The organism is Lunatimonas lonarensis, assembly GCF_000390185.1.
Lineage (GTDB): Bacteria > Bacteroidota > Bacteroidia > Cytophagales > Cyclobacteriaceae > Lunatimonas > Lunatimonas lonarensis.
The window spans coordinates 57,672-151,843 of record NZ_AQHR01000104.1; the positions used below are offsets into that span (position 1 = coordinate 57,672).

At 44.3% G+C, this 94,172-nt stretch carries 76 protein-coding genes (1 of these 76 only partly in view); 51 read left to right on the forward strand and 25 right to left on the reverse strand.

What is annotated here, in order from left to right:
• Both ADIS_RS17865 and ADIS_RS17875 read left to right on the forward strand, forming a co-directional pair.
• Window positions 1-1,744, forward strand: partial view of a M1 family metallopeptidase gene (locus tag ADIS_RS17865; RefSeq protein WP_035806803.1) — the 3' portion only. The gene continues 584 nt to the left of window position 1, outside the view; the window shows 1,744 of its 2,328 coding nt (coding positions 585-2,328); its start codon lies beyond the left edge, outside the window; it ends in the stop codon at window positions 1,742-1,744.
• A 396-nt stretch (window positions 1,745-2,140) separates the two neighbouring features.
• Window positions 2,141-2,395 (forward strand): hypothetical protein, encoded by a 255-nt coding sequence (locus ADIS_RS17875; RefSeq protein ID WP_010856077.1) that lies wholly within the window; start codon window positions 2,141-2,143, stop codon window positions 2,393-2,395.
• Window positions 2,396-2,455: 60 nt separating this feature from the next.
• Here ADIS_RS17875 and ADIS_RS17880 read toward each other — a convergent pair whose 3' ends face one another.
• Window positions 2,456-3,688 (reverse strand): ammonium transporter, encoded by a 1,233-nt coding sequence (locus ADIS_RS17880; protein WP_010856078.1) that lies wholly within the window; start codon window positions 3,686-3,688, stop codon window positions 2,456-2,458.
• Between the two features lie 64 nt (window positions 3,689-3,752).
• Window positions 3,753-4,091: a P-II family nitrogen regulator gene (locus ADIS_RS17885; protein ID WP_010856079.1), complete on the reverse strand. Its 339-nt coding sequence runs from the start codon at window positions 4,089-4,091 to the stop codon at window positions 3,753-3,755.
• Between the two features lie 480 nt (window positions 4,092-4,571).
• Here ADIS_RS17885 and ADIS_RS17890 point away from each other — a divergent pair, with 480 nt between their 5' ends.
• Window positions 4,572-5,480 (forward strand): nucleotidyltransferase family protein, encoded by a 909-nt coding sequence (locus ADIS_RS17890; protein WP_010856080.1) that lies wholly within the window; start codon window positions 4,572-4,574, stop codon window positions 5,478-5,480.
• A 173-nt stretch (window positions 5,481-5,653) separates the two neighbouring features.
• On the forward strand, window positions 5,654-6,070 hold the full coding sequence (locus tag ADIS_RS17895) for a DoxX family protein (protein WP_010856081.1): 417 nt from the start codon (window positions 5,654-5,656) through the stop codon (window positions 6,068-6,070).
• 6 nt (window positions 6,071-6,076) lie between these two features.
• On the opposite strand, the gene recF is transcribed toward ADIS_RS17895, so the two are convergent.
• Window positions 6,077-7,192 (reverse strand): DNA replication/repair protein RecF, encoded by a 1,116-nt coding sequence (gene recF, locus ADIS_RS17900; RefSeq protein ID WP_010856082.1) that lies wholly within the window; start codon window positions 7,190-7,192, stop codon window positions 6,077-6,079.
• Window positions 7,193-7,294: 102 nt separating this feature from the next.
• Between recF and pdhA the strand changes: the two genes are divergently transcribed.
• The 4 genes from pdhA (at window position 7,295) to ADIS_RS17920 (ending at window position 11,338) form a co-directional block, all read left to right on the forward strand.
• Entirely contained in the window at window positions 7,295-8,317 is a 1,023-nt protein-coding gene (gene pdhA / locus ADIS_RS17905; protein ID WP_010856083.1) for a pyruvate dehydrogenase (acetyl-transferring) E1 component subunit alpha, read from the forward strand.
• Between the two features lie 268 nt (window positions 8,318-8,585).
• Entirely contained in the window at window positions 8,586-9,305 is a 720-nt protein-coding gene (locus ADIS_RS17910; RefSeq protein ID WP_010856084.1) for a tetratricopeptide repeat protein, read from the forward strand.
• Window positions 9,306-9,385: 80 nt separating this feature from the next.
• Window positions 9,386-9,862: a 6,7-dimethyl-8-ribityllumazine synthase gene (gene ribH / locus ADIS_RS17915; protein ID WP_010856085.1), complete on the forward strand. Its 477-nt coding sequence runs from the start codon at window positions 9,386-9,388 to the stop codon at window positions 9,860-9,862.
• Between the two features lie 153 nt (window positions 9,863-10,015).
• Entirely contained in the window at window positions 10,016-11,338 is a 1,323-nt protein-coding gene (locus tag ADIS_RS17920) for an aspartate kinase (RefSeq protein WP_035806811.1), read from the forward strand.
• 196 nt (window positions 11,339-11,534) lie between these two features.
• On the opposite strand, the gene ADIS_RS17925 is transcribed toward ADIS_RS17920, so the two are convergent.
• Entirely contained in the window at window positions 11,535-13,343 is a 1,809-nt protein-coding gene (locus tag ADIS_RS17925; protein WP_010856087.1) for an asparagine synthetase B family protein, read from the reverse strand.
• A gap of 334 nt (window positions 13,344-13,677) precedes the next feature.
• Here ADIS_RS17925 and ADIS_RS17930 point away from each other — a divergent pair, with 334 nt between their 5' ends.
• The 6 genes from ADIS_RS17930 (at window position 13,678) to ADIS_RS17955 (ending at window position 22,648) form a co-directional block, all read left to right on the forward strand.
• Entirely contained in the window at window positions 13,678-15,144 is a 1,467-nt protein-coding gene (locus tag ADIS_RS17930; RefSeq protein ID WP_155907596.1) for a Gfo/Idh/MocA family protein, read from the forward strand.
• A gap of 260 nt (window positions 15,145-15,404) precedes the next feature.
• On the forward strand, window positions 15,405-16,577 hold the full coding sequence (locus tag ADIS_RS17935) for a hypothetical protein (protein WP_010856090.1): 1,173 nt from the start codon (window positions 15,405-15,407) through the stop codon (window positions 16,575-16,577).
• Window positions 16,578-16,641: 64 nt separating this feature from the next.
• The gene (locus tag ADIS_RS17940; RefSeq protein WP_010856091.1) at window positions 16,642-19,782 is read left to right on the forward strand and encodes an efflux RND transporter permease subunit; all 3,141 of its coding nucleotides are present in this window, start codon (window positions 16,642-16,644) and stop codon (window positions 19,780-19,782) included.
• On the forward strand, window positions 19,779-20,975 hold the full coding sequence (locus tag ADIS_RS17945) for a hypothetical protein (protein ID WP_010856092.1): 1,197 nt from the start codon (window positions 19,779-19,781) through the stop codon (window positions 20,973-20,975). The genes ADIS_RS17940 and ADIS_RS17945 overlap by 4 nt, the downstream gene beginning before the upstream one ends.
• 409 nt (window positions 20,976-21,384) lie before the next feature.
• Window positions 21,385-21,969, forward strand: a complete 585-nt coding sequence (locus tag ADIS_RS17950; RefSeq protein WP_010856094.1) for a hypothetical protein — start codon at window positions 21,385-21,387, stop codon at window positions 21,967-21,969.
• Between the two features lie 139 nt (window positions 21,970-22,108).
• Complete coding sequence (locus ADIS_RS17955; RefSeq protein ID WP_238325454.1) at window positions 22,109-22,648, forward strand: helix-turn-helix domain-containing protein; 540 nt, start codon at window positions 22,109-22,111, stop codon at window positions 22,646-22,648.
• Window positions 22,649-22,663: 15 nt separating this feature from the next.
• Here the strand turns inward: ADIS_RS17955 and ADIS_RS17960 are convergent, their stop codons facing one another.
• On the reverse strand, window positions 22,664-23,287 hold the full coding sequence (locus tag ADIS_RS17960; protein WP_010856096.1) for a porin family protein: 624 nt from the start codon (window positions 23,285-23,287) through the stop codon (window positions 22,664-22,666).
• A gap of 635 nt (window positions 23,288-23,922) precedes the next feature.
• On the opposite strand from ADIS_RS17960, the gene ADIS_RS17965 reads away from it, so the two are divergent.
• Both ADIS_RS17965 and ADIS_RS17970 read left to right on the forward strand, forming a co-directional pair.
• Window positions 23,923-24,951 (forward strand): ParM/StbA family protein, encoded by a 1,029-nt coding sequence (locus ADIS_RS17965; protein WP_010856099.1) that lies wholly within the window; start codon window positions 23,923-23,925, stop codon window positions 24,949-24,951.
• A gap of 242 nt (window positions 24,952-25,193) precedes the next feature.
• Complete coding sequence (locus ADIS_RS17970) at window positions 25,194-25,751, forward strand: bactofilin family protein (RefSeq protein ID WP_035806857.1); 558 nt, start codon at window positions 25,194-25,196, stop codon at window positions 25,749-25,751.
• A gap of 68 nt (window positions 25,752-25,819) precedes the next feature.
• On the opposite strand, the gene ADIS_RS17975 is transcribed toward ADIS_RS17970, so the two are convergent.
• The 9 genes from ADIS_RS17975 to ADIS_RS18015 form a co-directional block, all read right to left on the reverse strand.
• Window positions 25,820-27,211: a sodium-dependent transporter gene (locus ADIS_RS17975; protein WP_035806816.1), complete on the reverse strand. Its 1,392-nt coding sequence runs from the start codon at window positions 27,209-27,211 to the stop codon at window positions 25,820-25,822.
• 38 nt (window positions 27,212-27,249) lie between these two features.
• Complete coding sequence (locus tag ADIS_RS17980) at window positions 27,250-28,188, reverse strand: SDR family oxidoreductase (protein ID WP_010856102.1); 939 nt, start codon at window positions 28,186-28,188, stop codon at window positions 27,250-27,252.
• On the reverse strand, window positions 28,169-29,020 hold the full coding sequence (locus ADIS_RS17985; RefSeq protein ID WP_035806818.1) for a peptidylprolyl isomerase: 852 nt from the start codon (window positions 29,018-29,020) through the stop codon (window positions 28,169-28,171). Before ADIS_RS17985 ends, ADIS_RS17980 begins: the two co-directional genes overlap by 20 nt.
• Window positions 29,017-29,952 carry a hydroxymethylbilane synthase gene (gene hemC, locus ADIS_RS17990; protein WP_010856104.1) on the reverse strand — a complete coding sequence of 312 codons (936 nt, stop codon included), beginning with the start codon at window positions 29,950-29,952 and terminating at the stop codon, window positions 29,017-29,019. Before hemC ends, ADIS_RS17985 begins: the two co-directional genes overlap by 4 nt.
• Window positions 29,953-30,861, reverse strand: coding sequence for a 30S ribosomal protein S6--L-glutamate ligase (rimK, locus tag ADIS_RS17995; RefSeq protein ID WP_035806821.1), 909 nt, complete (start codon window positions 30,859-30,861; stop codon window positions 29,953-29,955). It abuts the gene before it with no gap.
• Between the two features lie 69 nt (window positions 30,862-30,930).
• Window positions 30,931-31,413: an ATP-dependent zinc protease family protein gene (locus ADIS_RS18000; protein ID WP_010856106.1), complete on the reverse strand. Its 483-nt coding sequence runs from the start codon at window positions 31,411-31,413 to the stop codon at window positions 30,931-30,933.
• Between the two features lie 136 nt (window positions 31,414-31,549).
• Window positions 31,550-32,677, reverse strand: a complete 1,128-nt coding sequence (locus ADIS_RS18005; RefSeq protein ID WP_010856107.1) for a DNA polymerase III subunit — start codon at window positions 32,675-32,677, stop codon at window positions 31,550-31,552.
• A gap of 20 nt (window positions 32,678-32,697) precedes the next feature.
• Entirely contained in the window at window positions 32,698-33,897 is a 1,200-nt protein-coding gene (locus ADIS_RS18010) for a putative sugar nucleotidyl transferase (RefSeq protein ID WP_010856108.1), read from the reverse strand.
• A 74-nt stretch (window positions 33,898-33,971) separates the two neighbouring features.
• On the reverse strand, window positions 33,972-34,217 hold the full coding sequence (locus ADIS_RS18015; RefSeq protein WP_010856109.1) for a type B 50S ribosomal protein L31: 246 nt from the start codon (window positions 34,215-34,217) through the stop codon (window positions 33,972-33,974).
• Between the two features lie 310 nt (window positions 34,218-34,527).
• Here ADIS_RS18015 and ADIS_RS18020 point away from each other — a divergent pair, with 310 nt between their 5' ends.
• The 4 genes from ADIS_RS18020 (at window position 34,528) to ADIS_RS18035 (ending at window position 38,981) form a co-directional block, all read left to right on the forward strand.
• Window positions 34,528-36,201: a hypothetical protein gene (locus ADIS_RS18020; RefSeq protein ID WP_010856110.1), complete on the forward strand. Its 1,674-nt coding sequence runs from the start codon at window positions 34,528-34,530 to the stop codon at window positions 36,199-36,201.
• Between the two features lie 144 nt (window positions 36,202-36,345).
• A complete protein-coding gene (locus ADIS_RS18025; protein WP_010856111.1) occupies window positions 36,346-36,714 on the forward strand; it encodes a hypothetical protein in 369 nt (122 codons plus the stop codon).
• Window positions 36,715-36,778: 64 nt separating this feature from the next.
• Window positions 36,779-38,317, forward strand: a complete 1,539-nt coding sequence (locus ADIS_RS18030) for a YifB family Mg chelatase-like AAA ATPase (protein ID WP_010856112.1) — start codon at window positions 36,779-36,781, stop codon at window positions 38,315-38,317.
• Between the two features lie 220 nt (window positions 38,318-38,537).
• A complete protein-coding gene (locus tag ADIS_RS18035; protein ID WP_010856113.1) occupies window positions 38,538-38,981 on the forward strand; it encodes a bactofilin family protein in 444 nt (147 codons plus the stop codon).
• 22 nt (window positions 38,982-39,003) lie between these two features.
• On the opposite strand, the gene ADIS_RS18040 is transcribed toward ADIS_RS18035, so the two are convergent.
• Window positions 39,004-40,113 carry a trans-sulfuration enzyme family protein gene (locus ADIS_RS18040; protein WP_010856114.1) on the reverse strand — a complete coding sequence of 370 codons (1,110 nt, stop codon included), beginning with the start codon at window positions 40,111-40,113 and terminating at the stop codon, window positions 39,004-39,006.
• Window positions 40,114-40,123: 10 nt separating this feature from the next.
• Entirely contained in the window at window positions 40,124-40,603 is a 480-nt protein-coding gene (locus ADIS_RS18045) for a DUF4293 domain-containing protein (RefSeq protein ID WP_010856115.1), read from the reverse strand.
• 111 nt (window positions 40,604-40,714) lie between these two features.
• Here ADIS_RS18045 and truA point away from each other — a divergent pair, with 111 nt between their 5' ends.
• The 23 genes from truA (at window position 40,715) to ADIS_RS18160 (ending at window position 68,122) form a co-directional block, all read left to right on the forward strand.
• Window positions 40,715-41,461 carry a tRNA pseudouridine(38-40) synthase TruA gene (gene truA, locus ADIS_RS18050; protein ID WP_010856117.1) on the forward strand — a complete coding sequence of 249 codons (747 nt, stop codon included), beginning with the start codon at window positions 40,715-40,717 and terminating at the stop codon, window positions 41,459-41,461.
• A gap of 10 nt (window positions 41,462-41,471) precedes the next feature.
• Entirely contained in the window at window positions 41,472-43,247 is a 1,776-nt protein-coding gene (locus ADIS_RS18055) for an ABC transporter ATP-binding protein (RefSeq protein WP_010856118.1), read from the forward strand.
• 88 nt (window positions 43,248-43,335) lie between these two features.
• Window positions 43,336-43,923, forward strand: a complete 588-nt coding sequence (locus tag ADIS_RS18060) for a hypothetical protein (protein WP_010856119.1) — start codon at window positions 43,336-43,338, stop codon at window positions 43,921-43,923.
• A gap of 3 nt (window positions 43,924-43,926) precedes the next feature.
• Window positions 43,927-44,442 carry a hypothetical protein gene (locus ADIS_RS18065; protein ID WP_010856120.1) on the forward strand — a complete coding sequence of 172 codons (516 nt, stop codon included), beginning with the start codon at window positions 43,927-43,929 and terminating at the stop codon, window positions 44,440-44,442.
• Window positions 44,443-44,509: 67 nt separating this feature from the next.
• Window positions 44,510-45,046, forward strand: a complete 537-nt coding sequence (locus ADIS_RS18070; RefSeq protein WP_155907600.1) for a hypothetical protein — start codon at window positions 44,510-44,512, stop codon at window positions 45,044-45,046.
• A 148-nt stretch (window positions 45,047-45,194) separates the two neighbouring features.
• The gene (locus ADIS_RS18075; RefSeq protein ID WP_010856123.1) at window positions 45,195-45,767 is read left to right on the forward strand and encodes a hypothetical protein; all 573 of its coding nucleotides are present in this window, start codon (window positions 45,195-45,197) and stop codon (window positions 45,765-45,767) included.
• Between the two features lie 95 nt (window positions 45,768-45,862).
• Window positions 45,863-46,891 (forward strand): uroporphyrinogen decarboxylase, encoded by a 1,029-nt coding sequence (gene hemE, locus ADIS_RS18080; RefSeq protein WP_010856124.1) that lies wholly within the window; start codon window positions 45,863-45,865, stop codon window positions 46,889-46,891.
• A gap of 275 nt (window positions 46,892-47,166) precedes the next feature.
• The gene (locus ADIS_RS18085) at window positions 47,167-47,859 is read left to right on the forward strand and encodes a sugar transferase (RefSeq protein WP_010856125.1); all 693 of its coding nucleotides are present in this window, start codon (window positions 47,167-47,169) and stop codon (window positions 47,857-47,859) included.
• A gap of 367 nt (window positions 47,860-48,226) precedes the next feature.
• A complete protein-coding gene (locus tag ADIS_RS18090; RefSeq protein ID WP_010856127.1) occupies window positions 48,227-48,922 on the forward strand; it encodes a sugar transferase in 696 nt (231 codons plus the stop codon).
• Window positions 48,923-49,218: 296 nt separating this feature from the next.
• Window positions 49,219-51,378, forward strand: coding sequence for a bi-domain-containing oxidoreductase (locus ADIS_RS18095; RefSeq protein ID WP_010856128.1), 2,160 nt, complete (start codon window positions 49,219-49,221; stop codon window positions 51,376-51,378).
• A gap of 238 nt (window positions 51,379-51,616) precedes the next feature.
• Window positions 51,617-52,741: a glycosyltransferase gene (locus tag ADIS_RS18100; protein ID WP_238325455.1), complete on the forward strand. Its 1,125-nt coding sequence runs from the start codon at window positions 51,617-51,619 to the stop codon at window positions 52,739-52,741.
• A gap of 350 nt (window positions 52,742-53,091) precedes the next feature.
• Window positions 53,092-53,880 (forward strand): polysaccharide biosynthesis/export family protein, encoded by a 789-nt coding sequence (locus ADIS_RS18105; protein ID WP_035806827.1) that lies wholly within the window; start codon window positions 53,092-53,094, stop codon window positions 53,878-53,880.
• Window positions 53,881-53,985: 105 nt separating this feature from the next.
• Entirely contained in the window at window positions 53,986-56,361 is a 2,376-nt protein-coding gene (locus ADIS_RS18110) for a GumC family protein (protein ID WP_010856131.1), read from the forward strand.
• A 38-nt stretch (window positions 56,362-56,399) separates the two neighbouring features.
• On the forward strand, window positions 56,400-57,773 hold the full coding sequence (locus ADIS_RS18115; RefSeq protein ID WP_010856132.1) for an MATE family efflux transporter: 1,374 nt from the start codon (window positions 56,400-56,402) through the stop codon (window positions 57,771-57,773).
• Window positions 57,761-59,035: a glycosyltransferase gene (locus ADIS_RS18120; protein ID WP_010856133.1), complete on the forward strand. Its 1,275-nt coding sequence runs from the start codon at window positions 57,761-57,763 to the stop codon at window positions 59,033-59,035. Before ADIS_RS18115 ends, ADIS_RS18120 begins: the two co-directional genes overlap by 13 nt.
• Window positions 59,016-60,278 (forward strand): hypothetical protein, encoded by a 1,263-nt coding sequence (locus ADIS_RS18125; protein WP_010856134.1) that lies wholly within the window; start codon window positions 59,016-59,018, stop codon window positions 60,276-60,278. The genes ADIS_RS18120 and ADIS_RS18125 overlap by 20 nt, the downstream gene beginning before the upstream one ends.
• An 18-nt stretch (window positions 60,279-60,296) precedes the next feature.
• On the forward strand, window positions 60,297-61,358 hold the full coding sequence (locus ADIS_RS18130) for a hypothetical protein (protein WP_010856135.1): 1,062 nt from the start codon (window positions 60,297-60,299) through the stop codon (window positions 61,356-61,358).
• Window positions 61,355-62,674 carry a glycosyltransferase family protein gene (locus tag ADIS_RS18135; RefSeq protein ID WP_010856136.1) on the forward strand — a complete coding sequence of 440 codons (1,320 nt, stop codon included), beginning with the start codon at window positions 61,355-61,357 and terminating at the stop codon, window positions 62,672-62,674. Before ADIS_RS18130 ends, ADIS_RS18135 begins: the two co-directional genes overlap by 4 nt.
• Window positions 62,675-62,789: 115 nt before the next feature.
• Window positions 62,790-63,806: a glycosyltransferase gene (locus tag ADIS_RS18140; protein WP_010856137.1), complete on the forward strand. Its 1,017-nt coding sequence runs from the start codon at window positions 62,790-62,792 to the stop codon at window positions 63,804-63,806.
• A 78-nt stretch (window positions 63,807-63,884) separates the two neighbouring features.
• Complete coding sequence (locus ADIS_RS18145) at window positions 63,885-65,093, forward strand: hypothetical protein (protein ID WP_010856138.1); 1,209 nt, start codon at window positions 63,885-63,887, stop codon at window positions 65,091-65,093.
• A 134-nt stretch (window positions 65,094-65,227) separates the two neighbouring features.
• Entirely contained in the window at window positions 65,228-65,956 is a 729-nt protein-coding gene (locus tag ADIS_RS18150) for a WecB/TagA/CpsF family glycosyltransferase (RefSeq protein WP_010856139.1), read from the forward strand.
• Window positions 65,957-66,048: 92 nt separating this feature from the next.
• Window positions 66,049-67,104, forward strand: coding sequence for a glycosyltransferase family protein (locus tag ADIS_RS18155; protein ID WP_010856140.1), 1,056 nt, complete (start codon window positions 66,049-66,051; stop codon window positions 67,102-67,104).
• Between the two features lie 70 nt (window positions 67,105-67,174).
• Window positions 67,175-68,122: a glycosyltransferase family 47 protein gene (locus tag ADIS_RS18160; protein ID WP_010856141.1), complete on the forward strand. Its 948-nt coding sequence runs from the start codon at window positions 67,175-67,177 to the stop codon at window positions 68,120-68,122.
• A gap of 253 nt (window positions 68,123-68,375) precedes the next feature.
• Here the strand turns inward: ADIS_RS18160 and ftsY are convergent, their stop codons facing one another.
• The 4 genes from ftsY to rpmB form a co-directional block, all read right to left on the reverse strand.
• On the reverse strand, window positions 68,376-69,329 hold the full coding sequence (gene ftsY, locus ADIS_RS18165; RefSeq protein WP_010856142.1) for a signal recognition particle-docking protein FtsY: 954 nt from the start codon (window positions 69,327-69,329) through the stop codon (window positions 68,376-68,378).
• Between the two features lie 93 nt (window positions 69,330-69,422).
• Complete coding sequence (locus tag ADIS_RS22795) at window positions 69,423-69,575, reverse strand: DUF4295 domain-containing protein (RefSeq protein WP_010856143.1); 153 nt, start codon at window positions 69,573-69,575, stop codon at window positions 69,423-69,425.
• 53 nt (window positions 69,576-69,628) lie between these two features.
• Window positions 69,629-69,811, reverse strand: coding sequence for a 50S ribosomal protein L33 (gene rpmG, locus ADIS_RS18170; RefSeq protein WP_035806830.1), 183 nt, complete (start codon window positions 69,809-69,811; stop codon window positions 69,629-69,631).
• A 31-nt stretch (window positions 69,812-69,842) separates the two neighbouring features.
• Window positions 69,843-70,085, reverse strand: a complete 243-nt coding sequence (gene rpmB / locus ADIS_RS18175; protein ID WP_035806832.1) for a 50S ribosomal protein L28 — start codon at window positions 70,083-70,085, stop codon at window positions 69,843-69,845.
• 219 nt (window positions 70,086-70,304) lie between these two features.
• Here rpmB and rocD point away from each other — a divergent pair, with 219 nt between their 5' ends.
• The 4 genes from rocD (at window position 70,305) to hemB (ending at window position 75,005) form a co-directional block, all read left to right on the forward strand.
• Window positions 70,305-71,582, forward strand: a complete 1,278-nt coding sequence (gene rocD, locus ADIS_RS18180; protein ID WP_010856147.1) for an ornithine--oxo-acid transaminase — start codon at window positions 70,305-70,307, stop codon at window positions 71,580-71,582.
• 183 nt (window positions 71,583-71,765) lie between these two features.
• Complete coding sequence (locus tag ADIS_RS18185) at window positions 71,766-72,416, forward strand: HAD family hydrolase (RefSeq protein WP_010856148.1); 651 nt, start codon at window positions 71,766-71,768, stop codon at window positions 72,414-72,416.
• A gap of 403 nt (window positions 72,417-72,819) precedes the next feature.
• Window positions 72,820-73,953 (forward strand): porin, encoded by a 1,134-nt coding sequence (locus tag ADIS_RS18190; RefSeq protein WP_010856149.1) that lies wholly within the window; start codon window positions 72,820-72,822, stop codon window positions 73,951-73,953.
• A 74-nt stretch (window positions 73,954-74,027) separates the two neighbouring features.
• Window positions 74,028-75,005 carry a porphobilinogen synthase gene (gene hemB, locus ADIS_RS18195; RefSeq protein WP_035806872.1) on the forward strand — a complete coding sequence of 326 codons (978 nt, stop codon included), beginning with the start codon at window positions 74,028-74,030 and terminating at the stop codon, window positions 75,003-75,005.
• 74 nt (window positions 75,006-75,079) lie between these two features.
• Here hemB and ADIS_RS18200 read toward each other — a convergent pair whose 3' ends face one another.
• The 3 genes from ADIS_RS18200 to dnaK form a co-directional block, all read right to left on the reverse strand.
• Window positions 75,080-75,817 carry a DUF6733 family protein gene (locus ADIS_RS18200; RefSeq protein ID WP_010856152.1) on the reverse strand — a complete coding sequence of 246 codons (738 nt, stop codon included), beginning with the start codon at window positions 75,815-75,817 and terminating at the stop codon, window positions 75,080-75,082.
• A 418-nt stretch (window positions 75,818-76,235) separates the two neighbouring features.
• Window positions 76,236-76,610 (reverse strand): co-chaperone GroES, encoded by a 375-nt coding sequence (locus tag ADIS_RS18205; RefSeq protein WP_010856153.1) that lies wholly within the window; start codon window positions 76,608-76,610, stop codon window positions 76,236-76,238.
• A 130-nt stretch (window positions 76,611-76,740) separates the two neighbouring features.
• Window positions 76,741-78,660 carry a molecular chaperone DnaK gene (dnaK, locus tag ADIS_RS18210; protein WP_010856154.1) on the reverse strand — a complete coding sequence of 640 codons (1,920 nt, stop codon included), beginning with the start codon at window positions 78,658-78,660 and terminating at the stop codon, window positions 76,741-76,743.
• 795 nt (window positions 78,661-79,455) lie between these two features.
• Between dnaK and ADIS_RS18215 the strand changes: the two genes are divergently transcribed.
• From ADIS_RS18215 to ADIS_RS23585, 4 genes are all read left to right on the forward strand, one after another.
• Window positions 79,456-84,021 (forward strand): malectin domain-containing carbohydrate-binding protein, encoded by a 4,566-nt coding sequence (locus tag ADIS_RS18215; RefSeq protein ID WP_010856156.1) that lies wholly within the window; start codon window positions 79,456-79,458, stop codon window positions 84,019-84,021.
• Between the two features lie 79 nt (window positions 84,022-84,100).
• A complete protein-coding gene (locus ADIS_RS18220) occupies window positions 84,101-86,470 on the forward strand; it encodes a right-handed parallel beta-helix repeat-containing protein (protein WP_155907604.1) in 2,370 nt (789 codons plus the stop codon).
• 454 nt (window positions 86,471-86,924) lie between these two features.
• On the forward strand, window positions 86,925-91,319 hold the full coding sequence (locus tag ADIS_RS18230) for a malectin domain-containing carbohydrate-binding protein (RefSeq protein WP_081634983.1): 4,395 nt from the start codon (window positions 86,925-86,927) through the stop codon (window positions 91,317-91,319).
• 215 nt (window positions 91,320-91,534) lie between these two features.
• Complete coding sequence (locus ADIS_RS23585) at window positions 91,535-91,657, forward strand: hypothetical protein (RefSeq protein WP_010856160.1); 123 nt, start codon at window positions 91,535-91,537, stop codon at window positions 91,655-91,657.
• Between the two features lie 46 nt (window positions 91,658-91,703).
• Here the strand turns inward: ADIS_RS23585 and ADIS_RS18235 are convergent, their stop codons facing one another.
• Window positions 91,704-91,883: a hypothetical protein gene (locus ADIS_RS18235; RefSeq protein ID WP_155907606.1), complete on the reverse strand. Its 180-nt coding sequence runs from the start codon at window positions 91,881-91,883 to the stop codon at window positions 91,704-91,706.
• Window positions 91,884-92,258: 375 nt separating this feature from the next.
• Complete coding sequence (locus tag ADIS_RS18240; RefSeq protein ID WP_010856162.1) at window positions 92,259-93,731, reverse strand: TIR domain-containing protein; 1,473 nt, start codon at window positions 93,729-93,731, stop codon at window positions 92,259-92,261.
• Window positions 93,732-94,172: the final 441 nt, after the last annotated feature.

Sequence of the window (94,172 nt, forward strand, 5' to 3'; positions counted from 1 at the left end):
CGGGTATGAGTATTTTGAGAAGGACGGCAACTACCTGTACACCGTAGCGGAGTGGTTTCCGCGTATGGCTGTGTACTCGGATTTTGAGGGTTGGCAAAACCACCAGTTTGTGGGTACCGGAGAATTTGCCTTGGTATTTGGGGATTATAAAGTGAATATCACCGTACCCTCTGACCATATGGTGGGGGCAACCGGCGTGTTACAAAATCCGGAGGCTGTGCTGAGCAGTACCGAGATGCAGCGCTGGAATCAGGCGAAATCAACCTACGACAAGCCCGTGATCATCCGAACCCAAGCCGAAGCGGAACGATTGGAGAAAGGGCGGGCCAAGGATACCAAGACGTGGGTTTTCCATGCCGAAAATGTACGGGATTTTGCTTGGACATCTTCCCGGAAATTTATCTGGGATGCCATGGCGGTCAAGCTGGGCGGTAAGGACGTGATGGCCATGTCCTACTACGCCAAAGAAGCAAACCCGCTTTGGGAGCAATATTCCACCCGTGCGGTAGCCCATACACTGCTGTCCTATTCCAACTATACCTTTGACTACCCCTATCCGGTGGCGATTTCGGTAGAAGCTACCAATGGCATGGAGTACCCCATGATCTGCTTTAACTATGGACGGCCTGATGAAGATGGAACCTATTCCGATGCGATCAAGTATGGGATGATTTCAGTGATTATTCATGAGGTGGGACACAATTTTTTCCCGATGATCGTCAATTCCGACGAGCGACAGTGGACCTGGATGGACGAGGGATTGAATACCTTTTTGCAGTTTCTGGCCGAGCAGGAGTGGGACAGGGACTATCCTTCCCGCCGAGGGCCTGCGCACAAGATCGTGCCCTATATGAAGATGGATAAAAACCTCCTGGAACCAATCATGACCAATTCGGAAAATATCTATTCGCTGGGAGGGAATGCGTATGCCAAAGCGGCTACTGCACTGAATATCCTTCGGGAGACGGTGATGGGGCGCGAACTGTTTGACTACGCATTTAAGCAGTATTCCCAACGCTGGATGTTCAAGCATCCTACACCAGAGGATTTTTTCCGAACCATGGAGGATGCTTCCGCCGTGGACCTGGATTGGTTTTGGAGAGGTTGGTTCTTTGGCACCGAGACCGTGGATATTTCCATAGAGGATGTGAAGTGGTACACCATCGACTCCCGTAGACCTTCTGAGGTCAAAAGCCTGGAGCGTGAGGCGTATGAGCGCGAGGAGTCCCATATCACCAAAGACCGTAACCGCGCCGATGTGCCCCAAACTGTGGTGGAGCGTGATCCCGGTGCCAGGGATTTTTACAATAGCTACGACCGGTTTCGGGTAGGCCCTTCCGACGAACGGCAATATCAGGAATTTTTGAGTTCACTCTCTGCAAAGGAGCGGGATCTTTTGAATTCAGGGATGAATTTTTACGAGGTGCATCTAAAGAACAAAGGAGGATTGGTGATGCCGGTTATTCTTCAGTTTAATTATGCGGATGGAACTTCGGAGGTGGAGTACCTTCCTGCGCAGATATGGCGACTGGATGAGTACGAGATCACCAAGGTGTTTGGCAAGCAGAAAGAGGTGGTGGAGATCATTTTGGATCCCTTCAGGGAGACGGCGGATGTGGATGAGGAAAACAACTACTGGCCCAGGAAGTTTATGCCTTCACGGTTTGAGTTGTTCAAAAGTGCTACCTCACCCCGCGGCACTTCCCGCGGCCCTAACCCTATGCGGGATGCGCAGAAGAAATAAACATGGATGTCTAAAAAGGGAACCGGCAGCGATGCCGGTTTTTTTTATGACTTGTTGATACGTAAGGCTTATTGCAGAAGGCTTTGGCTCAATAGGTAGTTGTAATCTAAATGCAAAGCTTGGAGTCCCCTGTGGTAGTTTTCGAGGCTACTTTTCCGGTCACAGGTGGATCAGTCCATTTGAGATCAGAAAATAGGGTCTTCAAATGTCCCAAAGCGTAATCCGCCAAATTTAACCGCAAACGCACCTTGACAAGGGTATAGGTGGTTTTATCTTCTATTTGAGTACATGATGGCTGGTCGAGGGGCATTTTTTGGTTTTTAGACGGGTTTATGGTGTCCCAAACTGAATTCAGCGAAGGCAGGATATTCGCTGAATTCAAAATGAACAAACACCATGGAAAATTTGATGACGATTTCCAGCCTAGGTTGCTTGCTGCTGCCATTGTTGGATTTCTTTCCGAAGTACTTGTTTTATTACCTTTCTGTACGCAGCCAGGAAAAAACGAAACAGTTTCAAATAGAAAGGAATCATGACCTTGAAACCCTGAAGGAGATAAATCGCCATAAGGAATTTCTGGCCTTGAAAAACGAGGTCAACAACGGGGATCCAGCCAAGAATGAGCGCGCCTACCGATTGCCTTTGGCATAAAAAGAAAAGGCGCCCAACAGGCGCCTCTCTAGAAACATCAAACTAATATTCACACTATTATTATTCTTTTGTAGCAAAGTCTGGGTAGGCATGCATGCCGTGCTCGTTGATATCGAGCCCTTCCAATTCCTCTGCCTCAGGCACCCGAATGCCGATGGTTTTCTTCAGGGCAAAGAAAACGATAAAGCTAAAGGCCACGCAGAATACACCAATGGACAGGATGCCGATCAACTGGGAGATAAACTGGCCTGTTCCCGCCAAGTCGCCGAAGATGCCGACTGCCAACGTACCCCAGATCCCACACACCAAGTGTACAGAAATGGCACCTACCGGATCATCAATCTTGATTTTGTCAAACATCACGACACCGAAGACCACCAAGATACCTCCCACGAACCCGATTACGGCTGATTCCCAAACCGCCATCTGATCGGCGCCTGCGGTAATACTTACCAGCCCGGCCAACACACCGTTCAATACCATGGTGATATCGTAGGCTTTGAACTTGGCATAGGAGGCAAACAATGCACCAAACGCCCCCGCAGATGCAGCGATCGCCGTCGTTACGAATACAAGGGAAACCTCTCCCGGAGATGCACTTAATACAGACCCTCCGTTAAATCCGAACCAACCAAACCAAAGAAGAAACACACCAAAAGTAGCCAAGGGCAGGTTGTGTCCAGGGATGGCGTTCATTTTTCCATCTTTGTACTTGCCCAGTCGGGGACCTAAAAGGTAGGCACCAATGACGGCACCCCAGCCACCCACAGAGTGTACGATCGTCGAACCTGCAAAGTCATAGAATGGTGTGGAAAGCGTGTCAAGGAATCCACCGCCCCATTTCCACATACCTACGATGGGATAGCAAACTCCCACATACAGGAGGGAAAAGAATAAGAACGGCCCCAGCTTGATCCGTTCGGCCACGGCACCTGATACGATGGTCGCTGCTGTGGCGGCAAACATCGCCTGGAAGATAAAGTCTGTGAAAAATGTGTACCCCTCGTCGTATTCTGAGGTATCCCAGCCGTCAGGTAGGTCTAATCCCAGTCCCGCCAAGCCAAAAAAGCCGCCTTCAAAGGCATCGCCCGGATACATCAAATTGAACCCTATAAAAGCATAGGTCAATATTCCCAGGGCAGGGATAACGGTGTTCTTGAACAAAATGTTGACGGTGTTTTTGGCCCTGGTAAGCCCAGCTTCCAGTGCGGCAAATCCCAAGTGCATGATAAATACCAAAATGGTAGCAACCATCATCCACAGGTTGTTTATGGTAAACAGTTCTTGGCTCATAGTTATTTAGTCGATAGTTGTAAGTAGAATTGATTCTAAGTGGGTGATTAAGTTAGCGTGGCTATTATAGGGCATCCTCTCCGGTGTCCTCGTTTCGGATCCTGAATGCTTTCTCTACATCGTAGATGAATATTTTTCCGTCTCCTACGTCTCCGGTTCTGCCTTCTTTGAGAATGCACTGGGTCACCGCCTCAGCCAGGTCGTCCGGAACCACAATCTCCAGTTTTGTCCTTGGGATAAAGGTAGGCTCATAGGCCACTCCTCGGTATTGTTGGGTTTTGGCATGTTGCAATCCCATACCTTTTACTTCAAAAAATGTCAGGAATTTTACCCCAAGGCCTGAAAGACAACTATGGATTTCATCAAACTTCGAGGTTCGGATAAGTGCTTCTATTTTTTTCATTTTGCTAACGGGATTAAGGTTTCGTTACTGATTCGGGCTGTAATCGATAGTATTTTTGACAAAAGTAAAAAATAAGGTTTAATAAACAATTAAAAAGGCTCGAAAAAATAAGATTTAGTTGAAATATGGTTTAAAAAGATACCTATGTGCGGATTTTTGATTCCGAAAATATGATTGTGAAATAAAAAATAAACCTATAGCGGTAGGTTCCTAATCACGCTACAAACAAAAATTAGATTGAGTAATATTCGTTTTTGGGGTTTTTAATTAGCTCATAACTGAGTAAATTATTAATTTTTTCAAAAGCTCGATTCCATTTGGAAATAGGCAGCTAGGTGGGTGTACAACGTGTTATTCTCCGAGGATGGCCGAAAAATGTCCGGAAACAAGGGTTGTTTCTATGCTAATTTGATGTCCCGTGGTGGTTATCGGTTGTTTCAAAACCCTGTGGCATGTAGTTTTGCTTTTTGAAAAGCACTTATGTACAATATGAAACCAACACTTTTGATTTTGGCGGCCGGTATGGGCAGCCGGTATGGAGGAGACAAGCAGGTAGACGGTTTTGGACCCCACAACGAAACGATATTGGAGTACAGTATTTTTGATGCCATTCAGGCCGGTTTCGGCAAGGTGGTTTTTATCGTGCGGGAAGAAATCCTAGACCTTGCCAAGTCACTGTTTGTAGAAAAGCTGAGTGGCAGGGTGGAGGTTGATTTCGTGGTACAGTCGCTGAACAGCTACCTCCCCGTGGAGTTTTGCAATCCAGATCGAAAAAAGCCTTACGGTACAGCCCATGCATTATTATGTGCCAAGGATGCGGTTAATGAACCTTTTGCCGTAATCAATGCCGACGATTTTTACGGAAGGGAGGCCTTTTTGGCACTCGGCAGGTTCCTTTCCCAATCGGCCAGTCCCGATTTGCATTGCATGGTCGGGTATGCGATACAAAATGTTTTGTCCAGCTACGGATCCGTGAGCCGGGGCGTGTGTGATTATGGGTCGGATGGCAACCTGAGGGGCATGATCGAGCGTACGGCTATCAGCCGTCTGGATAGTGGTGCCATAGTTCATGAAGCAGACGGCGAATATGTGGAGATACCGGAGGGCACAGCCGTATCTATGAATTGCTGGGGGTTTCATCCTTCGGTGTTTGCAGAGACCCAACGGCTATGGCATGAGTTTTTGGCTTCAAAAGGCATGGAGCTTAAGTCCGAGTTTTACATCCCTACCGTGGTCAATACGCTCATTGAGGAACAAAAAGCTGCCGTCAAAATATTGGAGGGTGGTAAAACATGGTTTGGGGTGACCTATGCGGAGGATAGACCTATCGTTACCTCCGCGCTGAGGGAACTACATGAGTCAGGAATTTATCCAGAAAAACTTTTCTGATTTCAATAGAACCTGATGCGGGGTCCCGAAGGTTTAAAAATATTCGTCGGATTTGTTTCTGCTTTCCAAAATTATTGAATAATTTTAAGACAATTGGAACGGAAACTGCCTATTCACTAGACCTTCCCAGTTCCTTATTTAGAAATCGAACCTAAACCGCAACGATATCGCCCATGAAGCATCTCATATTCTCCCACAAATCTTTTGGTACGGACATTGCCCTGTTGATTTTAAGAGTTGGTGCTTCCATGATGCTGCTTACCCACGGGTGGGCAAAGATAACCAATTTCAGTGAGCGCCTGAATACATTCGCGGATCCCATAGGGCTGGGTCCCGCACTCTCGCTTCAGTTGGTCATTTTTGCAGAGTTTTTCTGTGCGATATTTTTGATTCTAGGTTTTATGTCCCGGGTAGTGTTGGTGCCATTGATTATCAATATGGCCGTAATTACCTTTGTCGTGCATGCTGACGACCCATTTAGCAGGCAGGAGTTGCCTTTATTGTTTTTGGTGACATTCGTCGTTTTGATGTTTACCGGACCGGGCAAGCTTTCGATGGACGCACAGATTCTTCAAAAGCGGCGCTATTAAATTGCTTTATGGCAGTGGCGGCGTAGTGTGCATTCGGCCCTGTTCTATGCTTATAATTGAGGAGGAAAGACCCAAGTCGGCCAGAATGGTTCGGGACCTCTCCGGTCGGGCATCTGTGATGAATAGTTGGCCAAATCCTTGGTCGGCCACCATACGCATAAGTTGGGCAATGCGCTTGTCGTCCAACTTGTCAAAAATATCGTCCAGCAACAAGATTGGTGTCTGTTTTTTATGTTTCTTGACCAATTGGAACTGCGATAGTTTTAGGCCAAGGATCATGGATTTTTGCTGGCCTTGTGACCCAAATTTTTTAAGGGCATAGCCATCTATTTCAAATACAAAATCGTCTTTATGGATGCCGTATTGTGTGCGTTTGAGTTGAATATCTCGGTCCAGGTAGGAGGCAAAGCAGTTTTCGAAGGCTGGATCTTCCAGATCACTTCGGTAGTGGATGGAAACGGACTCGGACTTTCCGACCAATTCCCTGTACTGCCTCAATAGCTCAGGGGTAAACTCGCTCAAAAACTCACGCCGGCGCTCATGGATCGATCTGGATAATCGGGTAATCTCCCGGTCGTAAGGCTCCATTAGGAGTGCATCTTTCCGGTGATTTTCATGGAAGTACTTTAAGAGAGCATTGCGTTGTTTCAGGGCATGCTGGTAGCGGATAAGGTCTTGGAGGTAGGTTTTGTCGAGCTGCGAAAGGATGCTGTCAAAAAACCTTCTTCGCTCTTCACTTCCCCCGCGGATGAGTGCAGTGTCATCCGGGGCAATAAGCACCACCGGAAAAAGGCCGATGTGGTCGCTCATTTTTTCGTGTACTTTTCCGTCCACTACTACCTGTTTTTTTTTCCCCCTCTCAAACACACACTTTACCTCTTGGGTTCTATCCTTAGCAATAAAGGAGCCCTGAAGAAAAAAGAAATCGGCGTCGTGGTTTACTTGGTTCAGATCCACCGCGCTGAAGGCACTTCTTGTGAGGCAGAGGTAATGAATGGCATCCAGGAGGTTGGTTTTACCTGCACCGTTCAGTCCCGTCACGCAGTTGATATCCGGAGAAAACACCATTTTCTCCTCCTGGTAGTTCTTGAATTGATGGAGCCTAATATTTTTGAGGTACATGGTTTTTGAGACGCCTATTTTGACTATTTTCGCATTCTAGCCCAAAGTTTAGCGGTTTTGATTATCTTTGGGGTCAAAGTTAGCATATTTATAGTAAACGATATGGCGAAAAAGAGTTCTGGTACTACGAAGGCAAAAGCTAAATATTCAAAAGAAACCTATGCCTACTGGTACGAAAGCATGCTGCTGATGCGGCGCTTCGAGGAGAAAGCGGGTCAATTGTATGGGCAGCAGAAAATACGTGGCTTTTGCCACTTATACATCGGTCAGGAGGCCTGTGCCGCCGGGTCGATTTCTGCTCTGAGGAAGGACGATAAGTGGATCACAGCGTACCGATGCCACGCACATCCCCTCGGGTTGGGTACCGATCCGGGTGCAGTGATGGCCGAACTCTTTGGTAAAGAAACAGGAACCACCAAAGGAAAGGGTGGCTCCATGCATATTTTTGACAATACCCGAAACTTTGCGGGTGGTCACGGTATCGTGGGTGCGCAGATCCCGATGGGACTTGGGCTAGGCTTTGCCGAGAAATACAAGGGTACCGACAATTTGGCAATTTGCTACATGGGGGACGGGGCAGTGAGGCAGGGTGCTTTTCACGAATCCCTGAACTTGGCCATGCTTTATAAGGTACCGGTGATTTTCGTGATCGAAAACAACGGGTACGCCATGGGTACTTCCGTACAGCGATCCTCGAATGTGAATGAACTATACACGCTGGGAGAAGCGTACGATATGCCTTCTTTTCCAGTGGATGCGATGAATGTGGAAGCCGTTCATGAAGCAGTGGTAGAAGCGGCTGAAAGAGCTAGGAAGGGCGATGGTCCGACGTTGCTGGAATTCAGAACCTACCGGTACAAAGGGCACTCCATGTCAGATCCCCAGAAGTACCGGACAAAAGAGGAAGTCGAGGAATACAAAAAGCAGGATCCGATCGAGCAGGTGAAGGATACTATCCTTAAGGAAAAGATTCTCACCGAAGATGAAATAAAGGAGATTGATGCGAGGGTTAAAAAGCAAGTTGCAGATGCGGTAAAATTTGCGGAGGAGTCTCCTTGGCCTGATGGAGAGGATGCCTTCAAGGATGTATACGTTGAAGACGATTATCCATTTATAAGAGAATAGGCGGGAAATACCCGTAACGGTATAGCCATCCACAGCTACAAAATGTGGGTGGCTTTTTTCTTTATTATTTGTGATTCAAGGAAAAGCCATATATTTGCGCCTGAAATTGCGAAAGGCGCACCATAAATAGTCTTTTCCACTAACGCCCCCGAACGTTCGGGACAGATAATTCCCGTATGACTAAAATAGTCAGGGCTGGCAGCCCGACACACCGGGACAGGGTGTGGCGAACATGCAATAAATTATAGACACATGAACTAATATCATCATGTCAAAAAGTAAAGTTAAACGAACAAATAAAAGCCAAGAAGTTTCAAACGAATTGTTGGAGAACCCTGAAGCGATAGCTACCAGGTTGAACCGCGGGGAAACCTTTTTGAAGGAAAACACCCGGTTGGTAGGTGGAATCATTGCAGCGGGTATCTTGGTTATAGCAGGGATTCTGTTTTTTCAGATCCATAAAGCCAACCAGAACAAAAAGGCCCAAGCAGAGATGTTCCAGGCGGTATATTATTTCGAGCAGGACAGTGTCGATTTGGCACTCAATGGAGACGGGGTAAATGCTGGGCTGTTGTCGATCATCAATAATTACGGAGGAACTGACGCGGCAAACCTGGCCCATTTCTATGTAGGATCGATTTACCTTTCCCAAAGCAATCCTAGCAAAGCGGCTGAGCACCTAAAAAAGTTTTCAGCAAACGACTTCTTTGTGCAGGCCCAGGCCTTTTCACTGCTTGGTGATGCATATATGGAGCTTGGAGATTACAAGGAGGCTATTCGCCAATATAATCGCGCGGTCAATCACAAAACCAATAAGTTTTTCACACCAAAGTACCTTAATAAACTGGCGATTGCCTATGAAGAGTCTGGGGATTTGAAAAAGGCAATAGAAACTTATGCGCGGATAGAGAGCGATTACTTTGATTCGTATGAGTTTACTACTGCTCGAAAACACAAAGCCCGATTAGAGGGTCTTTCTTCCAACTAACCTTTGCAACCTGCAAAAGACCAAAGAAGAGTAAGGCCTCCGGTTTTACTCTTTTTTTTGGTTAAACAATACCTAAAACTATGGCTACTTCGCTAAAAAACCTAAGTCAGCACTCCGATGCAAACATCAAGGATATCAGTGATCGGAGATTTGGTATCGTGGTGTCTGAGTGGAACGAAGAGGTGACGGAATCGCTGTATTCCGGTGCCTTGGAGACGCTTATCGCCAATGGGGCCAAAAGGGGAAATATCATCCGGAAAAATGTGCCCGGTTCCTTCGAACTTTCCCTGGGGGGGCAATGGCTGGCCCAGCGGGAAGATATCGATGCGGTTATATGCCTAGGCTGCGTCATTCAGGGAGAAACGCGCCATTTCGACTTTATCTGCGATGCGGTGGCCCATGGCATCACGGAGGTTGCCTTAAAGTACAATAAGCCTGTCATATTTGGAGTGCTTACGCCCGAAACACAGCAACAGGCCTTTGATAGGGCAGGTGGAAAACATGGCAACAAGGGAGATGAGGCTGCCATTACCGCAATCAAAATGCTGGGGTTCTAGGGCTTTCTGTTCCCAAATGGACGATAGTATAGAGCCCGCCAAAGGCATACAGCCAATACGCAGTTGTTGTTAAAACTGGTATTACTATCAAGCATGCGACCTGTTCCGATCTTCGGAACGAGTTATGACCGATTAAAGAAAAATTATAGACACATGAAAATCATGAAGTTTGGGGGGACTTCCGTAGGGAAGCCCGAAAGAATGTACCAGGTCAAGGATTTGATCACGGCAGACAACGAACCTACCATCGTAGTCTTGTCAGCCCTATCGGGAACTACCAATGCCTTGGTTGGCATTGGGGAGGCCCTTTCGGTGGGAAACAAGGAGTTGGCTAAGGAAAGAATCGACGGCCTGCATGCACACTACAGGACGTTTTGTTCGGATCTGTACCGTACGGAAGCATCCAAAGAGGCCGGTGACAAGATTATACAGGAGCATTTTGAGTTTTTGAACATACTGTTGAAGATATCCTTTAATGATGCGATAAGCAAGGATATCCTGGCACAAGGTGAATTGCTTTCCACCAAGTTGTTTTATACCCTGCTGCAGGAGTTGTCCATTGATTCGGTGTTTTTGCCCGCGTTGGAGTATATGAGCATCGATGAACACGGGGAACCTGAACTTCAGAAGATCAAGGAAAGACTAAGTAGTCTATTGGCCACTTATCCGGATCGCCGTCTTTTCGTGACGCAAGGGTACATCTGCAAGAATCACCGTAACGAGGTGGACAACCTCAAGCGGGGAGGAAGTGACTATACGGCATCGCTGATTGGTGCGGCGATTTCCGCCTCTGTGGTGGAGATTTGGACCGATATAGACGGCATGCATAACAATGACCCGCGCATCGTGGACAAAACCCGACCTATTGCCAATCTGTCCTTCGATGAAGCGGCGGAATTGGCCTATTTCGGTGCCAAGATCCTGCATCCGGCCTCCATTTGGCCGGCCCAGCAGTTCAATATTCCGGTAAAGCTGTTGAACACCATGCAGCCGGAGGCAGTCGGTACGACGATTACGGCAAGTGCAGAGTCCGGAGGGGGCGTGAAGGCACTGGCAGCCAAGGATGGCATCACTGCGATCAAAATCAAGTCCAGCAGGATGCTGTTGGCCTATGGTTTTTTGCGGAAGGTGTTCGAGGTCTTCGAAAAATACCGAACATCGATCGATATGATCACTACCTCAGAGGTTGCCATTTCACTGACCATCGATGATATTTCCCATCTGGAAGAGATTAAGTTGGAGTTGGATAAATTCGGTACGGTGGAAATTGACCATAATTTAGCGATTATCTGCATTGTGGGTAACCTGATCATGGAGCAGCAGGGCGTGTTGCAGGATATCATGGAAAGCCTTTCCGAGATACCGCTACGCATGGTGTCCTATGGAGGCAGCAAGCATAACGTGTCCGTACTGGTGGACGCGGCTTATAAGAATCAGGCGCTTCAAAGTCTTAATCAAGGATTGTTTGATTTCTAACGAAGGGACAACTGATCGATTTTAGGGGGTGTGGTTTGTAACTGCACCCTTTTTTATTTCGAGGAAACGACCGACTATCTGATTTTTTTGGAAACCTAACCCTTTTTATTGGAAAGATAGCTTTACTGATGGCTTTTAGGCAGTTCGTTGATTTAGCCTCAAGTTGGGTTCACTGTAGTGCATTATCCTAGGGTATCTAGGAGTGGCTCATCGGCGGACAGTTTTTTTCCAGAAAGTAATCCACCTCTTTGATAAGGTTGCCCCGCTTTTCGGTCAATATAGTTGGGTCTCTGTCTTCCTCGCTGGCATCTAGTTTTTCAATGAACAGCCCGAACCGATCCGTCGGCACATAGTCCTTTAGCTGTTGGGTTTTGATTTTGATCCAATAGTCCGCGAAGGCAAGGGTCTTGGCTCCGTTGAATTTTGGCTGAAGCCGAACATTCTCGGGCAAAATGTCCTTTGTCAGGTTTCTGAAGAGAGCCCTGCCGTATGGTTTTGGGGCAAAAAGATGCACCGGCAGGCTGTATACCAATTGCAACAAACGAACGTCGGCGAGTGGATAGACAGTTTCTATCCCGTGTCGATTCGCGTAGGAACCCTCTGACTCCGTCCGGAGGGTTGTGTGTGAACGGCACATACGGTGTTTCAGAAAGGAGGAAAAGGATTTCTCAAACGGGAAGGACTGATCCTTCAGCACGCCGTGTAGGGGGCTGCTCGGGTGAAGTAGGTTTCTCGAATCCTGTATTTTTCGGAATTCTGGCTTGGAAGAGCCTTTAAACATACTCCAATAATAATGGACTATTCCTTTCACTGCCCTAAGCCGAAACCTGGCAAGGTGGGAAAGCAGGCCCGGAACATCCAACGTGTGCAGGTATTCGTGAAAATAGTTACCGCCTGTTGTGGATATTCCCTCATCGCCCGGAAATCCGCTAAACATCACCTCTACCCCATTAGCTTCTGCGGCCTGCTTGAACAGGGTGTCCTGCCATACCGTGTCGCTATTGGCGAGTCCACCCATCACCTCATTTCTCGTATCGAGCTCTTCAAAGACATCCTTGTAGTGAAAGCCTGTGATAGGGTGGTGGTTTGTGGGATCCAAACCGGCAAAGTTTATGATTTCGGCTTGGGTAGCCTGTTCATCGATACCGTTGGGGGAATAGGGGATGGTTTCATCGCTGAGCACAAAAGAGTACGTGTGGAGCTGTTGCACAGGCATTAGCCTGGAGAGCAGCACGGCAATGGCAGAGGAATCCATGCCGCCGCTAAGCTGACAGCCTACGGTTGTCTTTCCGGCGATGCGGCATCGCACCGCTTCCTTTAGGCAGGCCAGCACACGGGCATGGTAGTCTGCCTCGGACCTGCAATCGGAAAGAGGTAGTTTGGTCAACTCCCAGTAACGGCGTTCCGCCAAGGGGGAAACCTTTTCGACGGACAGGTAATGTGCAGGCTTGAGTCGATGGATGCTTTTGAAAAAGGTATTTTCTACTGGTTGGACATATCCCTTTAGTTCCCTTGCCACATAAGGAAGGTTTATTTCTAAAGGATGGGGAAGTACTTTCTTCAGGTCGGTTATTCTGGTCGAAAAGAAGAGCAGGCCATTATGTTGGGCATAAAAAAGAGGGCGAATACCGAGGGGGTCTTTAGCCAAGAGAAAGGTCGAGCTGTTTTCGTCGACCAGTACAAAACTGAAATCACCGATCAGGTGCTTCAGGCAATCTATTCCCCATTTTCGATAGGATTCCAGAATCAGCCCAAGATCGGATGGAAGGTTTGCCATGTGCAAATCGGAAGCCAATTGGTTCCGATTGTCGATTCTGGCCCAGCCGACGATTCGGAGGGCTTGGTTTTTCGGATCTGTGAGCAGGTTTTCTTCCCGAAAGCCCATCATTAGGTAGTCTTCGGCCAAGACCATGTTTTCGCCCTGTGTGGGGCTGGATGTTAGGAATTGGGTTAAATCATCGGTATTGGATGGATCCAGTCGAAGGATCCCAAAAAAGCCTCTCATAAGGTATACGACTTGTTTTTTTGGACAGGAAATTCGATAGGCGTAATATCGGTGTTAAAACTACAAAATCATTTTGGGTTAACAGGGTATATTTTTCGTAAAAGCCAGTATTTACAAAGAACAGTGAGCCATACGTTGGAAGGATAACATATTATCGTTACTTTGGAATCGATGCCGCCTACCCGTCTCACAGTGGGATGGTTAGGGGCCACGGGGTTTGTTGGCGATTTGGGCGAGCGATCCCGGTCTTTGGTACAGGATTAGTACGGATAGGGCAAGTATAGGTGAAACGCAGGTAGAAACAGATATAATTTCAAATATAAACCCAGATAACGTGAACGAAAGAAGGTCTTTTTTGAGAAAATCAGTACTCGGTACCGCCGGCATATCCATGGGTGCGCTTGGTTTCAGTGCCAAATCCTATGGGGCCATTATGGGAGCTAACGACCGGCTGAGGATAGCGGTCTGCGGACTCAATGGAAGGGGTAAATCCCATATCGGTGGATTTACCGCCTTGGATGATGTAGAGATAGCGTACCTAGTGGATCCCGATAGCCAGGTACTTGCAGAGCGTCTCCAAAGCCTTAAGGACGGTGGTGGAGTACATTCCCGTGCGCAGGGCGAGGCAGATGTGCGGCGGGTTCTTGAAGATAGAAACATCGATGCCATTACAGTGGCAACTCCGAATCACTGGCATTCGCTGATGGTGATATGGGCGGCACAGGCCGGCAAGCACTGCTATGTGGAAAAGCCGGCCAGCCACGATGTGTACGAGGGCCGGGTGGCCTTGGCTGCGGCACAGAAGTATGGGATTGTCGTTCAGCACGGAGCCCAGCGACGGTCCGAGTCCGGCTGGGCACGTCAGATCAGTGACATACGATCGGGCAAGTATGGAAAGATGCTGGTTTCCCATGGCTTTGCCTGCAAACCAAGAGCAGGTATAGGGCACAAACCCTACACTGTAGCACCTGCCAACTTAGACTGGAACCTCTGGAAAGGGCCGGCTGTCATTGACCGGTTTCACGAAAACCTCGTGCACTATAACTGGCATTGGAACTGGCAGGTGGGTAACGGCGAGTTAAACAATCAGGGAACACACCAGCTGGACGTAGCCTACTGGGCCTTGGATCCCGAGGTGGCCAATACCCATCCCAAGCGGGTGATGGCGATGGGCGGACGTTTTTCCTGGGACGATCAGGGCCAAACCCCCAATACCATGTTTGCCATTGCCGAGTTTGCCAACGGGCAGCAGGTGTTTTTTAACGTACGAAACGTCAACCATGAAGGCTATGTGCATGAGGTGACCAATCGGTTTTACTTTGAGGACGGTGGAAAACTCATAGACGGAGAGTACCACTCCCACAATGGTAGCCAACCCCGAAATGTGCCGATTACGGAAGTGAAAATTACCCCGGGAGGCTCCTACGGAAGCTTCGTAGCTGCCTGTAAGGCTGGCGACCCGATGATGGCAAACGGCAACATGTACGATGCCCACTATAGTTGTACGTTGGGGCACTTAATGAATATCTCCTACCGACTCGGAGAAAAGGTCCCTTTCAATGCGAAGGCGGGGCGCTTTGGTGATAATCCACTCGCCTACGAGGAATTTATGAAGATCCATGCCATCGCACGGGATGGCATGGGTGTTCCAGAGGACAAGGCCGACTATATCGTGGGGCCTTGGTTGGAATTTGACGGGGATGCCGAGCATTTTGTGGGAGACCACTCGGTGGAAGCTAACAGATTGCTGTACGATCCACGAAATGCCGAATTTGACATCCCTTCGCCAAAATCGGTTTGATGGATCCGGCCTGGGAAATGCTGTTGCTGACGACGTATGCTTCGATGGTTTTTATCGGAAGTATACGCCGTTTGTCGGTTTTGTAGCTGGACAGGTCAGGGACTGTTTGGGTAAATAGTATCCTTTAAAATTTAAATAAATGTTAAAATACAGGGAAAAAGGTAATTTATTAGGGTAATTGTTTTTGCTTTTACTATTATTTTTTTAGTTTTAAAGGATCGAGTTTCTTAAAATGTTTCCAAAACCCTGTTGAACCGGCCATGAATTACCTGCGAATTTTATTTTTTGGTATTGGATGCATCTCCACAGGAGTGTTGTTAACTGCGTGCGGTTCTAGGGTGGAGCGAGACGTCCCCGCCATTTCAGTTCACTTTGAGGTGGTGGATAGTTTGGTGGTAGCTTATTTGGGAGAACTTTCCCTTCTGAACGAGAAACCAAATGGATCGGAATTTCTAATGTTCGATTTTCGGGCTTCGACCTATGTACGGGTAGCTAGGGACGGCACTATTCAATATGCGAAGAAATTCGGAAAGGATGACAAGGACAGTCATGGAGACGTCATGGTGTCGGCAGGTTATTTGGATGACAGCACCATTGCGGTGTTTGGCATGCAGGGTTATTACCTGTACGACCTTAGATTTAATTTAAAAGAAAAAAAGCCTTTTCCCTTTCAAGTATTCACCAACTCAGTGGGAGGTGCCCATGGAATACTGCAGATGGGCGAATTCCTGTTTACCAACCGATATCCAGATGATGTATCTGGCGGTTTTTTTGAAAAGCCGGATTATCTGGCGAGCTTTCCTTTTTTGACACTCTATGACTGGCGGAACGATGAGATTCGTGCCCAACAGTATATTCCTTCGGAGTCTAAATTGATACAGCGACCTGGCAAGTACCGGGAACCGGCCCCACACGCAGTTGTGCATGAAGGAGAGTTATTATTGCTTTTCTTTTATAGCCCCGAGATATACCGGTATTCCCTGCCATCCTTAGAGCCATTGGGGAGCATTGCGTTGCAACCTGATGCCACCTATTCTCAGGTGAAGCCTGTTAGCGATATGGGGAGCGGTTTTGAGCAGTTTTTTACCGACCTAGCGGGGTCATCCTATTTTCATTTTTCCCAAGTAGGCTCCTTCTTACTCACCGGGTATAAAGCGGGTGTTCCACAGATAGAGGTGGATGCCCTGCCCAGGGATCGGGTAGGAGGACCAAAATTTATGGAGCTTGTTGAAAAGTACAAGAAGAATCATTATCAGTTGGTGCTGGAAGGAGAAAAAGTATGGGAGGGCCCTTTGGATGTGGAGTTTCGGCATTCGGGCCGAAGACTGTATGCCCACCGACATCTGGCACGTATGCAACCAAAGGAAGAGTTGGACTATGTGGTTTTGTATTTTTATGACGTATCGTTAGACCGCGAAAACACTCCGTTATAACCGTTTATCCAATGATTTAAATAAGGATGCATACACTAGTGGAAAACGTAAAAACAGAAAAGATATGACACCATTTCGGTTAGTAGTTGCTTTTTTTGTGGTGTCCATCATTGGGTTCGCGCTGATACCCAAGTTATCGGTGGATCTGAATCCTAGGGAGCGTGAGCCTGTGCTGAACGTTTCCTATGGAGTAAGGGATGCATCTCCCGAATTGGTGGAAAAATTGGCCACTTCCCCCTTGGAAGGCGTTTTTAGCCAGCTGACCGAGCTGAAAAAGATTAATTCGGTTTCGGAATATAACAAGGGATCGATCACGCTTCGGTTTGATAAGCACACGGACATGGAATACAAGCAGTTTGAGGTGGCATCGTTGATCCGACAGGTGTACTCCGCATTGGATTCCAAGGTTTCTTATCCCAATGTAACCCAGTCAGCGCAACGCAATGTCAATGAGCGTTCGCCCATTTTAAGGTTTAGCGTCAACGGACCCTTCGCTTCTTTCGAGATCAAGAAAATCACCGAAGATGTCCTGCGGTCTGCGCTGAACCGCATCGAGGAAATAGAGGAGATTTCCGTACGGGGAGCTTCCGACCTGAGCCTGTTTATAGTGTACGATATAAAAAAACTACAGGCACTGAAGATGACCCGTAGCACGTTGGCCTCCAAGATCAGAAACGCCTTTGGCCTGCAGTATCCCGGACTGGTGATCAATGCGTCTGGCGAGTCGCTGTTCCTGACCGTGGATCGTTCGCTCACGGCATTGGAACAGCTACAGAACCTTCACCTTGGTACTTTTGAGGGGAAGGACCTTTTTTTGGGTGATGTAGCCGTACTGTCCCTTCAGGAAGAAGAAGCTACCAATTATTACCGAATCAATGGGAACAATTCCGTTACCATGACGATTTATAGCCGGGATGGTGTCAACAAGGTGCTCTTGGCACAGCGTATCCGGGAGTTGATAGATCAGCAATCGGTTCATTTGCCGGCAGGCTTTGACGTGCGACTGGAGACAGACAGTACCGAATACCTGGCCAAGGAACTTAAAAAGATATACAAGCGATCAGGACTCTCTATTCTGATACTGGTAGTGTTCATTTTTTTGGTGAACCGAAACCTACGGTATCTGACTACGCTGTTTTTGGGTATAGTAGTCAATTTGAGCCTCACGGTGATCATCCTCTATTTGCTTCGGATTGATATCCATCTATATTCTCTAGCGGGTCTGACGATATCCTTTGGATTGATTGTAGACAATACGATCATTATGATCGATCACCTGCATAAACATCGCAACAGGAAGGTTTTTCTCGCCTTGCTGGCGGCTTCCCTGACCACTATCGCCGCATTACTAATGGTGTTTCTTTTACCCGAGGAAGACCGTAAAAATCTGGGAGAGTTTTCCGTGGTGGTTGCTGTCATGCTAGGCGTTTCACTGCTGGTCGCTTTGGGTTTTACCCCTGCCCTGTACCAGCTGCTTTTTGGGGAAAAGCGGACTGCTGGCAGACGTTTATCCTTTGCCGCTCTCAGAAGAAGGGTAAGGGGTTTTTTACGGATGGAGCGAGCGATTGCCTTTACTGCATCCTACCGCAAGACGTTTGTTTTTCTGTTGATTCTATTGTTTGGGCTCCCCGTCTTCTACCTGCCTTCTAGGTGGGATGGACAGGATTGGTACAATAAAAGTATAGGTAGTACCTACTATCAAGAAGAGATACGTCCTTGGGTAGATAAGGCACTTGGTGGGTCGATGCGCATGTTTGTGAGAGGCGTTTTTGAGAAATCCCAATACCGTGAACCGGAGCGAACCAGGCTCATTGTAAACGCTTCGCTTCCGTTTGGAAATACCTTGGAGCAAATGGATTATATCATACGGGAATTTGAGGAGTTCCTAAAAGGCGTAGAGGGGATCGATAAATTCGTAACCAGTGTGTCCTCCGGGCAAAGTGCACGGATAGAAATCACCTTTAAAGATGCTTATGAACGATCCGCACTGCCTTACCAATTGAAGGGAAAGCTGGCCATGAAGTCTACTGACTGGAGTGGGGTTAGGTGGAATATATATGGTGTTGGGCAGGGCTTTTTTACCGGACCGGGAGGAGAGGGGATACCCTCCTTCCGTGTGGAGATGCGGGGCTATAACTTTGATGAACTGGAGCGGCAGGCTGAAAAATTGGCGGAGAAACTTCTAACCCATCGACGGATTCAGGAAGTGAATACAAACGAACGCCTGAGCTACTACGAACGAAAGACAGAGGAATATGTCCTGCGTTTTGATCAGGACCGCATGAGCTTAGGTGGTACCGATATGTACCGAATGGTAAGTGCCTTGGATGATGTGGCCAAGCCCCAGTCGGCCTCCCTTTTCGTCAATGTGGACGATCGTCGATACGGTGTCTTTATCAAAGAGCGGGATTCAGATCGTTTTTCCCGCTTTGACTTGGAAAATACCAGTTTGATATCGGGGGAAAAAGAGATTTTTAGGGTTGGTAGTTTTGGAACGCTGAAAAAGGAAACGACTACCAGTTCTCTGCACAAGGAGGATCGGCAGTATATTCGGTTGGTTTCCTTCGAATATATGGGTTCGGCCAAGTTCGGAGGGGAATACCTGGATCAGGTATTGGGAGAACTTAAGACCACCCTTCCATTGGGCTATACGGCGACCAAGCAAACCTATAGCTGGGACTATAGCAAAGCCAAGCGTCAGTACGGGCTTTTGGCGGTGTTGGTAGTGGGGATATTCTTCATATGTTCCGTATTGTTTGAGAATTTTAAGCAGCCTTTGGTCATTATTTTCATTATTCCCATCTCTTTTATTGGTCTCTTTCTGATTTTTTCCCTGTTTGATTTTTACTTTGACCAAGGAGGTTATGCGGCATTTGTCATGTTGGGAGGGCTTGCCGTCAATGCCGCCATTTTCATCGTCAACGATCTCAACAACCGCAAGACCGGAGTCTACAACCGCAATCTGTTAAAAGCCGTGGCCGGAAAAGCAACGCCGATTTTGCTGACAGTGTTGTCCACTTGTTTTGGTCTGATTCCATTTATCATGGAAGGACAAAACGAGATATTTTGGTTTTCCCTAGCCATTGGTACGATCGGCGGCCTGATATTTAGTATGATTGGCGTTTTTTGGGCACTGCCCGTTTTTTTGTGGCAAAAAAGCAAGCACAAAGCGGTAACTTCGACACCTAAACAAACACCTTCATGAGTTCATGTATGAAAAAGCTTGGCTTTGTATATTTTTTGGTGGCCTACTGCACCGTTGCCTGTACTTCATCTGAAGAGAACCGGGAGGTAGGCCCTGCTACTAAGCTTACGCTGGAGCTGGTAGATAGCTTGGTGGTCGATGAACTGAATACACTGGTCATAGATGACTATTCGCCAGAGACAGGGTATTTTCTGTTGCGCGCCTTGCGCTCCAGAAAACCCTATTTGGTAGACGAAAAGGGGACGATTTTGCAGGTCTTTGATGTGCTGGATGATGGACCTAACGGGCTGGGCGCCAATGGGGCCTTTGGATACCGTCTCTTAGGTAGAGACCGGTGGGTTGCCGAGGTGGTGTTCAACGGATACCATGTGTATGATTTGGCCGGGAAAAAGCTAACCCATCTGCCTTCTTTGCAAAAGGGGATGTTTGGCATGTCGGTTTATCACTATCAGACCAATTTTCATCCTTATGTTAAAGGGGGTAAAGCCTATTTGGTGGGGAAAGAATCTAATTTGGTGAATCCAGTGGAGCTAAATCCAAAAGAGATAGGTGCTGCCTACTACGATTCGGCAAATATACTGTTCAGGTATAGCTTGGCCGATTCTACGCATCAACTGCTGGAAACCTATCCAAAGGGATGGACTCCGAGAATCGAGGGCTCCTTTGTGGGGTCGGGAGTGATTATGGCATTTCATCCGGGGAAGCAGGAAATGGCGGTACTGCCCGTAAAGGGGAATCAGCTTTTTGTCTACGATTTCTCGGGAGAGGAGCCCATCTTGAGAGATACGGTCGAGCTTTTCCATAAAGACCGTCCTTTGCAAGTTCCGGTTGTGAAGTTTTCCGAGGAGGATCAGTTTTCCGATTATCCTTCATTTTTTGACCTTCGGTATGCAGGGGATGATTTGGTAGCCGTATTTTCCACCAAAATCCCGACTGATGTCATGCGTCAGCTTCGGGCTGGATCGGAGCAATATTACAATACCCCAGAGTACAAGGAGGCGATGGCTTTGTACAGCAAGATGCGATGGATATGGGTGAGTGGAGGTAAGCAGATCGGTGTGTTGGATGAATTCCCCAGGCCAGGGCATTTGGATTTTGCCGACGTGAATGGGCATGTCTATCTCAATGACAATGCAGATCCGGAGGTGGAGCGTAGTTACAACGTATTTTACAAGTTTAGGTTGAAGCGGTGAATCGACGGTTAAAAAAGGAACCTTTCAATTTATTTGATTCATTGTTTTCCCGGTTATTGGTTTATTTTGTAACCTTGGCTTATCTGAAGGGTAAAAAATTTAATTTTTGGTATTTTGTTTTTTTAAGGAATTATGTTCTGAAAAAAACTTTCTTCCGGTTAGTTTTTTGGAGTTTGCTATATTTTCATATTTTTAATATTTATTACTAAATATTAACTAATCGTTAATTAATAAATGTTTTTATTGATTAATTTGCAACGAGTGATTTTAGGATATACATTTGTACCATACTTACGTAAGTGATTCAATTACCCGCCCAAAGTAATTAACCTCAATCAATAATTTGCCGGCATACTTCCGGAGAAGAGGTTTAAAATTTCATTTTACAAACCTTCAAAATTTTAACACCATGAGATTAATTATTGCAACACTCGTCGCGCTAAGCGCAACCTTTGCATCGTTTGCGGCTACAGAAACCGGAAAGCCAGATCCTGTTTTGACATTTAAAAAAGTAGGGGATTCGAAGTATCAGTTAAAGTACCTTTCCATTCCGGATGGAAAAGTGGTTGTCTCGATTAAAAATGGACAAAACGCCATTGTCTACAAAGACGTAATCGACGCCGATAAGGTTTTTTTCAGGAACTATGACCTGGGGAAATTGGAATTAGGTACATATAGTTTCCAAGTATCGGATTCCAATGGTGCCAAGATGGGCGAATTTCAGGTGTCCTTAGCCCCTGAACAGGCTACTCCGGCCTTTTTTGCCGACACCAAGGTGCTCAATCACCAGACCATCGCTCTTTTGGTAAACAACCTTGATAAGAAGGAGAAGACCTTGAGGATTTATGAAGGTAACGCGGTCATTCATGAAGAGAAATTTTCGGACGATCAATTCGGTAAAAAGTTCAACTTTAAAAACCTGCGGAGCCTGAGGAATGTATCCTTTGAGATTGTTGATGCTGAAGGCTTCGGCAAGTTTGTTTCGGTACGATAGTCTATTAAAAAAAAGCATCACATTAACCACCAATTGCCACCAAAAAGGGGGTGTTTCCTGAGGGAAGCATCCTCTTTTTTTTGAATCTTATTTGTCTTCGGGATGTTTTTTGGTCATGCAGGTTTTGGCAGTAAAAAACATGGTTTGCACGAGGTGTATACTGGCGGTACAGCAATTGCTGGTGCGGGAAGGCATTTCCGGTGCCGAGGTTGAATTGGGAAGGGTCGTGCTTCGAGATCCGCTGACGTCCGATTCAGAGGTGCGTGTCGCTCGGGAGCTTGAGAAGCTGGGATTTGAACTACTAAGATCAAAGGAAGCCAAACGGATAGAATCCATAAAAAACCTTTTGGTAGAGTTGGTTCACTCGGGAGATGTACCAGCCTCCTTTTCGCTTTCGGCGTTTTTATCGCAGGGTGTTGGGGAAGACTATGCTACCCTAAGTCATCTTTTCAGTAGCACCGAAGGTATAACAATCGAAAAATATTTTATCCAGCTGAAGATAGAGAAAGTGAAGGAATGGCTCAGTTATGGGGAATTTCAAGTGAGTGAGGCTTCCTACATGTTAGGCTACAGCAGCGTGCAGCATCTTTCGGCCCAATTCAAGAAGGTGACGGGAATGACGCCTTCTTCGTATCGGAAGCTGGGTGTTAAACCTAGGAAATTGCTTGACCGGATTTGATTTTTTATTTTTTTGTCAGAAAAGACGGATTCCCAAGGACAGAATAAGTTGGTTTTGTCGTTGGTCTGTGGGAAATCCTGCGATGCTTTCCGCTTGCCGGCTAAATGGCCCCTCGTATTTTAAGTCTAAAATCATATTGGCTATGTCAACTCCTATACCTGCTTGATATCCCAATGTGCTTCGGTTGTAATTTGGAAGGGGTACGCCTGGATTATCTGTCTCTACCTCTGAATTGATCAGAAAGCTGAAGGCAGGTCCAGCCTGGACGCGGAAAAAATCGGCCACTTTGAACCCAAACATGATCGGGGTATCGATGCGGTTAAAGGAGACCGAATAGGTGGTGTTGCCCTGATTTTGTGAATTTTGGATTTCTCCACCCGTGTTTGTGTATAGTATTTCGGGTTGGATAAAAATTTTGCTGCCACCGAGACGGGCAAAAAGACCCAAGTGATAACCTAACCTACTGTCTCCGCTGCTAAAGCCTTCGCCATTTACCCGGATGTCTCCCTGCGATATGCCCAGTTTGGGGCCAATGGAAAACTCCTGTGCGTTTGCTAGTAGGGAAATGGATACCATCAAAACGACGATTCCTGTTTTCACGATGGTGTTTGGTTCTTGCATGAGTCTGAAAATTTTCATAATAAGCGTTTTTGGATTTGTTCCGCACCAAATATCTTGGCGATCTATCCCAAATTTGGGTATACTGACATGGATGTTACCACTCGGGTGTATTCCGGCTAGACATGCTTGCTTGATTCAACATGTTTCGTATAAACTAACGAATTTAGATGAGGTCTTTAGTGTACTGATGGAAAAAATATAAAAAAATAGGGAGTTTGCTCCCCTAGTTTAACCCGTCCACTAGTGGTTTTTGAGATTTCTGATAAAAAGCATCCACAAAATAGGCGAGTGTTTGTATTTTAAACAATAAAGCGATAATTTGTGAACAAACTTTAACGTAGGTTGAAATTCGCAAAAAGTGAAATATTTTGACAAGAACATTCAAAAAGCTTCAATAGCACATATTAGGGAAGATAATTTCCTGATTTCTCTCTCCGAACCAGTAAGATAGGAGGTGGTTTTTGCTGTTTTGGTAAGGAAGAATTCTTGGAGGTGTCTGTATAGGGTAGGTGGGCTACCTTTGCATTTTTGTCAAAACCTTTCAAACTTTGTGTTCAAAGAAAAGGTTTAAGACAGGGTCTGTTGCGTCCCTCCTTGGCCGGAAATTGGAAGTAATTTGTTATTCTAACGCATAAATTGAACAACGAGAATCCATGATAGAAGTAATTAAGTATCCAAGTGTCTTGGAAAGCAGCAACTTGGAATTGCGGAATGTAGCCCGGGATTTGGTTTCCGGACTAAAGGTATACCATGACAATGTGGGCTACTTGGTAGGTGAGTTGGCGTTATCAGAAGGAACCTCTCCCCACCGAAACATAAATAGCTCGCCCGAAGAGGTGGATTATCGGATTTTTCTGAAGGCTGCATTATTGTTGGCCTCCCAAAAACTGGGCAGTCCAATTACCGTTACCACTGGATTTCCGTTTTCGACCTTTCAGGTTTTTAAGGAAAGTGCCTATCGGCTTCTTGAGAACGAGCATATTATCGAATTTGATACGCAGACCTTTGGAGGCGGAGGGCGTAAAAAGATGGCGGTAGAGGTAGACCGTGTAGCGATTGTTCCCGAGGTAGTTGGGGCGAGTATGGCCGTAAGGCAGATCGTACCAAATGCTCCGAGGAATTTCTTCATGATCAGCCTTGGTTACGGCACTATGGAGGCTATCCTTAGTACAGAGGGTGGATTGGTACAGCGTTCCAGTGTCTCTACCTTTGGGTTGCGTTATGCGGTTAATTTGATTACCAAAGAGCTTCAGAAGGATAATTACCTCGATCTAAAGACCGAGCATCAGATCGATCAAAACTTCAGTCAAGGCACAATAATCCTTAACAGAAAGCGTATTGATTTACGGGATCTTCGCAAGCAGGTAATCGAGCAGTATTATAAAGATGTTATTTCCCCCTCTATTCGGAAGGCATTTACAGATCGAGACTTTGCTAAGTCGGAGGATCTATACCTTGCAGGAGGTGGAGCAAACTACACAGAGCTTGTAACTTTGTTTAAGGAAGAATTTGACGGTTTGTTGAATATTCATGTACCGGAAAATCCTGAACAATTGGCGTCCATTGGCTATTGTTACAATAGCTTGGCCATAAACGGGGGAGCAAAAGACAAGGCTGTGGGAATTGATCTTGGCAATAGTTCCACGATCATCACCACTTTTAAGCAAGAAACTGAAGGCTAGGTTGGCGAAGGTTTGCTTTTCGAAATGACAAGTTTTGCTGGCGTTGCTTCAGGTCTCTAGTTCAGGTGTACGGAAAATAGAAGAGTTTGTTAGTCTTACCAAAACTGATTGTTGAATTCTGTCCAGCATAAGAGGAACGGAAGGGTGTAGCCGCCACAGGCTGGTACGACTATCAAAAATGCGAGATGCCCTCGATGGATAGGGGCAGGGTATTTGACCGATTAGAAACAAATTATAGAAAGATGAAATTTAAATCCAACAAACAGCAGGAGGAATCGGCGAACGTTAGCAAGGTAACGGTGTTGTCGCTGGGGTTTGAGCTGACAGGGGATATCATTTCGAAAAGTGATATACGGGCAGACGGCATATTGGTAGGTAGCATTCGAACCGATAAAAAGGTGGTTGTTGGAGAGAAGGCCTCCATCACGGGCGACATAATCGCATCGGAAATCACCATCAGTGGTGAGGTGGTGGGTGATCTTTATATCTCAGGAGAAACCACGATTTTTTCTTCTGCTTCCGTTTCCGGAAACATTATTACCGAGGAGATTTTGATACATAAAGGTGCGAAGGTTGACAGTTCCATCAAGACGGTTACCAAGGAAATGGTGCAGAGCGCTTCAAAAAACAGTAAGGTGAATGCCGTTAGTAGGGAAGAGCTTTATTCGATCATGGAAGAAAAGAAATCAAAGGCAAAAGCAACCGAGATAGAGAAGCCCCAACCTCCAAAAAATGAAAGGATCAAAGAAAAACCGGATGTAGCTACCGATTTTAATCCGAATTTTCCAAGAAATTGGTAGTATACGTATTGTTTGGTAAAAAAGAGATGGCTGCTTGTATTAAACGGGCAGCCATCTCTTTTTGGGCCTTATCCAGCTTCGCCGGGTTCTCCAAACACGCCCACCATGTTGAGCAGGACGAGAAGAATCACGATCGGACAGATCCACTTAATGAAAAACACCCAGGCCTGCTTTGGAAATCCATCGAACCTAGGGGCACCTTTTGCCAGTTCATCTGCATAGGTCTTGATTTTTTTCACCCAACCGGTATAAAGGCTTAGCATAAGGCAGATCACGACCACCGCCATGGTACCAAAGAAGAAATCCATCATATCAAAGAAGCCGGCAATAGGTTTTCCAAAAAAGGAAAAGGAGATTTTTTGGAAGAAATTGCCATTAACAGCCGATAGCGAAGAAGGGATAGACAAGAGCATGGCTGCGATTCCGATCGTCCAAGTGGCTTTCTTTCGCGACCATTTACGCTCATCGATAAAATAGGCTACGGGAACTTCCAACATGGAAATACTGGAGGTAAGGGCAGCGACGAAGAGCAGAACAAAGAACATCGCCCCAATTATGTTTCCAAAGGGATCTATCTGATCAAATACCCGGGGAAGCACATTGAATACCAAGGCAGGGCCACCGTCCGGGTTCTCACCTGGCAAGAGAGCAAACAAGGCAGGAAAGATCATCAAGCCTCCCATGAGTGCGACTATGGTATCCATGCCGCCAATCCAACCGGACGATTTGATGATGTTGGCGTCTTTTGGAAGATAAGATCCAAAGGTGATCATAAGCCCCCAACCTACGGACATGCTAAAAAATGCCTGTCCCAATGCGGAAAGGATGACCCTTCCGTTAATCTTGCTGAAATCAGGAGATAAGTAGTACTCTATCCCCGCTGCAGCCCCAGGTAAAGTCACCGACCGGGCAGCGATCAGCACAATGATCAAAAACAGGATAGGCATGAGAAATTTGGCCGCTTTTTCGATACCTCCAGAAATACCGCCCAAAACAATGGCAATGGTAGCCAGGATAAACGCGAAACAGAGGGGGATAACCAAAAGGGGGTTTTGGACGAAGTTTGAAAAATCTACGGGTATATTGATTAACTCGGTAAAGATATACCCGATTGTCCAGCCCGCAATGACGGAGTAATAGCTCAATACGGCGAAACAAACGAGTACGCAAAGTATGCCTGCACTCTGCCAGAATCGGTTGCCGCCCGTTACCCGGATTGCGCCCACGGGGTTCTTGCCTGATTTACGCCCAAGTGCGATTTCATTGAGCAAAAGAGGCAGGCCGATCAATAGGACACATAGAATATAAACGAGTACAAAAGCACCTCCTCCGTTCTGACCGGTTATATAGGGAAAACGCCAAATGTTTCCCAATCCGACAGCGGAGCCTGCGGCGGCCATGATAAAGCCAAATGTGGATCCCCATTGCCCTCTTTTCGGCACTCTGGTTGGTTTCTGCATGGTATTCTGGATGGTTGATGGTTTGAAAGAACCGTATCTTATTTTGTGGAGGCTAAATTAAACTGTTTTGTTACAATAGCAATTCCCTCTGCGAAACTTTTGGGTTCATATCCAAGGGTCTTCCGAGCCTTTTCGATGCATAATCCCGTTTTTAAGGGCCTTTTTGCAACTTGGCTGAATTGGGAGGAATCGGTTCGTATGATCAGGGCCTCATCTAAGCCGAAGTGCTTAGCGGTCATTAGCGCCATATCGTATGGGGTGAGCAGATCTTTTCCTGAAATGTTGAAAATCCCGGTAGCTCGTTTTTCGGCTATAAGGAGGCATCCATAGGCCAGGTCTTCTGCCAGCGTGGGCGTTCTAAGCTGATCGTCTACCAGCCTAAGTTCTTTTCCATTTTCCAGTCCGTGTTTCACCCACAGTACTATATTCGAACGGCTGAGGTCGTGCGCTATGCCATAAACCAGGTTAGTACGAACGATGGACCAAAGGCACGTGGCGGATTGTATAATCCGTTCTGTTTCCAATTTGGTCCAGCCGTAGTAATTAAGCGGGTTGGGAGCGGCCTCCTCGTCATGGGGGCCATTTTTTCCATCGAAGATAAAGTCAGTAGACAAGTATATCAAGTGACTTTGGTGGGTAGTACAGGCTTCCATGACCCATCTGGTGGCCTCCACGTTTTGGGTATAGCAAGTGTCTCTGGCGATTTCACACCTGTCTACATCTGTCATGGATGCGGCGTGAATGACCGCCTCCGGTTGGTATTTTTCAAAAACCCGGGCAATGTCCGCCGGATCGCTGACATCCATTTGTTCGTAGTGGAAATTAAGCCCATCGTTTGGTAAGCGACAAGTTCCTTTGCCGGTGGCGATTACCAAGAAATTGGGATTGGAGGAAGCCTGCGCTACCAGTTTTTGTCCCAGAAGTCCATTTGCTCCGGTGATCAGCAGTGTTTGCTGTTTAATCTTCTGGGTATTCATATCCATATTGTTCGGTTATTTTTTTTCTATTCATCTCACTGACCATCACTTTCATGTATACAGGATCCAAGGGCTTATCGCTGCGGTCCGTTTTTTCCGCCGCGATCTTATCCAAAACGTCCAATCCCTTGATTACCTTGCCAAATACCGTATAGGCGTCGTCCAGGTGGGGAGTCCCACCCACGGTCGTGTAGGCTTCAATCTGGTTTTTTCGTTTGCCGGTTTCCAGGTTTACACTCAGGAACTGCTCCAAATCTGTCTTTTTGGAGAGCATGATCGCGTTCAAACTGTCGTACTCCCCTTTTTCATAGTGGGCTAGATATTTTTCGCGCAGGGCCTTGTTGCTTTCCAACTGAATGTAGCGCATGAAGGCCTCCTGCAGTTTCCTCATATCAGTTGTAAGCGAAAGCTCGTCGTATACCTTACCCTGCACAATATAAAACTGGCAACCGGAAGAACGCTTGGCAGGATTGATATTGTCACCTTGTCGGGCAGCGGCCAGGCTTCCCTTTTCATGAATCAGGTCGGGGTTAAACTCTGCCGGCACGGTGTACCATTCGGACTCAGGCAGGTTTTCGCGGCCGAATACATCGCCTCCCTGAACCATAAATTCATTTATCACCCGGTGAAACTCGGTGGAGTCAAACCTGCCAGCATTGGCAAGTTTCAGGAAGTTTGCTTTGTGGGCTGGTGTTTGGTCATATAGGATCGCATACATGTTGCCATGCCGCGTCTCTATAGTGACTAGATGGTCTTTCTCGGTCGAACAGGCCCAAGCGACAGTCCCTAAAAGGAAGGCGAGTGTCAGTGATTGGTAGCTTTTAGTGTTCATTTGTTGAGTTGTTGTTTGATGCTAGTTAATATTTCTCCCCCACCGGCATCCAAAACCAAATTGGCAAGCTCTTTGCCAAGGCTTTCTGCACTTTCGGGAGGCCCGATCACCTGTTTATGAATACGTCGTGTACCATCCAGATCAACAATTCCCCCATTAAGGTGTATCTGATTGTCTGTATAATTTGCCAATGCAAAAATAGGTATGCTACAGCCCCCGTCCAAAACCCGTAAATAGCTCCGTTCTGCCTGCAAGCAAAAGCCAGTCTCAGCGTTGTGAACGGCTTGTGTGATTTGGTGTCGAAAGGTGTGTCCGAGACCTTGATAGGCTTCGACGGCGATGGAGCCCTGTCCCACGGCAGGTGTAAACTCGTCCAAGGATAGGGTTTGTTTGATCAGGCTGTCGTATCCCATTCGGTGCACGCCTGCGTAGGCCAATACCAACCCATCACAGACACCCGCTTCCATTTTGGCGATGCGGGTTTGTAGATTTCCCCTGATTTCAGTTGTCATTACATGCGGGTAGTAATGCTTGAGGGTGGCCACCCGGCGGGTGGACGACGTGCCCAATACCAAGGGCTTGGCAGTATCGGCCAGATTTACTGATCCGTGGTGGCTTACGATTACGTCGTTGGTCTTTTCCCGAGCGGTAAAAGCTATGAGCTCGAAGCCTTCGGGGAGCGTAGATTGCATGTCTTTCGCACTGTGTACGGCGATATCAATCACTCCTTTTTCCAACTGTATTTCCAGTTCCTCGGTGAAGACACCCTTGCTTCCGATTTTGGAGATAGCCACGTCCATTATCTGATCACCCTTGGTGTCTATGATGACAATCTCGGACTTAATTTGCCTCTGAGCCAATAGTTCGGCCACATAGTGAGCCTGATACAAAGCCAATTTACTTCCTCTTGTGCCTATTTTTATTGGTTTCATTCAATGAAATTTTTTTCTTTTCTGCGCTTGTTTGATCACGGATTCCTCCACAAACTCAATGATCTTGCCTGCAATATTGATTCCGGTAGCCTTTTCTATCCCTTCCAGTCCTGGGGAACTGTTTACTTCCAATATCAGGGGGCCTCGGGAGGATTGTAGCATATCCACCCCCGCTATGGCCAGTCCCAGTGCTTTGGCAGCATTCAGGGCAGCGGTTTTTTCTTCCTTGCTGAGTTTAATTACGGTCGCCTTTCCTCCACGGTGGAGATTGGAGCGAAACTCGCCCTCTGCACCCTGCCGTTTCATGGCCCCGACTACTTTATTGTTGACCACGAAAGCACGTATATCTGCTCCCTTTGCCTCTTTGATGAATTCCTGTACAATGATCCGTGCTTTTAGGCCATGAAACGCTTCGATGACAGATTGGCCGGCTTTTTTGGTCTCTGCCAATACGACTCCAAGCCCCTGTGTCCCCTCGAGTAGTTTGATGACCAAAGGAGCGCCGCCCACGCGCTCCACCAATTGCTTTTCGCCTCCTTTCGAGAAATTGGTAAACGCTGTTTTTGGCATTCCCAAGCCTTCTCTTGACAGTATCTGCAAACTGCGCAGCTTGTCTCTGCTTCGTACGATGGCTTGTGATTCAACGGCGGAAAAGGCACCGATCAACTCAAATTGACGCACCACCGCAGTGCCATAAAAAGTTACAGAAGCACCGATTCTTGGTATAATCGCATCGATATCATCGAGTTTTTCCCCTTTGTAGATAATGGAAGGGCCTTCCTGTTCGATCACCAAATCACATAGCAGGTGGTCGATAACCTTTCCTTCATGACCGGCCTCCTGAATGGCCTGCATAATTCGTTTGGTCGAATAGAGATGTGGATTTCGGGATAATACCGCAATCTTCATGGCCTAAGGTTCAATTGTTTATGTATCTCTTTTGTTGGCATTGTCAGCTGCCCTGTGGGTTTTGCTTGGTTAAATGGTGTCTGGTAAATCCGTGCCTTTTCCATGTTTTCGGCTACCGGCCAATTTTGCCATTTTTTTTGACTGATCGGTCAGATCAACATCCACAACAAACCGACCCTTCAATGTCTTCCGGCCCAACAATATTTGGTTTCTCATTCGACTACGATCGGAAAGGGTGAACTCAGCATCAAACTTCTCGCCAAACAGCTCAATTGTGGTTGCAATTTGGTAACGGTTTTGCGCCTCTCCAAATGAGTTTTTTACACTTTTCACGGTGAAATCATCTGTTTCGATCACATTCCCGGTGTATTTTGGGTGCCTTCGATCCAAAACCGTAAACCGAAGGTAGGATTTATCCCCTTTTTTGATCATCTCTGCATATTCCGAGTGAATGGAGCTGGTGTAGGCCCCGGTGTCCACCTTGCCACTGATTCCCCACAGATCCCAGTCGGGCAGATTGATTTTTTCCCTGCGTCCAATAACTTTCTTCATGCGTATAATATTTTATTCCAACGGTCAAATATTGCCCCTGCCAACCTGATCTGCTACGATCTTTTGGGGCGGTCGCATGGTTGGTAGTAATCCCATTGAGGGACAATAATTTCTGGCTTCATGTCATTCATTGGATTTACCTCAAAATCCGGGCAACGGAGAGAGATAAATCCAAAGAAAGTATCTTGGAGTTTGCGTTTCGCTCCAGGTGTATGTAGGCCTCTCCCAATTGTTGGTAAATTTGATCTATTTTCTCCGTGGTAAGTACATTGGTTGCAAGCTTGTGGATAAATTCGCGCTCGCTCTCCGGGCTACGCATCAGTTGTGTTTGTTGACTTTTATCGATGAGGCATTCCCTAAGTACGTTTATGGCTGTGAGCAACAGGGTTTTCTGACTCTCTTTTGGGTAGGCGAAAAACTCTTCGGCAAACGCGCAGATGGCGTTGATATCTCTTCCGTAACAAATTCGCAGCCAGTCTCGAACTTTGGAAGTATTTTCGTCTTTGACTTCGTCGGCAAGCAGAAAAGCCTCCCGCATAGAGCCATCGGCAAGAGGTGCCAACTGAAGGGCCGCTGACTCGCTGCATAGACCTCGATCAACTAGCTCAGAGATGATTTCCTCATCTGAAAAGCCACGTATCAATACTTTTTGTGTTCGTGAGAGAATGGTGGTTAGGAGTCTTTCCGGATGATGGGAGACCATGAAAAACAGGGTTTTTGCCGGGGGCTCTTCGAGTATTTTGAGAAGGGCATTTGCCGATTGCAGGTTCATAAGCTCCGGTGTCCAGATCAGCATGATTTTATATCCGCCCTCAAATGATTTGAGCGAGAGGGTTTGTATGATTTGTTTGGCGCCTGCCTTTGAAATAATCAATTGTCGGTCAAAGCCGGAATACAAAATCCAGTCATGTAGATTCGAATAGGGGTTGTTCAATAAAAAGCTGCGCCATGGTTTCAGAATATCCACCTTTTTTTTGGGCTCATCGTCGCTGTCGGGGATTAAAGAGCCGGGAATTGGGAAGGCGAAATTCAGGTCTGGATGGATTAATTTTGCTACTTTTTGACAGGAAGGACAGGTACCGCAAGAATCTGTTGGGCTTGGATTTTCGCAATTTACATAGGCGGCCAGTGCCAACGCCATGGGGAGTGCGGCACTTCCCTCCGGGCCATGAAACAGCAATGCGTGCGCGAGGTGATCCTGGCGGCTAGCCTGAATCAGCTTTGATTTGGTTTCGGATAATCCTGGAATCGATGAAAACTGCATAGTTAGCCCCGTAAAAATAGTTAAAAATCCTTATCCCAGATCCTAAATGACCTCGTCAATTCAAAAACATGCTGCAATATTGACCTGTCTACTTCCAAAAAAGATTCACCTTTCAATGCCATTGCCCTTGAGGCGGCATCTTCAAACTTCTTCAGTTCAAATGAACTGAATCCGGTTGGACCACCCCAAGCAAACGATGGGACCAGTTTCTTAGGAAAGCCCTCTCCGAACAAGTTGGCACCCACTCCGACCACTGTCCCAGAGTTGAGCATCGTGCTGATTGCAAGCTTCGCATGGTCTCCGATGAAAGAACCACAAAATTGTAATCCGGAGTCCACGAAGTTCTCCTTCGGATAGCTCCAAACCCGTATGCTGCTGTGGTTGTTTTTCATATTGGATGTATTTGTGTTTGCTCCCAGATTGCACCATTCCCCTACCACCGAATTGCCCAGATAACCATCATGTGACTTATTGCTATATCCCTGAAATACCGAGTTGGAAACCTCCCCCCCTACTTTGCACTTCGGGCCTATCGTAATGTCACCCCGCATTTTGGATCCCATACTTAACACCGATTCCTCGCAGATGGCAAAGGGTCCTCGAATCAGGTTTCCCTCCAGGATCTGTACGTTTTTTCCAATGTAGACAGGTCCGTTTTCTGCATTGATAATGGACGCCCTGATGGAAGCCCCCGGTTCTATAAATACATTTGACTCCTTATAGATATGCGTATAGGCATCAGAGCAGCCTGAGGAAATTCGTCGTCTCGTGAGTAGGGTAAAATCAGCGCGAATTTGGTCACCATTGAATTGAAATAGGTTCCAAAGGTTTTTCAAAACCACAACAGGGCTATCGACGGTAAGTCCAATTTTGAAGCTGCTTTTCTCAAATGAACAATTTTTGGGATCCTGACTGTAGAAAGCGATTAGTGTATCGTTTTGCCAAAGTGATTCAGTTTTGTCCAATGCAAGAATCCGTTCCGCGAGTCGGGCATCGGGAAATACCGCAGAGTTGATCATCCACGCGGGCTGGTTGTTATAGGGGAATTTTTGCTGTAGGTAGGGTGCAGTCAAAACACCCGTTTTGTGAGACAAATAGGCTTCCCATTTCTCTTTGATTTTCAATATTCCAATCCGAAGATCCGCGATTGGTCGGGTGAATGTAAGCGGTAGAAGATTTTCCCGCAATTTGGGGTCATCAAAAAGAATGAAGTAGTCCATACCTGCAAAAATAAAAAAGTCTGCCGGATTAAATCAATCCGCAGACTTTTAGTGTACTATATAAAGAAAATTTCTTAGTTTTTCTTGTATCTTTTGTTGAATTTTTCCACCCTTCCGGCAGTATCCAAGAGCATCTTCTTTCCGGTGTAAAACGGATGGGAAGCCGAACTTACCTCTATTTTTACGAGCGGATATTCCTTGCCGTCCTCCCACTCGATCGTTTCCTTTGTTTCTATAGTGGATTTGGTCAGGAATTTATACTCACTGGACGTGTCAAAGAAAACAACTTCTCTGTAATTAGGGTGAATGTCTTTTTTCATTTGTGTGTTATTTAATCTTTTTATCATCCCCCAGATTCCGCATTAGGTCAGTGCAGACAAAAATGGTGAGTTACCTTTCCCATTATAAGGTGCACTTTTATGGTTGATCCCGGTAGGACTTTTTGTTTAATTTTCTTATCTGTTGAAATTGAGGCACAAATTTACCGCTTTTGGGAGTCCATTCCAAACCTTTTTTCATAAAAACTTTAGTGTTGCGATTGAATTTCAGAGATAAAGTTTACTTTAGCCTGTGCAATGGGGTAGGTAGGGTGACCCCTTGGTCAGGCAAATTAATGGATCGATCGGGATAATGGTGAGATTTTTGGTTTTGTTTTTTCTTTCTACTGGCTTTACCGTGGGGGGGGTTGGACAAAGTGCCTATATCAACTTCAATCGGGAATATTATCACCTAGTGGATCGGTACGAGATTAAACGTGGCAATTTTATAGAAGGGTTTCATACCGGCATAAAGCCCTATCGGCGGGATCACGTAGCAGACTATATTGGTAAGCTAGCTGAAGATTCGGTTTTTGTTAATTCGAAGGATCAGTTTAATCTCCGTTATCTGGCCGGAGATAATTGGGAGTTTATTTATGAAAACGCACCGGAGTCCGACCTGAGTCCGCTTCGATTTATCTATGAAACACCTTCCGATTTTTTTTACTACCGGGACAGGTCCTTTGATCTGCACATAAATCCCGTATTGTACTTAAATGTGGGTGCAGAACCTAGCGAAAGTAATCCGCGGTTTAGGAATACCCGTGGAATGGAAGTGCGAGGTAGTGTGGATCGAAAGATCGGATTCTATACCTTTTTGTCTACAACGGAACTACGTTTTCCAACCTGGGTGGCATCCTATGCGGTCGGCAATGGAGCGGTTCCGGGGCAGGGGTTCTGGAAGAGGTATGGGGGGGACGGATACTCGTTTCTTTCTGCAACCGGATATATTTCCTTTCAGGCTACCGAACATGTGTCGCTTCAGTTTGGGCAGGACCGTAATTTTGTAGGAGAGGGATATAGGTCTATGATCTTGTCCGATTTTTCCAACCCGTACATGTTTCTTAAGATCAATACCAACATTTGGAAGTTGAACCTTACCAACCTGTGGGGACAAATGAACGCTGACGTGCTCTATGACCGAGGGGCACCGACAGATGGACGCTATCCCCAGAAATGGTTTAGCCATCATCGGCTGTCCGCAAACCTGGGGAGAAGAATAAATGTAGGCCTTTTTGAGTCAGTAATGGCCAGTCAGTTTGATTGGAACTACCTAAGTCCACTTATTTTTCACCGATGGGTAGAGCATCAACTAGGATCTCCCGATAAAGTAATGTTGGGGCTGGATATGAAGTGGAATCTTCCCAAGCGAATGCAGGCCTATGGCCAGTTCGCGCTCGACGAGTTTGTGTTCAACGAGTTTTTTGGAATCGGTGGTAAGCAATCCAGTCGCAATAAGTATGGTCTGCAGTTCGGCATTAAGGCGATTGATCTGTTAGGGGTTTCAAATCTTGATCTCCAGCTGGAGTACAATCAGGCCAGGCCTTATACCTACCAAGAAAAATTTGATTTCCAGTCTTTTACCAATTACCGGACTCCGTTGACCCATCCATTAGGGGCAAATTTTCGCGAAGGAGTGGGTATTTTGCGCTACCAAATGACTCCCCGTCTAAATTTCCAAGGGTTTTTGGTATACCAGTATTTTGGAGCGGATCCGGATGACTTGTCAAACTTTGGTGGGGATTTGCTAAAGAATCGAGTCAATAATAGCACTGGACTTTTTGGCAACGTGATTGGGCAAGGAGACCCAACTAGGGTGTGGTTGGGTAACCTGGTGGCAACTTTCATGGTAAGGCATAATATGTTTTTCGACCTGGGGGCAACCTACCGGAACAGGTATATGATTGAAACGGCCCGTTCGGAAGAAACCCATTTTTTACAGGTGTCTTTACGGTTGAATATGGCTCGATTTGATTATAATTTTTGACAGTAAAAAGGTGATACTGCTGCATCAAATCCTGATTTTTGCTATTGGCTTTTTTTAGATAGGGGGGCTTTGTAAAAAAGGCATGGCGAAAAACCTTTTAGCTGTGGGTTCGGTTTTGTAACTTTAGGTATTTTAAACCAAAACATGATTTTGACGATGGAAAAGGTGAACAGTATACTTCAGTTGATAAGCGCATTATTTTTCGGCGTAGCTTTGGTGTTTTTCTTGACCTATGATAGGATGTGGGATCAACCCCTTGAATCAAGTTTAGTAGTGAGTTGGATGCTGGTGGGCTTGCTAGTACATTTGTTGGTTTGGGGATCTACATCCTTGGTGAAGCGGAACCTTATGAAAGAAGTCGCCTCTGTTGAGACGGAAAAGAAGGAATTAAAGGCGTTGCTTTTTGATTTGGAAAGGGCAAATAAATCTGGTAGGTTAGACCGCAAAATGGACAGTGGGGAAATCACGGATCGGGATTCGTCATCCATTAAGCCAAGAGAAAATTTCAAATAACGCTTTTTATTGGGTAAAACCCCGATTTTGGAAAATGTTTTTGTAGTAGCTAAACTGATTTTGGATGGTTGCAAAGACTTTTGGTAGTGCGGTGTCTGGAGTAGACGCCAAGCTGATTACCATCGAGGTGAACGTTGGCCAGGGTACCAGTTTCTACATGGTAGGTCTGCCCGATAGTGCTGTGAAAGAGAGTCAGCAGCGGGTAGAGTCCGCTCTGAAGTTCTTCGGATACCGCATGCCTCGGCAAAAGGTAGTCGTTAACCTCGCTCCGGCTGATATTCGGAAGGAGGGTTCCTCATACGATTTGCCGATTGCCATGGGGATTTTGCAGGCGTCTGAGCAGGTGGTATTTCCGGCATTGGAAGAATACCTCATTATGGGCGAATTATCCTTGGACGGTGCGCTTCGTCCCATCAAAGGGGTGCTTCCCATTGCTATTGAGGGAAGAAGGCGAGGGTATCGGGGATTCATTCTTCCAAGGGAAAATGCGGCAGAGGCTTCCATCGTAAACAACCTGGATATTATAGGTGTAGAGACCTTAGAGGAAGCAATTCATTTTCTAGAGGGCAGCTTGGCCATTGATCCCACGGTTACAGAAACCCGAGATATTTTTTATCATTCGCTTACAGATTACGAGTTTGATTTTTCGGATGTTCAGGGCCAGGAGAATATTAAGCGAGCCATGGAAATTGCCGCTGCGGGAGGGCACAATGTGATCATGATCGGTCCTCCGGGAGCAGGTAAGACGATGTTGGCAAAGCGATTGCCCTCCATCTTGCCACCCTTGAGTTTACATGAGGCGCTTGAGACCACCAAGATCCATTCAGTGGCGGGTAAATTGGGCGCATCGGCGTCCCTAATAGCTCAGCGACCATTTCGGTCGCCCCATCACACCATCAGCGACGTAGCCTTGGTGGGGGGAGGAGGCAATCCCCAGCCTGGTGAGATCTCTCTTTCCCATAATGGTGTTTTGTTTTTGGATGAACTTCCCGAGTTTAAGCGGACGGTACTTGAGGTGATGCGTCAGCCATTGGAAGAAAGGAAGGTAACCATCTCGAGAGCAAAAGTATCTGTGGATTTTCCGGCAAACTTTATGTTGATAGCCAGTATGAACCCTTGCCCCTGTGGGTATTACAATCATCCGGAGAAGGAGTGCGTTTGCGGCCCTGGTGTGGTTCAAAAGTACCTGAACAAAGTGAGTGGTCCTCTTCTGGATCGGATCGATTTGCACGTGGAGGTAACCCCCGTGAGGTTTGATGAGATGACCTCAAACAGGAAAGCTGAGTCTAGTAGTGCCATCCGGGAACGTGTCACAAATGCAAGGGAAAGACAGGTGGCTAGGTTTGAAGGACATAAAGATGTTTATTGCAACGCTATGATGCCTTCACACATGGTAAAAGAAGTGTGCGTGATAAATGATGCCGGGAAAGCTCTTCTGAAGACGGCGATGGAACGGCTCGGCCTGTCGGCACGGGCTTACGATCGGATTCTGAAAGTCTCTAAGACCATTTCCGACCTAGCTGGATCAGATGATATCAGAGTGGAGCATCTTGCCGAAGCGATCCAATACAGGAGTTTGGATAGGGAGGGCTGGGCTGGCTAATGGGGTTCAATTCTCCCGGATTCATAAATTTATTTGCGGATCATTTGGATTCTATTCCATTTGTTATTTTCTTTAGAGAGCAATTTAACAGCACCCTACCCCATCTAACTACTTGTAAATTAGTTTAATCATTGCGTCAAGGATATCCTAAACCTAAGGAATATTCCTACCGCGGTGATATGCGGTATGCTGTTTTTTTCTCAGCTAAAAAGTAACAGCAATGTGGTCTAAAGACAAAAGAATCCAAGAAGAGCTTGGCGTGGCAAGTTCCACCTCTGTGTTTGCCGCAGGCCTGAATATGACAGGCGAGATTCACTCGAACAGCGATATCCGTATTGAAGGAGAAATAAAAGGAGTGATCGTAACCAAAAGGAAATTGGTGATTAGTCCCTCCGGTTCGATCCAGGGAGATGTCTGGGCACAGGAGGTCTGCGTAATGGGAGAAATAATAGGCAATCTTTCCATCAAAGGCTTGGCCCGGTTTACAGCTACCTCAAAAGTCAGGGGAGAGGTCACTTCTTCCAATATCGAGATAGAGGCGGGCTGTGATTTTGAAGGAAGCATTAGACGACTAGATGATAATTTACAGGATGAACCGATCCTGAAGCCGCTGAAAATGATCCGTATGTCGCAATCAGAACCCAAAAAGACTGCAGTGATATAATCATAGGAAAACGAAAGGCGAATTAGTGTAATCGGTCCAATCCTTGGGCAAGGTCACTGATAAGGTCTTCTATATGTTCTAGCCCTACAGAAATCCGAACCAAGTTTTCCGGCGACTTAGAGTCGGGTCCTTCAACACGGGCTCTTCGCTCAATCAAGCTTTCTACTCCTCCCAGACTCGTTGCGTTGCTGAAAAACGCTAGTGACGCTACAAACCGGTCTGTTTCCTCTGCATTACCCTTTACTAAACAGGTGACCATTCCGCCAAATCCCCTCATTTGCTCGCAGGCAAGTTGATAGTAGGGGTTATCTTGAAGCCCGGGATACATTACTTTTTCGATGCCCGGATGTTTTTGTAGGAATTCGGCCACTGCCAATGCGTTGGCACAATGTCCTTTTACCCGGTAAGCGAGTGTCTTTACACTTCTGCAGAGTAGGTAACAATCGAAAGGAGACGGAACCGCCCCGCCGATCGCCTGCACTGTTTTGATTTTTTCCCACCATTCATGGTTGTGCCTCGTGACGAGGATGCCCGCCATCACATCGCTGTGACCTCCTATGTATTTCGTAGCGCTGTGCATGACAATGTCTGCACCTAGATCCAGAGGGTTTTGAAGGATAGGCGTTGCAAAGGTGTTGTCACACACAAGCGGTATGCCTGATTCGCGTGCTATTCGGCTTATTTCCGGGATGTTTGTAATTTGAATGAGGGGATTGGAAGGAGTTTCTATCCATATAAGACGGGTAGCTGGAGTAATAGCCTCACGAACCTGATCCGGTTTCATCATGTCAATAAAGGTGACGGAAAGTTGCTGGCTGAAGACCTCGAGCAGCTGCTTCTGTAATCCATGGTACATATCCAATGGCGCAACTACATGTGAGTCTTTAGGAAGTGTCTGAAATAACGCCGAGCCAGCGGCATTGCCCGATGAAAAGGCGGCTGCGTCAACTCCATGCTCAAGCGCAGCCATCACTTTTTCAAATGAAGCCCGGTTCGGATTGTCAAACCTGCCGTACACGATTGAATCCTCTCCGTGAAGGAATGTCGTGGAGAGCGTGACCGGCTGTATGACTGGACGGTTGGAGTCGGTGGTGTTATTGGATAGGTGAATGGCGGCGGTTTCCGATTTCATGGCAGGCTCCTTATCTTATTCTATCTATGGATCGTACCAACATCTCGTCTTTTCGAATGAAGCGGTTTGCGAGCATGTTCATGATGAGACCGAAAATGATGGTGTAAAATCCGATGATATAGGCACCTGTAGCCTGGGGGTTAAACGCATCGTTTGCCCGGTAACTCAAAAAAACAGTTGCACCGAGAGCGATACCCATCACCAGAGAGTTGATCATGTTCAAAAACATCTGCCTTGTGCGGTTTTTAAATTGTATCAGGCTGTATATGGCAATGGCCCCCGCGATAATGGCCAATATTCCGATGAGGTAGTGGTTGTTCGCTTCAATGATTTCCCCTGAACTAATCGATGTCTTCTCAAAGGACCAGGCTGTTAGCTTTAGTTGTTCGGTCTGCGCAGGGTTTACCTGAACCCAGATGGATAGGAAAGGAAGGGAAAACATGGCAATTGCCACTAAGAGCAGAAAAACAGACTGAATTCGTTGTATCATGTTGCAGAAATTTGAACAAAGTAAGGTGGTAAAATCATTTTTCGCAAGGTTTAACGGTAAAGCGGGCTTATTTTTCATGCTTACCCTATCTTTGCAAAACAAAAAGATAAGATGAAGCGGTACTTTCTCGAAGTAGCCTATAAGGGCACAAACTACCACGGTTGGCAGATTCAAGAGAATGCCGGTTCGGTTCAGGACACCCTGCAGCGCGCTTTGTCAAAAATACTGAGGAGACCTATTCAGGTCATGGGCAGCGGGCGCACAGATACCGGAGTTCACGCACTGCAACAATTCGCTCATTTTGACATTGACGAGCTAGGTGCGTCCTCCGATTTCCTGAAAAGAGTCAATGCGGTATTACCCTCGGACATTGGGATTTTGGACGTGAGGGAGGTGGCACCAGATGCACATGCGAGGTTTGATGCCACCTGGAGAAGTTACAGGTACGTGATCGGACTCCGAAAGGACCCATTTGAGGACGGGCTTGTTTGGAGGTGTTTTTATGAGTTGGATGTTCCCCAAATGAATGAGGCTGCGAATTTGCTTCTTCGCTTCGATGATTTTGAGTCATTCAGTCGGGTAAAAACGGAAGCAACCCATTTTCGCTGCAAAATAAAATCTGCCAAATGGGAACAAAAACCCAATCATTTGATTTTCCATATAACCGCCAATCGGTTTCTCAGGGGAATGGTGCGGGCGATCGTCGGTACCTTGGTATTAGTTGGGAGAGGAAGGATGACATTAGAGGAATTCGAGGGCATTATTAAGGCAAAGCGACGGGTGGAGGCGGGGTCTTCCGCTCCGCCGCAGGGGCTTTTTCTTTCGGAAGTGCTTTATCCGGTACATATTTTCGTTTAATAGAAGGATTTTGAGTTTAGATAAAGAAAACGTAAGCAGTGGAGAGATACTTGACTTTGATGTCCTTAGTAAGCTCTACCAATTTGTCAAGCCCTATCAGAAGCAGTTCTATTTTTTGGTGTTTTTGACCGTAGCTTTGGCGGTACTTGCGCCCACAAGGCCCCTGCTCATTCAGATTGCAATAGACGATTTCGTTAGTATAGGTGACGGAGAGGGGCTTTTGCGCATTACCGTTTTTTTGGTTGCGTTGCTCTTGCTCCATGCCATTGTACAATTTGGTCATACCTATTTGTCCGGATGGATTGGGCAGGTAATCATCCGGGATATTCGCACAAAGCTGTATAGACATTTATTACGGATGCGGCTTAAATTTTTTGACAATACGCCCATTGGTAGATTGGTAACCCGTAGCATTTCCGACATTGAGACCCTTGCGGATGTGTTCAGTCAGGGGCTGGCATCCATCATTGGGGATCTTCTACAGTTGGTTGCCATCTTGTTGGTTATGTTCTGGGTCGATTGGCGTTTGACTTTGGTGAGCCTAAGTACGCTGCCACTGTTGATCGTATCCACCTATGTGTTTAAGGAAAAGGTAAAGGAATCCTTTAATGAAGTACGGAATGCGGTTTCCAATCTCAATTCCTTTTTACAGGAACACATCACGGGTATGAATATCATTCAGATCTTTAACCGTGAACGAAGGGAGTTCGAAAAGTTTAAAGAAATCAACCGTGAGCACCGAAAGGCCCATTTGAAATCGGTTCTTTATTACTCTGTTTATTATCCCGTAGCCGAGATTATTCAGGCGATTGGCATCGGGTTGGTCGTTTGGTATGGCGCTACGGGGGTTTTTGATCTAGATCTGAAAGTAGGCGTTTTGATTTCTTTTATCATGTATCTGCAGTTGTTTTTCAGGCCTATTCGGATGATTGCTGATCGGTTTAATACGCTTCAAATGGGCGTAGTAAGCTCAGCAAGGATATTTAAACTCTTGGAAAACAACGAACAGATTCCAGATGAAGGAAGTGTCGCTCCTGACCGAATCAATGGAAGTATTTCTTTCGAAGGGGTTTGGTTTGCTTATGTAGGGCAGGATTGGGTGCTTCGGGATATCAATTTTGATGTTAGGCACGGGGAGACGGTGGCACTGGTGGGCGCGACTGGTGCGGGCAAGTCATCTGTAATCAATTTGATCAGTCGGTTTTATGAGATCAACCAAGGAAGGATTCTTTTAGACGGCAAGGATATCCGTGAGTATTCCCTTGGTTCCCTGAGGAAGCACATCGGGGTGGTAATGCAGGACGTGTTTTTGTTCTCAGATACAATTTACTATAACATCACCCTTGGAAATCCTGAAATTACCAAAGAACAGGTGATGGAAGCGGCCGATTTGGTAGGGGCAAGGAAATTTATTGAGCGTTTGCCAGGAGGCCTCGAATACAACGTGAAGGAAAGGGGAGCTACGCTATCGGTGGGGCAACGTCAGTTGATTTCGTTTGTCCGAGCCATGGTGTATGATCCTGAGATAATTGTTTTGGACGAAGCGACCTCATCGGTAGATACAGAGACCGAGGAGATGATTCAGCAGGCCATCGAAAAGATGATGAAGGGGCGCACTTCCATAGTTATCGCCCATCGCCTGTCTACCATTCAGCGAGCTGATAAGATCATTGTCCTGCATCAGGGAGAAATAAAGGAGTCAGGAACTCATGATTCTTTGCTACGTAAAGGCGGCTACTATGCGCAGCTCCATCAAATGCAGCTGAAATCCATGGTAACCGGATAATTTTTTCGCTGCTTTCCATCCGATGCTGTTTGTTTTTGCGTTATACCTGAAAATTGAACCAACCATACGTACCAAGATTTATTGATTAATGAAAAAGCTACTGTTTTTGATCTTCGCTACGCTGCCCTTTTTTTCGTTTGCCCAACAGCATCAGCTTGGGCTGAGGCTTGGAGAGCCTTTTTCGGTCACTTATAAAACTGACCTAGATGACCGGTTTTCAATAGAGGCACTGGTAGGTAGAGGTAGTCCGAATAGCGGAGCCTATTATCGTCGCTCCTTTGAAAACAACCGTCCCCTGTCTTCCGCCGTATATCAAGGGCATACGGCGTCCGACGCCCTTTCCTTGAGTGGCAGGGTTGCTTACCACGAGGACATCACTTCTGAATTCAACATTACAGAGGGTACCTTGCTGGCTTACGTTGGACTGGGTGCGCAGCTTCGAAGCGTGCGTGTGAATTACGTGTATTTCACGCCAAACCCTGCCGATCAGACTGTTTTCCGAAACGAATCCAGAACCAACGTTGACCTAGGGCCCGAAGGTTTTATCGGGTCAGAGTATATTTTCCAGGATCTTCCTATAAGTGTGTTTGCGGAAGTAGGGTTGTTTCTTGAGTTGGTGGATCGTCCGGGGCACCTAAAGCTTCAAGGTGGGCTGGGTGTAAGGTACTTGTTTTAAGGTATGGCAAAGCGATCATTGGCTTTGGCTTTGTTGTTTTCGGCTGTGGCTGCGGGGTACTACATGCTGGGAGGTTTCAATCCGGTAGTCATTGAGCTAAAGGAATGTAGAACAATTAGGCTAGCAGGGCTGTATTTTGAAGGGACACCGCAGGATGAAAGGCTGGGAGAGAGTTTTCGCAGTGTAGAGTGGCTCATTTCAGGCAGTCCAGGAAGTATACTCCATACAATATATTACGAGGAGCCTGCTGGAAAGCGAGATACGATGCGGGTATTTGTTGGAACGGATGCTGCTGCTGATTTACCTATTGGCTTTGATCAATTGGAGGTGCCGTGCAATCAGGTTGTTGTAGCGGAGATAAATGCCCATCGATTTGTTATGCCGTCACCGGTGAAAGTGAAGGATAAAATCATGGCATTCGCTGAGGACAATGGGTTGATGCTTCAGGACGTGTTTATAGACCGGATTATCGGAGCGGACAGGGTACAGGTTTGGGCACCCTTGAAGTCGATGGACTAGCGGGTAGGCACGTTGTTTTGGTATGATTTTGGATGTTAGAAGAATGTATCACTATAATTTTATTCGAATGATGGTAAAATGTAAGAGATTGGTGAATTGGCCTGTATTAGCGTTGGCTACGGTTTTTTTATTTTCCTGTGAGGGACCAATGGGGCCTCCCGGTCTGGATGGCCTGGACGGTCAGGACGGAGGCACTATCTTGGGAGAGGTTTTTGAGGTAGACGCTACGTTTACCGCGCAGGGAGAGTATAGTGTGTTTGGCGAGTTTGGATTCGAGATTTTCGAGTCGGACAAGGTATTGGTATTTCGGTTAGAAGGAGTGGCCAATCAGCGGGATATATGGAGGCCGTTGCCTAGGACAGTCTATCACACCAATGGGATATTCAGTTACAGTTATGACTTCTCGAGTATCGATTTCTCGATTTACCTAGAGGGCAATTTTGATCTTGCCGGTCTTGAGCCCAGTTTTTTGCAAAACCAAGTATTTAGAGTTTTGATATTGCCTGCCGACTTTATCAATGCACGGATGGATTTCAATGACATGGAAGGACTGTTGAAAATGATGGGGGTAGAGGAGGCAGATATTCCGAGAATTACCCGCTGACTTTGAGAGAAAAAGACTTTCTAAGAAAGCAACCAGTCAACGATTGGTTGCTTTTTTTTTGCGCTTGCTTCAAAGTAGTTGGATTTAAGGAAATATACGTCTATATTTCTACCCTTCCTGTATAATATCAACTATCCAATTAATTAATATGAGAAAAATTCTATGGATTGCCGTGTTGCTTGGGGTTACGTTATTTCCGGCATGCGAAGGGCCTGAGGGTCCACAAGGTCCTCCCGGTTTTGACGGTCAAGACGGACGGGACGGTGAAGACGGAGAGGATGGTGTCAGCTTCGTGAATTTGGTTTTTGAAGGACAGGTGAATTTCGCCGACCTAACCGAGGATCCCGCGCAATACGTCGTTGTTTCTTTTGATGTGGATGGTTTTCCCTTTGAAGATGATAATTTTTTGGTTTTTATTCAGTGGGGAGTATCCAACGGTAGAGCGGTTTGGCGATTGATGCCGCAATTGGTGGTATTTGATCAAGGATTCCTTAACTATAATTTTGAGTTTAGTACAGAGACCATTTCAATTTTTATAGAGAGCAATATCAATCCTGCATCGATAGGTCCGGAATGGACACAGAATCAGATAGTTCGAATTGTGTACATGCCAGGCTTTTTTGCCGGGGAGGGTGCTCGTATGGATTTTTCAGATATGGACACCGTTATGAAGTATCTGGGGCTGACTGAAAAAGATGTGAAGCGTATTACGTTCAAGTAAATAGCCTTTATCAGGTATATTTTAGGAAGCTGGGGGATCTTGTATTCCCCAGCTTTTTTTGATTATGTTTTGTAACGATAGCTTATCTTTGCGGCATGCAATTGAAAAACGATTTATTGTTGCGGGTAATCAAGGGAGAAAAGGTGGAGCGGACTCCTGTATGGCTAATGAGGCAGGCGGGTAGGATTCTGCCCGAATACAGGGCTGTGCGGAACAGCGTTAGCGGTTTCATCGAGTTGGCAAAGAGCCCTGATTTGGCCGCTGAGGTGACCATACAGCCGGTGGATATCCTTGGTGTCGATGCTGCCATTATTTTTTCGGACATCTTGGTCATCCCCGAGGCAATGGGCTTGCCATACGAAATGGTGGAAAAGAGGGGGCCGTGGTTTCCTGCAACGATACGAAGTGCCTCAGACCTTAAGAAAGTTCATGTTCCAGATGTTAAGGACAGCCTTTCTTATGTGTTGGATGCAATCAAAATCACGAAGAAGGGATTGAATGGCAGGGTACCCTTGATCGGCTTTGCTGGAGCTCCTTGGACTATTTTCGCCTATATGGTGGAGGGTTCGGGAAGCAAGACGTTCTCTACTGCGCGGGCGATGTTGTACCAAGAGCCGGTTTTGGCACATACTTTATTGGAAATGATTACCATTTCCACGGTCAAGTACCTAAAGGCCCAGATAGAAGCGGGAGCCAATTTGGTTCAGATTTTTGATTCTTGGGCGGGTATTTTGCCTCCGGATCATTATCGGGAGTTTTCTCTACGGTATATAGAGACCATCTGCAATGCAATTACGGAAGTACCCGTTACGGTCTTTGCAAAGGGTGCCTTTTTTGCCAGAAGGGAGATGGGACAGTTAAGTTGCGATGTGGTAGGATTGGACTGGAACATGGAGGTGACCGAGTCGAGGGCCATGATAGGGGATAACAAGGTACTTCAGGGAAATCTTGATCCGGCAGCTCTATACGGCTCAGAGGAGTCTATCCGTGAATCAACAGGACGGATGTTGGAATCATTTAAAGGGGCTAGGCATATTGCTAATCTTGGTCACGGATTGTACCCCGATCTGGATCCAGGGAAGGTCAAGCTTTTTGTGGACCTGGTAAAAGAGAGTTTTCATTAATTTCTGTTTTTTTTCAACCGAAAGCTAAAGTTAAAAAAAGTGGCTCAGCCACTTTTTTTCATGGATAAATCGTACACCGACCTGATTTTGGTTTGTTTTTTGATGTTGGCTAGACCAAAATGGTAATTTGCGCATTTGCTTCTTTTGGGCCTTTCGGGATTATTTGAAATTGAAAGATTTGCATGCTAACTTGCTACTAAATATATTTGCATAAATGTATTTTGAATACAGAAAATAGTTTGTCGTGACAAGGAGAAATTAAGCCTTTTGTCAGTATGGAGAAGTTTTTACAGCAGTCAAAAAGTGTCGATTTTTATTATCCTACTATTAGTGGGTTCGTGACTGCACGCGGAGATGTCTTTTATTCTGATGCATCAAAGTTGAGACTTAAGCGTACGTTGGATTTGGCGGTTACTGTCGGGTTGCTGATTTTCGTGATGTCATGGTTGTTTCCGTTGATTGCGTTGGGTGTCAAGTTGTCTTCCCGTGGTCCTGTTTTGTTCAAGCAGCGTAGGCATGGGAAGGGAAATAGGGTTTTTGAATGCTACAAGTTTAGAACCATGCGGATCAATGGGGATTCAGATTTAAAGGCAGCTACCAAAAAAGATCCTCGGGTTACCCGATTTGGCAGGTTTCTTCGAAAGACTAGCTTGGATGAACTCCCTCAGTTGATCAATGTGCTGAAAGGTGAAATGTCGCTGGTGGGCCCCAGGCCGCACGCGGTTCCCATGGGAAATCAGTTTGCCAAAGAGGTTGACAATTATTCTTTTCGCCACGTAGTGAAGCCAGGCATCACCGGTCTAGCACAGTGTAGGGGCTACAGGGGTGAGGTAGAATGTTTTTATGATATTTACGGTAGGGTTAAGTTGGATCATTTTTATGTAAAAAACTGGTCATTTTTCCTGGACGTTAAGATCCTTTTTTGGACTGGATATACCGTCCTGTTTCGCAGGGAAAAAGCATATTGATCTTTGGGCAGCAATTACTATCCCATTTTATCTGTTTTCAGCCAGCAACTAGCTGCATTTCCCACTGTTAGGTTGATTTACTTCTTTTCAGAATAAAAGTGTTTTAGAAACGCAAAAGAAAAATTATAATTTTGTATTTTTTATATTTTATACAAAAACACCTTTTTGAGTGTTTTGGCTTTAGGGGATATTTCGATTCAAATGACTAAAAATGTATTACAAATACTAAAAAAAGTTTTTCAAAAACACAGCAAAAAATTTGGTGGGAATTTTAATTGGTTTTATATTTGTAAAAATGTATTTCAAATATACATTTATGTTTTTTAAATTCACAGAAGAAGGAGTGCTAAATTAAACAGCTGAGGTGATGGAAAATGTGATAACTAAGAGGGAGGTAAGTCAGTACTTTGGAAGTGCAGAAAAAGCGGTTGATTTCTCAGTCGAACTACCCGATTGCGCAACGGACTCGAGGAAGTTGTTCGCTAAGAGGGCTTTGGATCTTGGTGTGGCGTTGTTTGCGATTGTATTTATTCTGTCGTGGCTATATCCGTTGCTTGCCATATTAATAAAAGTAACCTCAAAAGGTCCCGTATTATTCAAGCAGTTGCGTCATGGGTTAAACAATGAGCCTTTTTATTGCTACAAGTTTAGGACCATGGTTGCTAATAAGGATGCGGATGTTAAGCAGGCCACCAAGGGGGATTCTCGGATTACGCCAATTGGGAGATTTCTAAGGGCGAGCAGCATAGATGAGTTGCCACAACTATTCAATGTACTTAAAGGAGATATGGCGATTGTAGGCCCTAGGCCCCACGCAATGCCTATGAACCTAGAATTTGCAAAAAATATTGATAATTTCATGTGCAGACATCAGGTGAAGCCTGGAATTACCGGATTAGCCCAAATCAAGGGCTATAGAGGCGAAATTCGTGATTTTCATGATATTTACGGAAGGTTTCGCTTTGATTTGTTTTACGTGAAAAATTGGTGTCTACTTTTTGATATCAAAATAATTCTAAATACATTCACGGCGCTGGTATTCAAGAGCGATAATGCTTACTGATTCCGGTTCACCTAGCGCCTGTTTTATGGTTTATTAGAAAAACCTATATGCCGTTAAGCAGCGTTTTTTGTTCAGAAAGTCGGGTTGTAGGGTAAGATTGAGATGATATTTTCTGGTCTTCACGTCTCTTCACACAAATATTTTGTTAAATCGACTGGGTTGATGGCTCGGTTTAACTACCTTTATGATTGGTTCTTCGGAATAAACTCTTAATAAACCCTTTGGCAATAAGTGGTAGCAGTTGGTATGCTCCATGAATAGGGATAATTCATTTTTAATCTAAGCAGTAATACGAGATGAAACAGGTAATTCAAAACTTTAAAACCGGGAAATTGTATGTTGACGATGTGCCACCTCCGGCGGTTTCGGAAGGGATGGTTCTCGTTGAGAATGATTTTTCACTCATAAGTGCCGGAACCGAACGGAGCACCACGAAAGTAGCTCAGGCGAGTTTGTTAGGAAAAGCCAAGCAGCGCCCTGATTTGGTCGCTCAAGTAATACAAAACATACGCAAGGAAGGTTTGAGAGCTACCTTTAATAAGGTACAGACCAAGTTAGATTCGCTGAAGGCGCTTGGATATAGTACATCTGGCCGTGTGCTGACTTCATTGGACACCAGGGGTATGTTTAAGCCAGGCGATAGAGTGGCGTGTGCAGGGGCTGACTTTGCCTCGCATGCTGAAGTCGTGTCGGTCCCGCAGAATTTGGTCGTAAAGATTCCCGACAATGTTTCCTCGGAAGAGGCTGCCTTCACGACTCTCGGTGCTATTGCCCTGCAAGGAGTCAGACAGGCAGAACCTCGCCTTGGAGAGCGCGTGGCTGTAATTGGTCTTGGTCTTTTGGGACAGCTTACCGTGCAACTTCTGAAGGCAAATGGGTGTAGGGTTTTTGGCATAGATATGGCAGAGTCTCTTATCCAACTCGCAATAGATTCTGGTGCTGATAAGGCCATCCATAGGAACGATGGCAATCTAATTTCTGAGTGTGACCACTTTACAAACGGATTTGGTTTCGATTCAGTGGTCATAACGGCTGCGACTTCTACGAATGATCCCATTGTTCTCTCTACAGAGATTTTAAGGAAAAAGGGTAGAATTGTTTTGGTAGGGGCGGTCAAGATGGATATTCCCCGAGAACCTTATTTCTACCGCAATGAACTAGAGCTTAAAATTTCCTGCTCGTATGGCCCTGGTAGGTATGACGTTAACTATGAAGAGTTGGGCCAGGACTATCCTTACGCCTATGTAAGGTGGACGGAACAGCGAAATATGGAAGCGTTTTTGGATCTGATTTCCCAAAAGGCAATCAATCTACAGTCGTTGATTACCCATACCTTTTCAATTGACGAGGCAGAGAAGGCCTATGATATTGTTATGGGCAAAACGCCAGAGCCACATATTGGAATCCTGTTGAAATATGCGGAAGATAGTAAAAAACGCGGTTCTAAGGTGGCAGTAAACCACGCGCCACAGCAGCAGATAAATGTAGGTTTTATTGGTGCCGGAAGTTTTGCACAAAGTTACTTGGTTCCCCACGTAAAGAGTTGGGGGGCGAGTCTGGATGGTGTGGTAACATCAAAAGGTATCACCTCCAAGAATGTACTGGATAAATTTTCCTTTAATTTTTGCTCAACGGATTCGAACGACATCGTAGGGAATGATAAGATCAATACCGTATTTATCGCTACGCCACATTCTTCCCATGCTCCCCTAGTGATTGATGCTTTGAAGGCCTCCAAGCGAGTGTTTGTGGAGAAACCACTTGCCATGGATTTGGATCAATTAAAAGAGGTAGTTGCAACAAAAAAAGCGCATGATTTGCCCCTTTTAGTTGGCTTCAATAGACGCTTCGCACCTATTTCCCGCGAAATAAAGAAAGAGTTGGGCAGATCCTCTGAACCGTTTGTCGTAAATATTCGGGTTAATGCAGGGTTTATACCAAAAGACCATTGGTCCCAAATTCCAGAAATTGGGGGAGGTCGGATTGTTGGCGAAATATGTCACTTTATTGATTTGATGCAGTTTTTTACGGGCAGTGACCCAATTAGGGTTTTTGCGGAATCGATCAATACACCCAACGATAAAATGATGGCGGATGACAATGTCTCCATAACAGTGAAATTTGACAATGGGTCGATAGGTAATCTGGTGTATGTGGCTAATGGCGACAAGTCGCTTCCGAAGGAGCAGATAGAGGTTTTCAACGCCGGGAATGTAGGGGTGATCAATGACTTTAGGAGTGGTACGCTATATAAGGGCGGAAAAGTCATAAAGCTAAAATCAGATGGGAAAGGTCATAAAGAGGAGGTTTACGAATTCCTGGATAATGCCAAGAAGGGAAATGATAGTCCAATTTCTTTCGAGTCAATCTGCTTGACCACGTTGGTCACATTCAAAATATTGGACAGTCTGAAGACAGGGCTACCTCAGCAAATTGATTTTGCTGATCTTGAATAACAAAGGTATTGGTTGAGTGAAACATAGAGAGATCCTGTCCTAGAGCGTTTACAGGCCGATCGCTTTGAAAAGATGCTCTGGACAGGGTGATAGGTAGGGTTTTATACTTGGTTGACTAATAGTATTAAAATAAGGAGATGTTTCGAGGGTTGTTCGCAATGGGTAAAATAGTCCTTTTTTGATTTATTAATTTTGTCATTTCGATGTCTGTGATTGGTCTCTTCCAAAGGTTATGGCGATGAAGATGGAGTTTTTATTTATTACGATTGATGTCTGGGATTCCCCGCCAAGGGCTAGGCATCAGTTGGCGCACGCACTTTCAAGAAATTTTAAGGTAACCTTTGTTTCAGGGAACGATTTTGGCAGTCCTTCGATCAAAAGGACTAAAGTCAGCCAAAACCTTGAAGTTTTCATTCCATCGTTTCCAATAAGCAGACGATTTAGGTATCGAACGCCCATTTTAAATGAATCGTACCAAATTTGGTTGCTGAGGAAAGTAAAGGATCTAATAGGAATGAGGGATGATCTCTATGTTATCTGCACTGATTTTGGTGGATACCTGACTCCGCGTTATTTTGATCGTGTGCTTTATTTTGCATCTGATGACTTCGTAAATAATATTGATGCTCCTGAGGTTGTAAAGGCGTATACGAGGTATACCCAAAACAAGCTAGTTGTTAATTCGTTCTTGGCGCTTGCCACTGCAAAAACGTTGGTTGAAGGGTTTAGACTACTTAATGCTAATTCTTTTGAGTTGCCGTTAGGTGCACCAGAGTTCGGTAGTTCCTCAGAAATTTTAATTCATGTGCGAAAGCGGGACGGAAGGATCAAGGTGGTTCTTTTGGGCTATATCGATAAAGTGAAGACACCCGTTCCTTTGTTAAACAAAATTTTGGAGCTCGGAAACACAGAAATCTATTTGATCGGGCCAATTAAAGACGATATAGTAGATCGCTTGATTGATCGAGACCGGGTAATATCGCTCGGAGTTCAGTCAGGAGAAGTCCTTTACAGAACTTTGAATGACATGGATGTCGCAATTGCTCCCTATTATATGGAAGATACCAACACTGGACGAACTCCCAATAAAATGTGGCAATATCTTGCAGCAGGAAAGCCAGCGGTTATTACGAATTTGCCGAATGTTCGTCATTGGGAGTTTCCTGAACACACGGTATACAAGGCCAATTCCGATGAAGAGTTTGTTCAGTATATCAAGGATGCCTACGAAAATGATTCGGACATTCATATCCAAAAGAGAGTTGAGCTGGCTAGGGAAAATTCATGGGGCAAAAGAGCGGATCATCTAATTAGTTTGATCCAGACCCGATCTAAACCACTTAATCTAAATAAATTACTGTAATTGCAATACAACCATCAATAAGAACTTAGGTCTTAGTTTATCTTGAAGCGGGAGTTATTCTATGCTGGGTTTTGATTGATAAGTTCGTGATTTTCTGTTACATTTGGACTTTAGAGTTTGTGAAAGAAGTTGGGCAAGACATGGTTTGTTTTATGCCAAATTCAAGTACCTGTGATTTAGGTTGGGGCGAGTGGTTGTTGAAGTGAGACGTTGTTGAGTTGCCTTTCGTTTTATGTAGATTATATAGTTAGATAAGAATTTCATCATTATTAATTTCATCCAATAAAAAACATCTTCTTTTTATTAAAAGCGATTGATTTTACGGGAGTATAGCTTAAATTATTTATGTCATGAGAAACAGACTTCTTGTTTTGGTGTTGGTGTGGGGCAGTTGGGCCTGTGCAAGTCGTAACCTAGTTTATTTCAGTGATATAAGTGAAGCTGATATGTATTCCGTTAGGTTTACAGAAATGGTTCAACCTAAGATTCAACGGGATGATTTGCTAAGGATTGTCGTAAGTAGTGCGAGCGAAGAATCAAACATTCTATTTAATGTGGGAGTAATGGAAACGGGGGCTGACGCAAGGCTTACCCAGGCGCAACGAGCATTGAACGAAGGATATCTGGTAGATGAGAAAGGAGAGATTAATTTTCCAGTTCTTGGCAAGGTTAAGTTGGAAGGGTTAACAAAGACCCAGGCGATCGATTTGTTGACCGAGAGGGTTTCCGAATATGTTGTTGATCCAATCGTGAACATAAGGTTTATTAATTTTAAGATTACAGTTATTGGTGAGGTCAACAGGCCATCTACGTTGGTCGTTCCCACAGAAAAAGTAAGCCTATTGGAGGCTTTGGGGTTGGCAGGAGATATGACGATGTATGGTAAAAGGGAGAATGTGTTGATAATACGTGAAACAGAGGGAGAACGTAAAGCTACCAGGGTTAATCTGAACAGTAAAGAATTTCTCGACTCTCCTTATTACTACTTGCAGCAAAACGATGTAGTTTATGTTGAGCCTGATAGAATAAAGGCAATACAGGCTTCTACCAATCAACGTTCATTAACGGTTATTGGTATAACTACCAGCTTAATGCTAGCCTTAATTTTCAATTTGAGGATCTATTTGGAACGGAATTGATATCGAGTATGACGCAAGCGACACACAGGAATGACTATCACCCTGTGATATTACATCCCGATAAACCGGGACAAGTTGTGACCGCTCAAAAACAATTATAGACACATGAAGAGAAGTGATATTTTGTCAGACTTGTTGATGGATGGCACCGGTGAAGAAAGATCGAAACCAATGGATTTCAAAAAGATCATTTTTCAATACCTGAGGTATTGGTGGCTTTTTTTGGTTTCCCTAGTATTGTTTGGCTGCATCGCCTACGTCTATATTTTCTTTTCAACGCCACTGTATAATGTATCCAGCACGATTATGATCAAGGTGGATAAAAACTCAGATTTTACCCAAAACATTGTATTTAGTGAGCTGGAGGGATTTGAAACTACCAAGCAGGTGGAAAATGAAATCGAGGTGTTGGGTTCTTTTAGTTTGATGAGGGATGCTATTGAAGAATTGCCTCTCGAAACCACTTTTTATTTAGAGGATTCCTATTCCAGAAGGAGGGAGATATACGGCTGGCAGGTGCCCGTTACGGTGTCGATTTTCCACGTTAATAGTGTAATCTATGAGGAGCCGGATGATTGGGCAGTGTACCTGAAATTGGAGGACGATGGTCTTTTGTTTTTGGAGGGAGACAACTACAATCGGTATTCATATGGAGATACGCTCCAGAATTGGTATGGTTCTTTTTCGATTAATAAGAATGAGTATTTTACAAACTATTCTCCGAAGGAGATGCTTTTTTTCTTTAATAACAAGGATAATTTGGCCGGTATCTACAGTTCTAGATTAAGGGTCTCTCTTTCTAGCAAATTTGCGTCGGTCTTGATCCTTAGTTTGCTTGACGCGGTTCCTGACAAGGGCAAAGATATAATCAATAAATTAATTGAGGTTTACAATAAGCAGGCCGTCAGAGAGAAGAATACGACCGCTGAAAATACCATAGCATTTATTGACAATCAGTTGGTTACCCTAATTGATGAGCTAAAGGAAGTAGAGCGTGAAATCGAGGTGTATAAGCGGGAAAACAATATATCGGGACTTGGTATAGAATATAATTCCTTTGTCGAAAACTCCAAGTCGTATGAATCCGAATTGTCCCGGAATCGAATTCAGATGGAAGTCCTTGCATCCATAGAAAACTACCTGGATAATCCCCAAAGTGAAGGGGTGGAGGTTCCCAGTACGCTTTCTATTGCAGATGCGACCCTCTCTGCACTTATCTCCAAGTTTAATCAACTGCAAAGTGATAAAGCAAGGATTTCCCGAACGGTGCAGCCCAGCAGTCCGATCATGATGGGCATTGAAGACGAATTAGCCTCGCTCAAACGTAACATCAAGGCTAATATTAATAATATCAAAAATAGCCTAGAGATTGAAAATAGAAACCTTTCGCAGAATATTAGGCAGATAGATGGCCGTATTTCCAGGGTTCCTGAAATCGAACGGGGTTTGCTCGAACTGCAACGAACGCAGAGCAGAAAGCAAGAACAGTTTCTTTACCTTCAGGCCAAGCGTGAAGAATCAGAGCTTTCCCTAGCCGCCACTACGGTGGCCAATGCGAGGGTAATTGATAAGGCCTCTGCGGGAAATTCGCCAAGTAAGCCCAACAAACCTTTATTTTACGGAATTGCTCTCATACTGGGATTTGGGTTGCCTTTTGGATTTGTTTATCTGAAATCCAATCTTGGCAATAAAATTGTCCAAAAGTCTGATATATCTGAAATCCTGAATAAACCGATTCTTGGAGAGATTTCCCATAGTTCCGAGAAGGAGTTTTTAGTGATTACGAAGAATAGAAGGAGTCCGATTGCCGAACAGTTCCGTTTGGTTCGGTCGAACCTTACGTTTATGAATGAAGATGAGCCAAGCAAAGTAGTTATGGTAACTTCTAGCATACCCGGCGAAGGGAAAACCTTTTTTAGTTTTAACTTGGCGGTTAGTCTCAGTTTAACAGGAAAAAAGGCTGTAGTTCTTGAATTTGATCTAAGGAAGCCCGCGCTTTTTCATAACTTGGGGATGCCTGTTGGTCTTGGTATTTCCGATTTTGTAAATGATGAAGCGTTGGAGCCCAATGATATTATACAGAGCTTTGACGCCATAGAGGGATTGAAGTTGGTTTCTTGTGGAGAGATACCCGAAAATCCGTCGGAGATGATACTAAGCGAGAGGGTTGAACGGCTTTTTGGTTTTTTACGAGATAACTTTGATTATGTTATTGTAGACACCGCACCTGTTGGCACTGTTTCTGACGCACTTAGTTTGGCCCGTTTTGTTGACACTACCTTGTTCATTGTCAGATACAATGTTACAGATAAGGCTAACCTGGAGTTTTTTAGGGAGATGGAATTTCATAAAAAACTAAGGAATATGTATATAGTTGCTAATGATGCGAAAGTAGGCTTGGGGCATTATGGATATGCTTATGGTTACGGCTATGATGCAGAGAAACCCAACAAGTCAAAGAAGAGTTATTCAAAAACCTAGCTTAAAGACCGGTGGGTATTTCCAGACGGGGATTTTTCATGAATCGTATAGCCGCTTTTATTCAGAGTAAGGTAAGTTTACTTACAAAAGGGAAATCAAGAACTGTAAAGGCCAAGAAGAATATTTTGGGTTCTATTCTCATTAAAGGAGGCAGTATCTTAATTTCCCTGGTGGTAGTTCCTTTGACAATAGACTATGTTAACCCGACCAGGTATGGTATTTGGCTGACTATTAGTTCCATTGTAGGTTGGTTTAGTTTTTTCAATGTAGGGCTGACGCATGGGTTACGTAATAAATTTGCTGAGTCTGTATCAAAGGGTGATACTGAGTCTGGTCGTATGTATGTAAGTACGACCTATTTCATATTGGCGTTGATATTTTTCAGTGTGTGGTTGATTTTCATTTTCGTAAATCCTTTTTTGAATTGGGCTCAGATTTTGAAGGTGTCAGAGGATATGCGAAGAGAGGTGTCAACATTAGCGGTGATTGTTTTCACCTATTTTTGCCTACAATTTGTGTTAAAGGTGATCAATACGCTTTTGACTGCTGATCAGCAGCCTGCTAAGGCCTCCCTTATTGATTTACTGGGACAAATGATTTCGCTGGCTATTATAGCAATACTCGTAATAACCACTGAGGGCTCTTTGGTTAATTTAGGTTTGGCACTTTGTTTAGCACCAATTGTTGTTCTAATATTGGCAAATGTATATCTTTTCAAAGGTAAGTATAGGTTGTATAGTCCACGGATTTCTGCAATTAATGTTAGCGAATCGAAAGGATTGTTTAACTTAGGGTTTATTTTCTTTATTATTAGTATTGCTAGTTTGATACAGTACCAGTCAGCAAATATTATTATTGCTCGTAGTTTTGGGACTTATGAAGTTACTTCTTATAATATTGTGTATAAATATTTCAATATCTTGGGTATGGCGTTTGGTATCTTTTTATCTCCTTTTTGGTCTGCTTCCACTGACGCATATCTTTCAAATGATATTCAATGGATAAGGAATGCGATCAAGAAATACCTGTTTTTGATTGTACTGCTTGTTTTTGGAGGGATAGGGATGCTGGTGTTTTCTCCTCAGGTTTACGATTTTTGGCTTAAGGGTCAGGTTGAAATTGACTTCATTTTATCAGTCTGGGGTTTTATATTTTTTATATCCTTTATGTTTGGCAATCTTTTTGTTAATTTTCTGAATGGTATAAGTGCTTTGAGAATTCAATTTTGGTGTAGTCTTATCAGTCCATTTGTGTACGTTGCGGTAGCTATTTTGCTGATAAGGTATTTTGAAATGGGCTTGAAGTCACTATTTATTGCTTCTCTGGTAGCGAATTTTAATGGGATCCTCGTCGCTCCCATTCAATATTATTTGATCATTTATAAGAACAGAAAAGGTATATGGGTGAAATAGGCATTGAAGAAGGGGGTAGGAAGGTGGTTCACCTGCAGTTTGGAAGTAGTCCATCTGGAAATTATACGATTCGGCTGCATGAGGCTTTTCTAGCATATGGGTATGATTCGTACGTTTTATCCCTTTATTCTGAGGTTGTAGGAGACCCAAGAATAGTTTCTTTGGGAGCGTTTGGTAAAAATGTACGTCGGTTGAACCAGAAAATTCAGGATTATTTAACTAGGAATAAACCAAAGGAATCAGGGGCATTTTCTCTGTCTCTATTAGGTTCAGATATCAGCAATCATCCGGTTGTTAGGCAATCTGATGTCATTTACGTGCACTGGGTTTTAGGGGGCTTCTTAAGCGTAAGGAACTTAAAGCAACTTGCCTCCCTAGGCAAGCCTATGGTGATGATTCTGCATGATATGTGGACGATCACCGGAGGCTGTTCCTATAGTTTCGATTGTGATAAGTTTTTGACACATTGCGGAAATTGTCCGGTGTTTCCCGAGGATAAGGAAGTGGATACTTCGTATAAACAATACGAGGAGAAGATGGAGTTTTACCGTTCATTTCGGAATCTGTTTTTCGTTTCCCCCAGTCATTGGTTAGCTGATCTAGCCAAGCGTGCCGAGATTACTAAAGGTAAGCCCGTATATAGGATCCCAAATCCGATCGATCAAAACCTGTTTAAACCCTTTGATAAGTCGGTAGCTAAGGGAATTCTCGGTCTTGCAGCGTATGACTATGTGATATGTTTTGGCGCCAATAAGGTGCATAGTCCCTATAAAGGATGGACGTATTTGAAGGATGCGGTTGTTAAGTTGAAAAGTGAGCTGCCCAATAAAGAGATCGTAATGTTGGTTTTCGGGAGTGCTGCATCTGAGGAGATTTCAGAGGCCATCCCTTTTCCAATAAAGTTTATGGGGTTTATCAGGGATGACTATACGACCAACCTTGTTTACAATGCTTCCGATGTATTTCTTGCGCCATCCTTGGCGGATAATTTGCCTACTACCATAATCGAAAGTTTATGCTGCGGAACGCCGGTGGTTGGATTTGAAACTGGAGGTATACCTGAAATGATCTCCCACAAATCAAACGGGTATATAGCTGCTTATCGGGATGCAGATGATTTCTGTAAGGGGATTGTTTATTGTCTCGAAAGAAAGCTGGTTGGCAAGCTACTTCCCGAGTACCAAGTGGACGTAATTATGGATCAGCATGCGAGTTTAATTTCCTATATGGAGCAAGAGGTGTATGACAATGGTCAAAGCTAGTCTAAAGCAACGTGTTAGATATGTTCTTTCGCATGATAGGCAGGAGATTTTACTGCTTAATCTTTTTTGGCTTGGGTTTCTACTTTATACCCTTGCTTGGACAATTACATCAAGCCGTCAAACAAATTTCGTTGTTTTCCAGTCTGTGCAGATCGTTGGCATTCTTCTGATGATCCCAACTGGATATAAGTTAGTCAAATTTGAATTTGACAGCCATTATCAGAAGGTTATTTTTTTTATGATTGTTTTTTGGGCAGGTATTATTTTTTTGCGTGGACTTTCATTTGAAAAGGAGGCGTTAAAGTTGATGCTTCTTAACCCCTGGTTTGGTGGATTCCTTTATTTTGTCCCACTTATTATGCTATTCCCGAAGAAGTTAATATACTACAAGAGAATGTTTGATGTTATCATGGTTTTAGGGGTTTTTTTTATCATCTACTCAATCCTTTTTCGTGGTGATCTATTAGAGACGGAGAAGAATGTTTTAAGTAGGGAAATAGTTGAATATTTTTCTAAGACCTTAGCAGTTGCTGTAAGTTTTATATTGATGACTTACTTTTATCATTCGAAACGTAGAAATCTAGCAGCATTTGGCATTTTGGCTTTATGTATATTTTTTGCGATTATTAGGGCAAGGAGGGGGTTGCTTTTCATGACGTTGGGTAGTTTGTTTTTAGTATTTGTATTATTTTGGATAAATACAAAGTACAAAATTGTAATGTTTTTGTTATCGGGAGGTGTTTTGGTGCTGTTAGGATCCGTGTCCGTTTATTTGGTGACAAGTTCGGAGGCGGAGTTTGTGTCTTACCTTCAGCAGAGGGGAGTTGAGGACACGCGTACTGGAGTGGAGCGATATTTTTTCAGTGACATGGAGGGATTAGATTGGGTAATAGGGAGAGGAATGATGGGTATGTATTATTCACCTACGATGGGTCAGGGCAATTATAGAGGTACCATCGAAACAGATTATTTAAATATGGTTTTAAAGGGAGGGTTGGTGCAAGTTGTGTTGTTTTTGCTGATTCTCGTCCCAGCGATTTATAAGGGCTTATTCCAATCTAGAAATACACTTTCTAAAGCAGCGGCTCTTTGGATTCTTTTTTGGATGGTCAATACACACCCTTCTACTGTTCAGGTATTTACTATGAATTATATACTTGTTTGGATCGGAGTTGGGATTTGCTATTCTGATACGTTGCGTAACTTGTCGGAAAAAGGATTGCGGGTTTATTTTATGATATAAACTATGAATAAGAAGGATATGAAATATAAGGTAGCTATTATCACAAAGCCTACCTTTGCCAGCCCGAGGGTTTTGTCGGACTGTTTGGCTCAGTTTCTAAAGGAGCGAGGGATGGAGGTTTCTGTGTTTTATGAGATCGCGTTTTTTAAGCGTCTTTTGAGTTTCTCGAGGGTGCGAAACAGGTATTCATGGCTCGCTTGGACCACCTATAAGTTACTGAATTTTGGCAGAGATAGACGTTTCGTTCGCAGAATGTCGGCATTTGATTTTGTTGTGATTGCAGAGACAAGCCCAAAATGCTATCTTAAAGATGAGTACGATTTTGTCAAAGGTAAGAGGATCCTAGGCGGCATTCCGATGGTTTATCACGGAGTTTACTACTTGGGCAATGCTCCGACGATATTGGATATGTTTGAACGGGAGGGACAAAATGATTCTACGATTTTCGATTGGCATTTGGCCGTTTCGTCCGTAACTGAGGTACGATCAACACCCACCCCTCCTTGGAGCCAAATCGGAATGTACCTAAAATCAAGTGGGTTGAAGCCGGAGATAAAGCGCCGAACGTTTGCGGTTGTCGATTTTGAGCGGGAAGGAAGGGAACAGATAAGGAACGAGCAGATCCAGGTTTTAAAGGATTTGGACATTCCCTATGTAGCCCTAAGTGGTAGCATGTCAATTGATCAGATTAGGGAGATTTACAGGCAAGCCACCTACTATTTTATCCAGTTCCCAGAGTCATTTGGTCTGCCAATAGCAGAGTGTTTAAGCTGTGGGGCCTACGTTTTTATGCCGGATAGTTCTTGGGCTATGGCCTGGCGGCTGGACGAGAACCCAGAGGTACATGGCCCTGGAAAGCTGGCCGATTGTTTTGTGGTTTATGACAATCATATGGATCTTACCAATAGATTAAGGGCATTGGAGGAGGCGTATGATTTAGAGGATACGCCCCGGAAGGTTTTTTCCTCATTTTTAGCCAATTATAGAAGCTATTACGAGGGCAGCGAAGAAGGATACAATGCTTTCTTGGCCTATTTGGAACAAAATATACACCCAAAGAGAATAAAGAAAGTGGGATGAGAGATTTGCCGAGGGTACTTATTTTAAATCAACCGTTTAATAGTCAATCGGGAGGAGGGATAACGCTATCTAATCTTTTCTCCGATTGGGATAGGGACAAATTGGCTGTCCTCTGCCCTTCTTATTTGATTAATGACGGTACAGAAGGCCATATTTGCCAGAATTACTATCAGTTGGGTTCAAAGGAGCACAAATGGCTTTTTCCGTTTAATTTCATCGCCAAGAAGCACTATTCCGGGCCATTGCTCATTAGCAGGGAAAAGTCATTGAGACCAAATGCCAAATCGGCGTCCCTCAGAAAGAGACTTCTGTCCGATTATTTGAATCCCATGTTCAGGGCTACTGGTATGGCGCACTGGATTTCCCGTTATGAGCTGTCGGATGAATTGAAAAATTGGCTCAACGCCTTCAACGCTGATATTATATATGCGCAGGCACAGAGACGTGAAAACCTGCTTTTTTGCCTTGTGGTACAAAAATACCTAAATAAGCCAATGGTCTTTCACATGATGGATGATTGGGTAGCGTGGGTGCCAAAAGGAAAGATTTTTGGAGTGGATTGGAGCAGGCAAATAGATATTGATTTTAGGGAAGTATTGAAAGCTTCATCGTTGCATCTAAGCATCAGCGATTTGATGGCAAAAGAATACCAGGAAAGATACGGCTATCGATTTATTCCATTTCATAATCCCATTGATGTTGATTTCTGGAGAAGAGGGCAGCGGCAAAGCTATGAGCTATCAGAAGTCCCAGAGATCTTATATGCTGGAAGAGTAGGGTTGGGAATTTCGGAGAGTCTTAAGATAATGGCCCGTGCGATCACGTCGTTGAATAAAGATTTAGGCCTTCGTATTCGATTCGTTATTCAAAGTGGCGATAAAGAACATTGGATGGATGAATATGAAGTGGTACAGCATCGATCGTTCGTAGAGTATAGCGAGTTGCCAAGTAGATTTGGAACGGCAGACATCTTGTTTTTGCCGTACGAATTTGCGAAGGAAGCAATACAGTTCTTTAAATACTCGATGCCAACGAAGGCTTCCGAATATATGGTCTGCGGAACCCCTATACTTATCTTTTCCCCGGAGGAAATGGCTATCGTTTCCTATGCCAGGGTTTACGGATGGGCTAAGGTAGTTACCGAAAACAGTCTTGATTCGCTGATTAATGCGTTAAAGGAACTTTTAGGCGATACTGAAATTCGGCAGTCGATAGGAACAAAGGCGATTTCAGTGGCAGCGGAAAGGCATGACGGGTTTTTGGTTAGGACCGAGTTTATGCGTTTACTTGGTGGGTTGGTGAATTCTGATAACTGAAGGAGAAGATCGAAGATGACGCATGAATTACACTATTCGATGACCTTAATCCATACGAGATATACCGTCCCCTTGGGATCATCCAGCGGGTTTAAAAAGAGGAAAAAATAAGAAGATGAAGAGGTTTTTTTTGTATCCGTTAAATCAGCAGGCCAAGGGTTCTCCAAATCCGTATATGGAGAATTTTAAATCATCGCTCACTCAGAAAGCAATAGTTGTCAATTCCGCTGCCCCCAATAGAGGTGTGCTGAATTTATATTTATTTTATTTTAAAACTGATATTTATATCCTAAACTGGATAGAGTTTGTTGAGGAAAAGAAATTCGGTTGGTTACAAGTTTTTTTGTTCAGGATTTTTTGTGCCATTACGCGGTTCTCAAGCAAAAAAATTATTTGGATCCTTCATAACAAAGGCTCGCATTTAAAAAAGGATAAAAAAGACAAGCATGGAGGGCTTTTTTCGGTAATGATGAACGTTTCAGACCATATCATTACACATTCTCAGGAAGGTGTCCGGTTTGTGAAGAAAATGTACCCATTTGCAGTTGAAAAAGTTAGGGTATTTACCCACCCGATTCTTCCTCCTTTTTCTGATGGTTCGCATAAGGAGAAGGAATACGATTTGTTGATTTGGGGAGCCTTGCATCCGTATAAGGGCGTAGATCTATTTTTAGCCCATGTTAAGTCAACACCTAGCTTCAATAATTTCAAAATCCTTGTCATAGGCAAGTGTTTTGATGAAGTTTACGAAAAAAAGCTAAGGGAGAACCTTTCTGAGAATGTGCAATTCTTTGATGGAACCCTCTCTTTACAAGAGATATCGCAATTTGCCTCCAATTCAAAGTTTGTTTTGTTTACCTATCAATCGGAAACCGTAATAAGTTCAGGGGCATTTATGGACACGCTGAGGATGGATACGCAAATTATAGGCCTTTCACATGCGGTTTTCGAGGATTTTCAATACCTTTCGAATGTACATACCTATAGTCAGTTTATTGAAATACCTGGCATAATAAACAGATATCGCTTTGGTGATGGACTTAGTTTCGACATGAGACAGCAACTTTATCTTGATAATAGCTGGGATGTATTTACTGATAACATTTTAGGGGTTATTAAAGGAGGATCATAGCTGATATATGGCTTTGGTTTGGACTATGGAGTGGTTTTGGGGAAAATGAAATTTGGTAATCATTAGAGTCGTTTTTTTATGAATAGTATGGATAATGTGCGAATTGAAGAGTCGTTTGAGAGACTATTGGGCTATTGTGAAAAGGAGGGTTTTAAGGGATATGACCCCTATGATGGCCTGAACAGTAAACTTTTTAAGTCTATACCTTTTTTTTCAAATAATCGGTATGTGAAGCTGGCTTGGATCCAGTTTTTTAAACGATCTCCGGTAAATTTCAGGAGGTTGGTAGGGGTTGAGAAGGAATTTAACCCCAAGGCAATTGGCTTATTCTTAAGTTCTTATTGCATTCTGTATAAAATGGATAAGAAGCCCGAGCATTTGAAGAGAGTCAATGAATTGGCTAGTTTGGCGTTGGATCTGAGGACTAAGGGATGGAGTGGAAGCTGTTGGGGATATAATTTCGATTGGCAGGCGAGGGCTTTTTTTCAGCCAAAAGGAACCCCAACGGTGGTTGCTACGACTTTCGTGGCAAATGCATTGTTAGACGCGTTTGAGATTACAAATGATAGGAGGCTGCTTGATGCAGCTAGGAGTGCCTGTGACTTCGTTTTGTGCGATTTAAATCGTACGCCGGATGAAAGTGGTAGGGGCTTTTGTTTCTCCTATTCTCCTCTTGACACAAGTGTCGTTTATAATGCCTCGCTTCTGGGAGCCCGTTTATTGTCACGTGTGTACAGCCACACAAATGAGGACACGTTGATTCAAGAGGCAAGAAGCGCGGTACTCTTTGTTTGTGAAAGACAGCTTTCCAATGGTTCTTGGCCATATGGGGCTTATGATTTTCACCAATGGATCGACAACTTTCATACCGGCTACAATTTGGAATGTATCGCTGATTTTCAGCGGTTTTCTGGGTCGCATGAGTTCGATGGCGTCCTACGAAAAGGCTTTGAGTTTTATATAGAGACTTTCTTTTCCGATGAGGGTATCCCTAGGTATTACAGCCACCAAACCTATCCCATTGACGTTCACACTACATCCCAACTTATGGTTACGGTGGCTAAATCGGGAAATTTCGCACGGTATGGTCAAACTTGTAAGAACGTATTGCTTTGGACGATTGCGCATATGCAGTCGAAAAAGGAGGGGCGTTTCTTTTACCAAATAAATAGGTTTTTCACCTCCAGGATTTCCTATATGAGGTGGTCTCAGGCTTGGATGGTTTATGGGATGTCCGTTTATTTACAGGAGGTTTGGAAAATAAACCAGGAATGTTCAGATAGGTAGTGTTGACCTTGGGAAAGTACGATAGAAATTTAATAAGAATAGAGGGAAAAAACGGAGTATCTTGGAAGATCGGTACCTGAGAGGTTTTGTAAGGGTATAAATTCCATGTGATCAATTGAAAAAAACAAAAGGATATGAAGAAGGACATTAGTGGATTGGACATATATACGGATACATACGAAGATATCATAGGGGAAATTACTAGTTGTATCGAGTCGAAGCAGAAGAGGCAGATTTGTGCCCTAAATGTTTATAAAATGGCTTACATATATAAGTCTTCTGATTTTTATGAAAAAATACGAAAAATCGAATTATTGATTGCAGATGGTGTTAGTATCGTTTTGCTTTGTGCCATGTATGGGTATCGCGTAAAGGAAAGGATCACCGGTGTCGCTTTATTCGAGAAGTTGCTCGAAAAGGGCGATGCGGGGAAATGGAAAGTGTTTTTGTTAGGAGCTAAACCAGCTGTTATCCAAGAAACCCAGCGTCGTATACACGAAAGCTTTCCAAATTTGAATGTTGTCGGATGTATTGACGGTTACTTTAAAGATGAAAACAGTGTGATTAATGAGATAAACGAGGCTAAACCCGATATACTTTTTGTCGCTATGGGATCTCCTATCCAAGAAGATTTTCTGGATAAGAATCGGACAAATTTAAACGCAACAATTTTTATGGGATTAGGGGGGACGTTCGATGTGTTTTCCGGCTTAACGCCAAGGGCACCTCGCTTTTTTCAGTCGATAGGTTTGGAGTGGCTGTATAGGATGATAAGAGAGCCCAGTAAATACTTTAAACGTTATTCCAATACTATACCTGTGTTTGTGTATCATTCAATCAGGAATTATTTCGTTAGAAAATAGATTCCTTTGGTATAGTTATGTTTGGTAGTTTATTTGGTTTTTGTGCTGTCTAGGTTTGGTTTATGAGGGTCTTTTTGGTAAATAATTATTCGATGGAAAAGGCTTTTCTATTGTGGGAGAAGGGTGTCAGCGGAAGTCATCATGTTTGGGGTAAGGTCGAGCTTGATAGGCGTGGGAAAGTGGATATAATATTGTTTCCCCATGAAAAGTTTAAGTTTCTGAATACGATTGGTAAACTTTTCGGCATTTCACACCTGGATCAACAAATCCGTATTTTGGCGAAAATGAGGGATTTTGATGTGATTTATGCGCCATACTCCCTTGCAAACACCAAGTTGTTGGTTCTATTGAAATTCTTCCGCCTATTTAGAAAGCCGATAGTTGCCGTTGTGCATCAGCCCTTTCTATTTTCGAGGTCTTCAAACTCCCTTCTTCGTTGGATTTCGAAAAAGGTTCTGATGCAGTTTGAGTCGGTTGTCTTTCTCAGTGAGCCCTTGTTGAACGATACCGTTACGAGGCTGGGGATTTCATCTTCTAATCGTTTTCAGTTTTCCACTGCCCAATGGGGTCCTGATCGTCAATTCTACAAAAGATTTAACACTGACATTCCTCTTGAAGAGTGCAACTATGTGATTAGTGCAGGGCATACAGATAGGGATTATGAGACTATCATAGAGGCTTTTCGAGGCATCAACTTCCATCTGAAGATATTTTGTACCAGGAATTCCATGCCAAAGGTTGATTCTTTACCGCCTAATGTCGAAATTCATTCCGATTTTATTCCCTACATTGAATTGTTGAACCATTATCTGTATGCTCGGGTCATTTTGATTCCTCTAATATATCCAAAGGAGAAGGAAGGGTGCCAGGGAATGACCGGTTTGCAGGACGTGTTGGCTTTTAACAAGCCAGTCATCATTACGGAGAATCCCTATTTGAATCTAAATGTTGAAACAGAGGGAATTGGCCTGATGGTTGCAAAGAGGGATGTAGATGGCTGGCGAGAGGCTATCAACGGGCTTGTTCATGATTGGGATCGCCTTAAGCGTATGCAGTCAAAGACAAAGGAAATTTTGGAAAAGAAAGTAAATTCTGAAGTCTTTGCGTTGAAGCTAGAGAAAGTTCTTCTAAGCCAACTCCAAGAATGAAGAAACTTCCTTGTTCCAAGTCACGGATTATTCTCGGAGGGTTAACCTAACTAATTGCGCTTTCTAAGTCATGGATCTGAATGAATTTGATAATGTCATTTACGATAGTAATTCCCTCTATAAATGGGAAGAGTTGAATGAAGCGGAATTTTTGGTACGTGTATTTTCCGAGCTTAAGGAGGTTTTGAATGACAGCTTCAATGATTTTCTTTTCGTGGTTTTTTCGGACTATGGAGGTGGGAGAGTTCCTAACACAGTAGACCTGAAGGTGTCAAAAAGGAAAATACTTATCGTTGTTTCCGACGAGTATGGTACGGACCCAAGCAGGTTTAGCGGTAGCTATTTTGCCATTTTTAAAACGTATATAGGACAGAGTAAATTGAAAGAGAATATCTTTCCATTTCCACTGGGCTACGTGAAAGGAGTCCCTCTATTTAAGATTGAGCCAATTGTACGTAGAAAGGTCAGTGTGTTTTTTCGTGGTAATTTGAATACAAATAGGATTGATTTTTACAGAAGTCTTTTTAGGGTTTTTGGACTGTTGCCGGCACAAAGGTTCTTAAGGCACAAATATTACAGAAAGTTGTTGCTTTGGCTTCGTCGCGATTTTAGCAGTGAGATACCCGACTCTATTCTTGTATTTAATGACGGGTTCAAGCGTGGGTTTTCTCCTGAATCCTATGGTTATGTTTTGGCGGATAGCAAAATCGTACTCTCTCCAAAGGGTTTCAATAGCACAGAATGTTTCAGGATATACGAAGCGATGCGGGCTGGATGTGTAATTATTTCCGAAAAACTTCCGGATGTTGTTTTCTACAAGGGGTCTCCCATCATCCAGGTGAGCGACTGGGGAGAAGGGGTTAAGCGGGCCAAAGAACTGATGCAGGATAAAGAGGAGCTCGAGAGATTGCAATTGGAGACAGTGGCATGGTGGAATTTAAAGTGCTCTGAGAAGGCCACGGCGGTTTACATGTCTACTCGCCTAATGAAATTAGATAAAGGGGTGGAATTAGTGTGAAATTTTCACGTCCAATTAACGACATCAGGTACTGAAAAAAATTGGTAAATTAGAATTTAATTCTTCTATTGGAGTTAGTCTTTATGCACCATGTAAGGTGTCTTTATTCTGATGATAATTTGCTTCGGTTGAGACGATAGCATCCCAGCTGATTTCTCCACACACGTTGTTTTATGTCGGATTTTTTCCCATCATCCCCATACCAAGGTATCGAAGTTCGATTATGATTGGAATATAGGTAAGCGAGGATTTATTACTTTTTAAAGAGAGAATCCACAAATTCCTTGCGGTTAAAAACCTGCAGGTCGTTCATTTTCTCGCCTACCCCTATGTATTTGACCGGGATTTTGAATTGGTCGGAAATTCCGATGACCACACCCCCCTTGGCTGTTCCGTCCAACTTGGTGATGGCAAGGGACGTGATATCCGTGGCCCTGGTAAATTCTTTCGCCTGTATAAATGCATTTTGGCCGGTGGAACCATCGAGCACAAGCAACACCTCGTGTGGGGCCTCCGGTATAAATTTCTGCATCACACGCTTTATCTTTGTCAGTTCATTCATTAGATTGACTTTCGTGTGGAGTCGTCCCGCCGTGTCTACAATGACCACATCGGCCTTCAACTCTACTGCCTTTTTGACGGTATCAAAGGCCACCGAAGCGGGGTCTGTGTTCATTCCATGGGAAATAACCGGTACTTCTACCCGATCCCCCCAAAGGATTAGCTGATCTACCGCCGCCGCACGAAAGGTGTCCGCTGCCCCAAGAACCACGGATTTCCCTTTTTGCTTAAATTGATAAGCCAATTTCCCTATAGTTGTAGTCTTCCCAACGCCATTTACCCCTACCACCATTATCACATAAGGACCCGCCGATTCCGGCAAATCGAAATCAGCTAGGTCATTTGTATTGTTTTCCTCCAAAAGGCTAGCTATTTCCTCGCGAAGAATCTTATCCAATTCGGTAGTATTGATATACCTTTCTTTGGACACACGCTCTTCGATCCGGCGGATTACTTTGATGGTTGTTTCTACCCCTACATCAGAGGTAATCAAAATCTCCTCCAATTCATCCAAAACCTCATCATCTACCTTGGACTTGCCGACAATCGCCTTACCCAGCTTGGAAAAAAGGTTTTGGCTGGATTTTTCCAGACCTTTATCCAAGCTTTCCTTTTTTTCTTTGGAAAAAAAACCAAAAACTCCCATAGCGTGTGATTTTTGAATGCCGAATATACGTAAAAATCCCTTTCGGTCTGTACCGAAAGGGATCTTATCCTTTACCCGTGTTAAACCCGGCGTTTACTTTTTCAGTGTTTCCTGAACCAATGTCGAGGGAACCATCTCTTCTTTAAACGTATAGGCACCCGTTTTTTCAGATTTTACCGCTCTGATCACTTTAGAGTAGGTGATACCCCCCTCTTTTTTCAATGTTGCAACTACTTTCTTTGCCATGCTTTTTTAGATTTAAGTGTCCAACTCCCTCCGAAGAACGTATTGGCCACTTGTTATTTGATCTCTTTATGAACAGTCATTTTCTTCAGGATTGGATTGAATTTCTTCAACTCCAGCCTTTCGGTAGTGTTCTTTCTGTTTTTGGTGGTGATATACCTTGATGTACCCGCCACGCCACTTGTCTTATGTTCAGTACATTCCAAAATTACCTGAACTCTATTGCCTTTCTTAGCCATCGCCTTTTATATCCTTAATTTGATGTAAGACTTATTTAATAATTATGGAACCGTTTTTCTGCGCATCCTTCAATACCGCAGTGATCCCTTTTTTGTTGATTGTTCTCAGTGCCTTGGATGAAACCTTCAACGTAATCCAAGCATCTTCCTCTGGGATGTAGAAACTTTTCTTATGTAGGTTGGGATAAAACATCCGCTTTGTCTTGTTGTTCGCGTGGGATACATTGTTACCTACCCGAGGCCTTTTTCCGGTGATGTCACAAACTTTTGCCATGATCTATGTAAAGTGTCTATAAATTAGCCGTTTGACTTTTTGAGTCTGCAAATATCGGAAGTTTTCGTACAAATCCAAAAGCGACTGTGGATTTTATTCGATAAACACTTGTATTTCATCTTTTTGCTCTGGATTCGATATTCCCTGCGCATTTCGTATCTTTGTCAGGGAAAAGTCCGAAGTCCCTAGCTTTTTCCAACGTTCAAAATCCATCGCAATATGTCCGAGTTATCGCCCAGTGCTATTGCTGCCATTGCCTTAGAAGACAAATATGGCGCACATAACTACCACCCATTGCCGGTGGTTCTTGTACGTGGTCTGGGTGCTTACGTTTGGGATATCTCCGGTAAACGATATTTTGACTTTCTCTCTGCTTATTCAGCGGTAAACCAAGGCCACTGCCACCCCAAGATATTGGAAGCACTTCAACAACAGGCTGCCAAGCTTACGCTTACCTCACGGGCTTTTTACAACGATGCGTTGGGTGAATTCGAAAGGTACCTGAGCCAGCGTTTCGGATTTGAAAAGGTGCTGCCGATGAACACTGGTGTGGAAGCGGTGGAAACGGCTATCAAGCTGGCAAGGAAGTGGGGATATGAGCGAAAAGGCATACCTGAGAGCGAAGCAATACTGGTCGTTGCCGATAACAATTTTCATGGCAGAACGACCACCGTGATTTCCTTCTCCAACGATGATCAGGCGAAAAACAACTTTGGCCCCTATACACCCGGATTTATCAACATACCCTTCAATGACGTTGCGGCGTTGGAAGGAATATTTGCAAATAACCCTAAAGTTGCCGCTTTCTTGGTGGAACCCATCCAAGGTGAAGCAGGGGTAAATACGCCCGCAGATGACTACATGCGAGCCGTTGCCGACCTATGTAAAAAACACAATGTTCTATTTATCGCGGATGAAATACAGACGGGTATTGGCAGAACCGGATCGCTATTGGCTGTATGTGGTCATTGTACTTGCGAAGACGAATGCGAACAACAGGAAACCTATGCCCGGCCAGACATATTAATCCTGGGTAAAGCCCTTTCGGGCGGATTCCTTCCAGTATCTGCGGTTTTGGCCGACAAGCATATAATGGATGTCATTCAGCCTGGACAGCATGGTTCGACCTATGGAGGCAATCCCCTGGCGGGCAGAGTAGCCATTGCCGCTCTGGAAGTGGTGAGGGAGGAAAGGCTGGCCCAGAATGCCCGAAAGCTGGGAGCGATTTTTCGACAACGCATGCGTATTCTGGCAAAGAAAACAACTTGGATAACGGAGGTTCGGGGTAAGGGCCTGCTAAATGCACTCGTGATCAACTCCCCCAGTGACAGTTCCACGGCCTGGAACCTCTGTTTGGCACTTCGAGACAATGGGCTACTTGCCAAGCCCACACACGGAAATATCATACGCCTGGCGCCTCCCCTTGTAATCACCGAAGAGCAGCTCTACGAGTGTTGCGATATCATCGAGACCACCATTTTGAATTTCAAGGGTTGACGAAGCCGCTGCTCAGGATTTTTGCCTTGAAAAAATCGAAGAATGTTGGGGTCTCCTAAAAGGGTGCCGAAGCTCGGGAAATTGACAGCTAAACGCATTAAATGTCCATGGGAAGAGTTCTCATACCGTTCTGTGATTATTTTGGGCATACCATCTTACCGAATAGAAACGAATTATAGATATATGAATGCAGTAATTTTTGACATGGATGGCGTCATTTGCCACACAAATCCATTCCACTCAGAAGCCTTTCGGGTTTTTTTCGGCAAAAGGGGGCTCTACCCAACAGAAGCTGAATTTGCAAGCCACATGTATGGTAAAAGCAATAGCTATATATTCAGGCATTTCCTTGGAAGGGAAGTCGTTGGTGAGGAGTTTGCCGCCTTAGAGCAGGAAAAGGAGGGGTTGTTTCGGGAGATATATGCCAACCAAGTGACCCCGATCGCCGGATTTATGGAATTTTTGGACGGGTTAAAGCGCATTGGCCTGAAAACAGGAGTAGCCACCTCCGCCCCCTTCGCTAATCTTGGACTGATCATGGGCAGACTTGGCTTTGAACCTAAAATGGAATCCATCTTGGCCAGTGAGCACGTAGCAAAGCACAAGCCGGATCCAGAAGTTTACCTAAAATCAGCCTACAACCTGAATACTCCACCCTCGAAATGTGTGGTTTTTGAAGATTCATACTCCGGTGTTACTGCAGCACTAAACGCCGGAATGCGGGTTGTTGGCGTATTGTCCTCGCACAAAAAGGACGAATTGCCTCCTTGCAATTACTACATCAATGATTACCTGGAAATAAATCCAGCGTCATTAAGGCACCTGTTTGGGTGAAGGCAGTATGCAGGTTCCCGGATTGATAAATCAGAGTTTAAAAGGAACAGAAACTGCCGTAGTAGATTTCGTTAGAATCCCAGCACTTGAGAACTTTCCCAATTAGGAGGGATTACACCGTTGATTAATTGGTGAAATTAACAATTTGATAACACAAGGATGTCCCGAAAAATCATTTTTGGGGACATTTTTATTTTAATGATGAAAAGGCCTACCTTCTGAGCTTGATAGACAGCTTGTATTTTTAACAAATTGATAAAGTAGAAAGCTATTTTTTTACCTGTGCCCTATCTTCCTTTGCAGCGCTGTATTACTAAAATTTCTTCTTTTCATGCGAAACCTTTTCGTCTGGCTCATTATGGCAAGGATAATGATGCCGGCAGAATCAAAGGCATCGTCTTTCATGCCCGTTGACTCGGTAATGGAAGAGCGCCCTGTCGTCGGAAAAAACTGGTCTGAGGTTGTCAAACTTCGGGGATATGCCCAGTTGAGGTATAATAGATTGTTCGAAACCAATCCCCTGCTCTCGTGTGACCAATGTGACCGATCCTGGGGTGAAAATGGCGGATTCTTCTTCCGACGGATACGAATGATCTTCTCAGGAGACATCCATGAGCGCATCTATTTCTATATCCAGCCGGACTTCGCTTCTGGGGGTGGCCATATGGCACAAATTCGGGATGCCTATTTTGACTTGGCATTGGATGCCAGACAGGAACTGCGTCTCCGCATTGGCCAGAGCAAAGTCCCCTTTGGGTATGAGAACTTACAGTCCAGCCAGAACCGTATTCCCTTAGATCGAAATGACGGCTTGAACAGTGCCGTAGCAAATGAACGCGACATTGGACTTATGCTGTACTATGCACCCAGTAAAATCCGCGAACGCTTCCGACACTTGGTTTCGTCCGGACTGAAAGGATCCGGAGATTACGGCGTGTTGGCCATCGGTGCTTACAATGGACAAACCGCAAACCAGCCCGAAAAAAACAACTCCCTGCATACCGTAGGCAGAGTGTCCTACCCTTTTGAGCTAGGTAATGGTCAGTTTATCGAGGGATCCCTACAGGGGTATTCCGGCAAATTCGTCATCAACAGGCAGATGCTGGCAGACGATAGCCCGACCGAATTCAGGGAATACCGATATGGAGCAACATTGGTGGTTTTTCCACAGCCCTTTGGCATACAAGCAGAATATAATTGGGGAAGAGGCCCTGAATTCAATCCAACAACAGGAGACATCGACAACAAACCTTTGGAAGGCGGATACCTGCTGGCCTCCTATTATGTGACATCCGGTAAAAGCCTCTATATTCCCTTTTCCAGGTACCATTATTATAGCGGGGGTAAGAAACACGAGTTTGACGCAACGAAACATCGTGTCAGGGAATGGGAAATCGGTATAGAATGGCAGCCAAACCGTAATTTTGAGCTGGTAGCCATGTATACGGTCTCAGACAGAACCTTTGAAAACTCCCTAAACCCCTCCAATCGGCAGCGGGGAAGCCTGCTACGGCTACAGGCACAGGTAAATTTCTGATCCCATACAGTAACGGCTAATATTTGGTACCTTTGCACAGAAAAAACAAAAAACCAAATCCACCCTGTATGAAAATGCTCCGTAGACCCCGCAGGAACAGAAAGTCAGAAGTAATCCGAAACATGGTCGAAGAGACCCGATTATCTGTAAAAGACTTCATACTGCCTCTTTTTTTACTTGACGGGAAAAACCAGCAAATAGAAGTGAACTCCATGCCTGGGATCTACCGATTTTCCACAGACTTATTGCTGAAGGAAATAGAAACCTGTATGAACCTTGGCATCAGGGCGTTTGACATTTTCCCAGCCTACCCAGAGTCCAAGAAGGATAAAACAGCCACCGAGAGCTTTAATCCCGATACCTTTTACCTAAAAGCCATCGAATCGGTCAAAAAGTACTTTCCGGAGGCATGCGTTATGACGGATGTTGCGATGGATCCCTACAGTTCGGACGGACACGACGGACTTGTCTTGGATGGAAAGATCCTAAACGACGAAACCTTGGAAATTCTTGGCAAGATGGCAATAGCCCAAGCACAGGCAGGTGCTGACATTCTTGGCCCCTCTGATATGATGGATGGCCGTGTCGGCTACATCCGTACGGTTTTAGATGAGCATGGATACAAGGATGTTTCCATTATGTCGTATACCGCCAAGTATGCCAGTGCATTCTACAACCCCTTTCGTGATGCCCTGGACTCTGCCCCGAAAGCGGGAGATAAAAAAACGTATCAAATGGATCCTGCCAATGCAAAGGAGGCATTGATAGAGGCTGAATTGGACTACCAGGAAGGTGCCGACTTTCTAATGGTAAAGCCTGCCCTTGCGTACTTGGATATCATCAAGCTTCTAAAAGACAACCACACCCTACCCATCGCGGCCTACAATGTAAGCGGCGAATACGCCATGATCAAAGCATCGGCGGCGAACGGATGGCTAGATGGGGAAAGAGCCATGCTGGAGAGTCTGCTAAGTATCAAACGGGCAGGAGCCAGTGTCATTTTGAGTTATTTCGCAAAGGAATTTGCTTACCTCCAGCAACAAAGCCAGTAACCTATCGATACAATAAAAAAAACGCCAGTTAGTCGACTACCTGGCGTTTTCTGTTTTTTTCAATTTTAAATTGCTTAGAAACTGAATCCGGTAGTCAGTTTAAAGAAGGAATCGTTTCCTTCAACCAAGTCTCCACCTGCTGCCAGTCTAGCAAATGCCTTACCCGATGGGGCAGAAAACTGCACGTAGGGGCCAATCCACTGATATACCGTGGTGGAAGCAGTCACGTTTGAGCCTCCTGTGTTGGAAAGTTGCTCCCAGTGGGCACCGATCGAGAAGAAATCACTCGCCTTTACGCCGAAGTTTGCCCAGTAGTGAAGATAAGATAATGTAGAGCCATTAGAAGGTGCCAAATCCCTTAGCGGCGCATAGTATCCAAGGTAAAACTCCCCTTCAACGGATGACTTATCCAGTCCAATCGTTAAATTAGGGACGATACCGTCTCCGAACACTGCCTCTCCTCTGGCTCCGGAAGATAAGAGGCTACCACCCAAGACCCCGATCTGTGGATTTACATCTAGCCCCTCTGCTACGGTGAAGTTCATACCCACACCAAATTCGGTCCAGTTACCCCAGCCTCCGCCAGTACCACCAGACCAGAGAATACCGTAAAATGTGAACGCCGAAGATTCTGAGAGTTCATAAGAGCCCGCAAAGAATGGATAGAACCCGAAGAACTGATCCGAGTTCAATGTCACGTCAAAGCTGAACTTGTCATCTGACTGAGAGTACGCGGAAGAGAGTCCCAGAAACAAAATTAGAGTCAAGGCTGCAATTACCTTTGAGAAAGCTGGAATGTCGATTTTTTTCATCTTTTTGTTTGATTTAGGTTGTTTTTAAAACTATCGAACAAACGGAATTTTATTCGTATTCAACTATTTGTTCTTTAGAAGCTCAATATTAACCTTAAATTACCAAATATGCAAATTATGATCGTTTTTAAGTTAAAATTTTTACCTACCTGCTTTTTTTACTGATTAAAATACATCTATTAGGTTTATTTTTTAACTGATAATATGTAGGTAAATTAATTTTAGTTAATACTTAATGGCTTATTTTTAAATTATTTTAGCAATAATATTTTGTTATGTGATTTTTTTAACGAATATTAAGTAATCTAAAACAAATTGACCGAAGTAATCAAAAGTGGCTAGGAAAACAAAAAGGGCACCTGGGACGTAGCAGTCCAAGGTGCCCTTTTTGGCACAAAATAATAGTTTAGATATGCTATTAAAGGTCCTCTTCTCTTTCTAACATAAGAATGGCATTTTGTGGAACGATAAAGTACTTTTCCCCCTCGTAAACCACCTCATATGCACCGTTTAGTAGAAATACCGCCAAATCTCCTTCTTTTGCCTGAAGCGGAATGTACTTCACGCCTTCGCCCTGATCTTTCCAAGGCTCATTTTCCTCTACCGGTAGCGGAATAGGGTATCCCGGTCCTGCCTTGATGATGTATCCCTGCTGTATCTTCTCCTTTTCCTGTACCCCAGGTGGGAGATAAAGTCCGCTGGAGGTCTTTTGATCCGCCTTCTTCAACTTTATCAGCAGTCGATCCCCTACTATGATCAGTTTTCTCAATTTATTGTCTGCGGTAAGCTCCATCATGAATCGTTTATGGTGAAAGTGCGGCATAACCGGGGCCGCCAAATTGCCATTGGAATAATATAACATAAATAACGGCATTCCATCTACCGGAACGCCGTTATTGACCAAACGCTGGAAGACTCAGGTGCTATTTCTTGCCCTCCTCATTCACCTCCTCATAGTCTACATCGGACACGCCATCACCTGAAGCATTCGATGGACCTTCCTGTCCAGCCTGTTCCCCTGTGCCGGGGGCTCCCTGAGTTGCGTTATAAATTTCCTGCGATGCTGCTGCCCATGCATTGTTCAGCGATTCGATACCCGCGTCAATGGCCGATAGGTCCTGCGACTTATGGGCCGCTCTTAAGGTATCGAGCGCCGAATTGATTGCCGACTTATTTCCGTCTGACAACTTATCTCCGTATTCCTTCAGTTGCTTCTCTGTTTGGAAAATCTGACCATCTGCCTGATTCAATTTGTCAATTTTTTCTTTTTCCGCCTTATCAGATGCAGCATTTGCCTCAGCCTCGCGTTTCATCCGTTCTATCTCATCTTGAGAAAGACCAGAAGATGCTTCAATCTTGATTTTTTGCTCTTTACCAGTACCCTTATCTTTCGCGGACACACTCAAAATACCGTTTGCATCGATATCGAATGTCACTTCTATTTGAGGAACACCCCTGGGAGCAGGTGGGATATCGGCCAATTGGAACCTTCCGATGCTGCGGTTATCTTTGGCAAGCGGGCGCTCTCCTTGCAAGACATGAATATCCACCGCAGGTTGGTTATCTGCGGCCGTAGAGAACACTTCCGATTTTTTAGTTGGGATCGTTGTATTTGCCTCGATCAATTTGGTGAGTACACCGCCCATGGTCTCAATTCCCAATGAAAGCGGCGTAACGTCCAATAGCAATACATCCTTCACTTCCCCGGTCAATACACCACCCTGAATGGCTGCGCCAATCGCTACCACCTCATCCGGATTCACGCCTTTAGAAGGCTTCTTGCCAAAGAATTTTTCGACTTCTTCCTGAATCTTTGGAATACGCGTTGATCCACCAACCAAGATGACTTCGTCGATGTCAGATGGAGAAAGACCTGCATCGCTCATGGCCTTTTTAACAGGTTCAAGCGACCTTCTGATCAGGCTTTCTGAAAGCTGCTCAAACTTTGCCCTTGAAAGGCTTCGGACCAAGTGTTTTGGACCGGACTGGGTCGCTGTAATATAGGGCAAGTTAATCTCAGTGCTAGAGGAACTAGACAGTTCGATCTTTGCCTTTTCAGCTGCCTCCTTTAATCGCTGAAGTGCCATGGGATCCTTTCTGAGATCCATATCCTCCTCTGCTTTAAATTCGTCCGCCAGCCAGTTGATGATAACCTGGTCAAAATCATCTCCCCCGAGATGCACGTCGCCGTTGGTAGATTTAACCTCAAACACGCCGTCACCTAACTCAAGGATGGAAATATCAAAGGTACCGCCGCCCAAATCATAGACGGCAATCTTCATGTCCTTGTTCTTTTTGTCCAAGCCATACGCCAAAGCAGCCGCCGTTGGCTCATTGATAATCCGTTTTACTTCCAAACCGGCGATCTGACCAGCCTCCTTTGTTGCCTGCCTTTCGGCGTCGTTAAAGTAGGCGGGGACTGTGATAACCGCCTCGGTAATACCCTGACCCAAGAAATCTTCTGCGGTGGATTTCATTTTTTGAAGTATCATTGCTGATATCTCCTGTGGCGTGTAGTTTCTGTCACCGATTTTTACGACTACCGTATCATTCGATCCCTTGTCTATTCTGTAGGAGATGTGTTTTTTCTCCTCGGTAATTTCCGAGAATTTCTTTCCCATGAAACGCTTGACCGAAGAAACCGTATTTTGCGGATTGGTAATGGCCTGACGCTTGGCAGGATCCCCCACCTTTCGCTCGCCGTTTCCATTATCCAAAAACGCCACTATAGATGGCGTGGTCCTTCTCCCTTCACTGTTTTGGATAACTACAGGCTCACTTCCCTCCATTACGGCCACGCATGAGTTGGTAGTCCCCAAGTCAATACCTATGATTTTTCCCATGATGTATGTTTTTTGAATTTATAAGTTCTTCGTTTGGGATACCGATTATCAACAGGTGTGCCAAGCGATGCACCACCGCGTTTTATGCCAAATTGACAGATGGCTTCACTGGATTTTTTCCGAATTGGCAGAAAAAGCAGTGGAATTTTATTTTTTTGGCATGGTTTTCCCTATGAGAATAATTCACTACGTACTACCACGTCGTCGTTTCGAATATTACCCGGTTCGGAGGGCAAATAGCCATCTCAATCTTTGCCCGTCTGGGTATTTCAGTCGTAAATCAGTAGGAAACTTCTCCTTTCATTTGATTGGGGGTTAGTTGAAAGTGTAACGCTTGGAAAGGGGCAATGATTCTTTCTGTTTTTACGCTTTTTGTTAGAAAGTGAATTTCAGCTAATGAAAAATGCCTATGCCCGATAAAGTTTAATTGGGGTTAAAATGTAAATATAAATTCTTGCCATAATTTAAAAAATTTTCAGTATCGTGTATGCTCGCAACCACCATTTCAAATTCTCTAAAAAAAGTTTTCGTATATGAAATACTTTTTTATTAATATTACAAGCGGTATTGTGGATTTGAAACTTTTTTACGCCCAGCTTCACCCCGGGTAGTGAAAAGGAGAATCCAACGCAATCAGCCTGATAGCTAATCACCCTATGTTAGCTTTCATAGCCTTGGGAGAATGGTTGATATAACCAGCCATTCTTTAGTTGCCCATTAGTTGCCCAAAATAATACGGATAGAATTAACTCTACAACCAACGCCTACAATTAAAACCATCAACCCTAAAGGTAAATGAAAACAAGTTTAACCTACCTGTTATTCGCTGTCCTTCTTCTTGGCTTGACCATGAAACCCGTTCAAGCGACCAATTATTACTTTTCGTCTTCTATCGGAGATGATTCAAGAACGGCAACTACCGCCCAGAACCCAAGCACTCCTTGGCGTAGTATAAGCAAGCTTAATGCCATTTTTTCGAGTTTACGCCCAGGAGATGCGGTGTATTTCCAGCGTGGCGACGTATTCTATGGCTCGATTCATATCAACGCATCCGGCACTTCCTCTAATCCGATCAGAATAGGAGCCTATGGGACTGGGTCTGCACCGGTAATTACTGGCCTCAGCGAGGTCACTGGTTGGAGAAATTTGGGAAATGGGATTTTCGAGAGTACTAACACCTTTGGGGCATCCGGGGTAAGCGTGGTCTTGATGGACGGCGAAATTCAGGAGATGGGTAGGTTTCCGAATAGAGCTGTTGAAGATGGGGGATATCTGACCATCACCGGAATAAACGGTAACAATAGTCTTTCTAGTACACAACTTCCATCAAGCCCGAATTTCACCGGAGGTGAGGCTGTCATTAGGAAAGTTCAATGGATTATTGACCGCCATCCAATAACTTCGCATAGCGGAAATTCCATTAATTATAGCGGATCAACCGGTTATCTGGCCAGTATCAACTATGGTTTTTTTATCCAGGACCACATAAATACGCTCGATCTAGAAGGGGAGTGGTTTTACAACAGAACTTCTAGGCGATTGAATTTTTTCTTTGGTTCAACCAATCCAACCTCCCGAAGGGTATCGTTGGTGACGCTGGACCATCTGCTTACAAAAAGCTTTGGCTCGAGCAATGTTGTTGTCGAAGGGCTCCATTTTCGGGGATCAAACAAGGATGCAGTACATCTTTCCGGCGGTTCAGGGATCAAGGTTAGAAACAATTTGATAGAGTTTGCGGGGGAAAATGGTATTTATGTTACAAGTGTTTTAGAGCTCGAAATAGACAATTGCGTCGTATCAACTTCCTTAAATTCAGGTATTTATTTAAGGTTTGGAAACCCTGGAGCCAGAGTAACTAATAACAGGGTAGAAAATAGCTCATTTTTCCAAGGGGGGGCACAAAGCAGCAGTAATAACGGGGTTGGGATCTTTGCAGGCTCGGATAACATACTAGTTGAAAATAATATCGTAACCAATACAGGCTACAACGGGATCCATTTTAACGGAAATGGAACAATCGTTAGGAATAACCTGGTAGATGGATATTGTATCCACAAAAACGATGGAGGGGGTATCTATTCTTTCGGAGGGCAAGATGGAACGGTCTTTAGGGGGAGACAAGTTGATGGAAATATCATTGTCAATGGCCTTGGATCCAATGTAGGCACTCCAAGGGAGTTTGACTTAAACTTCAAACCCCACGCCAGCGGGATCTTCCTGGATGACAACGTGACCGGGGTTCGCGTGGTGAACAACACGATCGCCCATACGGACTATACGGGCATCAAATTGGCTAACGTTAGGGATATTCAGGTGCATAACAACACCTTTTACGACACAGACAGCCATATTCTGCTGGGCAACAGCAATAATGGTGGCGATACCCGAAATGTCACTATCACAAACAACACGTTCTTTTCAAAGAATGGAGACCAGGCTGCCGTAACCATTAGAACCAACAAAGATGACATAGCCCAAATGGCTGATTTTGATAACAACAGGTACACCAGTCCGCTGGGCCATCAGCGGAATTTTTCCCTGACTTATCAATCTGGGTCAACGAGGCAGACGGAAATTTTGGATTTAGGCAGGTGGCAAACCCGTTTTAACAAAGATATAAACTCGCGCTTTTTCTCTCCCGGACTGAAACCTTTTGACATCGTTGGCTTCTCCGGGCCATCGCTGTATACATCCGGATCCTTTGAGAGCAATTCAAACGGTATTAACTGCAGCCAATGTCAAATCTCCCGCGTTTTGGGAGTTTTGACAGGGTATGCTCTCCAAATATCCAGTCCAGGTTATTCCGTTGCGCGGGTATCGGTTAGGTCTATTAAGGCGAATACTGATTATATTCTTTCCTTTCGAGGTGTTTCCAATATACCTGGATCACTGAGGGTCTTTCTTCGGTTTTCGGGTTCGCCATGGGAGCAGTTTTCCAATACCTCAGTGGTAAACTTGGGTACTCGTGCCAATGAGTTTAATGTTCATCTAACTTCATCCATCAATGTAGAAGACGCCGTTATCATGTTGGTTTCCGACGATGGAAATTGGACCTATTGGCTCGATGATCTTTCGTTCAGAGAGGCAGAGGTAAATGTAACGAAGCCAGAGGAGGTTTTTCTATTTGAATACAATGCTTCCAAGACGAAAAAAACCGTTCCATTGAATGGATCCTACGTGGACGCGTGGAACAGGACCTACAGTAATAGGATCGAACTAGATCCGTTCACATCCATGGTTTTGATTCGTACAGATGGGAAGAACGAAACCTCTCCGGTTGCTCCACCTTCTATTCAGCTTACTGCACCGTCAAACAATCAGCAATTTGATTTCGGGACTGCCGTCAATCTTACAGCAAATGCTAGTTCTCAGTCGAGTTCCATTGTGAGGGTAAACTATTTCAGTGGAGAACAACAAATAGGAAGTACTACTTCTGCACCTTATTCCTTCAGATGGAATGCGCCACTTGGTACACACCAACTAAGGGCGCAGGCCGTTGACGCGAATGGACAATCAACCTTTTCGGAGCCGATTACGGTCGTTGTCCGCCAGCCGACTACATCTATAGGGAACGGGACGACGGATGGTATCAATGGAGTATCTATTAACTTTGGAACTACTTCACCGGGAGAGTTTCAGGGCATAACGTATATACCGGTTGCTGGTACCTCTATACAAACCAGCAATTATAACAACATTGTTCGTACCGCTTCAAGTAATATCAGTATCTATCAATCAGCGGCTTTTGCTCCAAGCATGAAATTTGATATTCCGGTAGAAAATGGTTCCTACACGGTGATTACCTATCACCATGAGGTGTATTTTGGGGTTTCCGGCCCGGCAGCCACAGAAGGCCAGCGGGTATTCGACATAGCAATCGAAGGGAATGTAGTGAAGAAAGACCTGGATTTGTTCAGGGAATTCAAAAATACCGAAACGGCACTTACCTTCGAAAACATTGTCGTCGCCGATGGCGTACTGACAGTTGAACTAACTGCCAGTGCTAATAATGCTATCATCGCCGCCATACAGGTAATACCAAATAGAGTGGAAGAAAGCAGGGGTGGCTTTTCACTGTTTATCAATGCCGGGGGTAGAACAAATGAACACCACGATGGGAATGTGTTCATAAGTGACTTTGCTACACCGTTCTTTTCTAGTTCCAACACCAATGAAAACACCTTGTCGAGTTCAATTCCTTTGTTTCAGACCCACCGTTTTGCGGCGGATCTGAGATATACGATTCCAGTCCCGAACGGTACCTATGTGGTGACAACTTATCATAAGGAAAACCATTTTGGTTCAAATGGGATTACTGCGCGCCAAGGTCAACGGGTTTTTGATATCTGGCTGGAGGGAGTTGTCGTTAAAAAGGACATAGATATGTTCCTGGAAACCTCCAATAGGGAAATGAAATTGGTGTTTGATGATATAGTCGTTCGGGACGGAGTACTTGATTTAAGGTTGTTGGCCTCTACAAACAATGCGATCATCTCGGGCATAGGGCTGGTTTCCAAAGATGGGGCAAGCCTGGAAGAAGATAGTAGGCCTTCATTCTTTATCAATACAGGAAGCAGTGATCCAGTGACTTATGGAGGCTATAGCTTTAGTTCGGATTTCAATCCGTCGTATTTCTCGGGGGCTTCTAATATAAGCAGTTTCTCGGGGGCAAGTAGTGAGCGCCTATTCCAATCGCATCGGTTTGCCCCGGATTTGAGGTACAAAATCCCAGTGGCCAATGGAAGCTATACCGTGGTTACTTTCCACAACGAAACGTACTTTGGTAAACGGATCTCCTTAACAGGGCCCAGGAGGCGTGTATTCGACATTTATGTCGAGGGAGATTTGAAGCAACGCGATCTTGACTTGTTCGTAGAGTCTGAAAATAGGCCTATCGTACTAACATTCGAGAATATACTGGTGGGTGACGAATTACTAGAGATCGATTTGATAGCCAGTATCAACAACGCAACCATTTCAGGAATAGCGGTAATACCTCAGGGTGCAAACGTCTCAATGGGGACCAGTAACCTAAGGCAAGTTCGTGAATTTTTCACGGTAGATGCCAATATGGGGGGTACTTTCTTGTCGGGCTTTGAAGAAGGAAGTGACTCAAAGGTTTTCCCGAACCCCGCCTCTCATGTCGCTTACCTCAAATTGGTAGAGGATCTATTGGACTTTACGGTTCAGATTTCAAATACAAGTGGTCAGATAGTTCAGACTTATCCGGCTAGAGGAATGTCCTATAACGACGGCAACTACGAAATACCTGTAGGACACCTTCCCAAGGGGATATATATTCTTACGGTCATGACCGAGAGAGAAATGGTCCTCAGACACAAGTTAATTGTGAATCCATAGTATCAGTGCCAAAAAATAAGGAAAGCCTGTGTTAGTAAATACAGGCTTTTTTATTTTTTGGTATATTAACGCAATATTATTGAGGAAAAAAGATCAACAGAATCGGATTGGGGTGTATAGCTTACGGTTTTTTATTAAGATAGGGCTTTTTTTTTCTTTGTTCGCAGCTTCGGTGAGGGGTATGGCGGCGAATTATTATTTTTCGTCTTCGATCGGAGATGACAGCAGGACAGCAAAAGATGCTGCAAATCCAGTAACACCGTGGGCAAGTATCGAAAAGTTCAATTCCATTTCAGCGAGTTTGCAGGCAGGGGATTCGGTTTTTTTTAGGTGCAATGATGTTTTTTTTGGAGAAATACAGCTGATGAGCTCGGGGACATTACGGTCTCCCATAGTTTTGACAAACTATGGGCAGGGGGATCTTCCGATTATCACAGGCTGGGTGGAGGTTGAGGGGTTGGATCGCCTATCGGAAGGAGTAGTTCGATATGATCTTTCTTCCCTTTTTCAGGCAGATCCCAAAAAGATACATATGGTATCTGTAGGAGGGGAAGTGCGACAAATGGGAAGATATCCAAACCTTGAATATATGGTGTATAGCACTTCTCCTAAAGAGACCTATATATTTCATGAAGAGGGAAGCGAGCTTCTTGGGTTTAACGGAGCGGAAATTGTTTTGCGATTGAATGAGTGGATCATTGATAGGGGCAAAATATTGTCTGTCGACGCCAAGGGTGTTTCATTTGAGAAGAATACCAGCTATCAACCAACAGAAGGCTACGGTTTTTTCATTCAAAACCATATCAATACATTGGATCAGTACGGGGAATGGTTTCACGATGCCGAAGAAAATATCCTTTATGTGTATATGGGGAAGGCATCCACTCCTTCGGAAGTTAAAGTTAGTCTTTTAAATCATTTACTGGTCAATTCGGGAAGGATCTCAAATGTGGTTGTGCAAGGCATTCATTTTTCTGGTTCGGCGAAGTCTTCAGTGTTTTTGGATGGGGGCAGTAATATTACGATCAGTGATTGTACCATTTCCGGATCTGGAGAAGACGGCATTACGATAATGAATTTTTTACGTGTGAACATAACTGGCAACCTAATCAAAGATTCGTTTAATAACGGAATATTTCTTAGGTACGGAACCCCCAGTTCCACAATTGCCAATAATACGGTCTTAAACACGAACCTGTTTCCGGGGATGGGTGCTGGCGGAGATCAATCAGGCATTGGAATTTATCTTCGGTCGGACAATGGCAAGGTGTCGGGAAATACCCTCAGAAATATTGGGTATACAGGGATTTATTTTGGGGGAAACCAAACGGTTGTCGAGGGGAATTGGATCGACGAATTCTGTTTAACGAAGAATGATGGGGGAGGGATTTACACCTACGAAGGAAAACGAAACCAATCTTTTCGAAATCGAGTCGTAAGAGATAATACCGTTTTAAACGGAAAAGGCAACCGTTTAGGCACCCGCTACCAGAAATCGGGAGGATCGCCCCAAGTAGAGGGTATTTACATTGACGACAATGCGTCAGGTGTAGAAGTCTCAAGCAATCGGATCGGCTTCATGAGTAGAAATGGCATAAATGTTCACAATGGTCGAACAATAGCAATACATGACAACATCGTTTTTGATTGCCTCAACCTACTTTCTTTTTCTGATGACCATCTCGGAGATGCTATAGAGGGTGTAATTGTGAGGGGAAATCTGTTGATTTCTTCAAAAGAGTCACAGAAATTGGTCAAAGTGGCTGTCGGCCGAGGTGATTTTTCGGGTAGCATTGTCTTTAAAGAAAATAAGTACTTCCATGTGGACAGCAATGAGTTCCCCTTTCAAGTGGGTGATAGACATCTTGTTCAAGCTGACTGGAAGGAAGTTGAAAACGCTCCTCAGATAGAAAGGTTGCGTTCCTCTCCGAAGTTGAATCACCCTGCGCCTGCGAAGTCTATTGATCTTTTGTCACTTTCGATGTCAAAGGTGAATCCAATTAACAACAGTGCCAACATTAGGAAGGACGGTCAGACCCTTCTTCTTCAGTCGGACACCTCCGACACAGGGGTTCGCTTGGAATCCGGACAGCTTTGTATTGGGTATTACTACAAACTGGAGATAGAAGTTGATGTTTCTTCCCAAGTAATACTACAGGCATACCTGAGAAACGTCGGAAGTCCCTGGGCAACTCTTTCAGAGACCAAGCACCATCTGCTTGAGCCGGGCCTGAATAAAAAGACATGGAGTTTTACGAACGTAGTACCTGCTGACAATTCGGTACTAATGCTACGATTTTTGTCTGAGGTGCCCACGGTCAAAGTAACCAGGCTTCATTGGGAACAACTGCCCAATCCGTTCCCTCATGAATCAATTGACCTTATTTTTGATGCAAACCATTCGTTACGTAAAATCAGTATTGGTGAAAACCAATTTCTTTTTGACTAAAATGTCATCCCTTTAAGTTCAGGAACGGTGCCTTTCGAAATTAATCCTTTACGAATTTTGAAGGTTGGACAACAGGCTGAATTTATTTTTTGACTTTCCAAAAAAAAAGCAATTTTTTTTTCATTCGGTAAATTAGTAGATCCCACAGTTTTGAAGTTGCGAAACGCAAAAAAGATTTTTTGTAGTAAAAACCCCATCATTTTCTTTTGATCCGACACCATTTTCCGATTCAGGTAATAGTTGCAAAATAAAATTAAATACTGTTTATTATAATTAAAGGCGATTTAATTAGAATTTCATATTGCATATAACAAAATGCAAAAAATATAATTTCAAACATCAAAGTACTGATTTTGAAATATGAAAATCGAAAAACCGCCGACAAAATAAGCACACAGTAAAAAATGGCACCTACAGCCTTCGATAGAAAAATTGGAATCTAAAGGATACGGCAATGAAAACGAACACGATTAAACTGATGATTTTAGCATGGTTGGCAATACTCTGCCAGTCAGCTTTTGCTGTCGATTACTACTTCTCCAGTGTATCGGGAGATGATAATCGGACGAGCGTGCAGGCACAAAATCCAGCCACTCCCTGGAAAAGCATTTCAAAACTAAATGAGGTTTTTCCTAGTCTAACGGGGGGGGATAACATCTACTTCAAAAGAGGAGAGCGTTACTATGGCACCATCCACATAACTAGTTCTGGTAGCCCAGGCAACCCAATAAGAATTGGTGCCTATGGAGTTGGTACTAAGCCCATGATTACTTCATTTGTAGAAGTAAACGGTTGGAACAACCTGGGGAATACCATTTTTGAAAGTAAGGCCGGCCTATCCACCTCAGAAGTCAAGGTAGTCTTGTTAAATGGCAAGCGTGTGGAGTTGGGGCGTTTCCCTAACCCAGACGCAGATAACGAAGGGTACATTACCATTTCATCTACAAATGGATCAAATGCTGTAACTGGAGTTTTTCCGAACATTGCCAACTGGCAAAACGGCGAGGTTGTCATCAAAAAAGTTCAATGGGTGATAGACACACATCGAATTACGGGCCATTCCGGAGGTACCATCACATTTGATAACAGTGGTGCCTCGTATCCCCCTTCTCCCGGATTTGGCTTTTTCGTACAAAACCACCCGGGGACACTAGATCAATATGGTGAGTGGTACTTCAATCCCTCTACCAGGAGAATCAGGGTGTTCTTTGGAAACCAACATGTTTCGACAGCTAGCGTAGAGGTAGCCACCCTTCCTTATCTAATTACCAAGGCAAATAGAGCAAACCATATCCTTCTCGAAAACCTACATTTGAGCGGGGCAAACCAAGATGCGATCTTCTTTGGTTCGAACGGTGACAACGTAACAATCAGGGGTGTCGACATCGCCTTTACCGGTGAAAACGGTATGCATATCCTAAGCCATACCAATCTGTTGATTGATGGAAATAACGTTTCTAGTAGTTATAATAACGGGCTGTTCCTTAGGTTTGGTAATCCGGGAGCTGTGATAAGAAACAACAGCCTCACTGATGTTGCCACAATACCGGGCAGAAATGCAAACGGGGATGGAAGCGGCGTCGGGATTTTCGCCGTTTCTGATAATATTCTCATCGAAAGGAATCAAGTTTCCGCTGTGGGGTACAACGGCATACAGTTCAACGGGAACAACACAGTAGTCAGGCACAATTTTGTGGATACCTTTTGCCTAACGAAAGGAGATGGAGGCGGGATCTATACCTATGGTGGTCATAATAATCCCGATGTGCATAATCGAAAGGTAGAGGCAAACATCATTATCAATGGTATTGGTAGCAAAGGTGGGCTAGCCTATATGACCAAGAGTGGGTTTAATCCCCAGGCAGAAGGCATATTTTTGGACGATAATTCCAATGGAATCGAAATTGTAGGCAATACCATTGCCAATTCAAACAGTGGAATAAAAATGTCCAATTCCTATAACGTTCAGGTTCGCAACAATACCATCTATAATTCAAACATGTTGATCAACATAGGTAATAGCAACCTTGGCAAGGATACGAGAAACGTGTTGATCGAAGGAAATACCTTTTTCTCAAAATTTGAGGACCAGAATGCCTACACACTACGTAGTCATAAAAACGACATTTCCCAGATGGTGTCTGCAAGAAACAATACGTTTTTCCGACCATTTGGTGATGAATACAGCCTTTATACCCGCAATCCCAATAGTAGTGGAGCCTTTGTGGAGAATTTTTATAACCTCGACCGGTGGCAACGCGAAATGGGAAAAGACCTAGGCTCCAAAAGCACTACGGTTGAGTTTGAGAAATTTGTTGTTGAAAAGGTGACTGGTAGCAATGCCTTTCCTAATCAAGGATTTGATAGAAATGTATCTGGAGTCAGCTCAAATAACTCAACATTGACATGGCTAAAAGACGGAATAAATGGAGGAACCCTTCAAGTAGCGACAAGTTCAAGTGGTGCTACTTTGAAGATTGATATAGGCCAGGTCAACAAGGAAAGAAATTATTTGGTGCGGTTCAAGTCAAGGGCTACTAAAAAGGCTCCATTGAGGCTATATTTCCGACATTCTGGATCGCCATGGGCAACCATCTCGGCTATGAATACGGTAGAGCTATCATCCGAGACCAATGAGTATCAGACTATCCTAGTTCCTCAAATTGACCTAGACAAGGCGTCATTGATGATTGCATGCAGTGAAGGGAACATTACCTATCTACTCGACGACCTTGAAATCGTTCCCGTAGAAATACACCAAGTCCTACCAGAGGAGAAGATCCATTTTGAATTTAACCATACAGCCAGCCCTAAGACTATTGCGCTAAACGGCACCTTTATCAACGCACAGAACAATACCGTTTCAGGACAGGTGGTGATCCCTCCTTTCGGCTCAGTTGTCCTGTTTAGGACTGGAAACGAGGTGGTTGATACAGAGGGGAAGGCAGAAGAAGAGGTGGAAGAGCCGGAAGAAATTGAGGAGGAGACTTCCTCTCCTGCGAAGGAGGCTGCAGGTGTTCCCGTTTCTGAACTGTTTATGAATTTCGGTAGCGATAATGGTGTGGAATACGAAGGGGTTTCATTTTCCGGCGAAAGCCTTGATTACTTTGTCTCCGCTACGAACGTGAGCAATAATCCAGCCGCAAGCATCGAACCGATGTTCCAAACCGGCAGATTTGGCTCCTCACTTGTGATGGCCATTCCCGTTACCAACGGAACCTATACGGTAAAAACCTACCATCACGAAACCTTCTTTGGCATGAACGGTAGGCTGGGAGGGCCTAACCGGCGGGTATTTGATATTGCCATTCAAGGGAAGAAGGTGAAGGAGAATTTTGACCTATTCCTTGAAAATGCCAACCAGGAAACGGTTCTCACCTTTCACGAAATACTAGTTACCGACAATGTACTGCATATCGAAATGGCCGCTTCGGTAAACAATGCGATTATATCCGGTATTTCCATCCTACCCTGGACTGGAAGTCAACAGCCTATCACAAAACCTGGCGATGAGCAGAATACAACTCCGCCCGCTGTCGAGCCTATAAACATCATTGCGGTCAACACATTCCGAGCTAACCCGGTGACCTACCAAAATATTGATTTTGTCGGTCAGGGAAATTACCTGAAGACATCCAGTACAGGCGTTTCAACAAACACCGGCGCAAGTCCGGATGAACTGTTCCAAGCGGGAAGATTTGCGACAAGCCTCGCATACGAGATCCCCGTAGCGAACGGAAAATACCAGGTAAAAACCTACCATCACGAAACGCACTTTGGCAAAACCGGCCCAGCCGCACGAAAGGGTCAGCGAGTGTTTGATATCTCAGTCGAGGGTGCTATTGTGAAAAAGGATCTTGATATGTTTGTAGAATTCAACAACAAGGAGGTTGTTCTCGACCACGGTGTGTTCGAAGTTCGTGACAATTTCCTCAATATCGATCTAAGAGCCTCCGTAAACAATGCGATCATCTCAGGATTTATGATCGTTCCGATCACAGAACCTACAGTTGCACCTATACCGGTTGGGATATATTTCAGCACAGGCAACCAAGGCAATATCACCTATGGCGGCAATGAGTTCGTCCGAATTCCTGCAGACTACCTGAAAACTTCGGGAACAAATGTCAGCAGCAATACTACCGCGAGTACAGAGCCTCTCTTCAGGAGTGGCAGATTTGCCCAGCAGTTCCGGTACGAGATTCCCGTTCCTAACGGAGTCTACACAATTGAGACCTACCATAAGGAAACCTTCTTTGGTCTGAATGGACGTATTGAACAGGAAGGACAGCGGGTATTCGATATCTCTATCGAAGGGGTAAAGGTAAAATCGAACTTCGATATGTTTGCAGAGTTCAGGAATAAGGAGGTAAAATTGGTGTTCAGGGATATTCTCGTCAAAGACGGCAAACTGGATCTCGGATTTAGTGCCAGTGCCAATAATGCGATCATTTCGGCCATTGGGATTGTAGATGAAACCGGCAAAACACTCCTTGCCGGACAGAATCTACGAGGATACAGAGAGATGGAAGTTGAAGGGTCAGCCGAGGGCGAGGTCGAAATTCCGGTACAAGTAGTAAACCAATCGCTTGAAAACCTCACCGTTTATCCAAATCCCGCAAATGATTATGCGAATGTTGTGATCAACTCGCAAAGAGAGCTTGGGTATATGCTAATCCACGATATGGCAGGTCAACTGGTGAAATCAATACACCCGTCTGATTTCCTTTGGACAGCATCCGGAGTCATTACTGTTCCGACATTTGACATTAAGAGTGGCGTGTACGTACTGGGTATCTATGATGCCAAGGGCATAATCGGAAGAACCCGGGTAATCGTACAGCATTGATTTAAATTGATGGCAAATAAATAAAATATCTTTGATCTAGCTGTAATTCAAAGGGGCTGCAATTTGTAGCCCCTTTGATTTTGTTGTAGGAGATCTTTTCTACCTTTGTTCCCTAGTCATCAAAAAGGCGAAAGAATCGAATCCCACATCAGCGGCTATTTCGTAGGACAGGGTCAGATCTTTAACCCGTTCTCTTTTTACGTTAATTCCAATGTGTGGATCTGAGCCAAGTGTATGCCTCCGTTACCGAAGAGGGTGCCAGAACAGCACAGTTGAATCAGACCTTTCTGTCGATAAGCCGGAACGAAAAGACATGGAAAATGAATGCGTTCGGGTGAACTGCCATTTAAACCTAGACATAGTTTAGCGAACCATCCCGAATACCTACTTATTCTCCTGCGGTTCTTTTTTCAACTTCCTCCCCCGAAGCAACCCATACAACAGCATGCTTGATGAATAAATCCCAAAAATAAGTTGAATGCCTTTTATGGGATAAATCTCAAATAGATCCAAGCCTGCCGCCACCATTAGAATCAGCCCTATGAGAATAACTAGGTGCCTCATGTGCATGCTTTAAATCCTTTTCTGATCCGACAAGTATACTGCCACACCGGTGAAAAAAAATTTCAGTCACCGATATTTTTTTAAATCTCTGTGGATAGATCTGATGCGTATTCGAAGAAAGTTGGCGTAGGTTCAATCGAAAATAATTATAGAGCAGACGTGTGGAGAAATAGGGATTAGAGGTACTTTGTCAAGTATATCGTGCAAAATACTTGAAAAAATGGTTTGGTTTACAAAAAGGGATTAGCCACTGGAAGGAATTCGAGGTCATTCGTTCCCTATGGCTGGCAATAATGGTCAACGCCTGCGGCTGATATACGTAAGAATTATACCTGTTCAGAGAAATCCTACTAGGTAGTCTGCCATTAGGCGATATTACTCATTTTCAATTCTTTCCCAAATTTTGAAAACGATCTCATTTTCGACCTTATCTTGCCAATTTAGTTCCGATGGATCCCACTTGAATTTTATTCCAACTATGTCTTCTGGGATTCCGTTAAAAACCGTGTCATCTAAAAATACGGGAATAACCTCCGCATTTGGAATTCTTTTTTTAAAACAATCTCGCTCAAAAGTAGGCCAAATTTTGTCTCTATGATTTTGATCTAATAAGCATATAACAAGATTTGAATCTTCGATAAAAATTCGTTCAAACTCTTTGCTCCAAGCTTTTCCAAGATAGTTTGCTTCATAGTGTTCATCTAGAAATACAGATACATCGATAGAATCTAATTGTTCTGCAATGTATTTAGCGAGTTGTCTGTTTTCTCCCGCAAAGGAAATTGCGATCTCAAATTCTCTTGGTTTAACATTGTCTCTGAAACCACAATCTCTACGAATTTCCTCCCAATCGACATTACACATATAATAGAATAATGCAGGATCTTCGATTGCAAATGATTTATTTTTTTGATTGTAGAAAAAATATTGACCACATAGAGGTTTAGATTCTAATAGCGTACTTAAACGTCTCTCTTTTATACCATTTATGCTAGCTCGCATATCATTATGTGCATTCGCAAGTTCATTTAAGTCAACTATAGAACTGTCTTGATTAGAAATTAACCTTAAGAGCTTGAAATATGGGTCGTTACTTGGTCTGAATCGCCGGCCTCTACAAAAATCCTTTACAGGATCTTTATAAGCGTGAGACAGTTTGGAAACCATAGAGGTTCTCACTTGAGAATCATCGAAATTTAAGACTGCGGTATTTTCTTGATTTTCTAAAATATCATTTTTGACGCAAATAGTTTGACAAATGGCTTGAGTTAGCCAGTAATCGCCGTTGCTTTCCGGAAAAATGGAGTCAATATTTGCGAATTTAACATTTAATTTTTCCTCTCCACTTTTAATCAATTTTAAGATGGTTTTGTAATCTCCTGGAGCAATTCTATGGATACCTGTTCGTTTTGCTATGTCATGAACCATTAATATTAGAGAAGAACCAACTTGATTTATCCCAACAAGAATTAATTTTGGTAAATTTTCATCTGAAGTTTCAGCAGCAAGTTTAGCGATGTCTGCTAATTCAGTTTGTAAATCGGAAGATAAACGATGAAAATCATCAATAATGAAAAACCCTTTGGGCTTATTTTGAGCGATATTCATTATGGCTTCGATATCAACAGCTTGTCTTGCCGTCAAATATGTTATCTCAATATCAGCTGCAAGTTGCGAGATTATTTTCTTAACTGTTGTAGTTTTTCCGGTACCAGATTGGCCTTCAATAATAACAGGTTTTCCTTTCCTCCGTATGTCTAGCAATATTTCATTATAGTTCGGTGGTTTAACAAAGGTGAATTGAGGAATTCCTTCTGTGACAAACACTTCTTCTACTAGTATTTTCATGTATTCTGGTTTTTCGTTGGAATATTGTCAAGTGGTATGCTGCCTGTATCTGAGCGAAATTTATGGTAGAAATTCTTTAGATACAATGGAAACGCCTAGAATCCAAAAAGTGGCCAAAGTTCTATTGACCCCGTTTTGATTGAAGTAACTCTGTTTGCATTAGATAAATCTATACATTCAATACGACAAAGCATATTGATTTATTGTTTTTATTAAATATTTGATTATTCATAAAATTATTTTATAAATTTTTATTTTTATTGTATTTAATACAAAATTTTATATTAGTTAAAAGTTATAAATTATAATTAACCATTTTTTTATCAATATAGGATCTTCTATTGATGGGGATACTATCGGGGATTTGTAATGGATTTCTGGTTTAATTGGAGTTAACTAGTACTACTTTACGGAGTTAAAAATTTTGGCCAATAAGGCAAA

Bases quoted from the DNA above. Each gene is read 5' to 3' on its own strand.
- ADIS_RS18100 (WP_238325455.1), top strand. From the start codon at position 51,617: ATGAAGATGGAGTTTTTATTTATTACGATTGATGTCTGGGATTCCCCG.
- ADIS_RS17880 (WP_010856078.1), bottom strand. From the start codon at position 3,688: ATGAGCCAAGAACTGTTTACCATAAACAACCTGTGGATGATGGTTGCT.
- ADIS_RS18030 (WP_010856112.1), top strand. From the start codon at position 36,779: ATGGTTGCAAAGACTTTTGGTAGTGCGGTGTCTGGAGTAGACGCCAAG.
- hemE (WP_010856124.1), top strand. From the start codon at position 45,863: ATGCAATTGAAAAACGATTTATTGTTGCGGGTAATCAAGGGAGAAAAG.
- ADIS_RS18235 (WP_155907606.1), bottom strand. From the start codon at position 91,883: ATGAGGCACCTAGTTATTCTCATAGGGCTGATTCTAATGGTGGCGGCA.
- ADIS_RS17980 (WP_010856102.1), bottom strand. From the start codon at position 28,188: ATGAATACCCAGAAGATTAAACAGCAAACACTGCTGATCACCGGAGCA.
- ADIS_RS18040 (WP_010856114.1), bottom strand. From the start codon at position 40,113: ATGAAATCGGAAACCGCCGCCATTCACCTATCCAATAACACCACCGAC.
- ADIS_RS17975 (WP_035806816.1), bottom strand. From the start codon at position 27,211: ATGCAGAAACCAACCAGAGTGCCGAAAAGAGGGCAATGGGGATCCACA.
- ADIS_RS17950 (WP_010856094.1), top strand. From the start codon at position 21,385: ATGAGATTAATTATTGCAACACTCGTCGCGCTAAGCGCAACCTTTGCA.
- pdhA (WP_010856083.1), top strand. From the start codon at position 7,295: ATGGCGAAAAAGAGTTCTGGTACTACGAAGGCAAAAGCTAAATATTCA.
- ADIS_RS18205 (WP_010856153.1), bottom strand. From the start codon at position 76,610: ATGGAGCTTACCGCAGACAATAAATTGAGAAAACTGATCATAGTAGGG.
- ADIS_RS18085 (WP_010856125.1), top strand. From the start codon at position 47,167: ATGGAGAAGTTTTTACAGCAGTCAAAAAGTGTCGATTTTTATTATCCT.
- ribH (WP_010856085.1), top strand. From the start codon at position 9,386: ATGGCTACTTCGCTAAAAAACCTAAGTCAGCACTCCGATGCAAACATC.
- ADIS_RS17890 (WP_010856080.1), top strand. From the start codon at position 4,572: ATGTACAATATGAAACCAACACTTTTGATTTTGGCGGCCGGTATGGGC.
- ADIS_RS18140 (WP_010856137.1), top strand. From the start codon at position 62,790: ATGAAGAGGTTTTTTTTGTATCCGTTAAATCAGCAGGCCAAGGGTTCT.
- ADIS_RS18160 (WP_010856141.1), top strand. From the start codon at position 67,175: ATGGATCTGAATGAATTTGATAATGTCATTTACGATAGTAATTCCCTC.
- ADIS_RS18135 (WP_010856136.1), top strand. From the start codon at position 61,355: ATGAGAGATTTGCCGAGGGTACTTATTTTAAATCAACCGTTTAATAGT.
- ADIS_RS18125 (WP_010856134.1), top strand. From the start codon at position 59,016: ATGACAATGGTCAAAGCTAGTCTAAAGCAACGTGTTAGATATGTTCTT.
- ADIS_RS17885 (WP_010856079.1), bottom strand. From the start codon at position 4,091: ATGAAAAAAATAGAAGCACTTATCCGAACCTCGAAGTTTGATGAAATC.
- ADIS_RS18025 (WP_010856111.1), top strand. From the start codon at position 36,346: ATGATTTTGACGATGGAAAAGGTGAACAGTATACTTCAGTTGATAAGC.
- ADIS_RS18215 (WP_010856156.1), top strand. From the start codon at position 79,456: ATGAAAACAAGTTTAACCTACCTGTTATTCGCTGTCCTTCTTCTTGGC.
- dnaK (WP_010856154.1), bottom strand. From the start codon at position 78,660: ATGGGAAAAATCATAGGTATTGACTTGGGGACTACCAACTCATGCGTG.
- ADIS_RS17940 (WP_010856091.1), top strand. From the start codon at position 16,642: ATGACACCATTTCGGTTAGTAGTTGCTTTTTTTGTGGTGTCCATCATT.
- ADIS_RS18240 (WP_010856162.1), bottom strand. From the start codon at position 93,731: ATGAAAATACTAGTAGAAGAAGTGTTTGTCACAGAAGGAATTCCTCAA.
- ADIS_RS17910 (WP_010856084.1), top strand. From the start codon at position 8,586: ATGTCAAAAAGTAAAGTTAAACGAACAAATAAAAGCCAAGAAGTTTCA.
- ftsY (WP_010856142.1), bottom strand. From the start codon at position 69,329: ATGGGAGTTTTTGGTTTTTTTTCCAAAGAAAAAAAGGAAAGCTTGGAT.
- ADIS_RS18065 (WP_010856120.1), top strand. From the start codon at position 43,927: ATGGCAAAGCGATCATTGGCTTTGGCTTTGTTGTTTTCGGCTGTGGCT.
- ADIS_RS18035 (WP_010856113.1), top strand. From the start codon at position 38,538: ATGTGGTCTAAAGACAAAAGAATCCAAGAAGAGCTTGGCGTGGCAAGT.
- ADIS_RS17920 (WP_035806811.1), top strand. From the start codon at position 10,016: ATGAAAATCATGAAGTTTGGGGGGACTTCCGTAGGGAAGCCCGAAAGA.
- ADIS_RS17895 (WP_010856081.1), top strand. From the start codon at position 5,654: ATGAAGCATCTCATATTCTCCCACAAATCTTTTGGTACGGACATTGCC.
- ADIS_RS18060 (WP_010856119.1), top strand. From the start codon at position 43,336: ATGAAAAAGCTACTGTTTTTGATCTTCGCTACGCTGCCCTTTTTTTCG.
- hemB (WP_035806872.1), top strand. From the start codon at position 74,028: ATGCTCCGTAGACCCCGCAGGAACAGAAAGTCAGAAGTAATCCGAAAC.
- ADIS_RS17945 (WP_010856092.1), top strand. From the start codon at position 19,779: ATGAGTTCATGTATGAAAAAGCTTGGCTTTGTATATTTTTTGGTGGCC.
- ADIS_RS18190 (WP_010856149.1), top strand. From the start codon at position 72,820: ATGCCCGTTGACTCGGTAATGGAAGAGCGCCCTGTCGTCGGAAAAAAC.
- ADIS_RS17935 (WP_010856090.1), top strand. From the start codon at position 15,405: ATGAATTACCTGCGAATTTTATTTTTTGGTATTGGATGCATCTCCACA.
- ADIS_RS17970 (WP_035806857.1), top strand. From the start codon at position 25,194: ATGAAATTTAAATCCAACAAACAGCAGGAGGAATCGGCGAACGTTAGC.
- ADIS_RS18020 (WP_010856110.1), top strand. From the start codon at position 34,528: ATGGTGAGATTTTTGGTTTTGTTTTTTCTTTCTACTGGCTTTACCGTG.
- truA (WP_010856117.1), top strand. From the start codon at position 40,715: ATGAAGCGGTACTTTCTCGAAGTAGCCTATAAGGGCACAAACTACCAC.
- ADIS_RS17985 (WP_035806818.1), bottom strand. From the start codon at position 29,020: ATGAACACTAAAAGCTACCAATCACTGACACTCGCCTTCCTTTTAGGG.
- rpmG (WP_035806830.1), bottom strand. From the start codon at position 69,811: ATGGCTAAGAAAGGCAATAGAGTTCAGGTAATTTTGGAATGTACTGAA.
- ADIS_RS18000 (WP_010856106.1), bottom strand. From the start codon at position 31,413: ATGAAGAAAGTTATTGGACGCAGGGAAAAAATCAATCTGCCCGACTGG.
- ADIS_RS18155 (WP_010856140.1), top strand. From the start codon at position 66,049: ATGGAAAAGGCTTTTCTATTGTGGGAGAAGGGTGTCAGCGGAAGTCAT.
- ADIS_RS18105 (WP_035806827.1), top strand. From the start codon at position 53,092: ATGAGAAACAGACTTCTTGTTTTGGTGTTGGTGTGGGGCAGTTGGGCC.
- ADIS_RS18200 (WP_010856152.1), bottom strand. From the start codon at position 75,817: ATGAAAAAAATCGACATTCCAGCTTTCTCAAAGGTAATTGCAGCCTTG.
- ADIS_RS18130 (WP_010856135.1), top strand. From the start codon at position 60,297: ATGAAATATAAGGTAGCTATTATCACAAAGCCTACCTTTGCCAGCCCG.
- ADIS_RS18115 (WP_010856132.1), top strand. From the start codon at position 56,400: ATGAATCGTATAGCCGCTTTTATTCAGAGTAAGGTAAGTTTACTTACA.
- ADIS_RS17925 (WP_010856087.1), bottom strand. From the start codon at position 13,343: ATGAGAGGCTTTTTTGGGATCCTTCGACTGGATCCATCCAATACCGAT.
- ADIS_RS18005 (WP_010856107.1), bottom strand. From the start codon at position 32,677: ATGCAGTTTTCATCGATTCCAGGATTATCCGAAACCAAATCAAAGCTG.
- ADIS_RS18150 (WP_010856139.1), top strand. From the start codon at position 65,228: ATGAAGAAGGACATTAGTGGATTGGACATATATACGGATACATACGAA.
- recF (WP_010856082.1), bottom strand. From the start codon at position 7,192: ATGTACCTCAAAAATATTAGGCTCCATCAATTCAAGAACTACCAGGAG.
- ADIS_RS18045 (WP_010856115.1), bottom strand. From the start codon at position 40,603: ATGATACAACGAATTCAGTCTGTTTTTCTGCTCTTAGTGGCAATTGCC.
- ADIS_RS18090 (WP_010856127.1), top strand. From the start codon at position 48,227: ATGGAAAATGTGATAACTAAGAGGGAGGTAAGTCAGTACTTTGGAAGT.
- ADIS_RS17965 (WP_010856099.1), top strand. From the start codon at position 23,923: ATGATAGAAGTAATTAAGTATCCAAGTGTCTTGGAAAGCAGCAACTTG.
- ADIS_RS18185 (WP_010856148.1), top strand. From the start codon at position 71,766: ATGAATGCAGTAATTTTTGACATGGATGGCGTCATTTGCCACACAAAT.
- ADIS_RS18110 (WP_010856131.1), top strand. From the start codon at position 53,986: ATGAAGAGAAGTGATATTTTGTCAGACTTGTTGATGGATGGCACCGGT.
- ADIS_RS18120 (WP_010856133.1), top strand. From the start codon at position 57,761: ATGGGTGAAATAGGCATTGAAGAAGGGGGTAGGAAGGTGGTTCACCTG.
- ADIS_RS22795 (WP_010856143.1), bottom strand. From the start codon at position 69,575: ATGGCAAAGAAAGTAGTTGCAACATTGAAAAAAGAGGGGGGTATCACC.
- rpmB (WP_035806832.1), bottom strand. From the start codon at position 70,085: ATGGCAAAAGTTTGTGACATCACCGGAAAAAGGCCTCGGGTAGGTAAC.
- ADIS_RS17955 (WP_238325454.1), top strand. From the start codon at position 22,109: ATGGTTTGCACGAGGTGTATACTGGCGGTACAGCAATTGCTGGTGCGG.
- ADIS_RS18095 (WP_010856128.1), top strand. From the start codon at position 49,219: ATGAAACAGGTAATTCAAAACTTTAAAACCGGGAAATTGTATGTTGAC.
- rocD (WP_010856147.1), top strand. From the start codon at position 70,305: ATGTCCGAGTTATCGCCCAGTGCTATTGCTGCCATTGCCTTAGAAGAC.
- ADIS_RS18015 (WP_010856109.1), bottom strand. From the start codon at position 34,217: ATGAAAAAAGACATTCACCCTAATTACAGAGAAGTTGTTTTCTTTGAC.
- ADIS_RS18145 (WP_010856138.1), top strand. From the start codon at position 63,885: ATGAATAGTATGGATAATGTGCGAATTGAAGAGTCGTTTGAGAGACTA.
- ADIS_RS17960 (WP_010856096.1), bottom strand. From the start codon at position 23,287: ATGAAAATTTTCAGACTCATGCAAGAACCAAACACCATCGTGAAAACA.
- ADIS_RS18075 (WP_010856123.1), top strand. From the start codon at position 45,195: ATGAGAAAAATTCTATGGATTGCCGTGTTGCTTGGGGTTACGTTATTT.
- rimK (WP_035806821.1), bottom strand. From the start codon at position 30,861: ATGAAGATTGCGGTATTATCCCGAAATCCACATCTCTATTCGACCAAA.
- ADIS_RS18070 (WP_155907600.1), top strand. From the start codon at position 44,510: ATGATGGTAAAATGTAAGAGATTGGTGAATTGGCCTGTATTAGCGTTG.
- ADIS_RS17875 (WP_010856077.1), top strand. From the start codon at position 2,141: ATGGAAAATTTGATGACGATTTCCAGCCTAGGTTGCTTGCTGCTGCCA.
- ADIS_RS18010 (WP_010856108.1), bottom strand. From the start codon at position 33,897: ATGGACTACTTCATTCTTTTTGATGACCCCAAATTGCGGGAAAATCTT.
- ADIS_RS18230 (WP_081634983.1), top strand. From the start codon at position 86,925: ATGAAAACGAACACGATTAAACTGATGATTTTAGCATGGTTGGCAATA.
- hemC (WP_010856104.1), bottom strand. From the start codon at position 29,952: ATGAAACCAATAAAAATAGGCACAAGAGGAAGTAAATTGGCTTTGTAT.